Source organism: Achromobacter xylosoxidans A8 (assembly GCF_000165835.1).
GTDB classification, from domain to species: Bacteria; Pseudomonadota; Gammaproteobacteria; order Burkholderiales; family Burkholderiaceae_B; genus Achromobacter; species Achromobacter xylosoxidans_B.
In genome coordinates, this window is the sequence record NC_014640.1 from 1124068 (window position 1) to 1234898 (window position 110831).

Below are 110831 nucleotides of genomic sequence, written 5' to 3' on the forward strand. Positions count from 1 at the left end.
CGTCACGCTCGGCGGCAACGTCAATGCGAATTCGAACGGGACCGTCGCGGGCTTTGGCTCGATCAATGGCGATCTCAACGTATCCGGCGCGCGTGTGGCGCCCGGGTATGAAGTTGGCACGCCGACGGGGGTCTCCAACGGCAATCTGGTCGTCAACGGCAACCTGTCGATGAACAACGCCGTGTTCAATTTCGAGACCGGCTATGCGGGGCTGCCGATCACGCAACCCGGCACTGGCGACAACATCACCGTGCGCGGCAATGCCGCCATCAACAACACCACGCTGAACGTCACGGTCAATACCTTGGGCGTCAATGCCGGCTACTACCGGATCCTGTCGTATGGCGGCTCGATGAGCGGCAACGGCCTGACGCTGGGTTCGGTCTCGGGCGATTCCGCGCCTGCAGCCACCATCCAGAACCTGACCGGCGACAAGCAGATCAATCTCATCCTGGGCCCCAGCACCACCAACTTGTGGAACGGCAACGGCGCGGCATCCGCGACGCGGTCGGGCGGCGGCAACGGCACCTGGAGCGCGGCCGGCACGAACTGGAACAGCCCGAGCAATGCCACCGGCGCGCTGCCCGATGGTGGCTACGCGATCTTCACTGGCGCGGCCGGCACGGTGACCGTGGACGGCAGCGCAGGTCCGGTGCGCGTGTCGGGCATCCAGTTCGCCACCGACCGCTATCGCCTGCAGGGCGCGCCCATCACCCTGGTTGGCAGCGGCGGCAATCCGCCCGCAATCGTGGTCGGCGATGGCACCTATGCTTCGGGCCAATTCGTCGACACCATCGACAATCCCTTGCAAGGCACGCAGGGCTTCGTCAAGACCGGCCCGGGGTCGGTGATCCTGACGGCCGACAGTAGCGGCCTCACCGGTCCCATCCTGATCGCCGACGGCGCGCTGGAGATCGACGGCAAGCTGAACGGTCCGATGGACATCGGCCGCGAGGTCGTGCTGGCAGGTGTTGGCCAGGTGGGCAGCACCAATCTGTACCCCACCGCAGTCATCTCTCCCGGCAACGATGGCACGCCCATGGGCACGCTCACGGTCAACGGCAACCTGACCTTTGGCCAGAACACCATCTACCGCGTGCATGCCGATCCGGCCAGCACCCTCAGCGACCGCATCCACGTCACCGGCGTTGCCTATCTCGACGGCACCGTGGCGCACGTGGGTCCCGACGGCAACTACGCGCCGCGCACGACCTACAACATCCTGACGGCGGATGGCGGCATCCAGGGTCAGTTCACTGGCGCTTCGAGCGCTTATGCCTTCCTGACGCCCACGCTCAGCTATGACCCGAAGAATGCGTACATGACGCTGACGCGCAATGATGTGCCTATCGGCAGCATCGGCGGCTCGGGCAACGAGAGCAGCGTGGGCGGAGCGCTGGACAAAGAGGAACCGCCCGCGACGGGCAATGGTTCGTCTTCGACCAGCAACGGCTCTTCGTCGACGGGGAATGGTTCGTCTTCGACCGGCAACGGCTCTTCGTCGACGGGGAATGGTTCGTCTTCGACGGGCAACGGCTCTTCGTCGACGGGCGACGGTTCGTCTTCGACGGGTAACGGCTCCACGTCGACGGGCAACGGTTCGTCCTCGGCGGGCAATGGCTCGACCTCGACCGGCAACGGCTCGTCCAGCGCCGGCAACGAAACGCCGCCCACCGGCAGCGGCTCTTCCCTGGTCGACAGCGGCATCGCCGCGGGCAAGAACACAGGCGCCAGCCAGGTGGCTAATGCCGTGCTCGCCATGACTCCGAACGAAGCGCGATCGGCCCTGAGGATGCTCTCGGGCGAAGTCTACGGCAGCACCGCGAGCGTACTGCTGAGCCAGGGCGACACCGTGCGCACGCTGCCGCTCTCGCATCTGCGCGGCAACCTCGACGCGCCGGTGTTGGCCGGACGTCCCACCGCCCAACTGGGCGCCCCGTCGTCCGACGCCATGCCGCAAAGCGGCGCATCGCCGGTCTGGGCGCAAGCGTTCGGCAACTGGAGCAAGTTCGACGGCGACAGCAACGCGTCCAGCCTGAGCCAATCGTCGGGCGGCCTGTTCGTCGGCGGCGATGGCGCGGTGGGCGGCGGCTGGCGTTTGGGCGGCGCGGTCGGCTACATCGGCAGCCACAACTCGATCGACGACACGTCCTCGCGCACCAATGTCGACAGCTATACGGCGACCCTGTTCGGCGGGCGGAATTTCCAGGCCGGTCCCGGCCACATCCGCTTCATGGCCGGCGCGGCCTACACCTGGCATGACATCGACGCGAAACGCGACGTGGCGGCCGGCAGCCTGAACCAGCGGCTCGAGTCGTCGTATCACGCCTCGTCGACGCAGGTGTTCACCGAGCTCGGCTACAACCTGCCGCTGGGCGACGCCTACACCATCGAACCGTTTGCGGGCCTGGCGTGGAACCAGCTGCGCACGCGCGGCTTCGAGGAGTCCGGCGGCACGGCGGCCCTGCACGGGTCCAGCAATTCCGACGACGTGACCAGCACCACGCTGGGACTGCGTGGCTCTTGGGAGTTCGGTTCCGACCGCGCGCCTGGCCGCCTGACCGCGTCGCTGGGCTGGCGCCATGCCATGGGCGATGTGCAGCCCAAGCAGCAGTTGGCCTTCGAAGGCGGCAGCACGTTCTCGGTGACGGGCGTGCCGATCGCGCGCAACGCCGCGGTGTTGGGCCTGGGCGCCGAGATGGCCATCACGCGCAACACGACGGCGGGCATTGCCTATGATGCGCAGTTCGGCGGCGGCAACCGGCAGCAGTCGGGCGTGCTCAAGCTGGCCGTGCGCTTCTGATCAGGCGCCGACAGGCGCAGCAAGGGTCGCGTTCATGACGCTTGCTGCGCCAGCGCCGGGCTGGAATCGAGAACAAATGAAAAAGGGGCGAATCGAAAGATTCGCCCCTTTTTCAAGGACTTGCTCAAGAATGCTCGCTGAGCGGGGCCAGAACGGACGAGGCGCCGTTGGTCTTAGTGTTTATCGTCCCCCTGCCATCGCAGATAAGCCGAGCGGGTAACAGCAGACACTGAATCCAGGACTTTCCGGTGATTGACCTGATGCCGCAGCATCAGCCGTGCATCGGCCACGGCGCGGGATTTGCAGAACCAATGGCAACTGTGCTGCAGCAGATACAACTCCGCCGAGAGGTGGTACGCGCGCTCTCTTGCGTCCCAGTGGCCTTCGTTGTCCACGACATGGCGCAAGCCGAGTGCATGGATGTGCAGCAGCTCACGAAAATCCCGTGTCATCGCGGGAAGAAAGCGCTCGATGTATGGCACGCAGAACGAGAGCGTGGACACGCGGGTGGCCTGTGGACTTTCCTTTTGCATGGCATCGGCCAGCGACTGCACTTGTGCCGCCACGGCGCGTTCGGTCTGGGCGAAGGTTTCCAGTACCTGTAGCTGGCGGTTCTCGGTGTCTTCGCGGATGGCGCGGGTGTAGCCTTGCGTCAGTGTTTCCATGTGGCGCTCCAGCTGCAAACCGCCCAGATGACGCCCCAGCAACGCAATGCGGGCGCGCTGATAGCGCACGCGCAGCACCTGCCATGCCGCGATAAGCACCAGCAGGATCAATGCAATATCCATTGCCCGTGTTCCTTCATTTCCCAAGCGGCACAAGCCGGAATGAAAAAAGGGCCCGAAGGCCCTTTTTCAAGGATTTCCAGAACTCCGCGAAGGAGGTTGAAAATCAAAATTTGGAGCGGGAGACGAGACAGGCACTAGGGCGCTAAATCCTTGTTTCCCAATCACTTTCTCCGCCGCCGTGAGCAGCGAAGGCCTGAATTATAGCCTTGTTTTTCGCCCTCGGCAACAGAGTTCATCCAACAACTTCCATCAGCGTCCAAGGACTGCCATCCATCCGCTGACACCGGACGCAGAACACATCGCTGCCAGAGCCCCGCCGCTGCAACGCCGTTGGCACGCCCAGGTCTTCTTGCGTCAGGAATGGCATCAGCATCGAGCGTTGAGACCGCGCTTGGTTTGTTGATGCAGTGCGCACCACAGCCCAAGGCTGGTCGTGATGAAGGTCATGCGGCGAGCGAAGAAAGATGGGGCGCATGTTCACATCGCCTGGTCGGCTGGCGACCGTGTGGGAGCGACGCGCAACAGCCTCAAACTAGCCACAGCCCATGATCGCTGGATGCTATGTCGATATATCAGGATGCCGGAACAAGCATCACACGCGTGGTTTTCTCTACGTCACTCTGGACGTTGAGCAACGACGGCGACCGCAGCGCGACTTGTGAAACCGTAGGGATATCAGACCATAGCCAATCGGTCTTGATGGGCTTGACGCACCCCATGACGCTGGCACCGTGAGCGCCATTGTCGAGCGTGCTTCTTCCTTGTTACTCGACGGGCCGGCAACTGGTCGATTCTTGCACATCGAGCAAGAGAGGACCACCTGTGCGGATGCCATGATTTCTTCCGCCCACGTTCCAGGGCATGGTCCCAGGCATCCGCCACAGGCATAACGACACAACAGCCCTTGGCAGGGCAAGAAAGGAGCCGGTGATGTAGCGCTTCCGAAAGGAGACGAAAACATGCACAAGGAGCCACCATTATCAAAGGTGTTCTATCGTCCCATCGAAGCTGCCATACGGTGGGCTGGGTTGCTGCGGTACAAGGCTTCGATTCTCGCGTCGATCGCATCACCGCGGTGCCTGCCGCAGATGTTGGACTGCCCTCGATGGAACGAGTGTCGGCTGTACTCGGAACGCATCTACGACGGCATCCTCAACTCGGAGCTGCCCTTCGGCAAGGACGGGATCACGATCAATGACCCCGAACTGGTGAGTTCACCCGATCTGACCGTCCGCCATGTCGATCTGAAGCGCTGGATGCGCACCCACTATCCCGAGCATCGGCCGGGATTCCTGTTCAGCCGTGGCGAGCGCATGGCGCATCCCTTCATCACCTTGGAAACAGGGCAGGCGCTTCTACTGGAACGGCTGGCTCTGCAGGCTGCGCTGGACCATAGCCGGCGTGAGACACGCGAACTGCAAGCGCAGCACGAAGCCTTGCTCAAGCAGTCGGCGGTCCTGCTGGCGTCTCAGCAGTGCACGATCAGTGATCGAGCAGAGACCACATACCTGAACATCATCGGCGGGATGCTGACGCTGATGCTGGGCCATTCCCCATCGGGCGTGCCGTACTCCAGCTTCAAGACGCAGGAGGCCATCGTCACTGCATTGCTCGCCCACTATGGCGGCACCATGGGCATCACGGAGCGAACCTTGAACGGCAAGTTCGCCAATGCCAGGAAGAATGTGCGTAGCGCAGCCGCGTGAATTCTTCCATCTTGTATGTGCAGTCGCGGAGATTGCATTTGCAATGTCTTTCCGCAGCCATGTCTATTGAATAGAGGTCACGCCAACAAACGCCACTGAGCGTTCAGGAGTGACCGCCATGTCGCAAGCACCTGTACTGCCCCCTTACGAGCGCCGCATCCTGCGGCTCGATGAAGTTGAAGCGAAGTCCGGCTTCAAACGCGCCCACATCTACAACCTGATGAAGAAGCGCCAGTTTCCACAGGCGCTGCGCCTGGGTGTGCGCGCCGTGGGCTGGGATTCGGTCGAGATCGACCAGTGGATCGCCGAACGCCTCAACAACCGCACCTGACCCGCTCCCCCTCGGATTTCCCATCGCCAAACGGAGAGCGCCATGCAGGTCGTATCCATCATTTCAACGAAAGGTGGCGTCGGCAAGACGACGACGGCCGCCAACCTCGGCGGGCTCGCCGCGGACGCGGGGCTGCGCGTGCTGCTGCTCGATCTCGACGTGCAACCCACCTTGTCCTCTTACTACGAGCTTGCCCACCGTGCGCCCGGCGGCATCTACGAGCTGCTGGCATTCAACGAGCGCGCCGTCGACCAGCTCGTGTCCCGCACCATCGTCGCGGGCCTGGACCTGGTGCTCTCGAACGATCACCGGGGTGAACTGAACACGTTGCTACTGCACGCGCCAGACGGACGCCTGAGACTGCGGCACCTGCTGCCGGCGCTGGCGCCGCTCTATGACCTGGTGCTGATCGACACCCAGGGCGCGCGCTCGGTGCTGCTGGAGATGGCGGTACTCGCCTCCGGCCTGGCGCTATCGCCCGTGACCCCGGAAATCCTCGCGGCCCGCGAACTGCGGCGCGGCACCATGCAATTGCTGGAGGACATCGCGCCGTACCGGCACCTCGGCATCGAACCGCCACCGCTGGACCTGCTCATCAATCGCGTCCACCCCGTGTCCGCGAATGCACGGATGATCCAGCAGGCGCTGCGCGACCTGTTCCAGGACCATGCCGGCATCCGCGTGCTGGGCACCGACGTGCCGGCCATCGAAGCCTATCCGCGCGCTGCGACCCGCGGCCTGCCGGTGCATCGCGTCGAGTATCGACAGCCACCAGGCAGAGTTGCGCCCGCCGCGCTCGACACCATGCGCGCGCTTGCTGGCGAATTGTTCCCTCAGTGGCAAGACAGATTCGCCCTCGTGTCCGGCCGTCCTCCACGTTCTTTTGAAACCGGGAGGCCCCATGGCGAACGCACATGAGCTTGCCCGTGGCCACAAGCGGCTGCGCGCTCTGATCGAGTTTGCGGTGAGCGAAGGCTGGCACGTCAAACGCACCCGGGGTGGACACCTCAAATTCACCAAGACCGGCTGCGCCGCCATCTACACCAGCTCGACCGCGAGCGATTACCGGGCAGACCTCAACGCCCGTGCGCAGATTCGCCGAGCCGAGCGCGAGGCCCGCATGGCCCGGCCCGCCAACGCCGAGGGATGCGGCCATGGCTGAGATGACCTCCCAGGACATGGCCGGCAAGCTGCTTGCTGCCGGGTTCGAGCGCGGTGGGCCATCGGCCACGGCCTTGAGCGACCCGATCGCCGACACACCGATGGTCGTGACGCTGGACCAGTTGCGGCCCTACGACCACGACCCCCGCAAAAAGCGCAACTCGGCCTACGATGAAATCAAGGCCTCCATCCGCGAGCGCGGCCTGGATGCGGCGCCCGCCATCACACGCCGTCCTGGCGAGGCGCACTACATCATCCGCAACGGCGGCAACACCAGGCTGGCGATCCTGCGTGAACTCTGGGCGGAGACCAAGGACGAGCGCTTTTTCCGCATATCGTGCCTGTTCCGGCCCTGGCCTGCGCGCGGGGAGATCGTCGCCCTGACTGGGCATCTCGCCGAGAACGAACTGCGCGGCGGCCTCACGTTCATCGAGCGCGCCTTGGGCGTCGAGAAGGCGCGCGAGTTCTATGAAGCGGAAAGCAGCACGACCTTGAGCCAGTCCGAGCTGGCCCGTCGCTTGGGCGCCGACGGCTTCCCCGTGCAGCAGTCGCACATCAGCCGCATGGCCGATGCGGTGCGCTACCTGCTGCCGGCGATCCCAACCGTGCTCTATGGTGGCCTCGGTCGCCACCAGGTCGAGCGGCTGTCGGTCATGCGCAAGGCCAGTGAGCGCACGTGGGAGCAGTATGCCAAGGGCCGCTCCCTGCCGCTGGACTTCGACAGTTTCTTCCAAGAAGTGCTGTCGCAGTTCGATATCCAGGCCGACGAGTTTTCGCCGCAGCGTGTGCAGGACGAGTTGATCGGTCAGATGTCCGAGCTGCTGGGCATCGACTACGACGTGCTCGCCCTGGACCTGACCGAATCCGAGAGCCGCCACCGCGCCCTGGTCAGCGACCCAACCCCGCCATCGGCGCCGCCGACATTGCCTGAGCCTGGGGCCATTGCGCGGGCGCCGATCGAACCAGCACCATCCCCCGCTACAGCAGCACCTTCTGCAGGCCACCCTGCGGCCGCGCCGACGAGGCCCGAGGACGATGCGGCCCCGAGCGAGGCATCCGCGGCCAGCCCTGCGGCAGCGGCTGGCGGTCTGCTTGACGAGCACATCATCTCTCCGGCACCCACGACGGAACGTCTCCAGTCCATCCAGCGCATGGTCGCCGACCAGTTGGGCGATGTGCTGCCGCCCGACTTCTCGGCCAACGTATTGCAGTCGATTCCCGTGCAGGCCGGGGGCCTCTATCCCATCTCGGACATCTGGCATATCGACCCTGGCCTCGACACACCCGACCGCCTGCGCATCCACATCGCGCAGTTCGCGCGCGAGATCGCGGGCGAGGCCGACCTGGACGCATGTGTCGAGGATCGTTCTGACGGCATCGGGTTCGCGTGTCGTGCCCCGGCCCAGGTTTCGTCGCCGCTCGCACGTGCCGTGCTCGCGCTGCTGGTTTCCCTGGCCGGTCAGCAGCCGGCCGACGTCGGCTTGGACGTCGGGCACTTCGTCACCGACCTGCCAGCGCTGTTGCATGGCCAGGGCCAACGTCATGACGACGGGGCCCGGCGATTGAGCGACAACACGCTGGTCAAGCTGTTTCGGCTGCTGCGGCTGGCCCGGCGCCTGCTGGATCTGGAAGCCGGCGCTGTCGGCTCTGGGACCTGAGCGAGGGAGACCAGCATGTCCGCACCGAACCCACTCAACCAGGCCGTCATCGCGCAGGCGCTCTACGATCTGCGCAACGGGCAACTGCGCCGCTGCAAGGCGATGGGATTCGGTGAGGAAGAACTGGATGCGCTCAAGCATCCGGCGCTGATCAGCGTGCTGGCCAATGCCAACGTCTCGTGGTGCTCTGTCTCGGTGAACCGGGAAGTGCTCCGGCGATTGCTCAAACAGGCGCAGGACGTGGAGAAGGAGATCGCCACCGTCGATCGCATGCTGCGCCTGGGCGCCAGCACCGAAATGGTGAGCCGCTTCTACGGACTGACGCACCAGGAAGTCGCGCTACGGCGTGAAGTTCTCGGCCTGCCCAAACGCAAGGGGCGCCATCCGGTTCTGGACGAGGAGCAGGACACCGAGCTGTGGCGGCGCTGGAAGGCCGTGACCAGCAGCAGGACTGTCGAGCAGGAGGATGAGACCTCGGTTCTTGATGCGGCAATGGATCTCGCCGAAGGCATGGAACTGCCGCTGTCGGTGGTCTGGGCTGCGATCAAGAACTGGATCGATCAGGGGTTGGGTTGAATCATGGCCGTGGACGACGCTGCACCACGAGCACCACGCCAAGGCCCGGTCGCCCTCGCTGATCTGTTCGACAGCGCGCTGAAAGACCTTGCACCGAAACCTCACCCGCCCGCGCCCGAGCCGGCTCCCGCATCCGCGACGGCTCCTGTGTCTGCAACCGGCGACGGTTTCCTGTTCAGTGGCAATCGGCACGAGAGCGTGCCGCGACGGCTGTTCCTGGACCGACGCCTGACGCCGCTGGAACGCAATGCCTGGCAAGTCTTCCGGATGATGCTCAACGAGGATGGCGTCACGGCGTTTCCGACGTATGAGCAACTTCGCCCGTGGCTCGCGTCAATGCCTTGCGCCGGACAAGCCTCCCACGAGACCGTGGCACGGGCGCTGACGCTGTTGCGCCTGACGCGCTGGTTGAGTCTCGTGCGTCGCAGGCGCGACCCCAAGACCGGGCGCATCCTCGGCAACCTCTACGTCCTGCATGATGAGCCCCTGACCCCGTTCGAGGCGATGCAGCTCGACCCGGACTACTTGCAGCTCGTCAGCCAAGCCCTGGGCCATTCGGCCAGGGCCGTTCAGGTCGTGGGCTTGCACACGCTCAAGGAGATCGCCGAAGACCCGTTGCTGTCTGGCCGCATGCTGCCCTCGCGGCTGCAGGTCCTTGCCGAACGCCTCGCAAGCCAGGGCATTGGGGCGCAGGAGAGTTATCCACAGGAGGACACGGTTCACGATTCCGAAGAAGGGGCGCCGAGCCTTCTTCGGAATTCTGATGACCCCTCTTCGGATTCCGAAGCAGGGCCGAAACCCGCGTCAGATGGCACTCTTCGGAATCCGAAGCAGGACCGTACTGTACGTAGTAGTCGTATTAATGAAGTACGTACTACCGCGCGTGAGCGTGGGCAGGTGCGCGCGATGCCGGGAGTTCGTCTGCCTGATCGCTTCCTCGGCTTGAAGGAAGAGCAGCAGGCCGGAGCCATGGTGGCATTGCAGCAGGTCGATGCCCCGCTACGCCAGGCCGTACTGGACGAATGGGCGGATCGCTGTCGCGGCAGCACCATCCGCAACCCGGCAGGCTACCTGTTTGGCATCATCCAGCGCGCCATCCGTGGCGAGTTCAACGCATGGGCCAAACAAACTGGGTCAGCATCGCCACCTGCCACTGCACGAGATGCACCGCCTGAACCACCGCGCAATGTGGTTCCGCCCGAGGTGGCCCGGCAGCACATCAGCCGGCTGCGCGACCTTCTGCGCAGTAGCTGAGCGCGATGAGCGACAAGGGCGTGAAGCAGACGTCCATGGCCGTCAGTAGAGCTATCCCCAGGGGATAGATGTACTACAAGCTGTAACGCCGACCGGCGCGGCCTGGTACATCCGTCCACGGGGCCGTAATGGCGTCGGTTTCATGAGCAGCCCGCACCATCTGCGCGAGCAACGCTCCATGGCGGTTGATGGAGCTATCCCCTGGGGATAGCTCGCGATACGGGCCGCCACTGCCACGACAACCGGGGACTGGTTCATTTCGGTTTGTTGACTGACTGCCTTCCGCTGCGTGCCGATCCTGACCGCTCCTTTCCCCAAGCGAGCGGACACCATGGCAACCAACGAACCTCTGCAACTCAATCTCGGCTCATTGCGCAGCGCGATGTCGCTGACGCTTCACACCCACCACGCCTCGCGCATCTGGCATGGCCGCGCCGCCGCCGAGGGGCGACCCGGCATCGTCGGCCTGAACGGCTACATCGCCGTGATGAACAAGATGAAGCGCGGCTCGGAGCAGGACGATCCGTACAGCGACTGGTGGATGTTGCGCATCGAGGAGAAGCTCGACCAGACCAAGGCCACGTTGCAATCGCTGCGCGGGCAGGTTGACCAGGCACTGGCCGGCGTGCCTGCGGCGTTGAGCCTGGGCGAGAACCTCAACGTGCAGCCGGTGAAGCTCCCCTTGTTCGTGAACGCGCAGCTCGGCTTTGCCGCCGTCTATCTGCTGGCCGACTACGACGACATCGCCCGCAAGCTGATCCTCGCCCATCACACCGCGCTGATCGATCGCTCGACATTGGAGCGCTGGCTCAATGAAGGTGCCCACGCGCTGCGCAGCCTGTTCAGCCTGGCGCAGCAATACCGCTACTCGGGCTGCACCCGCGACGACTTCGCGGCCAAGAACGCCGCAGCTCGGGCAGCATTGGAGAAGTTCGGCGAACTGCCGCAGGACGTGCTCGAAGGCATGCGCCGCTCGAAGTTTGCGCCGCCCATCGCACGCCGCGGGCTGCAACAGCGCGGTGATAGCGCTGCCGCAGCCGCACCTCCCAGCGACGAAGGCGCTGCCGCCGATTCGGCCGAGGCCAGGTCCACAGCCGCCGGCGAGGACGAACAGGCATGAGCGACCCGAACCGCGAACCGCGCTACTTCCGTCGTCTGGAACAGCCAGCCTTCATGCGGCTGGAACACGCGGCCTCTCTAAAAGGCCTTTTAAAGCCTTTTAAAGGTAAAGGGGACTTGGAGGCCTGGGCCAGCCAGTGCTTCGCCATGCGCGACGAGTTGATCGGCCTGGCGCAGCGACAAGTGCTGCAACAGGCCAGTGGGCATCCCTTCCACCTGCTGCCCGTGGAACTGGCCCAGCAGACCACTGGCGCGGGAACGACGTTCCTGCGCTGGCGCAGGCACGACCGCTCGGCCATGGGCGTGGCCCTGTGGCAGGAGCTGATGGCGAGCACCAGCACGCCGGTCAACCTGCTGGCCGACCTGCACGCGATCGAGCTGCAGCGCATCACGCTGAACATGCAGATCAGCCTGTTGCACACCCTGGGCAGGCAGGCCCAGGAGTGCGCCAGCAAGGCCGCCGAGGCGGAAGACGCCTACCTGCGCCGGCTCGCGTCCATACCCCCCGCAGTGCGCGATCGGTGATCGCGTCGGGCACCCCAGCACGCGCCCGGCGGCAGTGAGGCGCGGGTATTTCAACCACCACGGAGATCACACCATGAGCACGCATTTTTCCGGCGAAGGCAACATCGGCTCGCCCCCCGAGTACCGGGAGTTCCCCAACGGCAACGACGAACCGCGGCGCTTGCTGCGGCTGAACGTCTATTTCGACAACCCCGTTCCCACCAAGGGCGGCGACTATGAGGATCGCGGCGGCTTCTGGGCGCCGGTGGAAATCTGGCACCGCGACGCCGCGCATTGGAAGGACCTCTACCAGAAGGGCATGCGCGTGCTGGTCGTCGGCCGCATGGAGCGCGAACCCTGGACCGACAACGAGGAGCAGCCGCGCGAGACCTGGCAGATCAACGCGCGCAGCGTCGGCATCCTGCCGTTCCGCATCGAGTCCGTCGTCCTCAGCCCCAAACCGCAGGAGACCGCGCAGGACGCGCAGCCCAAGCCCCAGCCCGCCCAGGAACCGGCTGCGCCGAAGGAGACCAAGAGCAGGAAGTGACCCAGCATGGGGGCGGCCGCGGCTCTTCGCCGCCCCCCATGTCCTCGCGAGCTATCCCCTGGGGATAGCTCCACCGACGTCCACCGGCTTCCACGCGCTCCCGAACATCGCGGCTCCCGGCCAGCACACCACCGGCTGCACGCCATCCCCGCCGCAGCCATCCCATCTCGTGAAAGCGGTCGCCACCGCATGCGGCTTGTTTGCTGCTGCTTCCGCAGGCGCTCGGCATCCTCGATCCCGGCAACTCCATGAACAACGGGAAGCGGATGGACGGACATGCGGCTGTTTCTGTGCGAGAAGCCCTCCCAGGGCAAAGACATCGGCCGGATTCTCGGCGCCACCCAGCGCGGTGAAGGCTGCCTCAATGGCTCCGGCGTCACGGTCACCTGGTGCATCGGCCATCTCGTCGAAGCAGCAGCACCCGAGGTCTATGACGCGGCGCTCAAGCGCTGGTCGCTGGAGCAGTTGCCCATCATTCCCCAGCAGTGGCGGGTCGAGGTCAAGCCGAAGACCGCCACGCAGTTCAAGGTCGTCAAGGCGCTTCTGGCGAAGGCGACCCACCTTGTCATTGCCACCGACGCCGACCGCGAGGGCGAGCTGATCGCCCGCGAGATCATCGACCTGTGCGGCTACCGCGGTCCCATCGAACGCCTGTGGCTGTCGGCGCTCAACGATGCGTCCATCCGCACCGCGCTCGCCAAGCTGCGGCCCTCGGCCGAGACACTGCCGATGTATTACTCGGCGCTGGCGCGCTCGCGCGCCGACTGGCTTGTGGGCATGAACCTCAGCCGGCTGTTCACCGTGCTCGGGCGGCAAGCCGGCTACGACGGCGTGCTGTCGGTCGGGCGTGTACAGACCCCGACGCTCAAACTCGTGGTGGACCGTGACCGAGAGATCGCGGCCTTCGTGTCCGTGCCGTACTGGGCCATCGACGTGTCCTTGTCCGCAGGCGGTCAGACGTTCACCGCGCAGTGGGTGGCACCCGATGCCAGCGCCGACGACGCCGGCCGCTGCCTGCAGCAGCCCATCGCACAGCAGGCCGCGCAGCAGATCCGCGCCGCGGGCAGTGCCCAGGTGGTGTCGGTCGAAACCGAGCGCGTGCGCGAAGGCCCGCCGCTGCTGTTCGACCTGGGCACCTTGCAGGAAGTCTGTTCCAAGCAGCTTGGGCTGGACGTGCAGGAGACACTGGAAATTGCCCAGGCCCTGTACGAGACGCACAAGGCCACGACGTACCCGCGCTCGGATTCGGGCTACCTCCCCGAAAGCATGTTCGCCGAGGTGCCCACGGTCCTGGACAGCCTGCTAAAGACCGATCCCACGCTGGCCCCGATCATGGGCCAGCTCGACCGCACCCAGCGCTCGCGCGCCTGGAACGACAGCAAGGTGACGGCGCACCACGGCATCATCCCGACGCTCGAACCCGCGAACCTCTCCGCCATGAGCGAGAAGGAGCAGGCGGTGTACCGGCTGATCCGGGCGCATTACCTGGCCCAGTTCCTCCCGCACCACGAGTTCGACCGCACCGTGGCGGACCTCTCCTGCGGCCAGCAGAAGCTGGTGGCCACGGGCAAGCAGGTCGTCGTCAAGGGCTGGCGCCTGGTGCTGGCCGAGCCAGAACGTGAAGGCAGCGCCGACGAGGACGGCGATGCCCCGCGCAGCCAGGTGCTGCCCGCATTGCGCGACGGGATGGCATGTCAGGTCGCCGGGGCCGACATCAAGGCCCTCAAGACGATGCCGCCCAAGCCCTATACCCAGGGCGAACTGGTCAAGGCGATGAAGGGCGTTGCGCGTTTCGTGACCGACCCGCGCCTGAAGCAGAAGCTCAAGGACACGACGGGCATCGGCACCGAGGCGACGCGGGCCAACATCATCAGCGGGCTGATCGCCCGCGGCTACATCGTGAAGAAGGGACGCTCCATCCGCGCATCGGATGCGGCGCTCACGCTGATAGACGCCGTGCCCGCGGCGATTGCCGACCCCGGCACCACCGCCGTCTGGGAACAGGCGCTGGACATGATCGAGGCCGGACAACTCACCCTGGATGTGTTCATCGGCAAGCAGGCTGCATGGATTTCGCAGTTGATCGCGCAGTACGGCAGCACGTCCCTGTCCATCAAGGTTCCCCAAGGACCGGCTTGTCCGCAGTGCGGCGCACCCACGCGCCAGCGCACCGGCAAGAGCGGCCCGTTCTGGTCGTGCAGTCGCTACCCCGCCTGCAAAGGCACGCTGCCGGTGGCAACCGGCACGTCCAGGCGTGGTGCCTCGCGTCCACGCCGTACCAGTGGCGGTGGCTGCAAAGGCGCCTGACCGCCCCCGTTCCCCGTGAGCCATGCCCGCCATCGGCGGCGTGGCCCGTGTCCCGCATGCCCTGCGGGACGCCCCAGCGCGCAACGCCTTCTTGCTCCGTGTGCGCGTCCCGTCCGGCCGTCCCCGGCCGCGGGACCTGAAGGTGGCTTCTCCGCGAACCGCACCCCGCGCGTTCTCCTCGTCTGCATTCCTTCCGCCGCTGCGAAGGGTCCCCCGATGGCTTGCCTGTGCGAGCCATCCGGAGACCCTTCGCGGTCAGCGGTATTCGGTGCCGGTGCCCGCCGGCGCAAAAACGGGCTCCCTTTGTGCGCGGATGTGCGCCAGACGATGCCGGCCCCAGCCACGACATGGGCCGGGTGTGATTGCTTGATGAGCAGACGGTTCTAGCGACGACCGGGCCTGCCAATCAGCCCACGGGTGGTTCTTCTTTCCTCCCGAGCCGAAGGCCCCTGGGGCCTTCGGCGCCTTTCTCCTGCCTTTCAACGCCCCGGCCAGGGCGATGGCCCTGCGCCATACGAACAGGAGACCGACATGCACCCGAATCTTTGCGCACCGCCGCGCAACACGCCGCTGCTCTACGGCAGCGTCTGCAGCGGCATCGAGGCCGTGAGCCTCGCCTGGCAACCGCTCGACCTCGAAGCCGCGTGGTTCGCCGAGATCGAGCCGTTCCCGAGCGCCGTGCTCGCCCACCGTTACCCCCGCGTGCCTAACCTGGGCGACATGACCGCGATCGCCCGCCAGGTCCGCGCCGGCACCGTGCCAGCGCCCGACATCCTGGTCGGCGGCACGCCGTGCCAGTCGTTCAGCGTGGCCGGCGCGCGCCAGGGGCTGAACGACCCACGTGGTGCCTTGACCCTTGCCTATGTGGAGCTTGCAAATGCCATCGACCAAACCCGCCACCAAGACCGCCGCCCGGCGGCAACGCTCGTCTGGGAAAACGTCCCCGGCGTCCTCAGCGACCGCAGCAACGCCTTCGGGCACTTCCTGGGAGCACTGGCTGGAGAAAGCCGTGCGCTCGAACCGCCAGGGCAAAAATGGGCGCACGCAGGTTGTGTGTCTGGACCCCGGCGCCGCATCGCCTGGCGCGTGCTCGATGCTCAATATTTCGGCGTCGCCCAACGGCGCCGTCGCGTGTTTCTTGTGGCAAGTGGTGGAGGTGGCGTCGATCCCGCCGAGGTACTTTTTGAGCGCGACGGCGTGCGCGGGGATTCTTCGCCGGGCTTCGTGCCGTGGCAAGACGCTGCCGGCGCTGCTGGATCGGGCGCTGCGGCAGCAGGCGGGTACTCGGGATATGCAGGACTGAAGCAGCCCTACGGCAAGGCCACGGTGACGTTCGGATTCGGCGGGGGCAACACCGCAGGCCCCATTGACGTCGCGGCCTGCCTGACCGCGGCACCTGGCCCGAAGAACGACTTCGAGGTCGAGACCTTCGTGGCGCAGTCCATCGCGGGCAGCATCAGCCACACGCTCAGCACCGCCAACGGCGGCAAGGGCTGCAGCGAGGACGGCACCGGCAAGGGTGTGCCGATCATCGCCTTCACCGCCCAGGGCTGCGGAGCCGATGCAACGATGGCCTGGGCACCGACGCTGCGCGCGGGCGGGCATCGCCTCAGCCACGCGAATGCCGGCGTCGTGCCGGCCATCGCGTTCGCGCAGAACTCGCGCGGCGAGCTGCGGCTGGAATCCGGCCACGGCCAGCTTGCCGGGACGCTCTCCACGGGTGGCGGCAAGCCGGGCCAGGGCCGGCCGATGGTGATCGGCGTGGCGCTGCGCGGTCGCACCGAAGGCCTGGCCGCTGAACTGGGCGATGGCGTCTCGACCGCGCTGCGCACCAGCAGCGGCGGTGCCGACAAGCCCCATGTGCTGGCACCGGACTTCGAGGCACATTTCCGCTACGACTGGAACGACCCCGGCCCGGGCGACTGGTCGCAGTGGCGGGTACGTCGGCTGATGCCTGTGGAGTGCGAGCGGCTGCAAGGCATGCCCGACGACTACACGCTGGTGCCGTACCGCGGCAAGCCCGCCGCCGACGCGCCCCGCTACAAGGCGATCGGCAACTCCATGGCCGTGCCGTGTGTCGCGTGGCTGGGCCAGCGGCTGTTGCAGTGCCCGCACAAGACGGGATCGAGCGCTTCGGATTGATGCACGACGCGGCCGGCGGGCCGCGTGATCCTCCCTCCTGCATTGCCGACGCATCGGCAACAGCCAGCAGCCAGGGTGTCAAGGCTGCCGTGGGTTCCTCCCACGCCACCCGCCAGTTCGCCCCGGCATCTCTCCGGCGAACGCTGCCCACCGGGCATCGATGCCACCTTCCTCCAACCCACGGGATGTATGCCGCGTCCCGTCAGGGGCGTGTCGTCAACCCGGTCGATAACAGGACTTCCTATGGACACCATCACCCGACAAGACCGCATCACGCTCAAGAACCTCAAGGTCGCGGATTTCGCGAGCGAGGAAACGCTGTGCTTCACCGCCACCGTCATGTTCGACGGCAGGCCCATCGCCGAAGCCCGCAATGACGGACACGGCGGCTCGACGTTCGTGCGCCCGCTGCAAGGCCAGGCCGCGCTGCTGGCCCAGGCCGAGGAATTCGCCAAGAGCCTGCCGCCGGCATCGCTCGACGTCGAACGCGAGGACGACGAGCCGCTTCTCATCGACATGACGCTCGACTTCCTCGTGGACCAGTTGGCCGATGCCATGCATGCGGAGCGCAAGCTGCGCACCGCGTTCAACCGCGACATCGGCAACAAGGTGCTGTTCATCAAGGACGGCCGGCTGCTGTTCCTCAAGGGCATCAAGCTCAAGGCCATTGCCGACCGCGCGGCGTATTTCGCAAAGCTGCGCAGCCGACAGGACCAGCCCATCATCATCCTGGCCGAGCTGCCAGCGGACGAGGCATTCGCCATCTGGAAGCAGCATGTCCTGGGTGACAAGCCCCGCTGATCCAGCCTCACCGCACCGTCATGACCGCCCCGCACTCGTTGCGGGGCTTTTCTTTGTCCTGCGCACATCAATCGGGGCTGGACCAGATGCCGATTTCCAACTGACGTGGCGCGGCACCCTCACGAAGCTGTCCGCATGTCCGCTGATTCGTCAGCACATGCCAGCAGCCAGGGTTTCAGGCTGCCGCGGGGTTCTCTCCGCGCAACCCACCAGTCCGCATCGCATCCATTGCGCGGACGCGCGTTCCCAAGACGCTGATGCTTTTTTTTCAACCGCGTGCGGGAGCTGCCATCCCGTGAGGGACAGGGCCCCGCTTTTCCAAGGAGCCCATCCATGTCCCAGCAAGCCTCTTTCGGCCGATTCGGTCAATTGGCCTTGACCTACTGCGGCAAGTTCCTGCCGCTCGAAGTCCTGCACAGCGCCGCCGGCCACTACATCGGCACGCGCGATACCGAAGGTCCCGTTTCGCGGGAATCTCGTGAGTACTTCCGCAGCCATGCTGCGGCTCAACGTGCCCTCGAAAGAGGCGGCTGGTCCCAGCTCGCCATTCCCTGATCCAACTGGAGGAATCACGTCATGAACCAGCTACTGCCGCAGGAAGTCGTCGATCAGATCGTTCGGGAAGAACGGCATTTCAGCGCTGCGCCCCAAGCCTTTTTTGAGGCCTGGAAGCGTGGTGTCGAAATCGCCGGCCCGCAATGGTTTGGCGATGGCACCCGTGAAGGTCTGAACCAGGCCAAGAGCAAGTGGGATCTGCGTCCCGACATGCTGCGGCTCAACGACGCCCTCGGCGTCCTGAGCAGCGGGGAACGCATGTTCCTGTCCGCGATGGTCAGCTTCTACAACGCGCGCGAGGGCGGTGCCATGCTCAAGCGCTGCCACTTCAACGGGTTGTCGGACTTCGACGGCCTCGATCTGCCACGTCGCCAGGTGATCGCCGACCTGCTGCTGAACTACAGCGGTTGGTGAGCCGGTCCCTGGCACACCTTCATCACTGCGTTCACGGGACCCCATGAGGGACATGCGCCTCGTTCGAGGCCATGTCCCTCGCGTTTTCTCCCCGCCCAGCGCCATCCGGCATCAGGCGGTTTCCCCTGCGGATGCCATCGTCCGCAAGGGCTGGCTCCGTTCATTCATCGAAAGGAGCCTTCATGGCCAACAACTACTACGAAGCCACCGGCGTTCTCGTGCTCGACCGTGTGACGCCCGTCATCCAGGCGCTGTTCGGCGCCTTCGCGCTGGACGAGAGCCACCCCGGCAACGGGCAGGCCTACATCGCCCAGATCGCCGAGACCACCAATCCGCAATGGCCGGACGTGCTCGATGGCCTGGAAGACCTGGCCACGCAACTCGGTATTCCGATGCCGGACGACGAAGGGCTGTCGATCCCGCCGCTGCTCGAACTGCTCGCCGTGCACTTCCGTGCCGATGAGGACGAAGAGCTGGGGAACTTGATCGACCGTCATTCGTTCGAGGACACCGCCGATCTCGACGCATTGTTTCTGATCGCCACCCGGTTCGATGACGGGCACCACCTGACCGCCATCCAGTTCGAGGGCTGCTGGTACTGCAGCAAGCCGCGGCTGTTCGAGTTCGGCGGCAACGGCTGCTACCTGAGCCGCGAGGTCCGCTTCATCAGCTCCTCCTCCCAGGCCCTCCAGCTCGGCGACCAATTGCGCAAGACCATTGTGGCCGCCGACATCGAAGAGGCTTCGGCCCTGATCGCGCTGGAGACCATCAATCTGCTGGCGGGCGTCAGCGACGAGCCATTCCGCATGAATTTGCGCCGGCGCGTCGCCGAGCGATTGGCCCAAACGCCAACGATCAGCGTCACCTGACGCTGTTTCCTTTCTTTCCACCCACCGGGGTCAATTCCCGGTGGCGGGGATTTGCTCCATCATTATTCTGTTGGAGAAATCCCATGTCCCAGAATCCCAATCCCTTTCTACGCGGCTACTGGAATCTGAAAATCGTCCGCACGCTGTCCATCAGCTACGAGGACGGAAGCCCGCATGTTTGGCGAAACATCCACCCGAGCCAGCAGCACCTCTGCGACGCGGCGCTGGTTTCTTCTCCTTGCATCATCACCAGCGACTTCGCGGTGGTCAGGACTGGCACCGAACCTGTCGGCGCCGCACTGATCGCCGAATGCGACGCGGCTGAAGGGGGCAGCGGCGAAGGCATGGTGGGTGCCGTGGTGTACGCGATCCACGGCGACGACTTCGACGGCCGCCCCGTCCACATTGGCGACACCTATTCGGCCGAGGCCGCACGGGAAGTCGTGCAGCGGTTGAGCTTCGAGACCGGCTACTACAGCCGGTGCTGGGAAATCAGCAGCGCGCACATCAGCCGCGAAACCGGCCAGTACCTGGCCAACCTGGCTGACCTCGCGACGCCGGAGGCCTTTTTGTTCATCGCGTTCCGGATTCCCTACAGCCCGGCGATCGGCGTCAAGCTGATCTCCACGCCCTGGACGGACCAGCACCTGCAGGACGTCGAGGGGATCGCCGCCGAGCAGCTTCGGCAGGAGCACCGCAGCAAGGGCATGCCGGACGAGCTGGCACAGATCCTTGAACTGGCCGGCCAGGCCGACGTGCGCATCCTCATCCTCGATGCCGACGCACCCGTGTTGCCGGGCCTATCGCTGGCCGGCGAATAGCTGCCACACACATCCCCGGCCTTCCTTGTCCTCACCGCATGCCGGCCCGGTCTCCCGCCAGAGAGCCGGGCCGGCGCACTTTCACAGGAGCGATCCCATGTTCCCCGACCTCATCACACCCGCATCCGACTTCGAGCACCAACTCGGAGCCTGCGTCAACGCCATGAGCCAGGAAGATGCCATCGGCCAGATCCTGGTATTCGAGCGCATGAGCGGCACGCTGCACATGCGCCATATCGCCAGCGCCGACCTGGTGGACACCGACGTGGACGACTACGAAATGGTCGTCTTCGACGGTGGCAACACAAGCGGCGACACGTGGAAACACGTGTTCTTTCCGCGTCAGCGCGAGCACTACTTCGTGTACCAAGCCTGATTCCTCCAGCCCCTTTCGAGGGGCTTTTTCTTGCCCGCAGCACAGGAAAACGGTTGTGGTGCGGTGCCGTTTCCTGCGGGCAGGCAGACCGCCCCAGGGCCATGCTTGCCCCATGTTCGTCGGCGTTGCCGGCACATGCCCAGGCAGTCGAGACCTTCGAGGCTGCAAGCGCGGGAAACCGTGCTGGTCGTTTCTTCCTACGGACCTACCGCGTCCATCCACGCCACCCACAAGGGACCTCTCCCTTGCGGGCGGGGAATCCCTTGTTTTTCCTCAAGGAGTTTCCCCATGGATCGTTCCCTCATCAAATCCATGATGCCTTCGCTGGTCGCAGGCCATGTGCCCCGCAACGTGCGGTCGTTCAAGTACCGCGTGTTCGATGATCAGCCGCTGTCCTCAACGCTGGGCTTCGCCATCGACCCCCAACCCTTCGACGGCAAGGTGGTCGCCGCGACCGACGATGCCATCGTCGTCAAGCTCAAGCCTTCCGAGTTCGCGGTGCTCGATCCCAGCCTGGTGACCACGGTTCCTGCCGAAGGCGCCAAGGTGCATGTCCAACCCTATGCCCGTCGTCGCTTCGACGGACTGCGCGCGGACACGCCGGAGGTCATCACCGAGGAGACTTCGGACGGCACGCCGTACACCATCACGAGGCACATCCTCGGCTCGGCGCCGGCCAAGCTGCCCATTCCCACGCCGCAGTGCATGGAGTTGGGCCAGCTCATCGAGCAGTTGGAGGAGATGCCGGCCCCCGATCGCTTCCGGCGCATCACCCACATGCTGGTGGATGCCGGTGCCCGCGACTTCACCTGGGTCGATCCCACGCCCTCCAAGATCATCGAGACCCCGCCGGCGATCAGCTTCACGGTCTCGACCGCGAAGTTCGAGGGCCGGGTGACGATCCTCTACGACCGCGGCGGAGACACCTACGTGGTGGAACTGCACCGTCAGAACGGTGAATCGGTCGAACTGGTCGATCGGCACGACGAGGTGTATTTCGACATGCTCGGCGAAGTGCTGGAGAGGCTCATCGACGACGGGCGCTGGCGCCAGATCGACGTGAGCATCCTCGACGCGAAAGCGGCCCGCAAGCGCCAGGCCGTCCCGGCATGACGCCCCGCAGCGAAACCGGGCGGTCCTGCGGCTGACCCGAGGCATCCGCCACGGCGTTCCAGCCGTTCCGGCCGCGTGCACTACAGGCCCTTCATCCCATCGGATGGAGGCCTTTCTCATTCTTCCACACAGGAGATTTCATCCATGTCACTGCGATTCAAAGGCGCTGACCTGCGCCCCGTGCTGACCGAAGCCATCGCCAATCAGGGGTCGTCTCAGAAAACGGAAAAAAATCGTACGCTAAGAGCCGAAGTGGGCCCTTTAGCAGCAATGCAAAGCTGCGATCAACGGGCAGGAAACATTGCCATGGTGCGCGTTGCACTCTCTCACTAGCGTCGACAGGGCCTCTTCCATCCGCGTGAGGTCCGCCATGCGTGCGCGCACATCGGCCAGCCGGTGAGCAGCCAGTTCGGCCGCCTCGCTGCAATGGGTGCCGTCCTCCAGTTTCAGGAGCTGGCCGACTTCATCCAGGCTGAATCCCAGGCGCTGGGCTGACTTCACGAACTTCACCCGCGCCACGTCCGCCTGCCCGTAGCGGCGGATGCGACCGTAGGGCCGCTCCGGCTGGGGTAGCAAGCCCTTGAGCTGATAGAAGCGGATCGTCTCCACGTTGACCCGGGCTGCCTTGGCGAAGGCCCCGATGGTCAGATTCTCTTGAGCGTTCTCCATGGCGCTTGACTCCGTAGTTGACTACGGAAGTAACGTTACAGCATCAAGCGAAGTCCCGGAAGGAGAACCTTATGTCGGAACCCAAGAACGGCTGCGGCGCACTGGCGACCGGCGGCGTCGCGGCCGTCCTCGCCTCGGCCTGCTGCCTCGGCCCCCTTGTCCTGGTCGCGCTCGGCTTCTCTGGCGCGTGGATCGGCAACCTGACCGTGCTGGAGCCGTATCGGCCGATCTTCATCGGCGCAGCGCTCATCGCGCTGTTCTTCGCCTGGCGCAGCATCTTCCGACCAGCCCATGCCTGCAAGCCCGGCGACGTTTGCGCCGTGCCCCAAGTGCGGACTGCCTACAAGGTGATCTTCTGGATCGTGGCCGCCCTGGTTCTGGTTGCCCTCGCGTTTCCCTACGTCCTGCCGCTGTTCTACTGAAAGGAGATCACCATGAAGAAACTCACCACCCTCACCACCCTCATCGCCCTGGCCGCCGCTCTAAGCGCGCCCGCCTGGGCTGCCACCAAGACCGTCACCCTGTCGGTGCCCGGCATGACCTGCGCCGCGTGCCCGATCACGGTCAAGACGGCTCTGTCCAAGGTCGCCGGCGTCGAGAAGGCCGAAGTCAGCTTCGAGAAGCGGGAGGCCGTCGTCACCTTCGACGAGGCCAAGACCAATGCCGACGCCTTGACCAAGGCCACCGCAAACGCGGGTTACCCGTCCAGCGTCAAGCAGTGAGGGCGTAATCATGGCCGAGGCGATCACCCTCCACATCGAAGGCATGACCTGCACGTCGTGCGCCGAGCACGTCCAGCAGGCTTTGACGAACGTGCCCGGCGTGCGCGCGGCCTCGGTGTCCTATCCGCAGCGGCAGGCCGAAATCGAGGCGGATGCAGGCGTGAGCGTGGCCCCGCTGGTTGCCGCAGTGGCCACGCTCGGCTATCGCGCACGGCTTACCGACACGCCGAACAAGCCTGCCGGCCTGCTAGACAAGGCGCTGGGCTGGCTCGGTGGCGAAACGAAGCATGTTGGCGGTGAACAAGCGCTGCACGTGGCTGTGATAGGCAGCGGCGGCGCGGCGATGGCGGCTGCCTTGAAGGCCGTGGAGCAAGGCGCCCGCGTCACGCTGATCGAGCGCGGCACCATCGGCGGCACCTGCGTCAATGTCGGCTGCGTGCCGTCCAAGATCATGATCCGCGCCGCGCACATCGTCCACCTGCGCCGCGAAAGCCCGTTCGATGCTGGCCTGCCGGCCGCAGCGCCCGCTGTACTGCGCGAGCGGCTGCTGGCCCAGCAACAAGGCCGCGTCGAGGAGCTGCGCCATGCCAAGTACGAAGGCATCCTGGCAAGCACTCCGGCCATCACCGTGCTGCGCGGCGAGGCCCGGTTCAGGGACACGCGCACGCTGACCGTGGCGACCGCTGACGGCGGCACGCACGAGGTGAACTTCGACCGCTGCCTGATTGCCACCGGCGCGAGCCCGGCGCTTCCGCCAATCCCGGGCCTTGCGGACACACCCCACTGGACCTCCACCGAGGCGCTGGAAAGCAGCTCGCTCCCCGAGCGGCTGGCCGTGATTGGTTCCTCCGTGGTGGCGGTCGAGTTGGCGCAAGCCTTCGCCCGGCTGGGCAGCCAGGTCACGATCCTGGCGCGCAGCACGCTGTTCTTCCGAGAAGACCCGGCCATCGGGGAAGCCGTAACAGACGCCTTCCGCGCCGAGGGCATCGAGGTGCTGGACCACACCCAGGCGAGCCACGTTGCCTATGCGGGCGGGGAATTCGTGCTCACCACCGGGCAGGGGGAAGTGCGCGCCGACAAGCTGCTGGTCGCCACCGGTCGCGCGCCGAACACGCGCAGCCTGAACCTTGAAGCGGCAGGCGTCGAAGTCAATGCGCAGGGAGCCATCGTCATCGACCGCGCCATGCGCACGAGCGCACCGCACATCTTTGCTGCCGGCGACTGCACCGACCAGCCGCAGTTCGTCTATGTGGCGGCGGCGGCCGGCACGCGCGCCGCGATCAACATGACCGGCGGCGACGCGGCGCTGGACCTGACGGCGATGCCGGCGGTGGTGTTCACCGATCCGCAGGTGGCGACCGTGGGCTACAGCGAGGCGGAAGCGCACCACGACGGCATCGAGACCGACAGCCGGCTGCTGACGCTCGACAACGTGCCGAGGGCGCTCGCCAACTTCGACACGCGCGGCTTCATCAAGCTGGTGGCGGAAGCTGGCTCAGGGCGGCTGATCGGCGTACAGGCGGTCGCGCCGGAAGCGGGCGAACTGATCCAGACGGCCGCGCTGGCGATCCGCCACCGGATGACCGTGCAGGAGCTGGCCGACCAGTTGTTCCCCTACCTGACCATGGTCGAGGGACTGAAGCTCGCGGCGCAGACCTTCAACAAGGACGTGAAGCAACTGTCCTGTTGCGCCGGATGAGGAAAAGGGAGGTGTTCGATGAACGCCTACAGCCGCGCCAACCGCCGCATCTACGCGGCCTTGTCCGATCCCCTGTCGGCCACCCACCGGCACCGCCTCGACGATCTGCTCAAGCGCCACGACAACGGCAAGACGACCTGGCTGGCCTGGCTGCGCCAGTCGCCCGTCAAGCCGAACTCGCGCCACATACTCGAACACATCGAGCGCCTCAAAGCCTGGCAGGCGCTCGACCTGCCTTCCGGCATCGAGCGGTCGGTGCACCAGAACCGCCTGCTCAAGATCGCCCGCGAAGGCGGCCAGATGACGCCCGCCGATCTGGCCAAGTTCGAGGCACAGCGCCGCTACGCGACCCTGGTGCGCTCGCCATCGAGGGCATGGCCACCGTCACCGACGAAATCATCGACCTGCACGACCGCATCCTGGGCAAGCTGTTCAACGCTGCCAAGCACAAGCATCAGCAGCAGTTCCAGGCGTCCGGCAAGGCGATCAACGCCAAGGTGCGGCTGGCCACCTCGATCAAGCAGGGCACGGTGACGGCCTCGCTGATGCTCAGGAAACTCGGCAGCTACCCGCGCCAGAACGGCCTGGCCGTGGCGCTGCGCGAGCTGGGCCGCATCGAGCGAACGCTGTTCATCCTGGACTGGCTGCAAAGCGTCGAGCTGCGCCGCCGCGTGCATGCCGGACTGAACAAGGGCGAAGCCCGCAACGCGCTAGCCCGCGCCGTGTTCTTCAACCGGCTGGGCGAAATCCGCGACCGCAGTTTCGAGCAGCAGCGCTACCGGGCCAGCGGCCTCAACCTGGTGACGGCGGCCATAGTGTTGTGGAACACGGTCTATCTGGAACGGGCCTCAAACGCCTTACGCGGTCACGGCCAGACTGTCGATGACGCCCTGTTGCAGTACCTGTCGCCGCTGGGCTGGGAGCACATCAACCTGACCGGCGATTACCTCTGGCGCAGCAGCGCCAAGATCGGCGCGGGCAAGTTCAGGCCGCTACGACCGCTGCAACCGGCTTAGCGTACGATTTTTTCCGTTTTCTGAGACGTCCCCAATCAGTGCCGCATTGTCCTGGTCAAGGATCAGGGCGTGTACTTCCTCGCCGAGCGTGGGGAGCGTCGCCCGGATGGGCGCCAGGCACTGCTCGCCTACGCCGTCGGATGCAACCCGGACACCGACCCGTTCGATGACTGGTGGCACCTCGCCGGCCGCGAGCTGGGCGGCGATGACTTCGCGGAGTATTTCGACCCGAAGGACGGCCTGTTCACGCGCCTCCAGCACTCGGCGGACGATCTCGTGCTTTCCGCCACCGCCACGCACCTGTCCTTAGCAGTGGTGCCTCCCGCCTGACGCGGCAACCGCCTCGCAGCCCCCGCATCGGGGGCCTTCTTTTGTTCGCACCGCCGCCATCGCCGCGCGTGCGCGTTTGTCTCCAGCCGCCGAGGCACGCCCCGCCGGCCACAACGCCGGCATGCCACCGGAGACAACCGCATGAACACGCCATCGACCTCGCCGAGGCTGCACCTCCTACCGGTGTCGCTGCGCACGGCCAATGCATTCGTTCTGTCGCACCATCGCCACCACCGCCCGGTCCAGGGCGCGAAGTTCGCCCTGGCCGTCACGCTGAGCGACAGCGACCTGATCCACGGCGTGGCCATTGTCGGCCGCCCGGTCGCGCGGCACCTGGACGCTGGAAGTCACGCGGCTGTGCACCGACGGCACACCCAGCGCCTGCAGCAAGCTCTACGGCGCGGCCTGGCAGGCGGCAAGGGCGCTGGGCTACATACGCCTGCTCACCTACACCATGCCCGACGAAGGTGGCGCCAGCCTGCGCGCCGCCGGCTGGCGGCTGATCGGCGCGCGCGGTGGCGGCGCCTGGAGCCGTCCCGGCCGTCCGCGCGCCGATACCCCCGAGCACCTGCGCGGCGCCAAGTGCCTGTGACAGGCGCCGGGTGGCGCGGACAAAGGGAAGCGCCCGGGTGCCGATTGATTGCTGCCGCGCGCGCGAGGCCCCGCCATGCTGGCCCCATGCCTGCTGACGTCGTCAGCGACATGCCAGGCAACCATCGGTCTTCGAGGTTGCGGCGCAGTTCCCACTGCGTGACCGAGCCAGCTCGCACCGCATCCTTCCGCGAGCGGCCACCAGCCTCTGGTGGCGGATGCTTTCGCCTTATCAACCCACCGCGGGGTCACGCACCTTCCCCGCATGCGTGGGCCGGTGTGTCTCCGCTTCATCCCAATGGAGATTCACCATGAACACCACGTCCAACGAGAAATCGTATTTCGACCTCCACACCTCGGGCATCGGCTACATCCAGCGTGTCCGTGAAGTGCCCGTCCGGGGCGGCCGCCGTGCGCAGCCTTTCCTGGCATGCACCATCGCCGCGCTGGTCGGCCCCGCCCGGGACCCCAGCTACCGCTACTTCGACGTCAAGGTCTCGGGTGCCGAGGCCAAGAAGCTCGTTCAGCGCTACATCGGCGTTGACGATCCCAAGCAGCGCCCGCTGGTGCGCTTTCGCCTCGGTGACCTGTGGGGCGATGTGTACATCCGCGACAAGGGTGAGCAGAAGGGTCAGGCCGCCGCGTCCCTCAAGGCGCGACTGCTCAAGGCCGAACTGATCGACCGGGCCGAACTGGCTTCGATCGAGCAGCACGAGTTGATCACCCGCGGCATCGGCTATCTCAATCGTGTGAAGGACGTCACCCCAAAAGCTGGCGACTCGTTCCTCTCTTGCACCGTCGCGGCACTGGCCGGGCCTGTCGATGAACCGGAGTATCGGTACTTCGACACCATCGTCGCCACCCCGGAAGCCGAGCACCTGGTTCGCCGGTGCGTTCAGGCCGTCGAGGGTGACCGCAAGGTGCTGATCGCCTTCCGTCTGAACGACATGAAGATCGATCCGTACATCCGCACCAAGGGTGAGCACGCCGGGGAACCGGCCGCCAGCCTGGAATCGACGCTGGTCCACATCGGTCTCATCAAGATCGACGGCACCCAGGTCTATCCGACGAGCCAGGCGCAAGCCGAGGCGCCGCCGGCCGAAGACGCATCCGCGTCCGAAGCCGACGATGCCATCGACACGGCCACCGAGCCCGCCGAGCGCGAGCCCGAGGCGCAAGTCCAGGAGCAGGAGCCGGCATTGGCTGCTTCGTTCTGATCCGGCACGGCCTCTCACGGGGCCTTGTCGCTTTTCCTCCCCACGTACGCCGCGTCCCCAGGACGCGTGCTTGCGCATTTCATCCCCCGAGTTCCGCGTGGTCTCACGGCCACGCGGTTGTCGAATTTCTCAAAGGAGATCAGCCATGTCTCTGGTATCCCGCTTTGCTCCGCAATCCCCGATCCTGCGCTCTGATCGCCCACTCTCGGACGACCGCATTCGTGCCGTCGTTCCGTCGATCTTCGCCGACGCTCCACATGGGAGCCGGTCCGATCGGTATGCCTACATACCGACCTCGACCGTGCTGACCAAGCTGCGCCAGGAGGGCTTCGAGCCCTTCATGGTGTGTCAGACGCGCGTGCGCAACGAAGACCGGCGCGAGTACACGAAGCACCTCATCCGACTTCGCCATGCAAGCCAGATCAACGGCGACGAGGCGAACGAGATCATCCTGCTCAACAGCCATGACGGCACGAGCAGCTATCAGATGCTCGCCGGCATGTTCCGGTTCGTCTGCCACAACGGCCTGGTTTGCGGTGACACCACCGCAGACATCCGCGTTCCCCACAAGGGCGACGTGGCCAGCCAGGTGATCGAAGGTGCCTACGGAGTCCTCGAAGGTTTCGAGCGCGTGCAGAACGCGCGCGATGCGATGCGCACCATCACCCTCGATGAGGGCGAAGCGGAGGTCTTTGCGAACTCTGCGCTCGCACTCAAGTACGACGATCCGGCCAAGTCCACGCCTGTCACCGAGAGCCAACTGCTGGCCCCTCGGCGATGGGACGACCGCAAGAACGACCTGTGGGCCGTCTTCAACCGCGTCCAGGAGAACCTAGTCAAAGGGGGCCTGAACGGACGCACGGCCAACGGCCGCAATCAGCGCACCCGTCCGGTGCAAGGCATCGACCAGAACCTGCGCCTGAACCGGGCGTTGTGGCTGCTGGCCGAAGGCATGCGCCAGCTCAAGGCGTGATGCCACGCGGACCTCGCCCACCTCGGGCGAGGCCATTTCCTCTCATCCACCGGGTGCCGTCGGCGGCCCGTCATTCATCATCAGGAGAACCATCATGGCAACCCCATCGGCTTCCGAGAAATCTGTTGCGCCCATCGTCGTCCCCGGCCAGCTCACGCTGCGTACCATCCGCGGCAAGAACGGCCCGTTCACGGTTGGCCGCCTCGCGACGCACCTCGGTACTTTCGAGGTCAAAGACCCGGAGCTGGAGCAGTACCCCGAAGGCAAGTACGACGGGGAATTCATCATCAGGTACATCTTCCCGAAGTCCTATCCGGTCGGCGGCGGCATGCGGTTCGAGATCCGTGCCAGCCTCGACGGCATGACGCTCAACGGCATCGACAAACTCAGCCGCGACGAAGCCCGCAGCTTCGCCACCCAGGACGTCGATCCGCTCGATGAAGAGCAAGGGGCGCAGCCTGCGGCAACGCCGGCCAAGCCCACCAAAGCGTCCAGGCCCGCCAAGCCCGCACCCGTGCAGGCGTCCGCGGACCCGCTGGTCGATACCACGCCCTTCGGCGTGGATGCGCCACCGCCTGCTACGGCCGCTGCCCCCGGCAGCACCGAAGACGGTGACGCCGCGCTCTTCGGCCTGCTGTGGCCGCTGGGCGAGTCCGTGAAACTGGATTCGACCATCGACCGCCGCACCCTGCGCGCGCAGATCGCCCGCCTGGGCGAGCTGGGCTACGCGCTGGACTTCAAGACGCAGGAGTGGAGCCGCCAGGCCGAACCAAAACCTGCGTGATCGCAGACGCCGCATGCGCGGTGTTCTTCATCCACCCGCCGGGGTTCCTTTCCCATGCGGGGGAGGCCCTGGCCATTTTCTGGAGGTCTCCATCATGTCCACCATCGCTTGCGATACCCCGCGTTCAACGCTGGATGAACCCGCGTGGCGGGACCTTTGCAAAGCGGCCGCCGCACACGCCCAGCGCGGTTGCGGCTTGTCCTACGACCACTACGTGACGCTCTTCAGTTCGGCGATCGACGCACAGGCCAATCGTTTGCCGGATGAGCAACGTGCTCAGGCTCTCGAAATCGCGGCCCAGGAATGGGACTACGCAACACCTGCCGAACGGCAGGAAACCCAGGACTGGAATGCGGAGCATGGCTATTGCTCGCACGGGATCGAGTTCGGCTACTGCCCGGCCGGTTGTGATCGAGACGATGACGACTGGGATTGAGGGCGACGCATAGGTTCCTTCGCCGCAGATGCGGCATTCCATCACCCGCTGGGGGTTCTTCCCCACGGGGAGGCCTTCAGCTCAACTTTTCGAGGAGGCCTCTCATGGGCTGGTATTTCTCAAACCAATCGCGGTCCGAACTGATCGCGGAACTGATCGCACCGCAAGAGACCGAGCGCGCCAGCGTCAAGGTCATCGCTCACACCCTGCGCGGCAACGTGCTGTGGTCCGTCGCCGAAGTGACCGCCAAGGTCGAAGGCGTGCATCGTGATCTCGCACCGGGCCAGTCCCTGCGCTACATCCGCTGCGATCTGCTTGAACGAAGCGGCGGCCAGTGGGGCTACAAGTCCTTGGACGAGTCCATGCACCCGTACTACTACACGTGCCCGCTGTCCTATCTGGACCTCGCACCGGAGCAGTCCGCCGACTGGCGTGCAGGCGTTCGCGCCTACCACGCCCGGCGGCGCACACCCACGGCATCCGCGGCATCCGCCGCGGCGTCGATGGCCTGAGCCAGGAGGAACCGACATGGACCCGATCCTGGCAACGCTTCCGCCCTCGTTGCTGGCACTCGTTGAAGGGAGTTTGTCCAACGACGAAGTGTCCTCCGACGAGGAAATGCTGGCGTACTTCATCGACAACGGCCTCACCGAGGACCAGGCACGGCAGGCACTGACCTACCGCGACCAGTACCTCAACAACATCTACCTGGAAGGCTTCACGCCGATCACTTCGGCGGACGAGCCGCTTCACTTCAACCCGCACACCCGGCAGTTCGAGCCGGACTGAGCGGTTTTCTTCCACCCCCTGGGGCAGTACTTGCCCCAGCGGGCGGTGCTGTTCCCGTTCATCCGAGGACACCACCATGCCCGCAAACACTTCTTCCACGCTGTACCGCATCGACGAATGCCCGGACGTGATGGCCGACGCCTGCGTCGGCGATGACCAGGGCAACCTGATCTTCCTGTCCATCTGGGCGCGGGACACCGCCGTCCAGCAGTTCCTCGCTCGCCTGACCCTCGGGCGCGACGAGCAGGGACTGGACCAGTTCCACGTCATCACCGACCAGGGCGGCAGCGTCCCGGTATTCATCGGCAACGTCGATCGCCTGGAAAAGCGCATCACGCGCGCGTACCGGCGGACGCTGTTCGGCTCGCTGTCCAACGTGTGGCTGTTCGACCGGCGCTGCGTCAAGCCCGACAAGGCCAACGCCAGCGCATTGGCACTGCTGCCACGCGACAGCGCCCACAGGCTTGACCGCCTGTGGATGCTGGTGCGGGACACCTGCCCGTTGCCGCTGCTCGATCACTGGCGCGAGACCGTGCTGGAACTGCTGCAAACCCGCGAGATGCTGGCCCGCCTTCCGTTCGCCCTCGGGCCGCTGGAAGGCCATCGGCTCGCCATCGACGTGCCGGCGCTGACCCTGGCGCTCGGCTCCCTGATCCGCAGCGACGCGCTCACCGCCTATCCGTATCCGGCCAAGATTTGGACGCCGGAAGCGGTAGCGGCTTGACCCACCCTCGGAGGCACGCCTTGGCGTACTTCCGTGTTTCATCCCCGCCAACCAGGAGACTTCCATGGCCCTCATGTTCCCGCGGCTCGCCCGCAATTTCGTCAAGAACGGATATTTCCCGACCGACGAACCCACGCTCGAAAGAGCGCTCAACGCACTGATGCCCAGCGACGGGCCGATGTGCATCCTCGATCCCTGCGCCGGCGAAGGCGTGGCGATCGCCGAAGCCGCCCATGCCCTCGGGCGCGAGCAGGCAAAGGCGTTCGCCGTCGAGTTCGACGCGGAGCGGGCGCGCCATGCCCGCGGCCTGGTCGATCACTGCCTGCACGCGGACCTGATGGACACGATGGTCTCCAAGCAGTCCTTCGGGCTGCTCTGGCTCAACCCGCCGTATGGGGACCTGTCCAAGGACGTCAACGGCAACATCGGCTATCAGGGCCAGGGCCGTGCCCGCCTTGAAAAGCTGTTCTACCAGCGCACGCTCTCGCTGCTGCAATACGGCGGCGTGCTGGTTTTCATCGTCCCCGGCTACGTGCTCGACGCGGAGTTGGTCGGCTGGCTGACGCGCCACTACACGGACCTGCGCATCTACCGAGCGGTGGAGACGCAGTTCAAGCAGGTGGTGATCTTCGGACGCCGGGTGCGCCAGCGCGAGCAGGTGCCCGATGGCGTCAAGGCCGTGCGCAATCTGCTGTTGCAGGTAGGGCAAGGCGAAGTCGAAGCCGAGGAACTGCCGAGCGAGTGGCCGTTCCTGCCGTACATCGTCCCCGCCAGCCCGGCCGAGCCAGAGCATTTCTTCCGCGTGACGATGGAGCCCGAGCAGTTCGCCGATGAGGTTGGCAGGCTGCAAGGCTTGTGGCCATCGCAGGACACGCACCTGGGGGCTGCGCAGCAATCGCTGCGTCCACCGGCGCGGGCCTTGTCCCGCTGGCATCTCGCCCTGGCTCTGGCCGCGGGTGCGATCTCGGGGGTTGTGCGCTCCAAGACCGGGCGCGTGCTCGTCGTCAAAGGTGACACCCACAAGGACAAGACGCTCCAGCGGGAGTTCACCGAACGCGAAGACGGCTCCATCGCCGAGACCCGCATCCTCACCGACAAGTTCGTTCCCGTCATCCGCGCGTGGGACATGACACCTGGCTCCGCGACACGGGGCGAGGTGTTGACCATTCGCTGATCCACCGGACGCGCTGCCGTCCTGCTGTACCAACTCGAAGGAGAAACACCATGATCCCCAATCCGTTCAAGCGGCCTGCGCCGCACAAGCAACCGTTGTTCGCACCGAGTACGTTGAAGTTGAGCGAGAAGGTGCATTGGCTGGCCCGGCGAGGCCTGATCGACCCCTTGGCCTATGTCCAGCGCCATGTGCGCGGGGACTGGGGCGAGATCGATGAGGCCACACGCCAAGCCAACGACGTGGCGATCCAACAGGACAACCTAATGATCTCGCAGTTCAGGATCACGCCGGACCTGGCGCTGATCGTCAAGACCAGCGAGGACCACCAGACCACGGTGGTCCAGCTTCCCGAAGAGCGGGACCTGATCTGAGGCCCCACATCGTCATCCTCATCCACCTGACGGAGCCACTTCACTCCGGCAGGGGTGTCGTGGCTCAATGACTCATCAAGGAGGAGCCCATGGCATCGCATCGCATCGAAACCTACTGCCAGCGGCTGGCGTTCCCCATCGGGGCGCTCATCTTCAGCAGAGGTGTAGACCGCCTGGTCCGCGCGGGTCGCCTGGACCCGATCCCGTACTTCAGGCGCCACACCCGTGGCGACTGGGGCGACGTCAACATCCAGCAATGGCAGACGAACAGCAGCGCGCTTCAATCGGGCGCGTCGCTGGAATCGCACTACGTGATCCATCCGGGGCTCGCCATTCGCATCGTCACCGATTCGCAGCGCTGCGCAACCGTCATCGTGCTTCCGTCCGAAGACTGAGCACGGTTCACCTGCGGGCCGCCCAGGCCAGCACCTTCAACCACCCTCAGCCACGCGTCGATTCTCTTCCCACCACGGGGCATGCCATTGCCCCGCTGGGGGTGGTGCATGCCCCATTTTTCTTTGGAGCATCACCATGTCCCTCGATCTCGAAACCACTGCCGCTGAATCCGCGCCCGTACAGGGCGAACTGCTCGACGCGGAATCTTCCCCTCTGACCCTGAGCCTTCAGGATTTTGTCGGCGAGTTCGGCGACGAACTACTCGACGCCCTCAACAGCGCTAATCCGCCGGTCTATACCGGCCAACCGCAGGCGCACCGGCAACTGGTGGTCGCCAGCCTCAAGCGCAAGCTGTTCCCAGCCCAGGCCGAAGTCGTCCACGCCGCCGCCGAGCTGCTGATCGACCGTGGCGAACGTGCTGCGATCGTCAATGGCGAGATGGGCTGCGGCAAGACGACCGTCGGCATTGCCACGGCCGCCGTGCTCAACGCCGAAGGCTATCGCCGCACTCTGGTGCTGTCGCCGCCCCACCTGGTTTACAAGTGGCGGCGCGAGATCCAGGAGACGGTGGCCGGTGCCAAGGTGTGGGTACTCAACGGGCCGGATACGCTCGTCAAGCTCATCAAGCTGCGCGAGCAGTTGGGCGTGCAGCCCACGGGCCAGGAGTTCTTCGTCCTGGGGCGCGTCAGGATGCGGATGGGCTTTCACTGGAAGCCTGTCTTCACCACGCGGCGCACCCGCCACGGCGACGTGGCGGCCTGCCCGGACTGCGGCACGGTCATCACCGACCTCGACGGCGAGCCGGTCAACCCGATCGCGCTCCAAGCCGAGGAGTGCCGCAGGAAGTGCGGCCACTGCGCCGCGCCCCTGTGGACACTGATCCGCCCGCGCAGTCTGTCCGGCAGCGACCAGTCCTCGGCCGTGCTCAAAGCCTTAAAGCGCATACCGACCATCGGAGAGGTCACCGCGCAGAAGCTGATGCAAAAGTTCGGTGACGGGTTCCTGGCGTCGATGCTCGGCGACAACATCCATGAGTTCATCAACCTCATGGATGGCAACGGCGAGCTGGTGTTTTCCGACCGTCAGGCCACGCGCATGGAACGTGCGATGGCCAACATGGAGTTCGGCTTTGGCGAGGGCGGCTATCAGCCGTCCGAGTTCATCAAACGCTACCTGCCGCAAGGCACGTTCGACCTGCTCATCGCCGATGAGGCACATGAGTACAAGAACGGGGGCAGTGCCCAGGGCCAGGCCATGGGCGTGCTGGCGGCGAAGGCTCGCAAGACCTTGCTGCTGACCGGCACGTTGATGGGCGGCTACGGGGACGACCTGTTCCACCTGCTGTTCCGAGCCCTTCCGGGGCGGATGATCGAAGACGGCTACCGCCCGACCACGAGCGGCAGCATGACCTCGGCTGCGATGGCGTTCATGCGCGATCACGGGGTGTTGAAGGACATCTACTCCGAGAGCACCGGCACGGCGCACAAGACGGCCAAGGGCACCAAGGTATCGGTGCGCACGGTCAAGGCCCCGGGGTTTGGCCCCAAGGGCGTGCTGCGCTGCATCCTGCCGTTCACGATCTTTCTCAAGCTCAAGGACATCGGTGGCAACGTCCTGCCGCCGTATGACGAGGAGTTCCGTGAAGTCGCGATGGACACGGCGCAAGCCGCGGCCTACCGCGATCTGGCGGGTCGGCTGACCGCGGAGCTGAAACAGGCTCTGGCGCGACGCGATACGACCTTGCTGGGTGTGGTCCTCAACGTGCTGCTGGCCTGGCCGGATTGCTGCTTCCGGTCGGAGACCGTGGTGCATCCGCGCACGCGCAACACCTTGGCGTTTGTCCCGGCTCAGTTCAACGAGTTCGAGATCAGCCCCAAGGAGCGTGAGCTGATCGACATCTGCAAAGCGGAGAAGGCGCAGGGCCGCAAGGTTCTGGCCTACACGGTCTATACCGGCACGCGGGACACCACGTCGCGCCTGAAGGTGCTGCTGGAGCAAGAAGGCTTCAAGGTGGCGGTGCTGCGCGCAAGCGTGGATGCCAGCCGCCGCGAAGACTGGATCGCTGAGCAACTGGATCGTGGCATCGACGTGCTCATCACCAATCCCGAGCTGGTCAAGACGGGATTGGACTTGCTGGAGTTTCCGACGATCGTGTTCATGCAGTCGGGCTACAACGTGTACTCGCTCCAGCAGGCGGCACGCCGCTCCTGGCGCATCGGGCAGAAGTTGCCGGTGCGCGTGATCTACCTCGGCTACGCCGGTTCTTCGCAGATGACCTGCCTGGAACTGATGGCCAAGAAGATCATGGTCTCGCAGTCCACCTCGGGCGACGTGCCCGAATCGGGGCTGGATGTCCTGAACCAGGATGGTGATTCCGTCGAGGTCGCACTGGCCCGGCAACTGGTCGCCGCCTGAACTTCACGCAATGCCGACGACCGAGAGGTCGTCGGCTCTTTTTTCAGCGCCTCGCAGCGTCAAATTGCACCTTGCCGTACACGCCTGGACAGTGATTCAGCGCTTTCCTTGCGCTCGCTGTAACGATCCACCAGATACGGCGCCACGTCGCGCGTGAGCAGCGTGAACTTCATCAGTTCTTCCATCACGTCCACCACGCGGTCGTAGTAGGCCGAGGGCTTCATGCGTCCGGCCTCGTCGAACTCCTGGTACGCCTTGGCGACCGAGGACTGGTTCGGGATGGTCAGCATCCGCATCCAGCGGCCCAGCACGCGCATCTGGTTGACGGCGTTGAACGACTGCGAGCCGCCCGATACCTGCATCACCGCCAGCGTCTTGCCCTGGGTCGGGCGCACCGCGCCGACCGACAGCGGAATCCAGTCGATTTGGGTCTTCATCAGGCCGGTCATCGCGCCGTGGCGCTCCGGCGAACTCCACACCATGCCCTCGGCCCATTGCACCAGTTCGTGCAGTTCCTTGACCTTCGGGTGATCGGCCGGCGCATCGTCCACCAGAGGCAGCCCGGACGGATTGAACAATCGGGTCTCGCCGCCCAGCGCCCGCAAGATGCGTGCGGCTTCTTCGGCTGCGAGGCGGCTGAACGAGCGTTCGCGCAGCGAACCATAGAGCAGCAGGAAGCGCGGCGCGTGCGTGGCCCGTGCCGGCGCGAACAGATGTTCGGTGTCCGGTTGCTGGAACAGCGCCGTGTCGATGTTCGGCAGGTCGAGACGAGATTCAGACACGGCGGCCGTCCTGATCGACCACCGGCTCGCCGTCTTCCTTGTTGAACGCGCCGCGCTGCGGCTGCGGCAGCAGGTCGAGCACGGCTTCCGAAGGCCGGCACAGGCGCGTGCCTAGCGGCGTGACCACGATAGGCCGGTTGATGAGGATGGGATGCTGGAGCATGAAGCCGATCAGGTCGTCGTCGCTCCACTTCGGGTTGCCCAGGTCGAGGTCGGCATAGGGCGTGCCTTTCTCGCGCAGCACGTCTCGCACCGGCACGCCCATCGCCGCGATCAGCGCCTGGAGCGTGTCGCGGTCGGGCGGCGTTTTCAGGTACTCGATGATGGTCGGTTCCTCGCCGCTGTTGCGGATCAGGCCCAGCACGTTGCGCGAGGTGCCGCAGGCTGGGTTGTGGTAGATCGTGATGGTGCTCATGGATGCCTCTTGGAGGTTACGAAGTGGTCGCGCGGCGTTCGTACCAGCCGCGTGAGCGATTGACCACGCGCACCACCAGCAGCATGACCGGCACCTCGATGAGCACGCCGACCACTGTTGCGAGTGCTGCGCCGGAATGGAAGCCGAACAGGCTGATGGCGGCGGCCACGGCCAGCTCGAAGAAGTTGCTGGCACCAATCAACGCGGATGGCCCAGCGACGCAGTGCTTTTCGCCCACCTGGCGGTTGAGCCAGTACGCCAGACCGGAATTGAAGAACACCTGGATCAGGATCGGCACCGCCAGCATGGCGATCACCAGCGGCTGCCGGATGATGGCCTCGCCCTGGAAGGCGAACAGCAGCACCAGCGTCAGCAACAGCGCGGCGATGGACAATGGGCCGATGCGTTCCAGTGCCCTGTCGAACACGGCCTGCCCCTTGCGCAGCAGCGCCCGGCGCCAGAGCTGGGCCAGGATGACCGGAATGACGATGTACAAACCCACCGACACCAGCAAGGTGTCCCACGGCACCGTGATCGACGACAGGCCCAGCAGCAGGCCGACGATGGGTGCGAAGGCGAACACCATGATGGTGTCGTTCAAGGCCACTTGCGACAGCGTAAATACCGGATCACCGCCAGTCAGCCGACTCCAAACGAAAACCATTGCGGTACACGGTGCAGCAGCCAGCAGGATCAGGCCGGCGATATAGCTGTCGAGCTGATCGGCGGGCAGCCAGTCGGCAAAGACGTGGCGGATGAAGATCCACGCCAGCAACGCCATTGAGAACGGCTTGACGGCCCAATTGATGAACAGCGTGACCCCCATGCCCCGCCAATGCTGGCGCACCTGGCCAAGCGCGGCGAAGTCCACCTTCAGCAGCATGGGGATGATCATTACCCAGATCAGCAGGCCGACCGGCAGGTTGACCTTGGCAATCTCCATGCGGCCGATGGCCTGGAATGCGGCGGGCGCGAACTGGCCCAGAGCGATCCCCGCGATGATGCACACCGCCACCCATAGCGTCAGGTAACGCTCAAAGCCGCTCATGGCGGAGTTTGCTGGCGCGGGGCCGGCAGTATCGGTTGCGCTCATCGGGCGGGCCTCACTGGCGGCCGATGTCGCGCAGTTCACGCTGCAACGACATGGCATCGAGACTCTTGATCGGAAGCGACAGGAACAACTCGATACGTCGGCGCAGCGTCATGGCGGTATCGAAGAACGCCTTGCTTTGTCGTTCCAGGGTGCCTTCCACGGCTGCCGGGTCAGGCACGCCCCAATGCGCCGACACCGGCTTGCCCGGCCACAGCGGACACGCCTCGCCGGCTGCGTTGTCGCAGACGGTGAAGATGAAATCGAACACCGGCGCATCGGGCTTCACGAACTCGTCCCAGCTCTTGCTGCGGTAGCCCGTTGTCGGAAGGTGCAGCCGCTCCAGCGTGGCGAGTGCCAGCGGGTGAACTTCGCCTTTCGGATGGCTACCTGCCGACCAGGCGTGAAACCGCCCTTGGCCCATGTCGTTGAGGATGCCTTCGGCGAGGATGGAGCGGGCCGAATTGCCCGTACAGATGAACAAGGCGTTGTAAGTGGTATCGGTCATGGTCAGCAGCAGGTCTTGGATGGAGAAACCTCGCATACGCCACCTTGGCAGCAATGCTCGGTCAGGTAACCGATCAGACCGTCCATGCGGCCGTACTCGGCGCGATAAATCAGGTTGCGGCCCTGCTGCTCGATGCTGACGAGGCCAGCATGGGCCAGTTCCTTCAAGTGGAAGGACAAGGTGTTGCGGGCCACGTCGAGCTGGTCAGCTAGCGTGCTCGGCGTCAGTCCGCCCGGGCCAGCAACGACCAAGGCGCGGAACACGCGCAGGCGCTGGGTGTGAGCCAGGGCGTTTAAGGCGGAAATGGCTTGATCCTCTTTCATGATTCGATAATACAACATTTATAGAATTAATGTGCAAACCACAGTTGGATTTGCGGGTTGCGCTATGTGTTGGACTGCAAAAGCGGGCACCCCCCAGTTCGCATTTCTGACTGACCGCGCAGCCGCGCGCAGCCAAGGTATCGGCATCGCAACAGAAGAGCCGATGCCATGCCTGCAATCCATGTATCCCGGTGTCTGGTCGGTACCAGCCTCCTGGCCGCAGCCTTGGCCAGCGGCTGCGCGACCACGCCACCGCCGCTGGCCGCCAGCACCGTCGAGGACGTCCCACCCGCGCCCGAGGCTGCACCGCCCGAGTTCATTCCCGTCGTGCGCTATGGCCGCTACACCCTGGTGGAGCTGGCGCCGATGGCGGCGCAGCGCGATCTGCTGGTGCAGACCATCGACGTGTCCATGCCCGAGGAGGTCCGCGCCACGGTCGGCGACGGGCTGCGGCATGTGCTCAAACGCAGCGGCTACCAGCTTTGCGAGACCCCGCATGCGGTGATCGAGCTGTACGCGCTGCCGCTGCCGGCGGCGCACTTGCATCTCGGCCCCATGACCTTGCGCGATGCACTGCTCACCCTGGCCGGTCCGGCTTGGGAACTGCACGCCGATGACCGGACGCGGCAGGTCTGCTTCGAGCGGCCTGGTCGCGACACCGGTGCCGAGCCGGTGTCCGAGCCGCCTGCTGCCGAGGCCGTGCAGACGTTCCCCTTTGCGGGAGGCCAGCCATGAACGCGGCACAGCCGCTCCGGCGCCCGACCGCCGCCGTGGTGTTGCAAAGCCTGCTCTGGCTTTGGCTGCTGGGTCTCAGTGTCTTCGCGATCCTGGGCCACCAGACGATGACCGATCAGGCCGACCAGCAGCAGCTCGATGTCCGGTTGCAGCGCCTCGAAGCCCAGGTGACCGGGCTGGCCGAGACCACGCGGGCCTTGCAGCAGCAGCCCGCAGCCGCCACCGCCGCAGGCCTGCAAGACGCTCGGCAGGCAATGGAGGCGCGCATCGTTCAAGCCGAACAGGCGCTGGGTGGCTATGCCACCGCCGAGGACGTTCAGGCGCTGCGTACCGAAGTCGAGCAGATCAAGGTGCGCCAAGCGACTGCGCGTGCAGCGGCGCCTACCCAGCGGCGCACCCCGAGCCAACCGGCCACCGCCAAGTCCGAACCGCCGCCGCTGCCATTTCGTGTCGTCGGCGCTGAGCTGCGCGCGGGTCAGCGCAGCGTGTCCGTCGCCCCGAGTGCCGGAGATTTCACGCCCGATCAGCTCCAGGTGCTGCTGCCGGGTGATGCGCTGGGTCCGTGGCGCCTGCAGGCGATCGAGGGCAATGCCGCGGTGTTCCAGGCCGGCGACCAGACCCGTCGCGTGGCGATTCCTTGACCGGAGCCCACCACATGAAGCCGTCGATCATCCTGTACGCGTTCCTGCTGGGCTCCATGCAGTTGCCCGCCTGGGCGCAGCAGCCCGCCACGACCCCCGCCCGCAATGCGCAGAGCCAGGAGCGCCCGCTGGCCGCCCGCATCCTGGACGACCGGGTGGCAGGCGAATGGGGCCTGCAACCGCAGGAATGGGCGCGCTATCGCGACTTGATGGATGGGCCGCTGGGCATCTACTCGCCAAATCTGGACCCGCTGTCCGCCCTGGGCATCGAGGCGCGCACCGACGAAGAACGGCGGCGCTACGCAGAGCTGCAGGTGCAAGTCGAAGCGCGCCGCGTGGAGAAGCTGCTCGCGTACCAGCGCGCCTACGACGAGGCCTGGCAGCGCCTGAACCCCGGCATGCAGCGGGTGAACCTGTCTGACGAGAGGCCAGGCGCCGCCGCTGCGCGGGGCAGCGGTCGCACGGCAGTGTTCATCAAGGACGGCTGCGCGGCTTGCGGGCAACTCGTCCAACGCCTGCAATCCTCGGGTGCCGAGTTCGACCTTTACATGGTCGGCAGCCGCCAGGACGATGCGCGCATCCGCGACTGGGCCAAGCGCGCCCAGATCGACCCGGCCCGGGTGCGCAGCGGCGGCATCACGCTCAACCACGACGGCGGCCGCTGGCTGTCGCTGAGCCTGCCCGGCGATTTGCCTGCGGTTGTGCGCGAAGTGAACGGCCAATGGCAACGCCAGCCGTAACGGCGCTGCTGCGCGCACTGGCGCTCACTGCGGGCCTGTTCGCCTGCGCCGCCCATGCCCAGGAGGTTCCGCCACCGGCCTACCAGCTTGCCGCACAGCGCGCGGGCATTCCCTCGACGGTGCTCTACGCCGTGGCCTTGCAGGAGAGCGGCATGCGACGCAATGGACGCATCGTCCCATGGCCGTGGACCCTGAATGTCGCCGGCCAGTCGCGGCGCTTCGCCACCCGTGCCGATGCCTGCGCCGGTTTGCAGCAGGCGATGCGATCTACGCCACCCACGCGCATCGACGCGGGCCTGGGCCAGATCAACCTGGGCTACCACCCGCACCGCTACACCCATGCCTGCGACTTGTTGGACCCGTACCGCAATCTCGCCAGCGCCGCCGAGATCCTCAAGGAGCAGTACACCCCCGGTGAAGACTGGCTGCTGGCCATGGGCCGCTACCACCGGCCCGCGGGCGGTGAGCCTGCCGCCCGCTATCGACGCAGCGTATCCCGACACCTCGCCCGCGTGCAGGGCACGCACTCAATCGCCACGGCGCGAGCCGTGCGTCAGGAGTCGACCCCATGACGAAACCGCTCTGGACCCTGCGGGGCCTGCTCGCGCTGCTGGCGGCGCTGCCGTTGGTCGCGCATGCCGCCGAACCGCTGATCGTGGTCGAGGACCGCGGCGGCGCGTCGGCGCTGCCGTACTACGAAGCGCTTAACCTGCAGCCACGCGCCAACAGCGCGTTGCGGCCTCCCATTCCGACGCCGCAGATTCCCGCCACCCCCGCTGACGAGGCAGCGATGCTGCCGGTACGCAGCGCGAAGCTGATGCCCGGCTTCGTCGCGCGGCGCGTGATCGAGGCACCGGGCCTGCGGCCTTTCGTGGTCATCGGCGACGATGAGACCTCGCAAGCCTGGCTGCGCCGTCACGCGGCGTCGCTGCACGACCGCGGCGCGGTCGGCCTGGTGGTCAATGTCGAGACCGCGCAGGCTTTGGCGCGGTTGCGCGCACTGGCGCCTGGCGTGCCGATGGCCCCCGTGGCCGGCGATGATCTGGCCGAACGCCTGGGCCTGCGGCACTACCCGGCGCTGATCACGGCGACCGGCATCGAGCAATGAGGCCATGTCGGGGAAACAGCCCGTCGAAGTCCTGTTGCGCCCAGCGGTGGAGCTATACACCGTCGCGGCATGTGCGGGCGCCGCGTTTCTGTCCCTGGTGGCCCCGTGGTCGCTCGCGCTGAGCCCAGCCATGGGCGTCGGTGCCGCACTGGCGTTCGGCGCCTATGGCGCGATCCGCTACCGCGATGCGCGGGTGATCCTGCGCTACCGCCGCAACATCCGGCGCCTGCCGCGCTACGTGATGACGAGCAGGGACGTGCCGGTCAGCCAGCAGCGCCTGTTCGTGGGGCGCGGTTTCCTGTGGGAACAGAAGCACACCCACAGGCTGATGCAGACGTACCGGCCGGAATTTCGCCGCTACGTCGAGCCAACACCGGCATACCGGCTGGCGCGACGCCTGGAGGAGCGGCTGGAGTTCGCACCGTTTCCACTGTCTCGCCTCGTACGGCTCACGGGCTGGGATGTGTCATTCAACCCCGTGCGGCCACTGCCACCGGTAGGCGGCCTGCCGCGATTGCACGGCATCGAACCCGACGAGGTCGACGTCAGCCTGCCACTGGGTGAGCGCGTCGGCCATTCGCTGGTGCTGGGCACCACGCGCGTGGGGAAGACGCGGCTGGCCGAGTTGTTCGTCACCCAGGACATCCGTCGCACGAATGCAGACGGTGAGCATGAGGTCGTGATCGTCATCGACCCCAAGGGCGACGCGGATCTCTTGAAACGCATGTACGTCGAAGCCAAGCGAGCGGGTCGCGAGGGCGAGTTCTACGTCTTTCACCTCGGCTGGCCCGAGTTCTCTGCACGCTACAACGCGGTGGGGCGCTTCGGACGCATCAGTGAAGTCGCCACGCGCATTGCCGGGCAACTCTCCGGCGAGGGCAACAGTGCAGCGTTCCGCGAGTTCGCATGGCGCTTCGTCAACATCATTGCGCGCGCATTGGTGGAACTGGGGCAGCGCCCGGACTACATGCTGATCCAGCGGCACGTAATCAACATCGACGCGCTGTTCATGGAGTACGCCCAACACTACTTCGCCAAGACCGAGCCCAAGACCTGGGAGGTGATCGTCCAGATCGAGGCCAAGCTCAACGAGAAGAACATCCCAAGGAACATGATCGGGCGCGAGAAGCGTGTGGTGGCGCTGGAGCAATACCTCTCCCAGGCGCGCAACTACGACCCTGTGCTCGATGGCCTGCGCTCGGCGGTGCGCTACGACAAGACCTACTTCGACAAGATCGTTGCATCGCTGCTGCCGCTGCTGGAAAAGCTCACCAGCGGCAAGATCGCCCAACTCCTGGCGCCGAATTACTCCGACCTGTCTGACGCGCGCCCGATCTTCGACTGGATGCAAGTCATCAGGAAGCGCGCCGTGGTCTATGTCGGCCTGGATGCGCTGTCGGATGCTGAAGTCGCCGCGGCGGTCGGCAACTCCATGTTCTCCGACCTGGTGTCGGTAGCCGGGCACATCTACAAGCACGGGATCGACGACGGCCTGCCGGGTGCCTCGGCTGGCACGCGCATTCCCATCAACGTCCATGCCGACGAGTTCAACGAACTGATGGGCGACGAGTTCATCCCCCTTATCAACAAGGGCGGCGGTGCCGGGCTGCAGGTGACCGCGTATACGCAGACGCTCTCGGACATCGAGGCCCGCATCGGCAACCGCGCGAAGGCCGGCCAGGTGATCGGCAACTTCAACAACCTGTTCATGCTGCGGGTTCGGGAAACCGCCACCGCGGAATTGTTGACCCGTCAATTGCCCAAGGTGGAGGTCTATACCACCACCATCGTCTCCGGCGCGACCGATGCCTCGGACATCCGCGGGACGACGGACTTCACCAGCAACACGCAAGACCGCATCAGCATGTCGAGCGTGCCGATGATCGAGCCATCCCACGTCGTCGGCCTGCCCAAAGGCCAATGCTTCGCGCTGCTGCAGGGTGGTCAGCTCTGGAAGGTCCGGATGCCACTGCCAGCGCCTGACCCCGATGAAGTGATGCCGGCGGACTTGCAGCAACTGGCTGGGTACATGCGTCAGAGCTACAGCGAGGCCACGCAATGGTGGGAGTTCACCAGTTCCCCAGCCTTGCAGGAGGCTGCCTTGCCCGACGACCTGCTGGATGACGCCGCTCCGGCCGAGCCTGACGCGGTGGCCACCGGCGCCGACGACAGCACCGGCGAGGCCGCACCATGAAGGATGCCGCCTCGACCGCGCAGCGGGAGCAGAACCAGCGCCAGGGGCTGATCGTCGGCACCATCACCTTGCCGTTCAGGCTGCTCGGGGTGCTGATCGGTTCGCTGCTGTTCTCGATCGTGGTGGAGTGCGTCGGCATGCACCTGTTCTGGAAGGACCAGGGCTGGCGCCACTCCCAGCAGATGCTGCAGTACGAACTCGGGCACCTGTCGAACCACTTCACGCGCAGCGTGGTGGTGCAGGAGCCCGGGCGCACGGCGCACGAGCTGGTGGATACCGGGTACGGGTGGGTGTTCGTGCGCTCGGGGTTGCTGGAGCGCATGAGCCAGACCGCCGAGCGCGCCCGTGCGCCCAGCCGCGAGCCGACGCGCAACTTCCGCTATTACATCAGCCAGGCCTATGTCTGGGCCGAGAGCTACCTGATCGCCGCGGCCTTCACGACGCTCACGTTCCTCGTGCGCCTGCTGGTCCTGGTGCTCACGCTGCCGCTGATCCTCACTGCGGCATTCGTCGGCCTGATCGACGGCCTGGTGCGGCGGGACGTGCGGCGGTTCGGCGCGGGCCGGGAATCCGGCTTCATCTACCACCGCGCGAAAGCGAGCCTGATGCCGCTGGCCGTGCTGCCCTGGATCACCTACCTCGCGCTGCCGATCTCGGTGCATCCGCTGCTGATCCTGCTGCCCAGCGCAGCCTTGCTGGGACTGGCCGTGAGCCTGACCGCGGGCAGCTTCAAAAAGTACCTCTAGGCCATCAATCCGGTCGCTTCCGGGTTCCTATTGTTTGCGGCCTGAAACAGCCCTGATCTCCACGATCAACCCATTGCTGATCACACAGGAATGGCGCGATGTTGGCTTCGATCTGGCTGCGCGCCGCGCATCGCGGCGTGCCCACTTTTCTCGTGACGGCCCTCGTGCTGGGCCGGTCCCCGATGGCCTTGGCCGAGTCCCCGGCGCAGCGCCAGGAGTTGGTCGCCGCGCTGCGCCAGCTCGACGCGCTGGAACGCACCGTCGCGGACAGCGCCGCGCATACCCCCATCACACCGGGCGAGCGCTACCACTTCGATTACCCGCGGCTCCAGGCTGACTTGGCGCGCGTGCGCGCCGGCATCCAATTTCACCTGACGCCATCGCGCGCTCAACCGCGCGCCCCCTCCGAACTGGCCGGCGAATACCGCACCGAACGGGCGACCGAGCCGCTGCCGGCGACGACTGCGGAGGGCAAGCAATGAACGGCGCCCAGGTCTCGGCATTTCAAGCCAACAGCGGTATCGCGCCTTCCGCGATGGCGACCGTTCTGGTCGGCGTCGTGTTCGCGGTCCTGCTCGTGTGGGGCGTCTGGGCCATCCGAACGGCCTACGTGGGGTGGTCCGAGAGCCGCCTCAACCAGCGCCAGTTCCTCGGCGTCTGCATCCGCTTCGTCGCGATGTACCTCGTCCTGAGTTTCTTCCTTCTGTCCTGACCTGAAAGGCCCGACCATGCACAACCGCAACCTCACTTCCCGTTTTGCCCAGCGCGCCGCCGTGGCCCTGGGCGCCGCCGCGCTGCCGGCGCTGTCGTTCGCGCAAGGTCTGCCGCAATTGGAGAACCCCACGCGCGGCACCGGCAACGGCATCATGGAGACGATCCGCAACTACGGCTACGACATCATCATGCTCGTGGCCCTGCTGGTGGTGGCGTCGATGTTCATCGGCGTCTGCTACCACGCCTACGGGACCTACGCGGAGATCCACACCGGCCGCAAGACGTGGGGCCAGTTCGGCCTCACGGTCGCTATCGGCGCCGTGCTGCTTGTGATCGGCATCTGGCTGCTCACCGAAGCCACCGGCATCCTGTAAGCGAGGCCGGTATGTCCGAGCAGCAGCACGTCCGTGCGGACGGAACGGTCACCTTCCTTCCGCACCGGCTCAACCGCCATCCCGTTGTGGTGCGCGGCCTCACCGCTGACGAACTCTGGATTTGCTGCGGCCTGTCCGGTGCCGCCGGCCTGCTGGTCGGCGCGCCGCTGTCCTGGGTGTTCCGCACGATCGCGCTGGCGCCGACCTTCGTCGTCCTGGGCGTGGCGCTCGGCGTCTTCATCGGCGGCGGCATCCTGCGCCGCCTCAAGCGTGGGCGTCCCGACACCTGGCTGTATCGGCAACTGCAATGGCGCATCGCCACGCGCCATCCGCTGATGGCCGGCTGGGTGGGTGGCCATGTGCTGATCTCGCGCTCGGGCTTCTGGTCCACCCGCAGGAGCATGCGATGAGCCGCTTCAAAAACGAGATCACCCACCTGCAGGCGCACATCAAGACCTTGCGGCTGGCCGCGGGCGCGCTGGTCGTCGTCGCCCTGGTCATGGGCGGCGGCTGGTGGAGCGCGCCGCGCGACCTGACCATCCACGTCCCGCCCGACCTGCGCTCTGGCAGTACCCGCAAGTGGTGGGAAGTGCCGCCCGAATCGGTCTATGCGTTCACGTTCTACGTGTTCCAGACGCTGAACCGCTGGCCAACCAATGGCGAGGAAGACTACTCGCGCAACCTCCACACGCTCTCGCCGTACCTCACCCCGTCCTGCCAGGCCTTCCTGCGGGCGGACTATGACTACCGCCGCTCCACGGGCGAGCTGCGTCAGCGCGTGCGCGGCATCTACGAGATTCCCGGCCGCGGCTATGGCGACGACCCCACGGCGCGCGTGCGCACCGTGTCCGATCGCGACTGGGTGGTGACGCTGGACATCACGGCGGACGAGTACTACGGCGCCGAGCAGGTCAAGCGCGCCCTGGTGCGCTATCCGATCAAGGTCACGCGGGTGGACGTCGATCCCGCCCGTAACCCGTTCGGCCTGGCGCTGGACTGCTACGACGGCGCGCCCCAGCGCATCAGTGCACCGGAGCCGACGCGCCCGGCGCCGAGTGGCCTGTCTCCGCAAGCGCCTCAAGGAGGAAACACCCCATGAAGCACCCTGTACTCGCGCTGCTGGGGCTACTGGCCGTGGCCGCGGCACCCGTCGCCCATGCAGTGGAAATCCTGCGCTGGGAACGCATGCCACTGGCAGTGCCGCTGAAGGTCGGTCAGGAACGCATCGTGTTCATCGACCGCAACGTGCGCGTGGGCGTGCCCGCGGGCGTGGGCGAACGCCTGCGCGTGCAGAGTGCGGGGGGCGCGGTGTACCTGCGCGCCAGCGAGCCGATCGAGCCCACGCGGTTGCAACTGCAGGACGCCGACACGGGCGCGCTGATCCTGCTGGACATCGCAGCCGAACCACCCAAGGACGGGGAAGCCGAGCTGGAGCCGGTGCGCATCGTCGAGGGTGACAGCGCACCGGGACGCTATGGCGAGCAGGCCGACAGTGCCGAGGCCCCGGCACGCGCCCAGGGCCAAGCAGGTGCGCGGACCGCGCGGCGCGAAACTCCGGTCCCTGTCGTGCTGACGCGCTTCGCCGCGCAGAACCTCTACGCACCGCTGCGCACCGTCGAGCCGCTTCCGGGCGTCATGCGGGTCAACCTGCCCCGCGACCTCGACCTGGACACACTGATGCCAACGCTGCCCGTGCGCGCGGTCGCACTCGCGTCGTGGCGCCTGGAGGACCAGTGGGTCACTGCCGTGCGCCTAACCAACGGCAGCGGCGGCTGGATCACGCTCGACCCGCGCGTGCTGCAAGGCGATTTCCTCACCGCCACCTTCCAGCACGAGGCGCTGGGCCCGCGCGGCACGCCCGAGGACACGACCGTCCTGTACCTGGTCACGCGCGGCCGCGGTCTCGCGCAGTCGCTGCTGCCGGCGATTCACCGCTTCGACCCGGCCGTGCATCTGCCGCAGCCGGACGGCGACGAGAACACCAAGGAGGCCCGCCATGCGCAGTAACGGCCTGCTCAAGTGGCTGATGATCCCTGTTGCCATCCTGGTGCTGTTCGTCGGTATCCGGCTGTTCTCGGGTGGAGGCAGCACGGCGCCACCCGCGGCGGACAACGGCGCCCAGCTCACGCCCGATGAAATGAAGGCGCTGGGCATCGAAGGCGACACCCCGCGCGACACCGTGGCGACGCTCGTTGCCCAAGTGAAGCAGTTGCGCACCGAGCTTCAGACCGCGCTCTCGGACAACAAGTCGCAGCGTGAAGAGAACCAGCGACTGCGCCAGCGCGAGAACTCCATCGACCAGCGCATCAACTCGGCGCTCGAATCCGAGCGGTCCAACCTGCGCCGCGACCAAGAGCAGGCGGCCAGCGCGCGCCAGCAGACCGAAGGGCTGCTCGCCGACCTGCAGCGGCGTCTGGACAGCATCGGCGGGCGCGGCGGCGGCCATGCGGACCTGCCCGTGGGCCTGGGGCTGCAGGGCGGCGACGAGGCAGGCATGGAGGGCGGCGTGCGGTGGGTCGAGCCGGACGACGCAAAGCCCGCCGAGGGGCGCAACGGGGGGCGTGGCGCGAGCGGCGGCATGAGCTTCCCCACGAGCTTCGGCCCGGCGCAGAGCACGCTCGAAACCACTGCGGAAACCGTGGCCAACGCGGGCGCCCGCGCCGCCGGGGTCAAGAGTGCCAAGCCGGTCTACACCGTGCCGACCAACTCCACGCTCATGGGTTCGGTCGCCATGACAGCGCTGATCGGCCGCGTGCCGATCGACGGCACGGTCAACGATCCCTATCCGTTCAAAGTTCTGGTCGGGCCGGACAACCTGACCGCCAATGGCATCGACATTCCCGACGTGGCCGGCGCCGTGTTCAGCGGCACCGCTTCGGGCGACTGGACGCTCTCGTGCGTGCGCGGCCAGGTGCGCAGCATCACGTTCGTCTTCCACGACGGCACGATTCGCACGATCCCCGAAGACCGCGAGGGCAACCAGCAGAACAACCAACAGCGCGATGGCTTGGGCTGGATCAGCGATCCCCACGGCATTCCTTGCGTCAGCGGCGAGCGGCGCAGCAACGCCCAGCAATACCTCGGCTCGCAGGCCCTGATCACCGCGGCCGGCGCCGGTGTGGCCTCACTCATCGAGAGCGACAGCGGCCGCATGTCCTATGTCGGCTCGGACGGCTCCATCGGCACCGTGGGCATCACCGGCCAGGAAGCGGTCGGCCAGATTCTGGCGGGCGGCGTGCGGGACATGTCGGCCTGGGTCAACAAGTTGTACGGCCAGGCGTTCGCCGCCGTCTATGTCCAGCCCGGCGCCAAGGTTGCCGTCCACCTCGAAAAGCCGCTCGCCATCGACTTCGATCCCGAAGGCCGCAAGGTCGATCACCGCGCAGGAGAAAGCCATGCACTCGAACTTGACTAACCTGGCCCGTGGCCTGGCACTGGCCCTCGCCGTCGCGGTGCTTGGCGGCTGCGCCACCAGCAAGGAAAAGCTGCTGACCCACGGTGACCGCACGATGATGGACATCTGGCAGCAGGAGGCCGGCGACGGCGGTGGCGCAGCCGGACGGAACGCCGGCCGCCAGCTGCTCGATGCGCGCCAGAGCCTGCGTCGGCCCCTGACCGACGCCGACGTGCAGGTCGCACCCGTCGAGCAGATGCGCTACACGCGCACCGCGCGCAATGAGGTCCACCGCCAGTTCCAGCGTCTGCCCAATCCCGATCTCGTCATGTACGTGTATCCGCACCTGGCGGGCACGGACCCCGTGCCGGTGCCGGGCTACACGACGGTCTTCCCGCTCAACCAGCGCATCCAGTACGCCATGCCAGGCGAGCGCGTGGAGGCCTACTGATGCGGTGGAAACTTCCCTGGCCTAAGCCGGCCGCGCCGAAGCTGGCCGCATCCGGCGCTGGTGATGATGAGCAGCCGGACGGCTGGCAGCGCCACGTCGAGGCCTTGCGGCAGGTCGGCATCCCCGAACCCGGCTCGGCAGTCCGGGGCCGCAAGCCGGCGACGGAGGCCGACGAGCAGGCGCTGTACGACGTCGCACCGTCCTTCGTGGAACTGCTGCCCTGGGTGGAGTTCTTGCCCGAGTCGAAATCGATGCTCCTGGAGGACGGCCAATCGGTGGCCGCCTTCTTCGAGCTGGTGCCGCTGGGGACCGAGGGCCGGGAACCCGGCTGGCTCGCGCACGCCCGCGACGCCTTAGAAAACGCGCTCCAGGACAGCTTCGATGAACTGGACGAGAACCCCTGGGTGTTGCAGCTCTACGCCCAGGACGAACCGAGCTTCGACCAGTACATGCAGACGTTGCGCGACTACGTGCAGCCGCGCGCCCGTGGCACGGTGTTCACGGAGTTCTACCTGCGGTTCTTTGCCCACCATCTGCGCGCGGTGGCCAAGCCCGGTGGCTTGTTCCAGGACACGGTGGTCACACGCTTGCGCTGGCGCGGCCAGACGAGGCGTGTGCGCATGGTCGTCTATCGCCGCGTGACCGGACAAGGACAGGGCCAGGCAAACCGCCGGGGCCAGACACCCGAGCAGATGCTGAACATCGTCTGCGACCGCCTGTGCGGCGGGCTGGCGAACGCCGGCATCCAGGCTCGCCGCCTGGGTGCGGCAGACGTCCATGACTGGCTGCTGCGCTGGTTCAACCCGCGTCCGACGCTGCTCGGGCCTGGGGTCGAGGACCGGGAGCGCTTCTATGCGTTCGCGCGCTACCCCGCCGACACCGAGGCTGGCGAGATCGAACTGGCGAGCGGGCGGGATTTTAGCCAGCGGCTTTTCTTCAGCCAGCCACGCTCGGACGTGGAGCATGGCACCTGGCACTTCGACGGCATACCGCACCGTGTGTTGGTCACTGACCGGCTGCGCATGCCGCCCGGAACGGGACACCTGACTGGCGAAACCCGCAAGGGCGATGCGATCAACACGCTGTTCGATCAGATGCCCGAGGACACGACGATGTGTCTGACCATGGTGGCGACGCCCCAGGACATTCTCGAATCGCACCTGAACCACCTGGCGAAGAAGGCAGTCGGCGAAACACTGGCATCGGAGCAGACGCTCAAGGACGTGCAGGAGGCGCGCTCGCTCATCGGCAGCGCGCACAAACTCTACCGCGGCACGCTGGCCTTCTATCTGCGCGGACGCGACGAAGCCGAGCTTGACCGGCGCGGTCTGGACCTCGCCAACGTGATGCTCAACGCGGGGTTGCAGCCCGTTCGCGAGGACGATGAAGTCGCGCCGCTCAACAGCTATCTGCGCTGGCTACCGTGCTGCTACAACCCCGCGCAGGATCGGCGAAACTGGTTCACCCAACTGATGTTCGCCCAGCATGTGGCGAATCTCTCGCCGGCGTGGGGTCGCAGCCAGGGTACGGGCCATCCGGGCAACACGTTCTTCAACCGCGGTGGCGGGCCGATCACGTTTGATCCGCTGAACCGCTTAGACAGGCAGATGAATGCCCATCTATTCCTGTTCGGCCCCACCGGCTCGGGCAAGAGCGCCACGCTCAACAACCTGCTGAACCAGGTCACGGCCATCTACCGGCCGCGCCTCTTCATCGTGGAAGCCGGCAACAGCTTCGGGCTGTTCAGCGACTTCGCCAGGCGCCTGGGCCTGACGGTGAACCGGGTCAAGCTGGCCCCCGGATCGGGCATCAGCCTGGCACCGTTCGCGGATGCCCGCCGGCTGATCGAAACACCCAGCGACGTGCAGACGCTCGATGCCGATGCGTTGGACGAAGACCTGCCACCGGATGCCTCGGTCATGGAGGCAGACGAACAGCGTGACGTGTTGGGCGAGTTGGAGATCACGGCACGGCTGATGATCACCGGCGGCGAGGACAAGGAGGAAGCCCGGATGACGCGGGCCGACCGTTCGCTGATCCGCCAGTGCATCCTCGACGCCGCCGAACACTGCGTGGCTGAGAAGCGCACGGTGCTCACTCGCGACGTGCGCAACGCGCTGCGCGCCCGCGGTCAGGACTCGACGCTTCCCGAGATGCGGCGCATGCGGCTGCTGGAGATGGCGGACGCGATGGACATGTTCTGCCAAGGCACCGATGGCGAGATGTTCGACCGCGATGGCACGCCGTGGCCCGAGGCCGACATCACGCTGGTGGATCTGGCGACCTATGCCCGCGAGGGCTACAACGCGCAGCTCTCCATCGCCTACATCAGCCTGATCAGCACGGTGAACAACATCGCCGAGCGCGACCAGTACCTGGGTCGTCCGATCATCAATGTGACCGACGAAGGCCACATCATCACGAAGAACCCGTTGCTCGCGCCCTACGTCGTGAAAATTACCAAGATGTGGCGCAAATTGGGCGCCTGGTTCTGGCTGGCGACCCAGAACATCGACGACCTGCCGCGTGCCGCAGAGCCCATGCTCAACATGATTGAGTGGTGGATCTGCCTGTCGATGCCGCCCGATGAGGTCGAGAAGATTGCACGCTTCCGTGAACTCTCACCAGCGCAGAAAGCGCTGATGCTTTCTGCGCGCAAGGAGGGGGGGAAATTCACCGAGGGCGTGATCCTGTCGAAGTCGATGGAAGTGTTGTTCCGCGCGGTGCCGCCGAGCCTTTACCTCGCGCTTGCGCAGACCGAACCCGAGGAGAAGGCCGAGCGCTACCAGCTCATGCAGCAATACGGCTGCACCGAGCTGGAAGCCGCCTTCAAGGTGGCCGAGAAGATCGACCAGGCACGCGGCATCGAGTCGCCCGCCTTGGAACTGTCGTAAGCCGGAGAACGCCATGGAACACAAACATCCTTCCATCCCGATGCAGGTGCAGGCGTTCCGCCGTCGGCGCTGGGGGACCCGCTGGCCGTGGGCGTTGGCTGCAGTGCTGGTTGCGCTGCTGCTGATCTGGCTCGTGTCCCGTTCGCCAGGCGGGTCCACACCTCAGACTTCGGCGCCAGTCAGCGAGACACAGGTGGCAGGGCCTCCGTGGCAGATGGGCAATCCGGAAGGTCGTTTCACACTGACGCTGTACGCGGACCTCGAATGCCCGTTCTGCCGGTCCTATTTCCCTGTGCTCAAACGTTGGGTGGCCGGCAATGCCGACGTGGCCTTGCAATGGCACCACCTGCCGTTGGCCGCACATGAACCGGCCGCTTCTGCCGAAGCGCGTCTGGCGGAATGCGCCGGCGAAGCCGGCGGGCATGCCACCTTCTGGCAAGCCGTCGAGTGGGTATATGCCCACACGCGCAGCGACGGCCAGGGCTTGCCCGAGGACCTGCGCTACCCCGACCTGACGCCAGCCATCGAGCAGTGCATCGCGAGCGAGCGGCCCGACGCGGCGATTCGTACCCAAACTGCGGAAGCCACGAACAGCGGCGTGACCGCCACGCCGTCGCTGCGGCTGCACGATCGCGAAAGCGGCAAGGCGATCCTGCTGCAGGGTCCGATCGAGGGCGATGCCTTGCTGTCAGCCATGGACATGCTCGCCGCCGGCGATCCCGCCACCACACCCACATCGGAAATGCCTGCCGACGTCGTCGGCGACATGCCCAGGTAGCCCCGGTCTTCAAGGCTACGGCGCAGTCCGCTGCGCTGACCGCAACCCGTTCGCCTCGCGTCCTGGCCGCGAACGATCACCGCTACCGCGGTGATGGATGCACCTTGTTCGTTCCCCAGGAGGGCTTGCCCTCCCAGGGCGCGCGCCCTCCGATCTCACCGTCTGGAGGTTCGCCATGTCTTTCGTCGTCAATGACTCCTACCTGGAGTCGCTTTCCGCCATCGCTACCCAACACGAGGACTGGATCATCCAGCAAGCCATCGTGCTGCTGGAGAGACGGATCTTCAAAGCTGGACCGTGCCTCAGCCGACCGGCCGCTGTGCGGGACTACCTGCGTCTGAAACTGGTCGCTGAGCCCAATGAGATATTCGCCGCTGTGTTCCTGGACAGCATGCACCAGGTGCTGGCCTACGAGCCGTTGTTCAGGGGCACGATCAACTCGACATCGGTCTATCCGCGTGTCGTCGCGCAGCGTGTGCTGGAGTTGAATGCCGCCGCGGTGGTCTTCAGCCACCAGCACCCCTCGGGCATCTCCGAACCGTCGAGCGCGGATCGCATGCTGACCCAGCAACTGCAGGTCGCGCTGGCGCTCATCGATGTGCGGGTACTGGACCACATCATCGTCGGCCAGGGTGCCCCGTTCTCCTTTGCGGAGTCCGGCCTGCTGTAAAGGTTGCACTGCTTCGTTGATCAGCGCGGAGGCTTCGGCCTCCGCTTTTTCTTCGCAGCGACGCAAGCAGGTATGCGGGGTGGCCGCGATGCGCATTGTTTGTTGGGGCCGCGTGGGGTTCGGCGTTTGACTATGGCCCTGATCAACTTCCGGGGCGCATGACATGCCAGCAGCTTTTACCCGGTTCGCACCAGGCTGGCGAACCCTTGGCCTGGCCGTGGCGCTGCCGGCATCTCTGGCCGTGTTCAGCCCGGCCACCTTCGCCGCCGACGTGGTGGTCGTCACCGACAGCCGCCACCCGGTCAAGACCGCCGGCGGCGAGCGGCTGATCGAGTTGGACGAAGCGCCCCGGATCGAGGCCGAGCTTTCCGCGGATCTGCCGGCCGACCCCGAGCGGGCAGCAGCCATCGTCCGGCAACGACTGAACCAAGGCGGCACCGATCTTCAGCGCCGCATCGGCACCGCCTACCAGGGCGTCGCCGATGCATGGAGCCTGGGCGTCGCCGCCATCCCGGCCGTCGTGGTAGATCAACGCTATGTGGTCTATGGCGAGCCGGACGTGGCCCGGGCGGTGTCCCGCATCGAGCAGTACCGGAGGACGCAGCCGTGACCCATCGCCCATTCGACTTGCTGCGCCGCCTGCGCGTCGCCGTGGCCTCGCTGCTGTTGGTCAGCGCCACCGGCAGCTACGCCCTGAACACCGCCACCATCGTGTCCTCCGTCATGTCGCCGGACTGCCTGGAATACCGGGTGGTGGGCATCTGCTACTGGCTCTACTGCACCTGGACGGGCTGCACGGTGCGCACGTCCACCAAGGTCCGGCACTACGTGCCCGATGCGGTCGTCTCCAGCTACAGCAACACCGGGGAGAACCCCTGGGTCGAAGTGCAGGCGATGAGCACGCCCAACCCATCCGCACAGGCAGGTGGGGATGGGACCACGAACGAAGACCACGAAAACAACCTCGCCAAATTCAAGAACAGCGATGTCATCGGCCATCCTGGCGGCGAGGTATTCAACCAGTTCGCATCGTCGTCGGGCTATTTCTGCCAAGGCGCGGGCACGGCCTTCATGCCGTATCTACTCAGCACGCTGGACACGCTGGCTTGGCGCTACAACGTGCCTGAAATGGCCTACCCGGAGGCGTTGATTCCGGGCATGCGCGAGGTCGGTGCGCGCACCACGATGAATCTCTGGGGCAACGTCTATCCGCGCGGCGGCTTCCTGCACCAGACCGACGACCAAAAATCCGGGGCTGTGGTGGCCCAGCGCGCGGGCGATGTCGTCACGCGCCGCGGGCAGATCCACGTGTACCAGCCGCTGCTTGCCAACGCCCGCGACGGCTACTGGCCGGCCGGCGAGCTGATGGAGGGTGATGCCTCTACGGGCAAGTGGCAGGAGCTGACGCCGCGCCTGTCCAACACCTGCGTGGTGTTCCCGCACAGCGGCACGCTGACCCAGGCCCAGCAAGGCGACTACGCCTGGGCGCTGTGGCGTCCCTATGCGTGCTGCGAACGCCGCGGTCAGGTGTTCCTGGGCAGCGTCGATTTCCTCTGAGGTGCCACGATGAAGCGTCCTGAACCGATGAACCTTTCCGCCAAGGCGTGCCGCCTGCTGCGCCCGACGGCGCTGGCCGGCACGCTCGCTCTGGTCTGCGGCATGGCGTGGGCGCAGGTCGGATACCAGAACAGCGGCCCCGTCCTCGGCGATGACGTCATGTACTCGATCGGCGGTGGCAGTGCGGTGTCCATGGGCCGCGCGGCCGGCATGCGTTCCATCGGGGTCGGCGTGGGGTGGAACAGCAACCTGATCTGCGGCGACATGAGCATCCAGACCACGCTGCGCAATCAGCTTAACGGCATCACGAACGGCTTTCAGCAGATCATGAGCAACGTGATCCAGAGCGCGACCAGCGCGGTTGCATCGCTGCCGGCGCTGATCATTCAGCGCGCCGATCCGGGCCTGTACAACCTGCTGACTAACGGCGTGCTGCAGGCGCGGCTGGACTTCGACCGCTCCAAGCTGACGTGCCGCGCCATGGCGGAGAAGATGGCCGAGACGGCGGGTGGCCAGCTTGGCTGGAGCCAGATGGCCGAAGGCATGGCCCTGCGTGACGCGGTTGGCAGCAACGATGCCGTATCGGCCGTCGAGCAGGCCGAGACGCGCCGCGGCAACGACGGCGTGCCCTGGGTGGGCGGCAGCAATGCCGGTGGCGCGGGCCAGTCCGCCATCCGGGTGGTCGGCGACGTCACCCGCGCGGGCTACAACCTGGTCAACGGTCGCGGCGTGACGGACACCTCCTCCATCGCGTCCACCAGTTGCGCGAGCCTGTCCTGCCAGACCTGGACGTCGCCGCAGCAGGCGACCGAATGGGCCACGCGCGCCCTCGGAGAGCAGGTGCAGCGCACGTGCGACTCCTGCACTAAGACCGAGACGGTGCCCGGCGTCGGGCTGACGCCGCTGATCCAGGAGGAGTACGAAGCCAAGCTGGAGGTCTTGCAGGAGCTGGTTTCCGGCACGCGTAATACCACCTTCGAGAACTTGCGCGAGGCCGGCAGCACGTCGCTGCCGATCACCCGCGGCGTGATCGAGGCGCTGCGCGACGAGCCGGACCAGGACCTGCTGGCGCGGCGCCTCGCGTCCGAAGTGGCGCTGTCATCGGTGCTGGAGAAGGCGCTCCTGCTCCAACGCACGCTGCTCACGGGCAAGAAGGAGCCCAACGTCGCAGCCAACGAACTTGCGGTGCAGGCCGTGAACCATGAGAGCGACACGCTCGACCGGGAGATCCGCAACCTGAAGACGGAATTGGAGCTGCGGCGCGAACTGGCGAACAACTCGCCGATGGCCATCATCCAGCGCCACGGCACGCGGGCGGCCGGCTCGCGCGGCATCTACGAGGGCGATCCGGTACCCGACCGCCTTGACCAGTTGCAGAAGGGCAATCCCGGAGCCAGGCCATGAACGCGGAGCGCATGGCCTGGCGCCCCTTGCGCTGGCTCTTCAGCCGGCGCGCGGCGACGGCGCTGCTGTGGGCGGTGGTGCTCGTCGCCGCTGCGGTGGGTGCCAACATCGCCGGCATCTACCTGGTCGGCAGCGTGGCCGGATGGGAGCGGTGGCTCGCGGCCGCATCGGGCTACTTCTTCGTGTGGCGGCTGTGTCTGTACGGGGCCACGGTTTACGGGTGGCTCTGGATGCGCCGCCGGCTGCTGGCGCGCGAAGACCAGGACGGGGCAGATGGGCAGGCACGGCGCCGCCTGATGCGCAGCGAGATCGCGGGCGTCGTCGCCATCGTCGTGCTGGAAGCCAGCTTGTTGATGCAGGCCGCTTGAGGGGATCGAGGCCATGACGCTTTTCACGACCGACTACCTGGAGTACTACCTCACACTCGTTTCCTGGATCGTCAACAACGGCATCTGGGCGGCCCTCGTATCCAGCGGGGTATTCGCGCTGCCTTTCGTCGCCATCGTCGTGCAGGAGTGGTTGAAAGCTCGTGCTGAAGGCGCCGACGAGGGCAATAAAGGCGTGCTGAGCGCCGCCCGCATCGAGAACCGGGTCTTCGTCGCCATCGTGGTGGTGATGTTCGCCGGCATTCCGTTCATCGACGTGGACCTAAACACCATCCAGTACGACAGCTCGCGCTCGGCCCAGTGCCAGGTCAGCGTGGCGCAGCCCGCGGATACCGGCTGGTCGCAGTCCTTCAGCACCATCAACAACCAGTCGGCGAAGGTGCCGGTGTGGTGGGCGTTCATGCACGCGCTCTCGCGCGCCGTCACGGGCGCTTCGGTGGCGGCAATCCCGTGCGGCACGGACCTGCGGCAGATGCGCATGGAGATCGACGCCACGCGCATCGATGATCCGGTGCTGGCTCAGGAAGTAGCGGATTTCTCTCGGGATTGCTATGGGCCTGCACGGGCCAAATTGTTCATGCAGCGCCCTCAACTTGATGAGCAGCAGATGCACGACGTGACCTGGATCGGATCGCGGTTCTTCACCGACACGAACGGGTACTACGACACGTATCGCTCCAGCACGCCGCGCGATGACTGGCCCTATGACAGCAACCGCGACGCTGGGCTGGCCCAGGTATCCAGTGGCGGTGGCTACCCGACCTGCAGGCAATGGTGGGCTGATGGCAGCAATGGCCTGCGGGCACGGCTGCTGGGACAGGTGGACCCGAGCCTGCTCAATCGCCTGGCGGGCTGGGCTGGCTTCCTGAGCCGGGCCGAGGTGGACAATTCGGTGATCCGCGCGATCGCGTCACCGCGGCAGCAGAAGCTGAACCAAGGCAGCGTCTATACCGACTACGGCGGCCAGATCGACAAGACCTTGCCAAACATCGTGACGCGGGCTACGGGAGACGTTGGAATGGCAGTTGGCGCGATTGCCTCGTTTCCCGCGATGGACGTCGTGCGGCAGGCGCTGCCGATGGTGCTCGCCTTGCTCAAGATGGCATTGGTAATCTGCATCCCGCTCGTGCTGGTCGTGGGCACCTATGACTTGAAGACGGTCGTCACGGTCAGCGTCGTGCAGTTCGCGCTGTTCTTCACGGATTTCTGGTTTCAGCTTGCGCGCTGGATCGATTCGACGATCCTGGACGCACTTTATGGCTGGGGGTTCGGCTGGAACCGGCCGCACACCAACTTCGACCCGCTGGTGGGGCTGAACAACGCCTTCGGCGACATGCTCCTGATGTTCGTCACAGGCACGATGTTTCTGGTCCTGCCGACGTTTTGGGTCGCTGCTTTGGGGTGGGTCGGAGTTAAGGCTGGGGTGATTGCTCAGAACCTTGCTGTCGGCTCCAAGGAAGCGCGTGATAGCGCCGGGTCAGGTGTAAACAAGGTAGCCGGCAAGGTTCTGTGACAAACAGGCCAAACCTCAGTCATCGAACGGATCGTTCGGGTCGTGAGGGTCGAGCCGCTGGCCATTGGAAGAATACAGGCCAAAGCCCGCCTCGCCATTGCGCAATTCATCCTGTTGCGTCCAGCGGTCTTCATCTCTAGCCGAATTGCCAGCCATCCATACCGCCGCAACGCCCAGCAGTAGCAACACCGCCAGCCAGAAGGTGGTGTACAGCAGCACCCCGAGCGCAACCAGCTTGACCACCCACACGAGCGCGGTGGCACCGGCCGCCGCCCCCCCCTTTGACACCAACCAGCTCGATGCCCGGCGTTCGCCGCGCACGTAGGCACGCCATCCGCGACCCAAGGTGCGGCCGAGTCGTTCTGCGGTACGGATGCGTGTCGTGGTGTTCATGGTCGTCTCCTGCTATTGAGCGATGCCTATTCCAGTTTGCTCCAATCCTGCTTGCTTGCCTGTATCAGCGCATGCCAGTCGTCTGGTGGGTTCCCGCGCCCGAGCATCTTCTCGAACACGACATACGGGTCCGATTTGCTACCCGAAGACCGCAGGGTCTGTTCATCGTTGACCCAGGCGTACACGATGACCTTCGCCTTCGAGTCATACCGGAAGAACAGCCGGAACCGCCGTCCGATCTTGGCCCTTCGCCAGTGGCGGTGGGCAGGTCCCAAGGTGTTGCCCTGGCGGTACTCGTCGCGTGCCGGATCGCCTGGCACCACATCCAAGATCAACTGGCTCAAGGCCCGGAAGAGCTTGACGTTGGCATTGGACTCGAAGCCCGTCGGGTCGTTCTCCTGCGCGCGCCTCGCGGTCGCATGCAGTTTCTGCAACTGCTCGATCACGCAGTCGTGGAAGAGCAGCGTCCAGCCATGCCGTTGCATCAGAGTTCCACTTTCCCGTCGATCTCCTCGTCCAGGTCCAGACCGTGGCCAGCATGCTCCAGCATGGCGCGGGCCAGATCCTCGGGCAGGCCCTGGACGTTCCGGCCAGCTTCGATGTCGCGGGCCAGCAGGCTCAGGAATGCGCCGATGGCGGGGTCCTCATGCTCGGCATCGACGCGGGTGACGACGACTTCGCTGCCCCGCAGATCGAACGCGAGCTTGCCACCGGCATCGACGCCGAGCGCCTGCCGGATGGGCTTGGGCAGCGTGATCTGGCCTTTGGAGGTCAGCGTGGCAACTTCGTGGATGGCAGGCATGGCGGCTCTCCTGATTGCGATACCCGCATGGTAAGGAAATTTCCTTACTTTGTCAACGTGAAGCCTCACGGCGTTCTCCGAGTCCAAGAATCGGCCCATCGTAGGGCGTGAACAGCCAGCCTTCCTGCATCAATCCGGCCCTGCTGCAACCCGCATTGGCGGTGGACGGTCAGCACCCGTCGCCCTATACCCAAAGGCTGTAAAGGGTCGAAATGGCAAGGGAATGGGGTGCAAGGGGAAAGGCTCTATCCCGAAAAGGCAAAAAGGCCTCCCCGCTCGGCCCGCGACAGGACACCCGCATGCTCTCTCTGTTCCAGCGAAAACGGCCCGCGGTTGCTGCTGCTCCGACGCCACCATCGGTCACCGACCTCCCGAAAGGGTTGATGCGGCCCGAGTCGGCCGCATCGCTGCTGGCCACCCCGCGCCGGCAGAAGCTGCTGGAGCACATCTGGCAGCGCACGTCGCTCTCACGTAAGCAGTTCGCCACCTTGTACCGGGCGCCACTGGAACGCTACGCCGAGCTGGTCCAGGCTTTCCCGGCTTCCGAGGCGCATCATCACGCTTACCCCGGCGGCATGCTGGACCATGGCCTGGAAATCGTCGCCTACAGTCTGAAGCTGCGGCAGTCCCATCTGCTTCCCATCGGCGCAAGCCCCGAGGACCAGGCTGCGCAGGCTGAGGCCTGGACTGCTGCAGTCGCCTATGCCGCGTTGTTGCACGACATCGGCAAGATCGCCGTCGATCTGCACGTCGAACTGGCCGATGGCTCGCTGTGGCACCCGTGGTACGGTCCGCTGCACCAGCCGTACCGCTTCCGCTACCGCGACGATCGCGAATACCACCTGCACAGCGCGGCGACGGGCTTGCTCTACCGCCAACTGTTGGACACCCAACTCCTGGACTGGCTCAGTGGCTATCCCGACCTGTGGGGACCGCTGCTCTACGTCCTGGCCGGCCAGTACGAGCACGCCGGTGTGCTGGGCGAACTGGTCGTGCAGGCCGACCGCGCTTCCGTGGCCCAGGAACTGGGCGGCGATCCGGCGCGCGCCATGGCCGCTCCCAAGCACGCGCTGCAACGCAAGCTGCTCGACGGGCTGCGCTACCTGCTCAAGGAACAGTTGAAGCTGAACCAGCCGGAAGCCTCCGATGGCTGGCTCACCGAGGACGCGCTGTGGCTGGTGAGCAAGACGGTATCGGACAAACTGCGTGCGCACCTGCTGTCCCAAGGCGTTGACGGCATTCCTGCGAACAACACCGCGGTGTTCAACGTCCTCCAGGATCACGGCATGTTGCAGCCGACGCCCGACGGCAAGGCGATCTGGCGCGCGACCGTGACCAGTTCCACCGGCTGGTGTCACTCGTTCACGCTGTTGCGCCTCGGGCCCGCGCTGATCTGGGAGCCAAGCGAGAGGCCGGCGCTGTTCGCCGGCACAGTGGCGATCGACGCGGCGGCCACGGACAAAGGGCCCGATGTGTCAGCCACTACTCCGCCGGCCGGAGCGCAGTCAGCCTCGGAGGGCCAAGAGGTTCCGCCATGGGAGGGAGGTAACCCCTCTCGTCCAGCGAAAGGTGAACCGCTGCCCGACGCCATGGAAGACATGCTTTCGATGGTGGGCATGGTGAATTCACCCGCAACCCGGCAGGACGCTGAAGCACCTTCGGAGCCGGTGTCTGCCGCGCGTACTGAAGCGACGACCTTGACCGCACCTCAGCGTTCGTCCCCAGCGCCCAAGCCCACGACAGCGCCATCCGGAGAGCACTTCATGGCGTGGCTGAAACAAGGCATCGCTTCCCGCCGGCTCATCATCAACGACGCGAAAGCGCTCGTGCATACCGCGAGCGGCACCGCCTACCTGGTCAGCCCCGGCGTATTCCAGCGCTATGCGCAGGAGCGTCCGCAAGTCAGCGCGCTGGCCAAGCAGGAGAGCCAGCAAGACTGGCAGTGGATACAAAAGCGCTTCGAGAGGCTGCAGCTGCATCGCAAGCAACCGAACGGCCTGAACATCTGGACCTGTGAAGTAACCGGGCCTAGAAAATCCCGCCGTCTGCATGGATACCTTCTGGAAGATCCGAGCCTGCTTTTCTCGGAAACGCCTCCGAGCAATCCCTATCTATCCCTGTTGGGTGAGACCAGACACTGCGAACAGACTTCAGGAAAGCAAGGGGCGTCAACATGACCTCCTCAATTTCGCCGGGGCAGTCTATTGCCGCCAAAGCGCACCTTTATTCAGACAGAGCCAAAGGCCCGATGAGCGCAGCGATGATGGAACAAGGCAGCGCCTCTCCCGTCTCTGGGCTGCACTACGCCGGCAAGAAGCATAAGGTCATCGCTCCCGACCGGGAGATTGTCTTCGAGTTCTCGCAGGACTGTCTGGACTCGGGCCGATTCGCTCCTTGACACCACAAATACAGCTAACAGGAAAGAGCATTCATGAAGTCGATCAACGTTGAAGTCGGAGGGCTTGTATCGAGCCTGAGCGGTGAGGGAGTGCGCCGCAAGCTGCTGTATCTTCACGGCGTCCATAATGCGGATGCCAACTATGTTGCGGGAAGCGCAACGATTCATCTCGACGAGCGATGCCTCAGGGTCAAGGATCTGCGCCATTGCATCTCCGAATGCGGCTATCCGGCACCGAAGCTCACCCGGACTACTGCCGCAGATGGGGCAGTGCCAAGTCAAATCTTGTGACAAGCTCGCTGGAGGTCACGGCAACAGAACCACCATGCGCCTCCGCAATCGATTTCACGATGGCAAGGCCAAGACCGGCGCCCGCCGTATTTCGTTGCCGTGCCGGATCAACTCGGTAGAATCGATTGAAGAGCTTTGGTAGATCGGGCTCAGGAATTTTCTCACCGGGATTGACCACACTGATCGTTGTCCACTGCTCATCCTGCGAGAGCAAGACCGTGATGCTCTTCCCGCGAGGAGTGTGTCGAATTGCGTTCGAGAGAAGATTGTTCAGCGCCCGGGTGAGCATTTCCCGATCCGCCGCTATGCTGCCGATCGCCCCTTTAACGCCAAGCGTAATGCCGCTATCTTCTGCCAGCGCCTCGAAATAGTCGAACAGACTCCGCACCAATTCGGACAGATCAATTGTAGACAAGCGCAAGTTGCGGGGATCATTTTCCGTTTGGGCAAGAAACAGCATGTCTCCAATCATGCGTCCCATCCGATCAAACTCTTCCAAATTTGAATAGAGGATTTCTCTGTATTCCTCGTTGCTGCGCGGCTGGCCAAGCGCTACGTGAGTCTGCGTGACCAGGTTGGTGACGGGCGTGCGCAACTCGTGCGCTATGTCTGCGGAAAAGTGTGATAGCCGGGTGAAGCCTTCCTCGATTCTCGCCAACATATCGTTGAAGGCAAATACCAGTTCCGCCAGTTCGATCGGCACATCCCGAGGATCCAACCTCACATCCAGCTTTGAAGAGCGAATCGCCCGAATCTCTTCATTGACCTTGCGAATCGGCAGATGGCCCCACTGCACCGCCAGCCAAGCCACACCGAGCGCCAGACACATGACCAAGCCGGTTGCCCACCAAAGCATGCGCTTGAACTCCGCCAGGAAGTCGAGATGAAAGCCGATGTCCATGGCGGCGACGATGCGGTAGCCGGACGCCGCTGAATCGTCAGCAGGCAGTTGTACCACCACACCTCGATATGACCTCTGATCCTCGTGCCACACGATCAAATCGTCAGCGGTGATGCGGTTCACCAACTTTTTGTTACTGTCAAGTTTCGACAGGTCAGGACCGGGCGTGGCATAGATGCTATTGCCAGACCCATCGTAGACGCCGTACGTCATCCCATGATGTCCTGCGACTGCGTTGGCCAAGTGTTGCTTCAGTTCGTCGCTTGCGATGTCACTTGCAAGCTGGTGCAAGGGCTGAGCCAAAGCGGCTGTCACTGCCTCCAGTTCGTGGGCATCCTGTTGAGCAAAGTGGTGCTCCAACGACCGGAGAATGACCCAGTTGAACACAAGAAACACCAAGGTCGTGGCGATACCAACCAGGGCCGTGACCCTCAATGCAAGCGACGCTGGACGGCTTTGCCGCGGCTTATGGCGCAGGGGCATCATCGGGCGCATCGAGCGTGTATCCCATTCCACGCACGGTGTGGATGAGCTTCGGATTGAACGCATCGTCTATCTTCGCGCGTAGGCGGCGGATGGCTACATCGATGACGTTGCTGTCGCTGTCGAAATTCATGTCCCATACCTGCGACGCGATCAGAGAACGTGGAAGGACTTCCCCCTGGCGACGGGCCAGGAGCTCAAGCAACGCGAACTCCTTGCTGGTGAGATTGATGCGTTGGCCAGCGCGCGTTGCACGTCGGCGCGCCAAGTCCAGTACCAAATCGGCAACCTGGATGCGATCAGGCTGGCTCGGAGCGCTTCCGCGTCGCAGCAGCGTCCGCACCCGCGCCAGCAACTCAGAGAAGGCGAATGGCTTGACGAGGTAGTCGTCCGCTCCCAGTTCCAATCCCTTGACACGGTCGTCCACACCGCCACGCGCCGTCAGAAAGAGTACAGGGACCTGTTTACCGGCATCTCGAAGGGCACGCACGATGCGCCAGCCATCGACATCCGGCAGCATGACATCCAAGACCACCAGATCGTATGTCTCGCCCATGGCCAGGTGGTGTCCGTCCAATCCGTTGCGCGCCAGATCCACTACGAATCCCGCCTCCATGAGACCTTGGCGGACGTAATCCGCCGTCTTGTTCTCGTCTTCAACGACCAGCAGTTTCATCGCATGTCCCATGAAATCGCTGCGGCGCAGAAAAATAGCCGCTCACGATGTACGCATTCATCCACTTCAATCAGCAATTTACTGGTTGCCAGCTTCCACGAACATGACACGAACATTACATGAATGTAATTCAAGGGTCATTCGGTGGAAAGTGCCCAACCCATAGCATGACCTGCATTGCGTCGAACTGTGCCGCTCAGGATGGGGTGGCGTTTAGAACGACTTCCGAGTCATCTATGGAGGATTTCAGGCCATGCCGCCTCGTTCACCCTTTTTTATCGTGCCCCCACAGGGCCTTTCTCGTCGGCGTTTCGTCCAAGGGTTAGCCGCCGGCGGCGTTCTCGCTGGGCTGTCCACGCCGGCGTTCAAGGCATTTGCCCAGCAAGGCTCCGCGACGCGCGGTGCCGCCCCTGTGCTAAAAGGCACCGAGTTCGACTTGGTGATCGCCGAATCGCCCGTGAACTTCACGGGCAAGCCAGGCGTGGCTACGACCATCAACGGCTCGCTGCCGGCACCGACATTGCGTTGGCGCGAGGGTGACACCGTCACAATCCGTGTGACCAACAAGCTGCGTGAAGCCACATCCATCCACTGGCACGGGATCATCCTGCCGTATCAGATGGATGGCGTGCCGGGCATTAGCTTCAAAGGCATCGCTCCCGGCGAGACCTTCACGTACCGCTTCAAGGTTCAGCAAAGCGGCTCCTACTGGTACCACTCGCACTCCGGCTTCCAGGAACTCACGGGCATGTACGGGGCGATCATCATCGACCCCGCTGGCGCCGAGACCATCCGCGCCGACCGTGACCACGTGCTGCTGTTCTCGGATTGGACCGACGAAGACCCGATGCGGGTGTTCACCAAGCTCAAGTCCCAAAGCGACTACTACAACTACAACCAACCTACCGTCTTCGACTTCTTCCGGGACGCCTCGCGCGACGGCATGGCCGCTGCGATCGACAAGCGCAAGATGTGGAACGAGATGCGGATGAATCCGACGGATCTCGCCGATCTGTCCGCCGCCACGCTGACCTATCTGGCCAACGGCGTCACCCCCGCCGGCAATTGGACGGCGTTGTTCCGACCGGGGGAGCGCGTGCGGCTGCGCATGGTCAACGGTGCGGGCAACACCTTCTACGACGTACGCATTCCCGGACTGAAACTCACGGTGGTGCACGTCGATGGTGTTGACGTGGAGCCGGTGACGGTCGATGAGTTCCGATTCGGTCCGGGCGAAACCGTCGATGTGATCGTCCAGCCACGGGATGACGCTTACACGATCTTCGCCCAGGCGATGGACCGGACAGGCTACGCGCGTGCCACGCTGGCCGTGCGTGAAGGTCTTCAAGCTCCCGTGCCTGCCCTCGATCCGGTCGAATGGCTGACCATGAACGACATGATGGGCGGCATGATGGGGGGCATGGACCATGGCGGGTCCGGCCAGGCCATGGAGATGACCGGGATGACGGGCATGACGGGCATGACGGGCATGACCGGGATGACCGGGATGACCGGGATGGGCTCGGGTTCGATGTCCGGGATGGATCATGGGGCGATGGCTGGCATGAACCACGGTGGCATGGCGATGGATCACAGCCAACACGCCGCGGCTGCGGGGGGACTGGCCGTGCCCAGCACTACTGCCCGCCACGCTCGCACCGAGTATGGTGCCAGCACGGACATGCGCGTTGACATGGCGCGCACCAACCTCGATGACCCCGGCATTGGACTGCGCAACAACGGTCGGCGCGTGTTGACCCTCGCGGATCTGCATACCCCGTCGGGGCCGCTGGACAAGAGAGGCCCTGGCCGGGAGGTCGAATTGCACCTCACGGGCAACATGGAACGCTACGCATGGTCCCTGGACGGGCTGGAGTTCGGAAAGTCCACGCCGGTGCACTTCAAACACGGCGAGCGGCTGCGGGTCATTCTGCACAACGACACCATGATGACCCATCCCATGCACCTGCACGGCATGTGGAGCGAGCTGGAAAGCCCCGACGGTCGCTTCCTTGCGCGCCGCCACACCCTGCCGGTGCAGCCGGCACAACGCATCAGCTTCCTGGTGACAGCCGACGCGCTCGGCCGCTGGGCGTGGCACTGCCACCTGATGTTCCACATGGATGCCGGCATGTTCCGCGAAGTCGTGGTGTCTTGAACCCAGCGCACAAGGAAGACCAAGAATGTCCAAAGCACTCCCCACTCGCGCACTGGCCACGACGCTACTGGCCCTGGTAAGCGTCGCCGCACAGGCACAAGCACAGAACGACCATGCTGCGCACGGCCAGGCCGACTCTCAAACGGCCGCGCCATCCACTCAGACCGTGGCTCCTGCCGCCGACCCGCACGCGGGTCACGCGGCGTCGGCGAGCGGCTCGACCGCGGCCCCGGCCATGGATCACGGCAACATGCAGATGCAGGGCGGGTCGGCGCCTCCTGACGCCCGCGATCCGCATGGCTACTCCAATGGCCTGACATTGGGATCGGGCGACTACGCCGTACCCGGTGTGCCGCGGCTGATGCTGGCCGACGAACACAGGTTCTTCTCGTTGCGCGGCGAAACCCTGGAACGCCGCTTCACGCGCAAAGGGGACGATTCCACGGCCTACGACCTCCAGGCGTGGTATGGGACGACCTACAACAAGGCCGTCGTGAAGGCCGAAGGCGATATCGCCAAAGGAAAGCTCGAAGAATCGCGTACCGAGCTTCTCTGGGGGCACGCCGTCGCACCGTACTGGGACACCCAGCTCGGCATTCGGGTGGATAACGGCGAAGGCCCGAGCCGTCAATGGTTGGCTTTCGGCATCCAGGGCCTCGCCCCCTACTGGTTCGAGCTGGAGGCGACGGGCTACGTGGGAAGTGGCGGACGTACGGCGCTGCGTGTCGAAGGCAGCTACGAGCTGCTGCTGACCCAGCGACTGATTCTGGAGCCTCGCGCCGAGTTGCAGTTCTATGGCAAGGACGACCCGGAACGCGGTATCGGCAAGGGCTTGGCCGAAGCGTCTGCTGGCTTGCGCCTGCGCTATGAATTCAGTCGCCAGTTCGCCCCCTATATCGGCGTGGAACGGGCGGGCAGCTTCGGACGCACCGCGGACTATGTGCGTGCCGAAGGCGGCCGCGCGCAGCAGACGCGCTGGGTGGCTGGCGTGCGATTCTGGTTCTAGAACCTAGCGGGTTTGATCATCTGATGAGAGGCAATCTATGAACATGCACTACGACAGAAGCCAGGGCAAAGTGCCGAGACGCCAGGCATTGATCGCTGGCTTGTTGGTGATGGCACTCGCAGGACCGAGCCTGGCGCAGAGCCGACCGATTGCCAAGGTCTGGAAGGACCCGAGCTGCGGATGCTGCAAGGACTGGGTCTCACACCTGCAAGGCGCAGGCTTCGATGTGCAGGTTCTCGACACCGGGAACACGGCAGCGCGCACGCGGCTGGGCATCCCGCAGAAGTACGGTTCGTGCCACACGGCGCAGATCGGCAGCTATGCCATCGAGGGTCATGTGCCTGCCTCGGACATTCAACGCTTGCTGCGCGAAGCCCCGCAGGCCATCGGCCTTGCGGCGCCCGGCATGCCGGTCGGTTCGCCCGGCATGGATGGTCCGGCCTATGGTGGACGCAAGGACGCCTACGACGTGCTGCTGATCGGGAAAAACGGTAGCAGCACGGTCTATCAGTCGCATCGCTGACCATCCATCAACCCTTCTCCGTGGAGATATGCCATGCAGCATCAGCACACACATACCCCCAGCGATCGTCCCCGGTTCTGGCGATCGCGCTACGGCGTGGCGTTCCTCATCATCGCCGCTGTCGCCGCGTATTTCCTGCTCAAGGAGCACACGGCACATGTTGCCGGCTATCTCCCCTTCCTGCTGCTGGCGGCTTGTCCGCTGATGCACCTGTTCATGCACCGTGGTCACGGCCACGGCGGACACGATCATGCCGCGCGTCAGGGTGAGGAAGGTGCCGCAGCCTCCAAGGAGCAGAAGCAATGAGTCGAGGCACTCGCACCGTGCGAGCACGCGACGCCGCGCTTGTCTCCTTGCGCGCGTGCGGCCTGCTGCGATCACCAGACACCAACGGTTAACGGCGGAGGGCACTTGTCACTATGAATTCACCCAGCAAGTCTTCAGGACATGAGCACGCAGGCATGGCGGCGGGTGCCACAACGTCCGGCACGCATACCCACCACCATCACGCCAGCCATGCTGGAAGTGACGATGCGGGCGGGCCCTCAAGCCACTCGCAGCCCGATGCCTCGACACGAGATCCGGTGTGTGGGATGGCGGTCACGGCGGCGTCGGAGCACCGCTCCACGCACTTGGGGAACACGTACCTGTTTTGCAGCACCGGATGCAAGGCCAAATTCGACGCCGATCCGGCGCGATATGCCAGCGGTGGCGCGGGCATAGGCACAGGCAGCGGCCATGCACCGCATCACCATGCCAGCACCGCGATTTCACCGGCCCCGGCGGCATCGCCAACCGCACCCGGAACAATCTACACCTGCCCGATGCACCCGGAGATCCGCCAGGATCATCCGGGAATCTGCCCCAAGTGCGGGATGACGCTGGAGCCTCTGCTGCCCGACCTCGACGACGACAACCCGGAGTTGCGTGACTTCTCGCGTCGCTTCTGGTGGACCTTGCCGTTGACGCTCGTGGTCCTGGCGCTGGCGATGCTGGGCGAGCGGCTACACCTGATGGACATGGCTACACAGAGCTGGGTCGAGTTGGTGCTGTCGTTGCCGATCGTGCTGTGGGCCGGCTGGCCCTTCTTCTCCCGCGGCTGGCTGTCCGTGGTCAACCGCAGCCCGAACATGTGGACACTGATCGGCCTGGGAACGGGTGCGGCATTCATCTACAGCGTCGTGGCAACCGTTGCGCCGGAAGTGTTTCCAGCTTCCTTCATGTCCATGGGACGGGTCGGCGTGTATTTCGAGGCCGCCGCCGTCATCATCTCGCTGACACTGCTCGGCCAGGTGCTGGAACTCAAGGCGCGCTCCCAGACTTCGGCGGCCATCAAGTCGCTGCTGGGGCTGGCGCCCAAGACCGCGCGGCGCATCAATGCGGACGGCAGCGAGGAAGACGTGCCGCTCAGCCATGTGCACGTCGGCGATCTGCTGCGCATCCGACCCGGCGAGAAGGTGCCGGTGGATGGCATCGTGCACGAGGGCAGCAGCTCGATTGACGAATCCATGCTGACCGGCGAACCGCTGCCCGTAAGCAAGCGCGCGGGCGACAAGGTCATCGGGGCCACACTCAACACCAGCGGCGCGCTGGTCATGCGTTCGGAGCGGATCGGCTCGGACACCGTTCTGTCGCAGATCGTCCAGATGGTCGCCCAGGCGCAGCGTTCCAAGGCGCCGATGCAACGCATGGCCGATGTCGTTGCCGGCTACTTCGTGATGGCCGTCGTTGCCATTGCGGTCACGACGCTCTTTGTATGGGGATTCTTCGGGCCGCAGCCCACCTGGGTCTATGGACTCATCAATGCGGTGGCCGTTCTGATCATCGCCTGCCCGTGCGCGCTGGGTCTGGCCACGCCGATGTCGATCATGGTCGCAACGGGCCGTGGCGCCACGCAGGGCGTGCTATTCCGCGATGCCGCGGCGATCGAGAATCTTCGCAAGGTCGATACCCTCGTCATCGACAAGACAGGAACCCTGACCGAAGGCCGACCTGCTTTCGATCAGGTCGTCGCAGCACCCGGCTTTACGAACGATGAGGTGCTGCGTCTTGCGGCCAGCCTGGACCAGGGCAGTGAACACCCCCTGGCCGACGCCATCGTGCAGGCCGCGCGTGCCCAGGGCCTCCAACTCGTGAAGCCTCAGAGCTTTGAATCGGGAACCGGCATCGGCGTGCGCGGAAAGGTTGAGCACCGGCAACTCGCGTTGGGCAACACAGTGCTGATGGAACAGTCTGGCGTATCGGTGGAACCGCTCGTACCCCAGGCCGAAGCTCTGCGCGGCGAAGGGGCAAGCGTCATGTACTTGGCTGTGGACGGGCAGCTCGCGGGCTTGCTCGCCGTATCCGATCCGGTCAAGGGCAGCACCCCCGAGGCCCTGGCCGCGTTGAAGGCTGCGGGCCTGCGGGTCATCATGGCCACCGGGGACGGGCAGACCACCGCCAAAGCCGTCGGTGCACGCCTAGGCATCGACGAGGTGCATGGTGAGGTCAAGCCGGCGGACAAGCTCATGTTGATCGAGCGGCTGCAGAAAGAAGGACGCATCGTCGCCATGGCCGGAGACGGCATCAACGACGCGCCGGCCTTGGCGAAGGCAGACGTGGGCATCGCCATGGGAACGGGGACCGACGTGGCGATGAACAGCGCCCAGGTCACGCTGGTCAAGGGCGACCTGCGTGGCATCGCTGTCGCTCGCACGCTCTCGGTGAGTACCGTGCGCAACATGAAGCAGAACCTCATGTTCGCCTTCCTCTACAACGCGCTGGGCATCCCCATCGCCGCCGGGGTTCTCTATCCCCTCACGGGCTGGCTGCTGTCGCCGCTGATCGCAGCATTGGCGATGAGCCTGAGTTCGGCGTCGGTCGTTGGCAACGCCTTGCGCCTGAGAGCGAGCCGACTGTGACCGGATTTTCTTTCTGAACCTACAGGAGCCTGCTATCGCCCAGCGAACCGTTTCTTTCGTTCCACGCCGTTGCGAAGGTGCAAGCCTTATCTCGGCACTTCGTTCTTAAACCACTCCTCACACATCAAGGTAGAAATCTCTATGACCCGTTCACATTTCATCGCCAAGCTCGTCGCGCCGATCGCTGCTGGTCTGTTCGCCACCGCCGCATTCGCGCATCCTTCGCTGGTGTCTTCAACGCCAGCCGACAAGTCGCAGGTTTCCGCGCCAGCCACCATCGAGCTGAAGTTCTCCGAAACGCTGGTGCCGCAGTTCTCCGCCGCGAGCCTTGTCATGACTGGCATGCCGGGAATGGCGAGCCATGGCCCGATGAAGATCAACGCCAGCGTCGCGGGTGCCGGCGACGGCAAGACCATGGTCATCACGCCAGCACAGGCGCTCCAGCCCGGCGACTATCGCGTCGAATGGCGTGCCGTCTCCTCGGACACGCATCCGATCACGGGTAACGTCACCTTCAAGGTGAAGTAAGCCCATGGCCGGGGATTGGTTGACCATCGTCCTGCGCCTGGCGCTTTATCTGGACCTGGCGGCGGCGTTTGGCGTCGCCATGTTCGGACTCTATGCTTTGGGCAACGACGAGCGATCCTCGACGATCTCGCGCCGCTATCGCGTCCTCATTGGCGCATCCGCTGCCATCGGCATTGCCCTGTCGATGTGGGGCATGACGGACATGGCCAAGGCCATGTCCGGCGCCCAAAGCTACGCGGAGCTGTCAACGCACGTTTTCGACATGCTCATTACGGGCACGCACATGGGCATCGCCTGGTGCATTCGCATCCTCGCGCTGTTGGTGTGTGTGCTCGTCGCAATGTTGAAATTGAACGCTACCTTGCGATTTGCAGTGATGGCGCTCTCCACCGGCGTGGCGCTGGCGACCCTTGCGTGGGCAGGCCACGGCGCCATGGACGACGGCGTTCGCGGCTACATCCATCTTGCGTCGGATATCACCCACCTCTGGGCAGCGGGCGCTTGGGTGGGCGCATTGTTGGCGTTCTTGATGCTGGCATCCCACAAGCGGGATGTCGCGCAAGACCCGGTAGCGGTCCTCAGTCGGACGTCGAATGGCTTTGCTCGCATAGGTACAGCGATCGTGGCTGCACTCGTCGTGAGTGGAACTCTCAATTACCTGTTGATCGCCGGACCATCGTTTGATCCGCTCATCTCGACGCTGTATGGCCGGCTGCTGATGGTAAAGCTCCTGCTTTTCGCAGGCATGCTGGCGTTGGCTGCTGCCAATCGGTATCGGTTGAGCCCGAGCCTGGAGGCAGCTTTGAAGGCAGGCAATCGCGCACAGGCAGTCATCAAGCTTAGGCAGAGTCTGTTCACGGAGGCAACCTTGGCCGTTTTGGTTCTGGCGAGCGTTGCATGGCTTGGCATCTTGTCTCCCACTGGAACCTAATCCTTCATGGGCGGCAGATGACAGCGCATGAATTGAATGTAATGCACGGGTAAGCCCTCTGTAGACCGCCTGCTTCTACATTTAACGACGCGGCGCAAGTTGTCGTCGTTTTTACAAAGGAGTCGATCATGAAATCGCAAATTGTCATTGCCGCCCTGTTGAGCGCTCTCTCCGTGCCAGCCTTCGCCGGTCATGCAGCAGCCCAAGCAGCCAAGGAGATGGTTCCCTTGGCTGACGGGGGAACGCTGTACATCTTCAAGGACGGAAAGATGGCACAGGAAAGCCGCTTCGGGCGCGCCGTCTATCTCAATGTCGGGGCTTCGGTGTCGACGAAGGATGGGCGCAACATCGCGATCACCAGCAATGAAGTCGCTCGCCTCGGCTCGCTGCTACAAAAAGAGCACGGCGGATGACGCCGCGGGTGTGCGGTGCTTTTCAAAGCTTCTGCACAGTGTGACAGAGACGCGCGCCCCGATTGGGCGCGCGCGATTGGGACGCGTCACGAGCAACCACGAGCGCTCAAGATGCCAGTTTTTGCGATGTCAAGCGCATCAACTTCCCTGGAATGGATCCAGCCTCCACATCCACCGTGATTCGTCCACGGGACATCTTGCGCGAATGAGAACCTGCGAGGAGCCCGATTTATGGAGTTGCGTCATCTACGATGCTTTGTCGTCTTGGCAGAGGAGTTGCATTTCACGCGGGCGGCCGAGAGGCTGCATATAGAGCAACCCCCCTTGTCTCGCGCGATCAAGGAATTGGAAGATGAGCTTGGGGTCACGCTGTTTGACCGCGACCGCAGGGGTACACGGCTGACCGTGGCGGGGGCGGCATTCTTGCAGGACACCCGCCGACTCTTCACTGTCCTGGAGCAAGCGCGTGAGAATGCCAGAGCCATTGCCGCGGGCCTGAGGGGCAGCCTGCGCATTGCAATTTCCGATGGTGCGATGGACCCACGACTATCGGCGTTCCTAGCTCGTTGCCGCGCGGAAGAGCCCGAGGTCGAGATACGTCTCTCCGAGGTACCGCTGACCGAGCAGATACGGGGCCTACGGTCTGGCGACTTCACGATCGGATTTGCACACGCGGCGGATGTTGGCGAAGGCATCGTGGCTGAACCGATCTGGCGAGACCCGATTGTGATCGCCGTGCCAGCGCGGCACTCGCTTCTTGCGCACAAGCAAGTTCCGCTCAACGAACTTCAGGGTCACCCACTGGTTCTGTGCGACAAACTGGCCTGCGAAGGCTACTGCCGAGAACTAAATCGGCTGCTACAGGTTCTGGAACACAGGCTCAACGTTGTCGAAGAAGTGTCGTCGCTGGACATGATGCTAACGCTGGTCGGCGCAGGCTATGGGATTGGTTTCATGACAGCGACCAAGATTCCCATCAGCCAGAGGCCGGACGTGGTGATTCGCCCTCTGGCGCAGGACACGGCGGTAATCACAACCTATCTGCTTCGGCCAGAAAGCAGCAACTCATCGGTTTCGCTGGATCGCTTCATGGAACGTCTGCGAGGACCTCCGGATGACTAAAGCGTCAATGCCCATCTGAATCGTGCGCCGCAGCACGAAGATTGCGTTCGGCTGCGCTGACGAGTTCCGCAGCACTAAGCTTGAGTCCGGCGGCGATTCTTAAGATCAGAGCGAGAGTGGGCATGTGCTCCCCACGCTCTATTTTGCCCATGTGCGATCGCTCGATCCCTGCTTTCGCAGCCAGTTCTTCCTGAGCAATACCTTGCGTCAGGCGGGCGACACGAACGGCCGCTCCGAATGCCAACGCTGGCTCGGCGTCGAAAGTGGTAGTGCCTGGGGGACGGCCTCGTCGGACAGTTCGCTTCTCCATCCTTGGAAGCGTCGAACAGTCCCGACAATTTAACCACGTTAAGTTTAACTCAAACTAGCTATCATGAAGACTTTCCATCCTTGTCTTATCGCTTCTTGGGGCCTCTCATGCACGACGCCACCAGCCCACGCCCACAGCTCAGGCTCGCCATAGCGCCTGGTGTGGCCTCTTCGAACCTAGCTGCATTGCTTGCCCTGCAGCGCGCGGAGGAGCCCGAAGTTTTTATGGAATTTAATGAGGTTACGACGAGCGATCTCATTACAGGCCTCTACAAACGGCGCTTCGACGTCGGCCTTTCTCTGAAGCAGGTGAGCGATTCTTCGCTGAAGAGTCTTTCTCTTTGGTTTGAGGCGACAGCTCTTGCCACGCCGCTGGGATACCCACTGCTCCGGCAGCAGTCAATCAGAATAGACGAACTTAAGGAGCACTCCGTGTTTCGATGGAAGGCCGAATATTCTCCTTCGCTGGACCAGTACCTGTCCTCCATGTCATCAACGGAAAGGCCGAATGTCCAGCATGTCAGTTCTTTTGAGATGTTGTTGCTCTGGGTCGCAGCTGGATATGGCGTAGGGATTTCTTCGCGATCACGCATCGAAACCGCTAGCCAGTGCGGAATCTGCACGCGTCCAATAGCCGATGGCCCCTACGAGGTCATTACGCACCTGCAGCGACTCTCGGGACAGACGAATCTTGTAGCTGATCGATTTGAGCTTAGAGCCTTGCGAGTTGCCGAGGCGCGTAAAGCATGACAGCCACGTGCGGTGCCCGCCCTTGCCGGTGGATTTGCAGTGGATGCCGGTTCGGGCCAAGGCGCCGTCCAGACGCATCAATTCATCCTGGAAACTGACCTTGATCAATTCAACTCCCCACAACTTCCAATAGTATGTCCACATGATCGGCTTAAGGCGCCTTCTCGCAAGATGGAGCCGCTGGATTACCAGCGGCCTAGTCGTAACCTTGCTTTTCTCGCAGGTTGCGATGGCGATGTACGTCTGTCCCAAGCCAGACCCGAGGGCATCTGTGGAAACCACGCAAATGCGTGCCACGATCTCGATGCAGCAGGCTGACAAGTTGCCAATGTCGGATTGCACCGGCATGCCTGATTCCATGGACAGCGAAGCGCCACAGTTGTGCCACGCTCATTGCAGTGGCGATCGGGAGTCGGCGCTTTCATGGCAGGGGCTGGACATTCAGTTTCTCGCGGCGCACGTGATGTGGCTCGCCAACTCGCTGCCCGGGTTGGTTCTCGACCGGGTAGCCCTCAGGCGGCACGTTACCTACATTCCTCCCAATCCCCGCGCGGGCTTTCCGCCGATCTACCTCACGTTCCAAGTCCTGCGGAATTGATTTATGTGTCCGTGCTCGCCGCGCACCGATGCGGCAGACCACGTGATTTCGTGAACACCAATTCCGAGGACAACCATGTTTACTCCCTTTTTTGGCGCCCCCGAGGGATGCTCTGAACAATTCCTCGGCGACAATAGCGCAAGGTTCGACGGATGACGACGATGCAGCTGAGCTTCGGGGACGCGGAACACACGGGCAAGCGGAAGAAGACGCGACGCGAGATCTTCCTGGCGGAGATGGAGCAGGTTGTGCCGTGGAACGCATTGCTGGCGCTGATCGCACCGCACTACCCGAAGATGGGCCAGCGTGGCCGGCAGCCGTACGCGCTGGCGACGATGCTGCGCATCCACTTCCTGCAGCAGTGGTACGCGCTCAGTGACCCGGCCATGGAAGAGGCGCTGTACGACACGGCGGTGATGCGCCGCTTCGCCCGCCTCAGCGGGCTGGACAACATTCCGGACGAGACCACGATCTTCAGCTTCCGCCGGCTGCTGGAGACGCATGATCTGGCGCCGCAGCTCCTGGAGCGCGTGAACGCGCACCTGGCGCGCAAGGGCCAGAGCTTGAAGGCCGGCACGATCGTGGACGCCACGATCATCGCGGCGCCGAGTTCGACCAAGAACAGGGACGGCAAGCGCGATCCGGAGATGCACCAGACGAAGAAGGGCAACCAGTGGCACTTCGGGATGAAGGCGCACATTGGCGTGGACGAGGAGTCGGGCCTGGTGCACCACGTGGAGTGCACGGCGGCGAACGTCAACGACGTGACGCAGGTGCACAAGCTGCTGCACGGCAAGGAAGACACAATCTGCGGCGACAGCGGCTACACGGGCGCGGACAAGCGCGAGGAGCTGCAAGGCGTGGAGGCTGCGTTCTGGATCGCGGAGAAGCCGTCGAAGCTTCGTGCGATGAAGAACAAGCGTGATCGCAAATACGCCGAACGCTGGGAGCACTTCAAGGCCAGCCTGCGGGCGAAGGTGGAGCATCCGTTCCGAGTGGTGAAGCGGCAGTTCGGTTACACCAAGGTGCGCTATCGCGGGTTGGCGAAGAACACGGCGCAGGTGTTGACGCTGTTCGCGCTGTCGAATCTGTGGATGGCGCGGCGACGTCTGTTGCTGCCGACGGGGTAAATCCGTCTGTTGGACGGGGAAAGCCGTCGAAAAGCGTCAGAAACGGCGCAAAATCCATCATATCGAGGTCGACTTGGCGCCTTGACGCTGAAATCCAAGCATCAGAGCGCTTTGATCAGACCTTCCCGAGGGGCGCCCGTCAGCGTACGGCCGAGGCACAACGCCGGCCTCGATGCGATTGCATCGTCTGAAAGCTATCAGCATCGCGTTGGCAGGCAGTGCGCTTGTTTCGCCTGTGGCCTACGCCCTCGATTTTGCTGAGGCACGCCTTATCGCGGAGCAGCAGAGCCCGCGCATAAGCGCGCAGCAGTTGCAGGTCAACGTCGCCGAATCCGTGCAGAAGGCAGCAGGCTCGCTGCCCGACCCCAAGCTCTCGCTCGGCATCGAAAACTATCCCATCAGCGGCATGGATCGCTGGAGCATGACGCGCGAATCCATGACGATGCAGCGCCTGGCGCTCATGCAGGAAGTGCCCAACAGGGCCAAGCGCGACGCCCAGGTCGCCAGTGCGCAGGCGCGTGTGGATCGAGAGCGCGCGGCGCTGGTTTTGCAGCGATTGCAGATCCGCCAGGAACTCAGCCTGGCGTGGATCGCCGCGCAGGCGGTGGAGCAACGGGAGATACTGCTGACGGAACTGCTCGCGGAGAACCAGCGCCTGCAAGACAGTCTCCCCGCTCGCGTCGCCGGCGGCACGGCCCAGACTGGCGACCTGTTGGTCGCGCAACAGGAGGCGCTGACACTCACGGACCGCCGTGACGATCTACAGCGGGACCGGGCCAAGGCCAGGGCCGCATTGCGGCGCTGGGTGGGCTCCAGGGCCGACGAAGCACTGCAAGGCGATCCAGGCCCGCTCACTCACCCCGTCGCGCAACTGCGCACAGAACTGGCGAATCACGCGGAGCTTGAACTCTATCCGGCGATGCAAAGCATGGCCCGGGCCGAGTCCCGCGAAGCCCAATCAGAGACCCGCGGCGATTGGGCCTGGGAGATTGCCTATAGCCGGCGGGATCGCCGATGGGGCGACATGGTGTCATTCCAGGTGACATTCGATCTGCCATGGCAGAAGGATCGACGCCAAGTGCCCATGATCGAGGCAAAACGGCACGAGTTGGAGCGTCTGGACGCCGAACGCGAAGACGTGGCGCGGCGTCATTTGCAGGAGCTGGACGACAGCGCCGCCGAACTCCAAGCGTTGAACAGCCAGATCGACCGCCTGCAGACCGCAGGCTTGCAGCTGGTACGGAACCGAGCGGCGCTTGCGTTGAGCAACTACCGATCCGCCAAGGGGGACCTGAGCGCTGTGCTCAGTGCACGCGCCCAGGTACTGGAGACGCGCATGCGTCTGATCGACCTCGGAGCGCAGCGCGACAGCCTCGTCGCCCGACTGAACAGCCTGATCGCGGACTGAGTGGAGACCCTCGCCATGAACACCTCTTCGAGAAACATCCTTGCCGGCTTGACGCTGATTGCTGCCGGTATTGCCGTTGGATGGAGCGTCGCCCAATGGCGCGCCGGCCACCTCAGCGGCTCCCCCGCTGCCACCATTGCAAGTGCTCCGACCGAGCGCAAGGTGCTGTATTGGTACGACCCGATGGTGCCGGCCCAGAAGTTCGACAAGCCCGGCAAATCGCCCTACATGGACATGGCGTTGATGCCGAAGTACGCAGATGAAGACACTCAGGACAGCACGGGCCTGAGCGTGTCGGCGCAAGCGGTGCAAGCCCTGGGCCTGCGTACAACCGAAGTCGTGCAAGGCAAGATCGGCGCAGATGTGAACGTCGTGGGCACCGTGCTGCTCAACGACCGCGACGTCAGCATCGTGCAGGCGCGGACCGCTGGCTTCGTCGAGCGTGTCTACGCACGGGCTGCGGGCGACGTGATCGCAGCAGGGGCACCGCTGCCTGACCTATTGCTGCCGGAGTGGATCGCCGCACAGCGCGAGTTTCTCTCGGTTCGCGCGATGGGCGACGCACCGTTGACCGCAGCTGCCCGCCAACGGCTGCTGCTGCTCGGCATGCCGCAAGCCCTGATCGCCCAGGTGGAGCGCACAGGCGAGCCCAAGGGGCTGTACACGGTCACAACACCTCAAGGCGGCTTGGTGGCCGAACTGATGGTGCGTCAGGGCATGACGGTTTCCGCCGGGGAAAGCCTGGCCCGGGTGAATGGCTTGGCCACGGTGTGGATCGAAGCGGCTGTCCCCGAAGCACAAAGCGGGCCATTGCAGGTCGGCCAAACGGCGCAGGTCCGGCTGGCGGCGTTTCCCGGTGAAGTGCTCCAGGCGCGCATCGTGAGCATCCTGCCCGAAGCCAACCGCGACACCCGTACGGTGCGAGTGCGGCTTGAAATGGCCAATCCCGGCCAGCGCCTGAAGGCCGGCATGTCCGGCCAGATCGCGCTCAAAGGCAACGAACAGCCCGCGCTGCTTGTTCCCAGCGAGGCGGTCATCCGCACCGGCAAGCGCGCACTGGCCTATGTGGTCGATGGACCCGGCAAGTTCCATCCCGTGGAGGTCCAGGTGGGCGCGGAGGTAGGCGATCAACTGGTGGTCAACGGCGGGCTCGCGGCGGGACAGCAGGTGGTGGCCTCGGCGCAGTTCCTGATCGATTCGGAAGCCAGCCTGCGGGGCGTGCTGCCTGCAGGTGCCGCGGCGTCCGCGCCTGCATCGCCGCACAACGGGCACGGCACCTCGTCGCCACCGGCCGCGGCCACCAACGCTTTCGTGGTGCGCGGCGTGATCGAGGAGATGTCGCCCACCGAGCTGACGCTGGCGCACGAGGCCGTGCCAGCCCTCCAATGGCCGGCCATGACCATGGGCTTCAAGCTGAGCAGCCCGCAGCTCGCCGCGGGTCTTTCGGTTCGGCAGCAGGTGCGATTCACCTTCTCCAAGCAAGGTGAGGACTACGTGATCACCGCCATCGAAAAGGTGCAGCCATGATCGCCAAACTGATTCGATGGTCGGTGGCCAATCGCTTCCTGGTGCTGCTGGCCACCGCCATGCTCACGGCATGGGGCGTGTGGGGCGTTCGCAGCACGCCCGTGGATGCGCTGCCGGACTTGTCAGACGTGCAGGTCATCATTCGCACCAACTACCCAGGACAGGCGCCGCAGATCGTCGAGAACCAGGTCACCTACCCGTTGGCCACCACCATGCTGTCGGTGCCAGGGGCCAAGACCGTGCGCGGCTTCTCGTTCTTTGGCGACTCGTTCGTCTATGTCTTGTTCGAGGACGGAACCGACCTGTACTGGGCCCGCTCACGGGTACTGGAATACCTGAACCAGGTCCAGGGCCGATTGCCCGCCACGGCGAAGCCGGCCCTGGGTCCGGACGCCACAGGCGTCGGCTGGATCTTCCAGTACGCGCTCGTGGATCGCACGGGCAAGAACGATCTGGCGCAACTGCGTGCGTTGCAGGACTGGTTCCTGAAGTTCGAACTCAAGAGCCTGCCCAACGTGGCCGAAGTGGCATCGGTGGGGGGCATGGTCAAGCAGTACCAGGTCGTGCTCGACCCGATCAAGTTGGCGTCCTATGGCCTCAGTCAGGCTCAAGTCCGCGATGCCCTGATGGGGGCCAACCAGGAGACCGGCGGCTCCGTCCTGGAATTGTCAGGCGCGGAGTACATGGTCCGCGCGAGCGGATACCTCAAGACCCTGGACGAGTTCCGGGAGATCCCCTTGACGGCACGCGGCGGTGTGCCGGTGCGGCTGGGGGATGTGGCGACGCTCCAGATAGGCCCGGAGATGCGGCGTGGCATTGCCGAACTCGACGGAGAAGGCGAGGTCGCCGGCGGCGTGGTGGTGCTGCGCTCCGGCAAGAATGCCCAGGAGACGATCGCTGCCGTCAAGGCCAAGCTCGCGGAGCTGCAGGGCAGCCTGCCGCCGGGCGTCGAGATCGTCACCAGCTACGACCGCAGCGCGCTGATCGAGCGGGCCATTCGCAATCTCACGACCAAGCTGGGCGAAGAGTTTCTGGTGGTGGCGCTGGTCTGCGCACTGTTCCTTTGGCATCTTCGTTCTGCGCTGGTGGCCATCATCTCGCTACCTCTGGGCGTGATGACGGCGTTCCTGGTCATGCGCTACCAGGGCATCAACGCCAACATCATGTCGCTGGGGGGGATTGCCATCGCCGTGGGGGCGATGGTGGATGCAGCGGTGGTGATGATCGAGAACGCCCACAAGAAGCTGGAGGCTTGGCAGCACGCGCACCCGGATCAACGACTGCAGGGCAAGGAACGGTGGGACGTGATCACACAGGCCGCAGAGGAAGTCGGTCCTGCGCTCTTCTTCTCGCTGCTCATCATCACGCTCTCGTTCATCCCGGTCTTCACCCTAGAAGCGCAGGAAGGCCGGCTGTTCGGCCCGCTGGCGTTCACCAAGACCTACGCGATGGCCGCGGCCGCAGGGCTGTCAGTGACGCTGATTCCCGTACTCATGGGCTACTGGATTCGCGGGCGTATCCCGGATGAGCAGAAGAACCCCATCACCCGCATCCTGATTGCAGCCTACCGGCCACTGGAGTGGGTACTGCGCCGGCCTAAGGCGACGCTGCTGATCGCCGTGCTGGCCTTGGCGACCACGGCCTGGCCCTTGGCGCGGCTCGGCGGTGAGTTTCTGCCGAGGTTGGACGAAGGGGACCTGCTCTACATGCCCTCGGCCCTGCCGGGACTCTCGGCGCAGCGCGCCACGGAGTTGCTGCAGCTGAGCAACCGCATGATCAAGACCGTACCTGAAGTGGACAAGGTGTTCGGCAAGGCAGGACGGGCCGAAACTGCGACCGATCCGGCGCCCCTTGAGATGTTCGAGACCACGGTGAAGCTCAAGCCCAGGGAACAATGGCGTCCAGGCATGACGCCCGAGAAGCTCGTGGAAGAGCTGGATCGTGCCGTGAAGATCCCGGGCCTGTCCAATATCTGGATTCCCCCTATCCGCAATCGCATCGACATGCTGGCTACCGGCATCAAGAGCCCGATCGGGGTGAAGGTGACCGGCAACGACCTGGGCGTGATCGATCGCATCGCTGCAGAGGTCGAGCAGGTCGCCAAGGGCATTCCCGGCGTGACGTCATCCCTCGCGGAGCGCTTGACGGGCGGGCGCTACGTGGATGTTCAGATCGACCGCGTAGCCGCCGGTCGCTACGGCCTGAACATCGCCGATGTCCAGGCCGTCATCGCCGGCGCGGTGGGTGGCGAAAACGTCTCGGAAACGGTCGAGGGGCTTGCCCGCTTTCCGATCAATCTGCGCTACGCGCGAGAATGGCGTGATTCACCACAACGGCTGGCAGAACTACCCATCTTCACGCCGATGGGTCAGCAGATCACGTTGGGGACCGTGGCACGCATCGCGATCACCGATGGGCCGCCCATGCTCAAGAGCGAGAACGCACGGCCCTCCGGTTGGGTCTATGTCGATGTGCGCGGCCGTGATCTAGCCTCGGTGGCCAACGAACTGCGCGATGCCATCGGGCAGCAGGTCAAGCTGGAGCCGGGTGTGAGCATCACCTACTCCGGGCAGTTCGAATACATGGAGCGGGCCAATGCACGCCTGAAGGTTGTGGTGCCTGCCACCCTGTTGATCATCTTCGTTCTGTTGTACCTGACCTTCGCGCGTGTGGACGAAGCGGGCTTGATCATGGCGACCTTGCCCTTCGCGCTCACGGGGGGCATCTGGTTCCTGTACCTGCTGAACTACAACCTGTCCATCGCCACCGGCGTGGGATTCATCGCGCTGGCAGGTGTGGCGGCGGAGTTCGGCGTGGTGATGCTCATCTATCTGAAGCAGGCCTTGGCGGAACGTTGCCCCGATGGACGCGACCCGACGCGAGAAGAACTGCTCGATGCGATCCGGGAGGGTGCCGTGCTGCGCGTGCGGCCCAAGGCGATGACCGTCGCCGTCATCCTGGCGGGCCTGGTACCCATTGTCTGGAGCAGCGGTACGGGCTCGGAGGTCATGAGCCGCATCGCAGCCCCGATGCTTGGAGGGATGGTGACCGCTCCGTTGCTGTCGCTCTTCGTGATTCCGGCTGCCTACATGCTGATGCGTAAGCCGCGCTAACGTTGCAACGCGGCAGGGTCTCATAACCAAGGCCCTGCCGTTTCCGGTGCGGCCTATCGGCACCCGAGCGAATAACCATTCGACACATGCGCTTTAGCCGGCGTAAGAACTGGCCGAAGGCGCGGAGGCACGACTAACCGCTTGGCAGTGACGAGCCATATCAGGGAACAAAACCTGACCCCGGCCGTTCAGACAGAATCGTCAGCATTTCTATGACAGCCCGAACCTTGGGCTGCAGGTAACGCGATTGCGGCCACACTGCATGGATAGGCATCTCACCACCTGCCCAGTCCGGCAGCAAGGGGATCAAGCGCCCCTGCCGTATATCTTCGGCCACCAGCCATGTCGGCATCTGCATGATGCCGCAGCCGGCCAGACCCGCCGCCAACATTGCTTCACCATCACTGAATTCATGGCGCGGATAGATTTCCTGCCGACGTACGCGCTGGTCCGATACGCGGAGCAACCAAGTGGGTCTCTGCCGTCCCCGAGGACCAGTGATGCAGTCCCGATGCCTTACCCCATTACTTCTCGGTAATTACTGCGGCGCGCTCACTAATACGACCACTACATTCTGGGACGACGTAGGGGCTGACTCAGTCCGGTTGTAGGCGCTCAGAAGGCTATGGCCTTCAGGATGGCCGCACGCCTCATCGCGCCGCGCCGTATGCGCTGCGGACTGCAAAGGCCCGCATCCTGTAGCTCACTTCCGACGGCCAAAGCATCCATCTTTGGCCGTCGGCCAGCGTCAGGCACTTTCGAGCATTGCCGCATCATTTAGCAACCGTTGAATGCGCTGGCGAATCTCCTCTGGAATACCTTGCGCAGACGAATCAGGTCCGGGCCTGTTTGGCTGCTGCTGGGTGCCCGCGATGACCCGCACGACCATGCCCAAATTTCCGGGTGTCACGATGTCGATGGCCGCGCGATCACCCAGATCCGGGTGTACGCGGGTCAGCATCCGGTACAAGTCCCACGAATCCGCGTGCGGACACTGGTTCATGAGCACCTGGGCCAGTTTGTGCTTGAGCGGCACCAGTTGCCAGTCGGGCACACGTTGCCCGCGATTGCCCAAGCTGATGGACAGCAGTTTGCCCGCCTTCAGCTCGCGGTTTATCTGGTCCTTGGACTTTCCGGCCAGCTTACCGAACAGCGGAACCGGCAAACTGCTCGGCGATTCGTAGATGGCGAGCATTTCCTCGCGCTCGCGCTGGATGGCGGATACTTCCGGCGCCGGCGCCGGCGCACGCGTCGGGGGCGGTGGCACCTGCGACAGCCGCTGGAAGGTGATTCCCGCGTCGTTTGGCGTCACGACAATGGGGGTGACCACCACGGGCGGAGCCGAAGCCGCAGAAGTGCCTGCAACGATGGCGTCGGGGTTGTCCTCCCCTGCGATGGCTGGCACGCCCTCGATATGGATGGTGAGGTGGGCGCTGGCCGCTTCGACCTGGCCCTGTTCGAGTAAGTCGAGGCGATCCGCCCAGTCCTGCATCATCCGACGGCGCGGCTCAACATACTTGGCGTGGTTGTAGGCCGAACTCACCTTGTTCGGGTCCGAGTGCGAAAGCTGCGCGTCCACCCAAATCTTGGGATAGCCGATCTCGTTGAGCGCCGTCGAGATGGTTCCGCGGATGCCGTGCCCGGTCAGTTGATCCTCGTAGCCCATTCGTTTCAAGGCCGCGTTGAGGGTGTTCTCGCTGATGCGCTTCTTGAGTTCGCTGCGGTGCGTGAGCAGATGGACCTGGGCCGGCTTCATCACACCCAACAGGTAGCGCACGATCTCGATGGCCTGCACGGACAACGGCACGATGTAGGGCGGAACGTCCTGCGGGCGCTTGCCGGCCTTGCGCATCTCGTCCTGGAGTTGCTTGACGATCTGCGGCGGGATGATCCACAGGCCACGGTCGAGATCGAACTGGTCCGGGGTCGCCAGCCGCAGCTCGCCGGTACGCACGCCGGTCAGGAACAGCAGCCGGATGCCCAGTTGGGTCTGCCAACCACGAGGGTTGTAGAGCCTGAGCTTGTGCAGGAAATCGGGAAGCTCCGGAAGATGCAGGTAGGGGTTGTGGTTCACCGGGGGCTTGGGCTCGGCCACCACGTCCAGGTCGGAGGCCGGATTGGCTTCCAGCCCCTCCACGATGACGAGGGCATAGCGGAACAACTGCCCCAGCCAGGTGCGGACCTTCTCGGCAGTGGTGAACGCCTTGCGCTCCTCGATCCTCGCCAGGACGCCCAGGAGTTGGGGCCGGCGAATGTCGTAGATCGACATCTGCTTGAGGCTAGGCAGCACGTCCTTGTTGAAGATCCGCAGGATCTGCGACAGCGTGCTGTTCCTGCCCTCCTTGATTTCCTTGCGGCGATGCTCGACCCACGCATCGAAGACGGCCTTGAAGGTGTAGTCGGCCGCAAGCTTGACCGCGTGTCGCTTCTGTTTCCGATCGGTATGGGGGTTGACGCCCTTTGCCAGAAGCGCCCGGGCTTCGTCGCGCAAGGTGCGCGCTTCGCGCAAACCGATCTCGGGGTAGTTCCCCAGGGAGATGCGCTTTTGCTTGCCGAGCCAGTAATAGCGCAAATGCCACGACTTGCCGCCGGTGCGGGCGACCACCAGGCCGAGGCCATCGGTGTCGGGGATGCTGTAGGTTTTCTCGGCGGCCTTGGCTTGCCGCACGGTCAGATCAGAGAGTGTCATCATCAAGCTCCTAAGTCTTGGACTTAGGCCCGATGCTGCTTGTCATCCCGATCCAACCCCAGCAACAACCCGGAACCGGCACGACCCGCATTCTTTGGCCTTGTTTTTGGCCTCAAAAATGGTGGCTGTCAGTGGACTTCCGTGGCTTTCGCTGGAATGAAAAAAGGAGCCGAAGCTCCTCTTTTCAATGACTTACAGACGTCAGTGGAAGTCTGTAGATCATAAATTGGAGCGGGAGACGAGTCTCGAACTCGCGACCTCAACCTTGGCAAGGTTGCGCTCTACCAACTGAGCTACTCCCGCATTTGCGTGCCTTGCGCGATCCGCGATCGTTGCGATCTGGGACTGTGCCGGCAAGCGAGGGCGAAGTATACCGAATTTTTCAAAAGATGCTTCTTAGGGCGATTGAGCCCTGCCCACCTGCCTCGGTTCCTGCCCGACAGCGGTCCTGTTGCGTCCAGTGATCGCCATCCATTGAAGATGCCGCGGCGCGGCAGTCGCCGGATCGCACGGCGCACCCTCTGGGCGGGCCGAAAATAACTTCAAAAAATATCAACCAAATCCATGTTGCTTCACTCATACGCGAGATCCAGAATTCTGTTCATGGACGCAAGGTGTCGTCCGAGGGCGGAAAATGGATACCAAGAACTCCACGAATCAGAGACAACTCACGGTCCGCATCTCGCGGGGAACCGAGGACGGAAGCTATTCCACTTATTCGGTGCCGTGGCGCGAGAACCAGACGGTTCTGGATGTGGTGACCGAAGTGCAGCGCACCCAGGAGCCGAACCTTTCGTACCGCTACGCCTGTCGCGTCGGCGTCTGCGGGTCCTGTGCCATGACGGTCAACGGCAAGCCCCGCTGGACCTGCCGCACCCACGTCAGCCGGGTGGAAGAGGGGGGCGTGATCGTGATCGAACCCTTGCGCAACATGCCGCGGATCAAGGATCTGGTCGTCGACATGAGCGAGTTCTTTCAGAAGTGGGCGCGCGCCGGCAATACCTTCGTCGGCACGGCCACGCGCAATGATCCGCCGGCACTGGTGTCGCCTCAGAGCAAGAAGCGCAAGCAGGCCGACGCCGCCATCGAGTGCATCAACTGCGGCGTGTGCTACGCGGCCTGTGACGTGGTGTCCTGGGATAAGGACTACCTGGGCCCGGCCGCCCTGAACCGGGCGTGGACGCTGTTCAACGACGAACGGCACGCAGACCCCAAGGACGTGCTGCGCAAGGCCACCTCCGGCAGCGGCTGCAACTCCTGTCATACCCAGGGCAGCTGCATGAAGCACTGTCCGGTAAGCCTCAGCCCCACGGGCAGCATTGCGGGATTGAAGCGCAGCGCCATCTTCAGCCTGCTCAAGGGGGGCTGACATGGAAGCTCGTCTTTTCGCGCTCCAGCGCCTGACGGCGATGGTGATGGCGCCGTTTGTCCTGGTGCACGTGGGCCTGGTCATCTACGCGGTGCGTGGCGGGCTGACCGCGGGCGAGATTCTCTCGCGCACGCAGGGCAACTGGTTCTGGATCGTCTTCTACGGCCTGTTCGTGCTGAGCGTGTCGGTCCACGTGCCGATCGGCGTGCGCAACATCCTGATCGAGTGGCTGCGGCTGGGCCGCGGCGCCGCGTCCGTGGTCGGGCTGGCGTTCGGTTTGGGACTGCTCATCCTGGGCGTGCGCGCCGTCGCGGCGGTGGGAGGGCTGATGCCATGAGATCCGCGCGCAACCATCAGGCCTACTGGGCCTTCCTCGGGCATCGCCTCTCCGGCCTGGCGCTGGCCCTGTTCCTGCCCGCCCACTTCTACGTGCTGGCGATGGCGCTGGACCAGGCGCGGCTGGACGGATTCCTCAAGCTTGCCGACATGCCGGCGATGAAGTTCGGCGAATGGGGGCTGGTGCTGCTGCTGACCCTGCACATGTTTTTCGGGCTGCGCCTGCTAGCGCTGGAGCTGTTGCCCTGGAAGTCGCCGCGGGATGCGCGCGTCGCCTGGATCGGGTGGGGCTTTGCGGTCTCCATGGCGACGGGCCTGGTTTTCATCGCGGGAGTGATCTGAGATGCGGATCGAGAACATCAAGACGGACATTCTGGTGCTGGGCACCGGGGGCGCGGGCCTGTTCGCGGCGCTGCACGCCAAGAAGGCAAATCCGTCGCTGCAGGTGACGGTGACGGTGAAAGGCCTGCTGGGCAAGTGCGGCTGTACCCGCATGGTCCAGGGCGGCTACAACGTCGCGCTGGCCGCTGGCGACTCGGTGGAGCGCCACTTCATGGACACCATCGAGGGCGGCAAGTGGCTGCCGCGCCAGGACCTGGCGTGGCGCCTGGTCGAAGGCGCCGTCGAACGGGTGCGCGAGCTGGAGAACGAGATCGGCTGTTTCTTCGACCGCAATCCCGATGGCACGCTGCATTCCAAGGCGTTCGCCGGCCAGAGCTTCGACCGCACCGTGCACAAGGCCGATTTGACCGGCATCGAGATCATCAACCGCTTGATGGAGCAGGTGCGGGCGCTGGACGTCGATGAATTGGAAGAGCATCGCGCCATCGAGCTGATTCCGGCCGCCGACGGCTCCGGCATCTCGGGCGTATTGTTCATCGACATGCGGACCGGCGCCTATCGGTTCATCCAGGCCAAGGCCGTGCTGCTGGCCACCGGGGCCGGGCCGACGATGTACCGCTATCACACGCCCTCCGGCGACAAGACCTGTGACGGATTGGCCATGGCCTTGCGCTACGGCTTGAAGCTGCGGGACATGGAGATGGTGCAGTTCCATCCCACGGGCCTGCTGGGCGGGCCGGATACGCGCATGACCGGAACGGTGTTGGAGGAAGGGCTGCGCGGGGCGGGCGGCTATCTGCTCAACGGCGACGGCGAGCGCTTCATGGCCAACTACGACAAGCGCGGCGAACGCGCCACGCGCGACGTGGTCAGCCGCGGCATCTACGCCGAAATGCGCGCCGGGCGCACGGGCCCGATGGGCGGGGTCTATATCCAGATGAGTCATCTGGGTCCGGACAAGGTGGCCAAGACCTTTCCCGGCATGGTCAACCGCTGCAAGGATTGCGGCTTTGACCTGGCGGGCGGCAAGGTAGAGGTGGTGCCGACCGCCCATTACCTGATGGGCGGCGTCGAATTCAACGTGGACGGCTCGACGGCCTCGCCGGGGCTGTACGCGGCGGGCGAGGACTGCGGTGGAGTGCACGGCGCCAATCGCCTGGGCGGAAACGGCGTGGCCAATTCCACGGTGTTCGGCGGCATCGCGGGCGACGCGATGGCGGCCTATGTCGCCAAGTCCGGCCAGTGGCGCGACCCGGACCCGCGCATCATCGCGCGCGGCATCGAGCGCGCCGAGTTCCCGTTTTCCCGGCCAACTGGGCGCATCCACGAGTTGCGCGACGCGCTTTCGCAAACCATGTGGGACGACGTCGGCGTGCTGCGCCGCCGCGAGGCTATGGAGCATGGCCTGGACGCCATCGCCGGCCACCGCGCCGCCTTGCGCGACATTGGCGTGGCGGACGGCGACCGCCGCTACAACCTCACCTGGCACGACTGGCTCAATATGGAAAGCCTGGTCGACATTTCCAAGGTCATCACGGTCTCGGCGCTGGCGCGCGAGAACAGCCGCGGCGCACATTACCGCGAGGACTTTCCTGAAGCCGGAGATCTGCACACCAGCCGCTACACGCGCGTGAGCGCGCAGGACGGCGAGGTGGCGCTGGAGATGGTTCCGGTTTCCTTCGACATCGTAAAACCCGGCGAATCGCTCATCGAGGGCGAGGCGGGCATTCCCCAGAACTAAGGCACATCCCACCATGAGCATCCCTGTACAGAAAGTTGAAGAGGCGGCGCTGGAGATCATGCGCCGCGCGGCCATCGAGATTCCGGCCGACTACAAGCAAGGCATCCAGGAACTGCAGAAGAAGGAAACCGGCAAGCTGCCGCGCTTCGTCATCCATGCCATGGTGGACAACTGGGAGGCCGCCGACCAGGACCGGCGGCCCATGTGCGCCGACACCGGCCTGCCGCGCTACTACGTCAAGGTGGGCAACAACGCCTCGGTCGACAGCGGCTTCGTCGCGGTGGAGCGCGCGCTGCGCCACGCCACGGCCGAGGCCACGCTCAGCATTCCGCTGCGGCCCAACCGCGTGCATCCGCTCTGGCGCACCGACCACAACAACAACGTCGGCATCAACGCGCCCGAGGTCGAATGGTCGTTCGAGCCCGATACCGACTGGATCGAAATCACGACCGTGCACAAGGGCGGCCTGTTCGGCACCGACTACCGCATGCTGTTTCCCGGCGATGGCATAGACGGCATCAAGCGCTTCGTGCTGGACACGTTGATCGCCTTCGGCAAGCGCGGGCTGGCCTGTCAGCCGGCCATCGTCGGCATCGGGCTGGGCGGCTCCAAGGACACCTGCATGCAGCTGGGCAAACAGGCCGCCTGTCTGCGCACGGTAGGGGACCGCAACCCGGACCCCAAGGTGGCGGAACTGGAACTCGAGCTGATGCAGCTGGGAAATTCCATCGGCATGGGCGCCATGGGCTTCGTCGGTTCCGGCATGGTGGTCGACTGCCATATCGAGTGCGGCTACACCCATACCGGAGGCATGCCCATCAGCCTGCACACCTTTTGCCTGTCTTCGCGCCGCGCCACCGCGCGGATCCATGCCAACGGGAAGATCGAGTACCGCACCGATCCCCAGTGGTTCACGCCCTACCTGCGCCGGGAGACGGTCGAATGGTAAGCAACGACGACGACATCAAGGTCTTTCACCTGGACCTGCCCGCCAAGCGCGAGGACCTCGCCAAGCTCGAACTCGGCGCGGCCGTGTATCTGAATGGCGTGGTCTACACGGCCCGCGAAGGCGTCTACAAGAAGGTGCTGGACCAGGGCCTGCCGCTGCCGGTGGACCTGCGCTCCCTCAGCAACGTCAACTTCCATTGCTCGCCGGCCGCGGCGCCGGACGGCCACGGCGGCTACAACGTGGGCGCCGTCACCGCCACGGCTTCGTTCCGCTTCTCCAAGTGGATACCCCGCTGGCTGGAGGAGACCGGCTGCCGCATCCTGATTGGCAAGGGCGGCATGCCCGCCGACGACTACAAGCAGGTGCTGGCGCCGGGCGGCGCGATCTACCTGACCACCGTGGGTTATGGCACCGGCGCCTTGCTGGGCCGCGGCATCAAGCGGGTGCGCGAAGTGCATTGGCTGGATGAGTTGGGGATCGCGCAGGCGATGTGGCTGTTCGAGGTCGAGAACTTCGGGCCCTTCATCGTCGAGAGCGACCTCGAGGGCAACTCGCTCTTTGCCCAGCACGCCGAAGTCATCAATGCGGGCATCGAGAAGCTTTATGCCGGCTTGAAGCCGCCCGCTCTGCACCGCTATGGCGAGACGGACGACCGCAAGGATGAAGTGATGTAGGCGCGGCAGCGCGCCAGACCCGGCAACCGTGCACCTGACAGGGATACTTTGATGATCATCGACTTTAGGCTGCGGCCGCCCGTGGGCGGCTTTCTGGACACGCTGATGTACTCGGCGGGAGAACGCCGCGACGGCTTTACCCGGACGGTGGGCTTCGAGCCCTCGGCTGCGGCGCAGCAGCAGTCGATGGCGCTGTTGCTCAAGGAGATGGACGCGGCGAGGATAGACCGCGGCGTGGTCGTGGGACGCCTGGCAGGCGTGCTGGGCAGCGTATCCAACGAGGATGTGCGCGGCATCGTCGCCGAGCACCCGGGCCGCTTCATCGGCGCCGCCTCCATCGACCCCACCGACAGGCGGCGCGCATGCCAGACCATCAGTCAGGCGGTCGAGGACGGCTTCAAGCTGATCAATATCGAGCCCGGTTCCTACCCGGTGCCGATGTACGCCGACGACCGGCGGCTCTATCCGATCTACGGCCATTGCGAGGACCTGAGCGTTCCGGTGATCATGATGGTCGGAGGCACGGCGGGCCCCGACCTGAGCTATTCGGACCCGATACGGACCGACCGGGTGCTGGCGGATTTCCCCGGCCTGAACGTCGTGGTCGCGCATGGCGGGTGGCCCTGGGTCAACGAGATCCTGCATCTGGCATTCCGGCGGCAGAATCTGTGGCTGTCGCCCGATATGTATTTTTCCCGCATGCCGGGTTGGGAGGAGTATGTGAAGGCGGCCGACGGCTTTCTTGCGGACAGGATGCTCTACGCCAGCTCGTTCCCGTTTTGTCCCGTGCAGGGGTACAAAGAATGGTTCGAGACCTTGCCGATCCGGGAAGATAATCTCAGGAAAGTCATGGGGGGCAATGCGCGGCGGCTGCTAGGCATCTGACGCGGCATACTCCTCCTTCCCATAACGCTCGCCTACACCAGGAACCCCCCTTGCATGGACATCCGGACGCTCTACACGCTGATCGCGATTGCAGACCACGGCAGCTTCGCCGAGGCCGGCAATACCATCGGCTTGTCGCTGTCTGCGGTGAGCATGCAGGTCCGCGCGCTCGAGGATGAACTTGGCATCACGATCTTCGATCGCAGCCGGCGTCCGCCGATCCTCACGGACACGGGCCTGGCGCTGGTGCACCGGGCGCGCGACCTGATCGCCCACTGGGAAAGCATGAGCGCCGCGCTGAAGAAGGGCACCTCCTCGGGATTGCTCAGGCTGGGCAGCGTCCATACCTGTGTGTCGGGCGTGCTGCCGCTGGCCCTGCGCCACTTGCAGAAGCAGGGGCATGGACTGGAAGTCCACGTCACCACCGGGCTTACGCATGACCTGGAACGTGCCATCTACCACCGCCAGCTGGACGTGGCGATCGTGACCGAACCCGATGCGCCGCGCTCGGGGCTGGATTTCCTGCCGTTCGTGGAGGAACAGCTGGTCGTCATCGCGCACCGTTCGGTAAAGGGCGCCAGCGACCAGGAGATCCTGGAGCAGAACCCTTATGTCCGCTTCAACCGCTCGGCGCGCGTGGGGCATCTGGTGCAGGAAGAGATGGTGCGCAGGCGCATCACGGTGCGTTCGGCCATGGAGATCGACAACCTGGAGGGCGTGATCGCCATGGTGGCCAATGGCCTGGGCGCCTCGGTGGTGCCGGCCTGCCGCGGCAGGAACGAGTTTCCGCCGGGCATCCGCGTTATTCCGTTCGGCTCGCCGACGGTCACGCGCCGGCTGGGCATCCTGGCGCCGAAGGAGAACCCGCGAGCCCATCTTACGCAGTTGTTGCTCGATGCATTGAAGTCAGTCTGCGCCGGCCAGCGCGACGGCACGGAGCAGGCCGGTCCCGGCCAGTAGTTCTTAGTCTGGTAGTTCTGTAGTTCAGCAGCCTAGTAGTCCGCAGAAAAACACCGCAACGCCCCAAAAAAATCGAGCCATCGGCCCGAGGGTCAGTTGCTGCCTGGCGAATCGTCAGCCGGCCGAGAACCGGCAGGCTTCGCCGTCCCGCGAACTGAAGGAGACAAAACCATGAAAGACGAATTTCAACCCAATAACGCCCGCCGCCGCATCGTCAAGACGCTGGGCTGTGGCCTCGCGCTTACGCCGTTTCTGGCCCTGCCGGCGCGAGCCGAATGGCCATCTGACAAGGTCATACGCATGGTCGTTCCGTTTTCGGCGGGCGGCGCCACCGACTTGCTGGGCCGCGCGCTGGCGGCCGAACTGGGCAAGGGCCTGAAGCAAAGCGTGATCGTCGAGAACCGGGCGGGCGCCGGCGGCAGCGTGGGTGCGCAGGCTGTCGCCAGCGCGCCGGCGGACGGCTACACGCTGTTGCTCGCATCGGGCAGCATGTTCACGGTCAACCAGTTCATCTACAGCAAGCTGCCTTACTCGCTGGCTGACTTCAGCCCTATCGGCAAGGTGGCCAACGGACCCATGGTGCTCACGGTCAATGCCAATCTGCCCGTCAAGAACACGCGGGAGCTTATCGAATACGCCCGCGCCAGGCCGGGCAAGCTCAGCTTTTCGTCCGCGGGCGTGGGCAGCCAGACGCATATGGCGGGGGAAGCCTTCAGCGACGCGGCCGGGATCGAGCTCATGCACGTCCCCTACAAGGGCGAAGGCCCGGCCTACACGGATCTGATGGCAGGCGTGATCGAAGTCGCCGTGGGCAACATCAATGCCATCGTGCCCCTGCTCAAGGGCGGGCGCCTGCGGGCGCTTTCGGTGACGGGAAAGGAGCGCTCAGCGCTGCTGCCGGACGTGCCCACCACGGCGGAGGACGGCGTGCCGGGTTTCGAGTTCACTGGCTGGTTCGCGTTGCTGGCGCCGGCAGGCACGCCACAGACGTCCGTCGACCGGCTGCTGGCCGATGCCAGGACGGCGGTCGAACAGCCGAACATGCAGCGCTATCTGGCTGACCAGGGCATGTCCGCGACCATAGTGCCGCCCGCCCAGCTCAGGGACGAGATCGCCAGGGAGTCGGCCAAGTGGAAGGCGCTGGTGGAGAAAAAGAAGATCACCGCCAGCTGAGGCTACGTTGCGGGCCTGTGGCGTTCACTGGCTCGCCCTTATTTTTCATGCTCACCTTGCACGCATCATGCCGCCCGATTCCCTTGTTGTCGCCGCTCCCGTCGTCTTGGCCGCCTACGTCGTCTTCGGGATGACAGGATTCGGCGCGGCCATGGTGGCCGTGCCGGTCCTGGTCCAGTTCATGCCGCTGCAGTTTGCGGTGCCGCTGGTGGTGCTGTTCGACCTGGCCTGCACCGCGCTGGTGGGCGGCAGCAACTGGCGGCGGGTGTCCCTGGTCGAGCTCAAGCGGCTGTTTCCCTGGCTGCTGCTAGGGATAGGCCTGGGCGTCACGCTGCTGCACAACGCCGGCGCCCGCTGGCCCTTGATACTGCTGGGCAGCTTCGTGCTGGCCGTGTGCATCAAGGGCCTGCGCGGCGCGCGGGCGAAGGCGGCGGCGCCGTTGAACACTTTTTGGGCGTTGCCGTTCGGCGTGTTCGGCGGCATCTTCAGCGCGCTGTTCGGGACCGGGGGGCCTATCTACACCATCTATCTGTCGCGCCGGCTGGACGCGCTGGATCAGTTCCGCGCCACGATCTCGGTGGTCATCCTGGCCAGCGGCCTCATCCGGGCGGCGGCGTTCGGCGCCGCCGGACTGTACGCGCAGCCGGAAATCCTGTCTGCCGCCGCCGTACTGCTGCCGGTAGCCCTGATCGGCCTTTATGGCGGTTCCCGCCTCAGAGCCCGGGTGTCTCCGGAACTGCTGAAGCGGGCCATCTTTCTCTTACTCGCGATAGCTGGCGCGGGCGCCATCTATCGCGGCTGGGTCTCGCCTTCGTGATGCGGACGCCTGCTACTTGGCCGTCGGCATGGCGAACTCGGCGCCCTTGCCGATGCTCTCCGGCCAGCGCTGCATGATGGACTTCTGCCGGGTGTAGAAGCGCACGCCTTCCTCGCCATAGGCGTGCATGTCGCCGAACAGGCTGCGCTTCCAGCCGCCGAATCCATGCCAGGCCATGGGCACAGGAATGGGCACATTGATGCCCACCATGCCGACTTCGATGCGCCGGCCGAACTCGCGCGCGACGTTGCCGTCGCGGGTGAAGCAGGCCACGCCGTTGCCGAATTCGTGGGCGTTGATGAGATCCACTGCCTCTTTCAGGTCCTTCACGCGCACGCAGCCCAGCACCGGGCCGAAGATTTCTTCCTTGTAGATACGCATGTCGGGCGTGACGTGGTCGAACAGCGTGCCGCCCATCCAGAAGCCGTCGCCGCAGCCTGCGCCCGCTTGCGAGCCCTGGAAAACGCGGCCGTCCACCAGCAATTGCGCGCCTTCCTGCACGCCTAGGTCGATGTAGCCGCTGATGCGTTCGTGAGCGGCCCGGGTCACGATGGGACCCATCTCGGCCGCGGGGTTCTCGCCGTCCAGCACCTTCAGCGTCCTGGTGCGCTCGATCAACCGGGGCAGCAACCGGTCGGCCACGTCGCCCACCAGCACCGCCACGCTGATCGCCATGCAGCGCTCGCCGGCCGAGCCGTAGCCGGCGCCGACCAGGGCATCGACCGCCTGGTCGATGTCGGCGTCCGGCATCACGACCATATGATTCTTGGCGCCGCCCAGGGCCTGCACGCGCTTGCCATGGCGGGCGCCGGTCTCGTAGATGTAGTTGGCGATAGGCGTGGAGCCCACGAAGCTGATCGCCTTCACGTCCGGGTGTTCCAGCAGCGCGTCCACCGCCACCTTGTCGCCCTGCACCACGTTGAACACGCCGTCGGGCAGACCGGCCTCGCTCAGCAGCTCGGCGATGCGCAGGGAGGCGCTGGGATCGGTGGGGCTGGGCTTGAGCACGAAGGTATTGCCCGCCGCGATGGCCACGGGGAACATCCACATGGGCACCATCACCGGGAAGTTGAACGGCGTGATGCCCGCCACCACGCCCAGCGGCTGGCGCAGCGTCCAGTTGTCGATACCGGTGGAAACCTGCTCCGTGTGGGCGCCTTTCAGGAGCTGGGGGACGCCGCAAGCGAACTCCACGATGTCGATGCCGCGGGTGACTTCGCCTTGCGCATCGCTGAAAACCTTGCCATGCTCGGCGGTGATCAGGTGGGCCAGTTCGTCGCGATGCTTGTTCATCAGTTCAAGAAACCTGAACAGCACGCGGGCGCGGCGGATAGGAGGAGTGTCCGCCCATTGCGGAAATGCCGCCCGGGCGCTGGCAACGGCACGGTTCACCTCGTCTGGCGTGGCCAGGGCCACTTGCTTGGCGACGACGCCCGTGGCCGGGTTGTAGACGGGCTGGCGGTTGCCTGTCCCCTCGACGAGGCTGCCGCCGATATAGTGTCCGGCATCGCGGGATTGGGCGCTGGCATTGCTTGCGGTCATGGCTGACTCCTGGGCTTGAGCATGGTGTTCTGGAACTGGCAATGTCGCGCATAGGCGCGCGGCCGTCGAGACCAGAGGGCTGGAATCAGTGTTTGGCATTTCGAACAATGGAGCAGGGCATGACGAAAACCAGGCGTCTGGAAGATCTGTGGTCGCATATTCATTGCCTTGGGGTGCTGGCCGATACCGGCAGCTACACGGCGGCCGCGCGCCGCCTGCAGATCAGCAAGGCCTCGGTGAGCCAGCGCATCGTGGAGCTGGAGCAGGCGGCTGGAGTGCCCCTGGTGCGCCGCACCACCCGCAGCGTCGGCCTGACCGAGGCGGGGCAGAGCCTGGTCGACCAGACCGCGGCGGCTTTCCTGCGCATCGAGGAAGGCTTCTCGGCCGTGCGGGATCTGTCCGAGGGGCCGCGCGGCGTGCTGTCCGTGACCGCGCCCGTGGCCCTGGGGCGTCAGGTCATTGCGCCGCTGATACCGGAATTCCTGAAGCGCTTTCCCGACGTGCGGATCCAGCTGGAACTCAGCGACCATCTGGCGTCCCTGGCGACCGAAGGTTTCGACCTGGCGATCCGGCACGTGGCCGGCGTGCCGGACACGCATGTTGCCTCGGTCATCTGCGAGACGCGCTCCGTACTGGTTGCCACCCCGGAATACCTGGCGCGGAACGGCACGCCGAAGATACCAATGGATCTGGCGGCCCACAATTGCCTGCATTACCTGCGGCGCAGCGGCAGCGCCACGTGGTCGTTCGAGTCGCGTGACGGGGACAAGCGCGTGGCGGTGCCGGTGCGCGGCAGCTTCACGGCCAACAACAGCGAAGTGCTGAGAGAGGTGGCGGCCGGATCCCTGGGAATCGCGCTGCTGCCGGATTTCAGCGCCAACCAGGCCTTGCGCAGCGGAGCCCTGGTCGAAGTACTGCACGGCTGGCGGGTGGTGGGCGACTACGCGGAGCGGCTATACGCGGTCAGGCCCTACACGCCGCGCGTGCCCCTGACCGTATCCTCGTTCGTCGGTTACCTGCGCGAGGCGATCCCGGCGTCCGCTGGACTAGGCGGGCCGCCAGGAGCGGGGAGCGAGGCAGGCTAATTGACCTGCAGCCCGGCCTTGGCCACCAGGTCGGCGTAGATCGCGGCGCCCTGGTTGACGTACCTTTCCGTCTCGGCGGGCGACAGGACGTGGGGGATGCCGCCGAAGTTGGCGTTGCCGGCGATCCATTTCGGATCCTGCGAGATCTGCTTGAGCACGGCGGCCCATTTGGCCACGGCCTCGGAATTCATGTCGGGCGGCCCGAACAGTCCGCTCCAGCCTATGACCGCTTCGAGCTGAGGCAGCCCCAGCTCGCGGGCGGTCGGTATGTCGGGAAATTGTGTCAGGCGTTCAGGCGTGGTCGTCAGCAGGGCGCGCAGCTTGCCGCTGGCGAGTATGCCTGTCATTGAACTCAGGTTGTTGCAGGCGAAGTCGGCGTCCTTGCTGAGGACCGCCAGCGCGACCTCATTGCCGCCCTTGTACGGCACGCTGACCACGGCATCGGGCTTCAGGCCAAGGCTGCTCAGCAGCAGCTGGGGCGCGAGGTTCTGCACCGTAGCCGGGCCGGAATGGCTGTAGTTGAGCTTGCCGGGCTGCGCCTTCATCGCCTGCGCCAGGTCGCGGATCGTCTTGTAGGGACTGTCCGGGTGGACGACACAGACCACCGGATTCAACTCCAGCAAGCCGATGAAGGTGAAATCCTTCGAGGTATAGGGCGTGGTCTTGGGCTGCAGCGCGGGCAACAGGACCTGGGAGCCTATCCGGCCCATCAGCAGCGTGTAGCCGTCGGGGGCGGCGTTCTTCACGGCGGCCGAGCCGATAGCGCCGTTCGCCCCGGCCTTGTTGACCACGACGATGGGCTGGCCGAGCACGCCTTGCGCGGCCGCGGACAGATTGCGGGCCGCCATGTCGGCGTCGCCGCCGGCGCTGAACGGAACGATGAGCTGGATCGGTTTGGCGGGATAGGCCTGGGCGTTCGCCAGGCCGGGAAGCGTGGCAAGCATGCAAATCGCGGCGCGAGCGAACGCGCCCGGCCAACGGCCGGTAGGGCTGATCATGGGAAGTCTCCTGTCGTGCTAAGGGACGTAACCGGACTGCAGCTGTGCTCGATGCCTCGAGGTCAATGACCGGTCGCGGACTGCGTTGATGCGCTGAAAACCGGGGCGGGCTCGCCCGCCAGGGAAACGTTGATGCAGGCGGGCAGCCCGCTGTTCGCCGCCATGCCCAGCGCGGTGGCCAGACCGTCGCTGTCCTGCGCGGCAAAGCCTGCCCCGCCGAGCGCTGCGGCGACGTCGTGGTAGCGCGCAGTCGGCGCAAGTTCGCAGCCGATCAGCCTGTTCGGACCATAGGTGCGCATCTGGATCAGATGTTCCGCGTTCCAGCGCAGGTCGTTGCCGATCACGGCGATGATCGCGGCCTGTTCGCGCACCGCCGTGTCCAGCTCCATCAGGTGGAAGCCTGCGGTGCCATCGCCCATGAGGACCACCACGGTCGCATCGGGCTGCGCGATCTTGGCGGCGATCGCGTAGCAGATGCCCGCGCCAATTGCGCCGGACATGCCGTTGATGATGCGCACCGGCGCCTGGCAGTAGGCCTGCGCCCACTGGCCGAACTCGCCGCCGTCGCAGACCAGGATGGGATTCGGGGCGGAGGCGAGAAACGCCTGGACCGTCTCGCAAAGCGCGCGCGGTCCCAATGCGCCGGCGGCGGACGCGGCGGCATTCAGTGTGGTCCGGTTGCGCAGCGCTTCGTCCACGCGCGCGCGCCATGGGGGGCGCTCGGCCGGAGCTGGTGTGGCACGCATCGCGGACAGTGCGGCATAGGGATCGCCCTGTAAAGCCAGGGCCAGTCGTTCGCCCAACAGGCGGCTCGCGCGTTCCAGCATGGCGGGATCCGGGTCGATCGCTACGACTTGGGCAGTCTTGCCCAGCGCGCCCGTGCCGCCGAAGCCCAGCGTGAAGTCCAGGGACTTGCCTGCCAGCACGATGAGGTCCGCCTGTGGCATGAGCGCGGCCAGGGAACCGAGCGAAGGATCCTTCAGGCCGCGCGGGCTTTCCATGGGGATGACGCGCATTGCAAGCGCTTCTTCCAGCATCTCGCGGACGGCACGCATGTGGGCGCGCGCGCCTGTGGGGCCGGCCAGCATCATGGGGTGCTGCGCGGTATTCACCAGCGCGGCGAGCTTTTCCATGCCGGCTGCGTCCGCTGGGACGGCCTCGCGGCTCTGCGCTGCGGCGGGAAGCTCCGCCAAGCCGGTCTCGGCGGTCATCAGGTCGAAGGGCAGGGCCAGATGCACCGGCCCGCGCCGGGGCGCAAGCGCCTGCGCCACCGCGCTTTCGAGCGCGGGGTAGAGTTCCTGCGCGGTCCGCGGACGCAGCGAAAGCTTGGTCAGCGGACGAGTGATGCCGACCTGGTCCAGTTCCTGGAAGGCGCCCATGCCGTCCTCGGCAACGGAGGAGTCGCCGGAGATGAGCAGGATGGGGCTTTCCGCCTGCGACGCGGAATACAGCGGCGCCAGGCCGTTGGTGATGCCCGGCGCCGCAGTCAGCATCGCGACGCCGAGTTCGCCGGTGATCTGGGACCAGGCGTCCGCCATGAAGACGGCGGCCGCCTCATGCCGCACGTGGATGATGCGGATGCCTGCGTCGATACAGGCATCGTAGAGCGGCATGATCTGATTGCCGGACAGGCTGAAGATGGTCTTGACGCCCAGGCGATGCAGCGTACGGATAATCAACTGGGATCCAAGCACCTGAGTCTCCGAGGGCCGCGCTGGTAAACGCCGCGCGCCTGTTTTTATACCGGCTATGGGAGAGTTCAGTGTATCGGCTATCCGTGGCGTGTTGGTTGATGTTTTTTGAACCTAGGGGGCGGCTCGCGGGCCGTCCAAATCAGTCTGCGCCGCGATCGCCTCGCGCACGCCTTGCCCGTACGCCGGATCGGCCTGGGCACAGTTGGCGATGTGGCGCTCGATGATTTCCCCGGACGCGCCGCGGATCGCGCGGGAGGTGTTCTCGAACAGCCTTTGTTTTTCGTCCGCGGCCATCAGGCGGAACAGGTCGCCGGGCTGGGAGAAATAGTCGGCATCTTCCCGGTGGTTCCAACGGGCCGCGGCGCCGCTCAGGTCCAGTGGCGGTTCGGAGTAGTCCGGCTGCGCCTGCAGGGCGCCATGGCTGTTGGGCGTGTACGCGGGCGCGCTGCCGCCGTTGCCATCCACGCGCATGGCCCCGTCGCGGTGGTAGCTATGGAACGGACAGCGGGGCGCGTTGACCGGGATCTGCGGATAGTTCACGCCCAAGCGATGGCGTTGCGTGTCGCCATACGAGAACAGACGGCCTTGCAGCATCTTGTCCGGTGAGAACCCGATGCCGGGCACGATCACCGCGGGGCTGAACGCGGCCTGTTCGACCTCGGCGAAGAAATTCTCCGGATTCCGGTTGAGCTCCAGGACGCCGACCTCGATCAGCGGATAGTCCTTGTGCGGCCAGACCTTGGTCAGGTCGAAGGGATTGAGATGATAGGTATTGGCCTCGGCCTCGGGCATGATTTGCACGTACAGGGTCCAGCGCGGGAATTCGCCCCGTTCGATCGCTTCGTACAGGTCGCGCTGGTTGCTTTCGCGGTCCGCTGCGATGACCTGGCCGGCTTCGGCGTCCGTCAGGTTCTGGATGCCTTGCTGGGTCTTGAAGGTGAACTTGACCCAGAACCGCTGGTTGGCGGCGTTGATGAAACTATAGGTGTGGCTGCCGAACCCGTGCATATGGCGATAGCTCTTCGGAATGCCGCGGTCGCCCATGATGAGCGTCACCTGGTGCAGGGTCTCGGGCAGCAGGGTCCAGTAATCCCAGTTGTTCTGCGGGCTGCGCATGCCCGTGCGTGGATCGCGCTTGACGGCCCGGTTCAGGTCGGAAAACTTTAGCGGATCGCGCACGAAGAAGACAGGCGTGTTGTTGCCGACCAGATCCCAATTGCCCTCTTCGGTGTAGAACTTGAGGGCAAAGCCGCGGATGTCGCGCTCGGCATCGGCCGCGCCGCGTTCTCCGGCCACGGTGGAGAATCGCGCGAACATGTCGGTCCGCTTGCCGACCTGGCTGAAGATCCTGGCCTTGGTGTAGCGCGTGATGTCATGGGTCACGGTGAACGTGCCGAAGGCGCCTGAGCCCTTGGCGTGCATGCGCCGCTCCGGTATCACCTCGCGGTCGAAGTGCGCCATCTTCTCCAGGAACCAGACGTCCTGCAAAAGCGCAGGCCCGCGCGGACCGGCGGTCATGGTGTTGTCGTCGTCGGGAACGGGGGCGCCGAATGCGGTGGTGAGTTTGCTCATGATGGGCTCCTTGCGTTGTTGACGTGGCAGCGGCCTTCAAGAGCGGGTGCATCGCAGCGGGCCCGGATCCGGCCACGTGGGGTTCAGGCGTAGTGCTCGATGGGGGAGTGGTCTTCCAGGCGCAGCACGCGGCCGTCGATGACGAGGGACGGCAGGCGGGTGATGCCCAGGGCGCGGGCCCGTGCGGCGTGTTCGGGTTGCCGCGCGAGGTCGAACGATTCGTAGCGATGCTGTGGCGTCGTGAACACCGCCGCTATATTGCGATCGATGCTCAGGCAGAGGTTGCAGCCGTCGTGGAACAGGGTGACTTGAATCAAGGCGATCTCCTTCGTATGCCGCCAGGGCGGATGCCCTGGCGATTCCGGCTTGAAGGGGAGAATCGCCAGGCCGATCTTGGAGGCGCGGGCTGGAATCGAACCAACCTCAGGAGATTTGCAATCTGCCGCATGACCACTCTGCCACCGCGCCATCTTATTTGTCCTAGGACGTAATGCATGGTACGCAAGCGGAGCGAGGCGTGGACTTCCGCGAATCCACGAATATTGTCCTAACGTCCAGGATGAATGACGCAGGACATAGATATGTACGTCATAGGCCGCAGAGGAGCGCGGACTCTTGGGGGGGGGCGGGGAGGGCGCGGCGGCGCTGTGCGGGAAGGTGCCCGATGCGGGCGCGGAAATGAAAAAAGGACCCGAAGGCCCTTTCTCAAGGATTTCCAGAAAGGATCTGGAAATCAAAATTTGGAGCGGGAGACGAGTCTCGAACTCGCGACCTCAACCTTGGCAAGGTTGCGCTCTACCAACTGAGCTACTCCCGCATGGGTTCTGCACTTGAAACAGCCAGAACCTGTTTTCTTATTCACTCTGATCAACTTGGTTATCGATCAGAAGGCGCGCATCTTACATGATTTTTTTGAGCTTGTCTTGGCCTGTGCTTTTTGGCTTTGTTCACTGCGAGCAGCTTTCGAACAAGACCCGAAACTCAGGGCAAGCACTCAATCAAGTAATATGAGCGAAGACAGAAACTATAGCAATCCGCAGCATCCATGTCAAATTCGCCCGTCCCAGCCCATCCGTCCCCCGCCTTGTTCCCCGTCAGCCAGGATCTCACCCGGCTGAACACGCTGGGGCTGGAGTCGCGGGCCGGGGCCTTTGTGGCCCTGGAGGATCCGGCGCAGTTGCCAGCGCTAACGGAACTGGCGCGCGCGGCGTCCTCCCTGCTGGTGCTGGGCGGCGGCAGCAATCTGGTGCTGCCGCGCCAGGTGCAGGGGCTGGTGGCGCGGGTCGCCTTCAAGGGCGTGCGCCTGTTGGAAGCCCGGTCCGATGCCTGGCTGGTCGAGGCGGCAGGCGGCGAGACCTGGCACGGCTTTGTCGAAAGCTGCGTAAAGCAGGGCTGGGACGGGCTGGAGAACCTGGCGCTGATTCCGGGCACGGTGGGCGCGGCCCCAGTGCAGAACATCGGCGCCTACGGTGTCGAGCTGCAGGAGCGCTTCCATGGCCTGACCGCCTGGGATGTGCGCGCGGGCCGTCTGGTCGAAATGAGCGCGGCCGATTGCCGTTTTTCCTATCGCGACAGCGTGTTCAAGCACGATGAACCGGGACGGTGGGTCATCGTCAGCGTGCGTTTCGCCTTGCCGCGGCCCTGGCGGCCGGTGCTGGCTTACCCCGACCTGCAGCGCCATGCGCGGTTGGCAGAAGGCGCGCCGATTGCGCGCGATATCTTCGACGCGGTATGCGAGATCCGCCGCGCCAAGCTGCCCGATCCGGCGGTGACGGGCAATGCGGGCAGCTTTTTCAAGAATCCCATCGTATCGTCCGAGGTGCGCGACGCCTTGCTCGGCCGTTTTCCCGGCCTGGTGTCATACGCCCAGCCGGATGGCGGCTACAAGCTGGCGGCTGGCTGGCTGATCGACCAGTGCGGCTGGAAGGGCCGCACGCTGGGGGCTGCGGGTGTGCACGAGCGCCAGGCCCTGGTACTGGTCAACCGCGGCGGGGCGACGGCAGCCGATATCATGGACTTGGCGCATGCCATCCAGGAAGCGGTGTCCGAGCGCTATGGCGTGCGGCTGGAGCCGGAACCCGTGGTGGTGTGAGGCTGTTTCGGCCTGGCAAGAAAAAGGACCCCGCGGGGTCCTTTTTTTGTCGGGGAGGGCGGCTCAGAAGCCCAGCACGGACTGCATGTCGTACAGGCCGTTGTGCTTGCCTTCCAGGAAGCGGGCGGCGCGCAGGGCGCCTTCCGCGTAGGTGGCGCGGCTGGCCGAGCGGTGCGTGATCTCGATGCGTTCGCCGATGCCGCAGAAGGACACGGTGTGGTCGCCGACGATGTCGCCGCCGCGCAGTACGGAGAAACCGATGGTGCCGGGTTTGCGCACGCCGGTATCGCCGTGCCGGCTCCAGGTGGCGACGTCCGGCAGGGCCACGTTCCAGGCCGAAGCGATGGTTTCGCCCATTTTCAGCGCGGTGCCCGAGGGCGCGTCGACCTTATTGCGGTGGTGCGCTTCGAACACTTCGACGTCGTAGCCGGAGTTCAGGATGCGCGCGGCCATGTCCAGCAGCTTGAGCGTGGCGTTGACGCCCACGCTCATGTTGGGCGCGAAGACGATGCCGATCTTCTGGGCGGCGACTTCGATCTCGGCGCGGCCGTTGTCGTCGAAACCGGTGGTGCCGATGACGGCGTTCACGCCGTGCTTGACGCAGGCCTGCAGGTGTTCGAGCGTGCCTTCCGGACGGGTGAAGTCGATCAGGCAGTCGGCCTGGGCCAGTGCGTCGAGATCATCGGTGATGGCCACGCCGGTCTGCTTGCCCAAGGGCGCGCCGGCATCCTGGCCCAGCGCGGCCGAGCCCTGGCGGTCGAGCGCCACGGCGAGCTGCAGCCCGGAGGCGTTCAGGACGGCTTCGATCAGCATCTGGCCCATCCGGCCGCTGGCGCCGGCAATTGCAATACGCATGGATAGTCCTTGGTGTTACTTGAGCGGCTCGGGGGCGTTGCCCGGCTGGCCAGGATACTGGTTGAGAGGGCTGACCGGTGCGGCGGCGTCGCGCTTGCGCTGGTCTTCCTCTTCCTTCTGGCGGGCTTCGTCCTCCGTGAGGCGCTTGTCCGCCTTTTCGTCGGCGACGGCGTTGGGCGTATTGATCTGGTATGGCTGCAGGTCAGGCTGCTTGTCGCCTTCCCAGCGGGTCAGGCGGTCGTTTTCGAACCAGACCGTGAATTTGCGCTCCTGGGCGTCGCCGTAACCGGGCTTGTAGTAGTAGGGGTAGTCCCAGCGGTTGGCGTGCAGCACGCTGGTCAGCGTCGGGCTGCCGAGGGCGAAGCGCACCTGTTCGCGCGTCATGCCGGGCTGCAGCAGGGCCACCTGCTCCTGGGTGATCCAGTTTCCTTGCTGGACGCCGGCTTTGTAGGGGAAGCCCCACTTGTCCCCCGAGCATCCGGCCAGGGCGACGGCCAGGGCGGCCACCGCCAGGCCGGTCTTCAGCGAGCGGGAGGGAATTCGTGCAATCATGGACACTACGCGCCCCTATTATTTGGAAGCAGACAAAACCGTTATCATAAAGGTTTCATAAGGATAGTTCCGCGTGGCGGCATGATTTCGGTGAGCCGGCTCGCGGTGAACCTATCCTGCCCATGCCAACGCGGACGGAGAGCGATTACACCATGAGCGACCAAAGCGAACTGAAGAACATGGGTTTGAAGGCGACGTTCCCCCGCCTGAAAATTCTTGATATTTTCCGGAAATCGGATCAACGGCACCTGAGCGCCGAAGACGTCTATCGCGCCCTGATCGGCGAAAACGTCGAAATCGGGCTGGCCACCGTCTACCGCGTCCTGACCCAGTTCGAACAGGCCGGCATTCTTGCCCGCAGCCAGTTCGACAGCGGCAAGGCGGTGTTCGAGCTCAACGACGGCGATCATCACGATCACCTGATCTGCACGAACTGCGGCAAGGTGGTCGAGTTTTCGGACCCCGAGATCGAAAAGCGTCAGCAAAAGATTGCCAAGGACAACGCCTTCGCGCTGGAAAGCCACGCCATGGTGTTGTACGGCATTTGCGGCAGCTGCATGAAGGGCCGCTGATCCCGGCCCGGTAGTCCAGCCCGCGGCTACGCTCGCAGCGGGTATGCGAGATCCAAAGCCCCTTCAGGTTGAAGGGGCTTTTTTTGTGTGCGAGATGAAATCAGACCCGCCCCGGCGTTGTTGGCGGGAGCGGAGGGAGCCTTTCAGTCCTGTCCGAAGCCTGCCAGCATTTCGCGGGCATGTTCGCGGGTGGTCGCGGTGAGCTTGATGCCGCCCAGCATGCGCGCGATTTCCTCGACGCGGGCGGGGGCGTCCAGCTCTTCGATGCTGGAACGGGTCGCGCCGCGCGATTCGGCCTTGCTGACCAGGAACTGGTTGTTGGCGCAGGCCGCGACCTGGGGCAGATGGGTCACGCACAGGACCTGATGGCGTTCGCCGAGTTCGCGCAGCAGCTTGCCGACGGCCTCGGCCACCGCGCCGCCGACGCCGCTGTCGACTTCGTCGAAGATCAGCGTGGGCACGCGCGCGGCGCGGCTGGCGATGACGGACAGCGCCAGCGAGATCCGCGACAGTTCGCCGCCTGAGGCCACCTTGGCGAGCGGGCGCGGCGTGGTGCCGGCATGGCCGGCCACCAGGAATTCGACCTGCTCGTTGCCATGCGCGGAGGGCGCCGATGCGGCCAGGGTGGGCTCGAACTTGCCGCCCTGCATGGCCAGCGTCTGCATGGCCTGCGTGACCTGCTTGCCCAGGTCCTTGGCGACCTTGCGGCGCGCCGTCGTCAATTTCGCCGCGCCGGCGTCGTACTGCGCCTGCGCGGCCTGTGCCTGGGCGCGCAGGGCATCGATGTCGCCCGCGGCCTGCAGCGCCTTGAGCTGCGCATGCAGCGTGTCGCGCAGCTCGCAAAGCGCGTCGGGCTCGACACGGAATTTGCGGGCGGTTTCGAACACCAGGCCCAGGCGCGCCTCGACAGCCACAAGTCTCTGCGGATCGAGGTCGACGCGGCTGACGTAGTTGTTCAGGTCCGACACGGCCTCGCTGATGGCGATGCGCGCCGATTCCAGTTCATCGTGCACGCCTTGCAGGCCGGGGTCATGGCGCAGCATCTGCTGGATGCGGTGGTTGGCAGACGTGAGCCGGTGGTGCGCGGAGTCGCCTTCGCCGTCGAGGGCGTCAATGATCTGCGTGGCGCCGTCCAGCAGCGATTGCGAGTGCGACAGGCGCGTGTGTTCGGACTGCAGCGCGTCCCATTCGTCGGGGCCGAGGTTCAACTGGTCGAGTTCGTCGACTTGCCATTGCAGGCGGTCGCGTTCGGTGGCCAGGCTGGCGGCGTCCTTTTCTGCGGCTTCCAGCTGGCGCGCCAGCGCGCGCCATTGCTTCCAGGCCTGGCCGACCGCGTTGCGCAGTTCGCCATGGCCGCCGTGGGCGTCCAGCAGGTCGCGCTGGGCGTCGGCGCGCATCAGGCTTTGGTGCGCATGCTGGCCGTGGATGTCGACCAGGCTGTCGCCCAGTTCGCGCAATTGCGCCACGGTGGCCGGCGTGCCGTTGATGTAGGCGCGGCTGCGGCCCTGGGCGTCGATGACGCGGCGCAGCGACAGCTCAGCGTCGGCGTCGATCTCGCGCTCTTGCAGCCACGCGACCAGCCCCTTGGGCGTGTCGAAGACCGCGGTGATGTCGGCGCGCGGCGCGCCTTCGCGCAGCATGCTGGCGTCGCCGCGTTCGCCCAGCGCGAGCGCCAGCGCGTCCACCAGTATGGATTTGCCCGCGCCGGTTTCGCCGGAAAAGACGCTGAAGCCGGGGCCGAAATGGATCTCGGTCTGTTCGACGATGACGAAGTCGCGGATATGCAGGGTGCGCAGCATGTCGGGGCGCTTACTACTCTACGTTGTCGGAGGCTTCGGGCATCAGGTTCCAGTGCAGCTTGCGGCGCAGGGTGGAGAAGAAACTGTAGCCTTCGGGATGCACGAAGCGGATGGTATAGGGGGCGCGCTGCACGACGATACGGTCGCCCGGCTGCAGGTCGGACCAGGTCTGCATGTCGAAATGCACGCTGGCCCCGACTTCGACGCGGCCCATGGCCGTGAGCGTCATGTTCAGCACGCCGGAATCGGGAATGACGATGGGGCGGTTGGACAGCGTTTGCGGCGCCACGGGCACCAGCACCATGGCATTCATGCCGGGATGCAGGATGGGGCCGTTGGCCGACAGCGCGTACGCGGTGGAGCCCGTGGGCGTGGCGATGATCAGGCCGTCGGCGCGCTGCGTGTACATGAAGGCGCCGTCCAGCTCCACCCGCACTTCGATCATGCCGCCGCGTCCCGCGCGGTTCAGCACCACGTCGTTCAGGGCGGATGCGGAATACATCTTCTGGTCGCCGCGCCACACGCTGCCTTCCAGCAGCATGCGTTCTTCGATCTGGAAGCTGCCTTCGAGCACGCGCGCCAGTGCAGCGTGCGCGTCCTGCAGCGCGATGTCGGTGATGAAACCCAGGCGGCCGTGGTTGATGCCGACCAGCGGCATGCCGTAGGGCGCGAGGTGGCGGCTTGCGCCCAGCACGGTACCATCGCCGCCCATGACCACGGCCAGCGACGCGGTCTTGCCGATTTCCTCGAGCGTAGCGACGGGGTATTCGGTCAATCCGGTATTGCGCGCCGTGTCCGCATCGATGAGCACTTGCCGGCCCGCTTGCGTCAGCGCGTGGGCCAGTGCTCTCAGCGGTGTGTCCAGGCCGGTGTCCTGGTATCTGCCGATCAGGGCTACGGTAGGAAAATGCATGGCTGCTTGCGTATCAAAAAAGGCCGGACCAGAAGCCGAAACCTGCCCGGAATGGGCGGTTTAGCCGATTATATGGGGCCGCATATGTGCTTGCGGGACAAAAATCGCCTCAATTGAAAAAGATTCCCTAAAATACTTGTTATGGATGACCGCGCACGCGCACTACTGAAAGCGTTGATCGAACGCTATATCGCCGATGGGCAGCCAGTCGGCTCGCGGACGCTATCGAAAGTATTCGACTTGTCCCCGGCCACGATCCGCAATGTGATGTCGGATCTCGAAGAACTGGGACTGATCCACAGCCCGCACACCTCGGCCGGCCGCGTTCCCACGCCGCGGGGTTACCGCATGTTCGTCGATTCGCTGCTGGCGGTGCAGTCCTACCAGCTCGAGCCGCACAACATGGGCGAGATGCTGGCGGCCGCCGAACCCACCCGGGCCGTCAACGCGGCGGCGGCGCTGCTGTCCAACCTGACCCAGTTCGCGGGGGTGGTGTTGACGCCCAAGCGCGCCCAGGTGTTCCGCCAGATCGAATTCATCCGCCTGTCCGACAAGCGCGTGCTGCTCATCATCGTCACGCCCGACGGCGACGTCCAGAACCGCATTCTTTTCGTCCAGCGCGACTACGCCGAGGCGGAATTGCTGGAAGCCGGCAATTTCTTCAACATGCACTTCGCCGGCAAGTCCTTCAATGCGGTGCGGCAGACGCTGTCGACCGAACTGGCGCAGCTGCGCGAAGATATCTCGCGGCTGATGCAGGCCGCGGTCGAAGCCAGCGCGGAAGCCGCCGAGGACGGCGACGCCATGGTCATCTCCGGCGAGCGCAAGCTGCTGGACGTGACCGACATCGCGTCCGACATGGACCGCCTGCGCAAGATGTTCTCGCTGTTCGAGAAAAAGACCGACCTGTTGCAGCTGCTGGACGTGTCCACCCGCGCCCAGGGCGTGCAGATCTACATCGGCGGCGATTCGCAGCTGGTGCCGATGGAAGAGGTCTCGGTCATCACCGCGCCTTATGGCGTGGACGGCAAGGTCGTGGGCACGCTGGGCGTCATCGGCCCCACCCGCATGTCCTATGAACGCGTCATTCCCATCGTGGATATCACGGCGCGCTTGCTGTCCAACGCCCTCAGCCATAACCAGTAGGTCTATCCGAAGCTACGTCCTCCTCGCGGAGGAAGGGGAGTGTTTGTGTTTCTTCGCCTGTTCAAGTACCTGTGGCCTGAGCGTTATCTGCCGGAACCCGAGCAGGAGGATCCCTTCGACGAAGACCCCGCGCCGCGCGGGCCGGGCA

At 65.0% G+C, this 110831-nt stretch carries 115 protein-coding genes, 3 tRNA genes and 3 pseudogenes (2 of these 121 only partly in view); 94 read left to right on the forward strand and 27 right to left on the reverse strand.

Going from position 1 to position 110831, the window contains the following annotated elements; all coding sequences use genetic code 11:
• Positions 1-2803, forward strand: partial view of an autotransporter outer membrane beta-barrel domain-containing protein gene (locus tag AXYL_RS05210; RefSeq protein WP_013391777.1) — the 3' portion only. 194 nt of this gene lie to the left of the window's left edge; 2803 of the gene's 2997 nt are visible here — the last part of the coding sequence; the start codon falls outside the window, past its left edge; its stop codon occupies positions 2801-2803.
• A 173-nt stretch (positions 2804-2976) separates the two neighbouring features.
• Here the strand turns inward: AXYL_RS05210 and AXYL_RS05215 are convergent, their stop codons facing one another.
• Entirely contained in the window at positions 2977-3591 is a 615-nt protein-coding gene (locus AXYL_RS05215) for a hypothetical protein (protein ID WP_013391778.1), read from the reverse strand.
• Positions 3592-4550: 959 nt separating this feature from the next.
• On the opposite strand from AXYL_RS05215, the gene AXYL_RS05220 reads away from it, so the two are divergent.
• The 19 genes from AXYL_RS05220 (at position 4551) to AXYL_RS05310 (ending at position 21845) form a co-directional block, all read left to right on the forward strand.
• A complete protein-coding gene (locus AXYL_RS05220) occupies positions 4551-5297 on the forward strand; it encodes a hypothetical protein (protein ID WP_013391779.1) in 747 nt (248 codons plus the stop codon).
• Positions 5298-5415: 118 nt separating this feature from the next.
• Positions 5416-5628, forward strand: coding sequence for an AlpA family transcriptional regulator (locus AXYL_RS05225; RefSeq protein ID WP_013391780.1), 213 nt, complete (start codon positions 5416-5418; stop codon positions 5626-5628).
• Positions 5629-5670: 42 nt separating this feature from the next.
• The gene (locus tag AXYL_RS05230) at positions 5671-6546 is read left to right on the forward strand and encodes a ParA family protein (RefSeq protein WP_013391781.1); all 876 of its coding nucleotides are present in this window, start codon (positions 5671-5673) and stop codon (positions 6544-6546) included.
• The gene (locus tag AXYL_RS05235) at positions 6530-6790 is read left to right on the forward strand and encodes a hypothetical protein (protein ID WP_013391782.1); all 261 of its coding nucleotides are present in this window, start codon (positions 6530-6532) and stop codon (positions 6788-6790) included. The genes AXYL_RS05230 and AXYL_RS05235 overlap by 17 nt, the downstream gene beginning before the upstream one ends.
• The gene (locus AXYL_RS05240; protein ID WP_013391783.1) at positions 6783-8447 is read left to right on the forward strand and encodes a ParB family protein; all 1665 of its coding nucleotides are present in this window, start codon (positions 6783-6785) and stop codon (positions 8445-8447) included. Before AXYL_RS05235 ends, AXYL_RS05240 begins: the two co-directional genes overlap by 8 nt.
• 15 nt (positions 8448-8462) lie before the next feature.
• Entirely contained in the window at positions 8463-9023 is a 561-nt protein-coding gene (locus AXYL_RS05245) for a DUF2857 domain-containing protein (RefSeq protein WP_013391784.1), read from the forward strand.
• Positions 9024-9026: 3 nt separating this feature from the next.
• Complete coding sequence (locus AXYL_RS05250; protein ID WP_013391785.1) at positions 9027-10277, forward strand: STY4528 family pathogenicity island replication protein; 1251 nt, start codon at positions 9027-9029, stop codon at positions 10275-10277.
• A gap of 331 nt (positions 10278-10608) precedes the next feature.
• Positions 10609-11397, forward strand: a complete 789-nt coding sequence (locus tag AXYL_RS05255; RefSeq protein WP_013391786.1) for a PFL_4669 family integrating conjugative element protein — start codon at positions 10609-10611, stop codon at positions 11395-11397.
• Positions 11394-11921 carry a DUF3158 family protein gene (locus AXYL_RS05260; protein ID WP_013391787.1) on the forward strand — a complete coding sequence of 176 codons (528 nt, stop codon included), beginning with the start codon at positions 11394-11396 and terminating at the stop codon, positions 11919-11921. The genes AXYL_RS05255 and AXYL_RS05260 overlap by 4 nt, the downstream gene beginning before the upstream one ends.
• Before the next feature lie 73 nt (positions 11922-11994).
• Positions 11995-12447 carry a single-stranded DNA-binding protein gene (locus AXYL_RS05265; RefSeq protein ID WP_013391788.1) on the forward strand — a complete coding sequence of 151 codons (453 nt, stop codon included), beginning with the start codon at positions 11995-11997 and terminating at the stop codon, positions 12445-12447.
• A 276-nt stretch (positions 12448-12723) separates the two neighbouring features.
• Complete coding sequence (locus tag AXYL_RS05270; protein WP_013391789.1) at positions 12724-14754, forward strand: DNA topoisomerase III; 2031 nt, start codon at positions 12724-12726, stop codon at positions 14752-14754.
• 531 nt (positions 14755-15285) lie between these two features.
• The gene (locus AXYL_RS05275; RefSeq protein WP_013391790.1) at positions 15286-16896 is read left to right on the forward strand and encodes a DNA cytosine methyltransferase; all 1611 of its coding nucleotides are present in this window, start codon (positions 15286-15288) and stop codon (positions 16894-16896) included.
• 243 nt (positions 16897-17139) lie between these two features.
• A complete protein-coding gene (locus AXYL_RS05280; protein ID WP_041652386.1) occupies positions 17140-17697 on the forward strand; it encodes a hypothetical protein in 558 nt (185 codons plus the stop codon).
• A 333-nt stretch (positions 17698-18030) separates the two neighbouring features.
• Positions 18031-18252 (forward strand): hypothetical protein, encoded by a 222-nt coding sequence (locus AXYL_RS05285; protein ID WP_003120032.1) that lies wholly within the window; start codon positions 18031-18033, stop codon positions 18250-18252.
• Between the two features lie 21 nt (positions 18253-18273).
• Positions 18274-18666: a hypothetical protein gene (locus tag AXYL_RS05290; protein WP_003050375.1), complete on the forward strand. Its 393-nt coding sequence runs from the start codon at positions 18274-18276 to the stop codon at positions 18664-18666.
• Between the two features lie 182 nt (positions 18667-18848).
• The gene (locus tag AXYL_RS05295) at positions 18849-19535 is read left to right on the forward strand and encodes a hypothetical protein (protein WP_003116830.1); all 687 of its coding nucleotides are present in this window, start codon (positions 18849-18851) and stop codon (positions 19533-19535) included.
• A gap of 83 nt (positions 19536-19618) precedes the next feature.
• Positions 19619-20356 (forward strand): hypothetical protein, encoded by a 738-nt coding sequence (locus tag AXYL_RS05300; RefSeq protein WP_003116829.1) that lies wholly within the window; start codon positions 19619-19621, stop codon positions 20354-20356.
• A 97-nt stretch (positions 20357-20453) separates the two neighbouring features.
• On the forward strand, positions 20454-20732 hold the full coding sequence (locus AXYL_RS05305) for a hypothetical protein (RefSeq protein ID WP_003116828.1): 279 nt from the start codon (positions 20454-20456) through the stop codon (positions 20730-20732).
• 288 nt (positions 20733-21020) lie between these two features.
• Positions 21021-21845 carry a hypothetical protein gene (locus AXYL_RS05310; protein WP_003098941.1) on the forward strand — a complete coding sequence of 275 codons (825 nt, stop codon included), beginning with the start codon at positions 21021-21023 and terminating at the stop codon, positions 21843-21845.
• Between the two features lie 261 nt (positions 21846-22106).
• Here AXYL_RS05310 and merR read toward each other — a convergent pair whose 3' ends face one another.
• Positions 22107-22514, reverse strand: coding sequence for an Hg(II)-responsive transcriptional regulator (gene merR, locus AXYL_RS05315; RefSeq protein WP_003098939.1), 408 nt, complete (start codon positions 22512-22514; stop codon positions 22107-22109).
• Between the two features lie 71 nt (positions 22515-22585).
• Between merR and merT the strand changes: the two genes are divergently transcribed.
• The 18 genes and pseudogenes from merT to AXYL_RS05405 all read left to right on the forward strand — a co-directional run bounded on the left by merT (position 22586) and on the right by AXYL_RS05405 (position 36151).
• Complete coding sequence (merT, locus tag AXYL_RS05320; protein WP_003116827.1) at positions 22586-22936, forward strand: mercuric ion transporter MerT; 351 nt, start codon at positions 22586-22588, stop codon at positions 22934-22936.
• A 12-nt stretch (positions 22937-22948) separates the two neighbouring features.
• Positions 22949-23236: a mercury resistance system periplasmic binding protein MerP gene (gene merP, locus AXYL_RS05325; protein ID WP_003116826.1), complete on the forward strand. Its 288-nt coding sequence runs from the start codon at positions 22949-22951 to the stop codon at positions 23234-23236.
• Positions 23237-23246: 10 nt separating this feature from the next.
• Positions 23247-24935: a mercury(II) reductase gene (gene merA / locus AXYL_RS05330; protein WP_003098932.1), complete on the forward strand. Its 1689-nt coding sequence runs from the start codon at positions 23247-23249 to the stop codon at positions 24933-24935.
• A gap of 18 nt (positions 24936-24953) precedes the next feature.
• On the forward strand, positions 24954-25469 hold the full coding sequence (locus AXYL_RS35450; RefSeq protein WP_003098931.1) for a Tn3 family transposase: 516 nt from the start codon (positions 24954-24956) through the stop codon (positions 25467-25469).
• Positions 25433-25951 (forward strand): annotated as a pseudogene (locus AXYL_RS35455) (Tn3 family transposase); the annotation flags it as partial. The gene AXYL_RS35450 and the pseudogene AXYL_RS35455, both read left to right, overlap by 37 nt.
• 27 nt (positions 25952-25978) lie before the next feature.
• Positions 25979-26281, forward strand: a pseudogene (locus AXYL_RS05345) (DUF3085 domain-containing protein); the annotation flags it as partial.
• A gap of 141 nt (positions 26282-26422) precedes the next feature.
• Positions 26423-26873: pseudogene (locus AXYL_RS35265) on the forward strand (XF1762 family protein).
• A 310-nt stretch (positions 26874-27183) separates the two neighbouring features.
• Positions 27184-28089 carry a DUF3577 domain-containing protein gene (locus AXYL_RS05355; RefSeq protein WP_003116825.1) on the forward strand — a complete coding sequence of 302 codons (906 nt, stop codon included), beginning with the start codon at positions 27184-27186 and terminating at the stop codon, positions 28087-28089.
• A 145-nt stretch (positions 28090-28234) separates the two neighbouring features.
• Positions 28235-29062 (forward strand): DUF932 domain-containing protein, encoded by an 828-nt coding sequence (locus AXYL_RS05360; protein WP_013391792.1) that lies wholly within the window; start codon positions 28235-28237, stop codon positions 29060-29062.
• A gap of 94 nt (positions 29063-29156) precedes the next feature.
• A complete protein-coding gene (locus AXYL_RS05365; protein ID WP_003116823.1) occupies positions 29157-29846 on the forward strand; it encodes a DUF3275 family protein in 690 nt (229 codons plus the stop codon).
• A gap of 94 nt (positions 29847-29940) precedes the next feature.
• Entirely contained in the window at positions 29941-30282 is a 342-nt protein-coding gene (locus AXYL_RS05370) for a hypothetical protein (RefSeq protein WP_003116822.1), read from the forward strand.
• Between the two features lie 104 nt (positions 30283-30386).
• Positions 30387-30794, forward strand: a complete 408-nt coding sequence (locus tag AXYL_RS05375; RefSeq protein WP_003116821.1) for a hypothetical protein — start codon at positions 30387-30389, stop codon at positions 30792-30794.
• Between the two features lie 16 nt (positions 30795-30810).
• Positions 30811-31071, forward strand: coding sequence for a hypothetical protein (locus AXYL_RS05380; protein WP_003090124.1), 261 nt, complete (start codon positions 30811-30813; stop codon positions 31069-31071).
• Between the two features lie 76 nt (positions 31072-31147).
• Positions 31148-31795 (forward strand): hypothetical protein, encoded by a 648-nt coding sequence (locus tag AXYL_RS05385; RefSeq protein WP_003116820.1) that lies wholly within the window; start codon positions 31148-31150, stop codon positions 31793-31795.
• Positions 31796-31859: 64 nt separating this feature from the next.
• Positions 31860-32969 carry a DUF6094 domain-containing protein gene (locus AXYL_RS05390; protein ID WP_003116819.1) on the forward strand — a complete coding sequence of 370 codons (1110 nt, stop codon included), beginning with the start codon at positions 31860-31862 and terminating at the stop codon, positions 32967-32969.
• 50 nt (positions 32970-33019) lie between these two features.
• The gene (locus AXYL_RS05395; protein WP_003116818.1) at positions 33020-33340 is read left to right on the forward strand and encodes a hypothetical protein; all 321 of its coding nucleotides are present in this window, start codon (positions 33020-33022) and stop codon (positions 33338-33340) included.
• A gap of 89 nt (positions 33341-33429) precedes the next feature.
• Positions 33430-33735 carry a hypothetical protein gene (locus AXYL_RS05400; protein ID WP_003116817.1) on the forward strand — a complete coding sequence of 102 codons (306 nt, stop codon included), beginning with the start codon at positions 33430-33432 and terminating at the stop codon, positions 33733-33735.
• A gap of 136 nt (positions 33736-33871) precedes the next feature.
• Positions 33872-36151 carry a helicase-related protein gene (locus AXYL_RS05405; protein WP_013391793.1) on the forward strand — a complete coding sequence of 760 codons (2280 nt, stop codon included), beginning with the start codon at positions 33872-33874 and terminating at the stop codon, positions 36149-36151.
• A 59-nt stretch (positions 36152-36210) separates the two neighbouring features.
• On the opposite strand, the gene arsH is transcribed toward AXYL_RS05405, so the two are convergent.
• From arsH to AXYL_RS05430, 5 genes are read right to left on the reverse strand one after another with little or no spacing between them, the layout of a single operon-like run.
• The gene (gene arsH, locus AXYL_RS05410) at positions 36211-36933 is read right to left on the reverse strand and encodes an arsenical resistance protein ArsH (RefSeq protein ID WP_013391794.1); all 723 of its coding nucleotides are present in this window, start codon (positions 36931-36933) and stop codon (positions 36211-36213) included.
• Entirely contained in the window at positions 36926-37348 is a 423-nt protein-coding gene (arsC, locus tag AXYL_RS05415) for an arsenate reductase (glutaredoxin) (RefSeq protein ID WP_013391795.1), read from the reverse strand. The genes arsH and arsC overlap by 8 nt, the downstream gene beginning before the upstream one ends.
• Before the next feature lie 16 nt (positions 37349-37364).
• A complete protein-coding gene (arsB, locus tag AXYL_RS05420; protein ID WP_013391796.1) occupies positions 37365-38441 on the reverse strand; it encodes an ACR3 family arsenite efflux transporter in 1077 nt (358 codons plus the stop codon).
• Positions 38442-38451: 10 nt separating this feature from the next.
• Complete coding sequence (locus AXYL_RS05425) at positions 38452-38946, reverse strand: arsenate reductase ArsC (protein WP_013391797.1); 495 nt, start codon at positions 38944-38946, stop codon at positions 38452-38454.
• 2 nt (positions 38947-38948) lie between these two features.
• On the reverse strand, positions 38949-39287 hold the full coding sequence (locus tag AXYL_RS05430) for an ArsR/SmtB family transcription factor (protein WP_013391798.1): 339 nt from the start codon (positions 39285-39287) through the stop codon (positions 38949-38951).
• A 150-nt stretch (positions 39288-39437) separates the two neighbouring features.
• Here AXYL_RS05430 and AXYL_RS05435 point away from each other — a divergent pair, with 150 nt between their 5' ends.
• The 23 genes from AXYL_RS05435 (at position 39438) to AXYL_RS05545 (ending at position 59568) form a co-directional block, all read left to right on the forward strand.
• Positions 39438-40004: a PilL N-terminal domain-containing protein gene (locus tag AXYL_RS05435; protein ID WP_013391799.1), complete on the forward strand. Its 567-nt coding sequence runs from the start codon at positions 39438-39440 to the stop codon at positions 40002-40004.
• Positions 40001-40645 carry a hypothetical protein gene (locus AXYL_RS05440; RefSeq protein WP_013391800.1) on the forward strand — a complete coding sequence of 215 codons (645 nt, stop codon included), beginning with the start codon at positions 40001-40003 and terminating at the stop codon, positions 40643-40645. Before AXYL_RS05435 ends, AXYL_RS05440 begins: the two co-directional genes overlap by 4 nt.
• Positions 40646-40659: 14 nt before the next feature.
• Positions 40660-41385, forward strand: coding sequence for a TIGR03759 family integrating conjugative element protein (locus AXYL_RS05445; RefSeq protein ID WP_013391801.1), 726 nt, complete (start codon positions 40660-40662; stop codon positions 41383-41385).
• Complete coding sequence (locus AXYL_RS05450) at positions 41367-41957, forward strand: transglycosylase SLT domain-containing protein (protein WP_013391802.1); 591 nt, start codon at positions 41367-41369, stop codon at positions 41955-41957. Before AXYL_RS05445 ends, AXYL_RS05450 begins: the two co-directional genes overlap by 19 nt.
• A complete protein-coding gene (locus AXYL_RS05455) occupies positions 41954-42493 on the forward strand; it encodes an integrating conjugative element protein (protein ID WP_013391803.1) in 540 nt (179 codons plus the stop codon). Before AXYL_RS05450 ends, AXYL_RS05455 begins: the two co-directional genes overlap by 4 nt.
• Positions 42494-42497: 4 nt before the next feature.
• Entirely contained in the window at positions 42498-44687 is a 2190-nt protein-coding gene (gene traD, locus AXYL_RS05460) for a type IV conjugative transfer system coupling protein TraD (RefSeq protein WP_013391804.1), read from the forward strand.
• Entirely contained in the window at positions 44684-45433 is a 750-nt protein-coding gene (locus AXYL_RS05465) for a TIGR03747 family integrating conjugative element membrane protein (protein WP_013391805.1), read from the forward strand. The genes traD and AXYL_RS05465 overlap by 4 nt, the downstream gene beginning before the upstream one ends.
• A 98-nt stretch (positions 45434-45531) precedes the next feature.
• Positions 45532-45915 carry an RAQPRD family integrative conjugative element protein gene (locus AXYL_RS05470; protein ID WP_013391806.1) on the forward strand — a complete coding sequence of 128 codons (384 nt, stop codon included), beginning with the start codon at positions 45532-45534 and terminating at the stop codon, positions 45913-45915.
• Positions 45912-46145 (forward strand): TIGR03758 family integrating conjugative element protein, encoded by a 234-nt coding sequence (locus AXYL_RS05475; RefSeq protein WP_003050225.1) that lies wholly within the window; start codon positions 45912-45914, stop codon positions 46143-46145. Before AXYL_RS05470 ends, AXYL_RS05475 begins: the two co-directional genes overlap by 4 nt.
• A 16-nt stretch (positions 46146-46161) precedes the next feature.
• Positions 46162-46521, forward strand: coding sequence for a TIGR03745 family integrating conjugative element membrane protein (locus tag AXYL_RS05480; RefSeq protein ID WP_003090173.1), 360 nt, complete (start codon positions 46162-46164; stop codon positions 46519-46521).
• 11 nt (positions 46522-46532) lie between these two features.
• A complete protein-coding gene (locus AXYL_RS05485) occupies positions 46533-46931 on the forward strand; it encodes a TIGR03750 family conjugal transfer protein (protein ID WP_003050133.1) in 399 nt (132 codons plus the stop codon).
• Positions 46928-47620: a PFL_4703 family integrating conjugative element protein gene (locus AXYL_RS05490; protein WP_003116810.1), complete on the forward strand. Its 693-nt coding sequence runs from the start codon at positions 46928-46930 to the stop codon at positions 47618-47620. The genes AXYL_RS05485 and AXYL_RS05490 overlap by 4 nt, the downstream gene beginning before the upstream one ends.
• Positions 47617-48528, forward strand: coding sequence for a TIGR03749 family integrating conjugative element protein (locus AXYL_RS05495; protein WP_003116809.1), 912 nt, complete (start codon positions 47617-47619; stop codon positions 48526-48528). Before AXYL_RS05490 ends, AXYL_RS05495 begins: the two co-directional genes overlap by 4 nt.
• Positions 48518-49936, forward strand: a complete 1419-nt coding sequence (locus AXYL_RS05500; protein ID WP_003116808.1) for a TIGR03752 family integrating conjugative element protein — start codon at positions 48518-48520, stop codon at positions 49934-49936. Before AXYL_RS05495 ends, AXYL_RS05500 begins: the two co-directional genes overlap by 11 nt.
• On the forward strand, positions 49917-50366 hold the full coding sequence (locus AXYL_RS05505; RefSeq protein WP_003116807.1) for a TIGR03751 family conjugal transfer lipoprotein: 450 nt from the start codon (positions 49917-49919) through the stop codon (positions 50364-50366). Before AXYL_RS05500 ends, AXYL_RS05505 begins: the two co-directional genes overlap by 20 nt.
• Positions 50366-53260 carry a conjugative transfer ATPase gene (locus AXYL_RS05510; RefSeq protein ID WP_013391807.1) on the forward strand — a complete coding sequence of 965 codons (2895 nt, stop codon included), beginning with the start codon at positions 50366-50368 and terminating at the stop codon, positions 53258-53260. Before AXYL_RS05505 ends, AXYL_RS05510 begins: the two co-directional genes overlap by 1 nt.
• A 13-nt stretch (positions 53261-53273) precedes the next feature.
• Complete coding sequence (locus tag AXYL_RS05515; protein WP_003116805.1) at positions 53274-54038, forward strand: DsbA family protein; 765 nt, start codon at positions 53274-53276, stop codon at positions 54036-54038.
• 175 nt (positions 54039-54213) lie between these two features.
• Positions 54214-54708 (forward strand): JAB domain-containing protein, encoded by a 495-nt coding sequence (locus AXYL_RS05520; RefSeq protein ID WP_003116804.1) that lies wholly within the window; start codon positions 54214-54216, stop codon positions 54706-54708.
• A gap of 163 nt (positions 54709-54871) precedes the next feature.
• Positions 54872-55318: a TIGR03757 family integrating conjugative element protein gene (locus AXYL_RS05525; protein WP_003116803.1), complete on the forward strand. Its 447-nt coding sequence runs from the start codon at positions 54872-54874 to the stop codon at positions 55316-55318.
• Complete coding sequence (locus tag AXYL_RS05530) at positions 55315-56265, forward strand: TIGR03756 family integrating conjugative element protein (RefSeq protein WP_003116802.1); 951 nt, start codon at positions 55315-55317, stop codon at positions 56263-56265. Before AXYL_RS05525 ends, AXYL_RS05530 begins: the two co-directional genes overlap by 4 nt.
• Positions 56266-56274: 9 nt before the next feature.
• Entirely contained in the window at positions 56275-57669 is a 1395-nt protein-coding gene (locus tag AXYL_RS05535) for an integrating conjugative element protein (RefSeq protein ID WP_013391809.1), read from the forward strand.
• Positions 57666-58037: a hypothetical protein gene (locus AXYL_RS05540; RefSeq protein ID WP_013391810.1), complete on the forward strand. Its 372-nt coding sequence runs from the start codon at positions 57666-57668 to the stop codon at positions 58035-58037. Before AXYL_RS05535 ends, AXYL_RS05540 begins: the two co-directional genes overlap by 4 nt.
• Positions 58038-58050: 13 nt before the next feature.
• The gene (locus tag AXYL_RS05545; protein WP_013391811.1) at positions 58051-59568 is read left to right on the forward strand and encodes a conjugal transfer protein TraG N-terminal domain-containing protein; all 1518 of its coding nucleotides are present in this window, start codon (positions 58051-58053) and stop codon (positions 59566-59568) included.
• 15 nt (positions 59569-59583) lie between these two features.
• Here the strand turns inward: AXYL_RS05545 and AXYL_RS05550 are convergent, their stop codons facing one another.
• Genes AXYL_RS05550 through AXYL_RS05560 form a run of 3 tightly spaced genes read right to left on the reverse strand, consistent with a single transcriptional unit; the run spans position 59584 to position 60763 of the window.
• Positions 59584-59961 (reverse strand): DUF3742 family protein, encoded by a 378-nt coding sequence (locus tag AXYL_RS05550; protein ID WP_013391812.1) that lies wholly within the window; start codon positions 59959-59961, stop codon positions 59584-59586.
• Between the two features lie 26 nt (positions 59962-59987).
• The gene (locus AXYL_RS05555; protein ID WP_013391813.1) at positions 59988-60446 is read right to left on the reverse strand and encodes a type II toxin-antitoxin system YhaV family toxin; all 459 of its coding nucleotides are present in this window, start codon (positions 60444-60446) and stop codon (positions 59988-59990) included.
• Positions 60446-60763, reverse strand: a complete 318-nt coding sequence (locus tag AXYL_RS05560; RefSeq protein ID WP_013391814.1) for a type II toxin-antitoxin system PrlF family antitoxin — start codon at positions 60761-60763, stop codon at positions 60446-60448. Before AXYL_RS05560 ends, AXYL_RS05555 begins: the two co-directional genes overlap by 1 nt.
• A gap of 299 nt (positions 60764-61062) precedes the next feature.
• Between AXYL_RS05560 and mobH the strand changes: the two genes are divergently transcribed.
• Genes mobH through AXYL_RS34260 form a run of 3 tightly spaced genes read left to right on the forward strand, consistent with a single transcriptional unit; the run spans position 61063 to position 63452 of the window.
• Positions 61063-62940: a MobH family relaxase gene (gene mobH, locus AXYL_RS05565; protein ID WP_013391815.1), complete on the forward strand. Its 1878-nt coding sequence runs from the start codon at positions 61063-61065 to the stop codon at positions 62938-62940.
• Positions 62937-63161, forward strand: coding sequence for a hypothetical protein (locus AXYL_RS05570; RefSeq protein ID WP_034012201.1), 225 nt, complete (start codon positions 62937-62939; stop codon positions 63159-63161). The genes mobH and AXYL_RS05570 overlap by 4 nt, the downstream gene beginning before the upstream one ends.
• A 33-nt stretch (positions 63162-63194) precedes the next feature.
• Complete coding sequence (locus AXYL_RS34260; RefSeq protein ID WP_013391817.1) at positions 63195-63452, forward strand: heavy-metal-associated domain-containing protein; 258 nt, start codon at positions 63195-63197, stop codon at positions 63450-63452.
• Here the strand turns inward: AXYL_RS34260 and AXYL_RS05575 are convergent.
• Entirely contained in the window at positions 63412-64848 is a 1437-nt protein-coding gene (locus AXYL_RS05575) for a heavy metal sensor histidine kinase (RefSeq protein WP_013391818.1), read from the reverse strand. The two genes, AXYL_RS34260 and AXYL_RS05575, sit on opposite strands and share 41 nt — an antisense overlap.
• Positions 64820-65512 carry a heavy metal response regulator transcription factor gene (locus AXYL_RS05580; RefSeq protein WP_003097513.1) on the reverse strand — a complete coding sequence of 231 codons (693 nt, stop codon included), beginning with the start codon at positions 65510-65512 and terminating at the stop codon, positions 64820-64822. The genes AXYL_RS05575 and AXYL_RS05580 overlap by 29 nt, the downstream gene beginning before the upstream one ends.
• Positions 65513-65765: 253 nt before the next feature.
• On the opposite strand from AXYL_RS05580, the gene AXYL_RS05585 reads away from it, so the two are divergent.
• The 9 genes from AXYL_RS05585 (at position 65766) to AXYL_RS05625 (ending at position 75093) form a co-directional block, all read left to right on the forward strand.
• Positions 65766-67670: a copper resistance system multicopper oxidase gene (locus AXYL_RS05585; RefSeq protein WP_013391820.1), complete on the forward strand. Its 1905-nt coding sequence runs from the start codon at positions 65766-65768 to the stop codon at positions 67668-67670.
• A gap of 25 nt (positions 67671-67695) precedes the next feature.
• Entirely contained in the window at positions 67696-68676 is a 981-nt protein-coding gene (locus AXYL_RS05590; protein WP_013391821.1) for a copper resistance protein B, read from the forward strand.
• Positions 68677-68713: 37 nt separating this feature from the next.
• Positions 68714-69199: a DUF411 domain-containing protein gene (locus AXYL_RS05595; RefSeq protein ID WP_013391822.1), complete on the forward strand. Its 486-nt coding sequence runs from the start codon at positions 68714-68716 to the stop codon at positions 69197-69199.
• A 33-nt stretch (positions 69200-69232) separates the two neighbouring features.
• Positions 69233-69505, forward strand: a complete 273-nt coding sequence (locus AXYL_RS05600) for a DUF2933 domain-containing protein (protein WP_013391823.1) — start codon at positions 69233-69235, stop codon at positions 69503-69505.
• Between the two features lie 287 nt (positions 69506-69792).
• The gene (locus tag AXYL_RS05605; RefSeq protein WP_013391824.1) at positions 69793-72099 is read left to right on the forward strand and encodes a heavy metal translocating P-type ATPase; all 2307 of its coding nucleotides are present in this window, start codon (positions 69793-69795) and stop codon (positions 72097-72099) included.
• Between the two features lie 141 nt (positions 72100-72240).
• Positions 72241-72627 carry a copper homeostasis periplasmic binding protein CopC gene (copC, locus tag AXYL_RS05610; protein WP_008063308.1) on the forward strand — a complete coding sequence of 129 codons (387 nt, stop codon included), beginning with the start codon at positions 72241-72243 and terminating at the stop codon, positions 72625-72627.
• Positions 72628-72631: 4 nt separating this feature from the next.
• Entirely contained in the window at positions 72632-73558 is a 927-nt protein-coding gene (gene copD, locus AXYL_RS05615; protein WP_013391825.1) for a copper homeostasis membrane protein CopD, read from the forward strand.
• A gap of 128 nt (positions 73559-73686) precedes the next feature.
• Complete coding sequence (locus AXYL_RS05620; protein ID WP_003090336.1) at positions 73687-73971, forward strand: CopK family periplasmic copper-binding protein; 285 nt, start codon at positions 73687-73689, stop codon at positions 73969-73971.
• A 231-nt stretch (positions 73972-74202) separates the two neighbouring features.
• Positions 74203-75093, forward strand: a complete 891-nt coding sequence (locus AXYL_RS05625) for a LysR family transcriptional regulator (protein WP_013391826.1) — start codon at positions 74203-74205, stop codon at positions 75091-75093.
• A 4-nt stretch (positions 75094-75097) separates the two neighbouring features.
• Here the strand turns inward: AXYL_RS05625 and AXYL_RS34265 are convergent, their stop codons facing one another.
• Positions 75098-75403 carry a helix-turn-helix domain-containing protein gene (locus tag AXYL_RS34265; RefSeq protein ID WP_013391827.1) on the reverse strand — a complete coding sequence of 102 codons (306 nt, stop codon included), beginning with the start codon at positions 75401-75403 and terminating at the stop codon, positions 75098-75100.
• Positions 75404-75510: 107 nt separating this feature from the next.
• On the opposite strand from AXYL_RS34265, the gene AXYL_RS34270 reads away from it, so the two are divergent.
• The 6 genes from AXYL_RS34270 to AXYL_RS05660 all read left to right on the forward strand — a co-directional run bounded on the left by AXYL_RS34270 (position 75511) and on the right by AXYL_RS05660 (position 83928).
• Complete coding sequence (locus AXYL_RS34270; protein ID WP_013391828.1) at positions 75511-76152, forward strand: LysR substrate-binding domain-containing protein; 642 nt, start codon at positions 75511-75513, stop codon at positions 76150-76152.
• 286 nt (positions 76153-76438) lie between these two features.
• Positions 76439-76750, forward strand: coding sequence for a hypothetical protein (locus AXYL_RS05640; protein WP_006226245.1), 312 nt, complete (start codon positions 76439-76441; stop codon positions 76748-76750).
• 161 nt (positions 76751-76911) lie between these two features.
• A complete protein-coding gene (locus AXYL_RS05645) occupies positions 76912-77880 on the forward strand; it encodes an IS5 family transposase (protein ID WP_016445093.1) in 969 nt (322 codons plus the stop codon).
• Between the two features lie 172 nt (positions 77881-78052).
• Positions 78053-79288, forward strand: coding sequence for a TolC family protein (locus AXYL_RS05650; RefSeq protein ID WP_013391831.1), 1236 nt, complete (start codon positions 78053-78055; stop codon positions 79286-79288).
• A gap of 15 nt (positions 79289-79303) precedes the next feature.
• The gene (locus AXYL_RS05655; protein ID WP_013391832.1) at positions 79304-80815 is read left to right on the forward strand and encodes an efflux RND transporter periplasmic adaptor subunit; all 1512 of its coding nucleotides are present in this window, start codon (positions 79304-79306) and stop codon (positions 80813-80815) included.
• On the forward strand, positions 80812-83928 hold the full coding sequence (locus tag AXYL_RS05660; RefSeq protein ID WP_013391833.1) for an efflux RND transporter permease subunit: 3117 nt from the start codon (positions 80812-80814) through the stop codon (positions 83926-83928). Before AXYL_RS05655 ends, AXYL_RS05660 begins: the two co-directional genes overlap by 4 nt.
• A gap of 160 nt (positions 83929-84088) precedes the next feature.
• Here AXYL_RS05660 and AXYL_RS05665 read toward each other — a convergent pair whose 3' ends face one another.
• The 3 genes from AXYL_RS05665 to AXYL_RS05675 form a co-directional block, all read right to left on the reverse strand.
• Positions 84089-84394, reverse strand: a complete 306-nt coding sequence (locus AXYL_RS05665; protein WP_071537155.1) for a LysR substrate-binding domain-containing protein — start codon at positions 84392-84394, stop codon at positions 84089-84091.
• A 282-nt stretch (positions 84395-84676) separates the two neighbouring features.
• Positions 84677-86617 carry a tyrosine-type recombinase/integrase gene (locus AXYL_RS05670; RefSeq protein WP_193353245.1) on the reverse strand — a complete coding sequence of 647 codons (1941 nt, stop codon included), beginning with the start codon at positions 86615-86617 and terminating at the stop codon, positions 84677-84679.
• 227 nt (positions 86618-86844) lie between these two features.
• Positions 86845-86920: transfer RNA gene (locus AXYL_RS05675), tRNA-Gly, on the reverse strand.
• Positions 86921-87251: 331 nt separating this feature from the next.
• Here AXYL_RS05675 and AXYL_RS05680 point away from each other — a divergent pair.
• The 10 genes from AXYL_RS05680 to AXYL_RS05725 all read left to right on the forward strand — a co-directional run bounded on the left by AXYL_RS05680 (position 87252) and on the right by AXYL_RS05725 (position 95863).
• Positions 87252-87986 carry a succinate dehydrogenase/fumarate reductase iron-sulfur subunit gene (locus AXYL_RS05680; protein WP_013391836.1) on the forward strand — a complete coding sequence of 245 codons (735 nt, stop codon included), beginning with the start codon at positions 87252-87254 and terminating at the stop codon, positions 87984-87986.
• Between the two features lies 1 nt (position 87987).
• Entirely contained in the window at positions 87988-88323 is a 336-nt protein-coding gene (locus AXYL_RS05685; protein ID WP_013391837.1) for a succinate dehydrogenase membrane anchor, read from the forward strand.
• On the forward strand, positions 88320-88664 hold the full coding sequence (locus AXYL_RS05690; RefSeq protein ID WP_013391838.1) for a succinate dehydrogenase: 345 nt from the start codon (positions 88320-88322) through the stop codon (positions 88662-88664). Before AXYL_RS05685 ends, AXYL_RS05690 begins: the two co-directional genes overlap by 4 nt.
• Position 88665: 1 nt before the next feature.
• Positions 88666-90405: an L-aspartate oxidase gene (locus AXYL_RS05695; protein WP_013391839.1), complete on the forward strand. Its 1740-nt coding sequence runs from the start codon at positions 88666-88668 to the stop codon at positions 90403-90405.
• Between the two features lie 13 nt (positions 90406-90418).
• Positions 90419-91354, forward strand: a complete 936-nt coding sequence (locus tag AXYL_RS05700) for a fumarate hydratase (RefSeq protein ID WP_013391840.1) — start codon at positions 90419-90421, stop codon at positions 91352-91354.
• Complete coding sequence (locus AXYL_RS05705; protein WP_013391841.1) at positions 91348-92028, forward strand: fumarate hydratase C-terminal domain-containing protein; 681 nt, start codon at positions 91348-91350, stop codon at positions 92026-92028. Before AXYL_RS05700 ends, AXYL_RS05705 begins: the two co-directional genes overlap by 7 nt.
• 51 nt (positions 92029-92079) lie before the next feature.
• Positions 92080-92913: an amidohydrolase family protein gene (locus tag AXYL_RS05710; RefSeq protein ID WP_013391842.1), complete on the forward strand. Its 834-nt coding sequence runs from the start codon at positions 92080-92082 to the stop codon at positions 92911-92913.
• Between the two features lie 54 nt (positions 92914-92967).
• The gene (locus tag AXYL_RS05715; protein WP_013391843.1) at positions 92968-93873 is read left to right on the forward strand and encodes a LysR substrate-binding domain-containing protein; all 906 of its coding nucleotides are present in this window, start codon (positions 92968-92970) and stop codon (positions 93871-93873) included.
• Between the two features lie 171 nt (positions 93874-94044).
• Positions 94045-95046: a Bug family tripartite tricarboxylate transporter substrate binding protein gene (locus tag AXYL_RS05720; RefSeq protein ID WP_013391844.1), complete on the forward strand. Its 1002-nt coding sequence runs from the start codon at positions 94045-94047 to the stop codon at positions 95044-95046.
• A gap of 67 nt (positions 95047-95113) precedes the next feature.
• A complete protein-coding gene (locus tag AXYL_RS05725) occupies positions 95114-95863 on the forward strand; it encodes a sulfite exporter TauE/SafE family protein (protein WP_013391845.1) in 750 nt (249 codons plus the stop codon).
• A 12-nt stretch (positions 95864-95875) separates the two neighbouring features.
• Here the strand turns inward: AXYL_RS05725 and AXYL_RS05730 are convergent, their stop codons facing one another.
• Positions 95876-97405: a CoA-acylating methylmalonate-semialdehyde dehydrogenase gene (locus tag AXYL_RS05730; RefSeq protein WP_013391846.1), complete on the reverse strand. Its 1530-nt coding sequence runs from the start codon at positions 97403-97405 to the stop codon at positions 95876-95878.
• Between the two features lie 119 nt (positions 97406-97524).
• Here AXYL_RS05730 and AXYL_RS05735 point away from each other — a divergent pair, with 119 nt between their 5' ends.
• Positions 97525-98490, forward strand: a complete 966-nt coding sequence (locus AXYL_RS05735) for a LysR family transcriptional regulator (protein ID WP_013391847.1) — start codon at positions 97525-97527, stop codon at positions 98488-98490.
• On the opposite strand, the gene AXYL_RS05740 is transcribed toward AXYL_RS05735, so the two are convergent.
• From AXYL_RS05740 to AXYL_RS05765, 6 genes are all read right to left on the reverse strand, one after another.
• Entirely contained in the window at positions 98487-99488 is a 1002-nt protein-coding gene (locus AXYL_RS05740) for a Bug family tripartite tricarboxylate transporter substrate binding protein (RefSeq protein WP_013391848.1), read from the reverse strand. The genes AXYL_RS05735 and AXYL_RS05740 overlap by 4 nt on opposite strands.
• Before the next feature lie 62 nt (positions 99489-99550).
• The gene (locus AXYL_RS05745; protein ID WP_013391849.1) at positions 99551-101182 is read right to left on the reverse strand and encodes a thiamine pyrophosphate-binding protein; all 1632 of its coding nucleotides are present in this window, start codon (positions 101180-101182) and stop codon (positions 99551-99553) included.
• A gap of 111 nt (positions 101183-101293) precedes the next feature.
• On the reverse strand, positions 101294-102754 hold the full coding sequence (locus tag AXYL_RS05750) for a catalase (RefSeq protein ID WP_013391850.1): 1461 nt from the start codon (positions 102752-102754) through the stop codon (positions 101294-101296).
• An 83-nt stretch (positions 102755-102837) separates the two neighbouring features.
• Positions 102838-103071 carry a hypothetical protein gene (locus AXYL_RS05755; RefSeq protein WP_013391851.1) on the reverse strand — a complete coding sequence of 78 codons (234 nt, stop codon included), beginning with the start codon at positions 103069-103071 and terminating at the stop codon, positions 102838-102840.
• Between the two features lie 77 nt (positions 103072-103148).
• Positions 103149-103222, reverse strand: a tRNA-Cys gene (locus tag AXYL_RS05760).
• A gap of 273 nt (positions 103223-103495) precedes the next feature.
• A tRNA-Gly gene (locus AXYL_RS05765) sits at positions 103496-103571 on the reverse strand.
• Positions 103572-103799: 228 nt separating this feature from the next.
• Between AXYL_RS05765 and murB the strand changes: the two genes are divergently transcribed.
• The gene (gene murB, locus AXYL_RS05770) at positions 103800-104846 is read left to right on the forward strand and encodes a UDP-N-acetylmuramate dehydrogenase (protein WP_013391852.1); all 1047 of its coding nucleotides are present in this window, start codon (positions 103800-103802) and stop codon (positions 104844-104846) included.
• 63 nt (positions 104847-104909) lie between these two features.
• Here the strand turns inward: murB and dapB are convergent, their stop codons facing one another.
• On the reverse strand, positions 104910-105701 hold the full coding sequence (dapB, locus tag AXYL_RS05775) for a 4-hydroxy-tetrahydrodipicolinate reductase (protein WP_013391853.1): 792 nt from the start codon (positions 105699-105701) through the stop codon (positions 104910-104912).
• 15 nt (positions 105702-105716) lie between these two features.
• Entirely contained in the window at positions 105717-106253 is a 537-nt protein-coding gene (locus tag AXYL_RS05780) for an outer membrane protein assembly factor BamE (protein WP_013391854.1), read from the reverse strand.
• A gap of 152 nt (positions 106254-106405) precedes the next feature.
• Between AXYL_RS05780 and fur the strand changes: the two genes are divergently transcribed.
• Positions 106406-106825 (forward strand): ferric iron uptake transcriptional regulator, encoded by a 420-nt coding sequence (gene fur, locus AXYL_RS05785; RefSeq protein ID WP_013391855.1) that lies wholly within the window; start codon positions 106406-106408, stop codon positions 106823-106825.
• A 143-nt stretch (positions 106826-106968) separates the two neighbouring features.
• Here the strand turns inward: fur and recN are convergent, their stop codons facing one another.
• Together recN and AXYL_RS05795 are read right to left on the reverse strand one after the other, a co-directional pair.
• A complete protein-coding gene (gene recN / locus AXYL_RS05790) occupies positions 106969-108624 on the reverse strand; it encodes a DNA repair protein RecN (protein WP_013391856.1) in 1656 nt (551 codons plus the stop codon).
• Positions 108625-108637: 13 nt separating this feature from the next.
• The gene (locus AXYL_RS05795) at positions 108638-109537 is read right to left on the reverse strand and encodes an NAD kinase (protein WP_013391857.1); all 900 of its coding nucleotides are present in this window, start codon (positions 109535-109537) and stop codon (positions 108638-108640) included.
• Positions 109538-109678: 141 nt separating this feature from the next.
• Here AXYL_RS05795 and hrcA point away from each other — a divergent pair, with 141 nt between their 5' ends.
• Positions 109679-110683 carry a heat-inducible transcriptional repressor HrcA gene (hrcA, locus tag AXYL_RS05800; protein WP_013391858.1) on the forward strand — a complete coding sequence of 335 codons (1005 nt, stop codon included), beginning with the start codon at positions 109679-109681 and terminating at the stop codon, positions 110681-110683.
• A gap of 45 nt (positions 110684-110728) precedes the next feature.
• Positions 110729-110831 carry the beginning of a ferrochelatase gene (gene hemH, locus AXYL_RS05805; protein ID WP_041654993.1) on the forward strand. It continues 1013 nt past the right edge of the window, so the window shows 103 of its 1116 coding nt (coding positions 1-103); it begins with the start codon at positions 110729-110731; the stop codon falls past the right edge of the window.

What these genes read in the sequence shown, in the direction of transcription:
- mobH (WP_013391815.1), top strand. Translation starts at nt 61,063, where the DNA reads ATGCTCTCTCTGTTCCAGCGAAAACGGCCCGCGGTTGCTGCTGCTCCG.
- AXYL_RS05595 (WP_013391822.1), top strand. Translation starts at nt 68,714, where the DNA reads ATGAACATGCACTACGACAGAAGCCAGGGCAAAGTGCCGAGACGCCAG.
- AXYL_RS05605 (WP_013391824.1), top strand. Translation starts at nt 69,793, where the DNA reads ATGGCGGTCACGGCGGCGTCGGAGCACCGCTCCACGCACTTGGGGAAC.
- recN (WP_013391856.1), bottom strand. Translation starts at nt 108,624, where the DNA reads ATGCTGCGCACCCTGCATATCCGCGACTTCGTCATCGTCGAACAGACC.
- AXYL_RS05465 (WP_013391805.1), top strand. Translation starts at nt 44,684, where the DNA reads ATGAAGGATGCCGCCTCGACCGCGCAGCGGGAGCAGAACCAGCGCCAG.
- AXYL_RS05600 (WP_013391823.1), top strand. Translation starts at nt 69,233, where the DNA reads ATGCAGCATCAGCACACACATACCCCCAGCGATCGTCCCCGGTTCTGG.
- AXYL_RS05650 (WP_013391831.1), top strand. Translation starts at nt 78,053, where the DNA reads ATGCGATTGCATCGTCTGAAAGCTATCAGCATCGCGTTGGCAGGCAGT.
- AXYL_RS05725 (WP_013391845.1), top strand. Translation starts at nt 95,114, where the DNA reads ATGCCGCCCGATTCCCTTGTTGTCGCCGCTCCCGTCGTCTTGGCCGCC.
- AXYL_RS34265 (WP_013391827.1), bottom strand. Translation starts at nt 75,403, where the DNA reads ATGGAGAAGCGAACTGTCCGACGAGGCCGTCCCCCAGGCACTACCACT.
- AXYL_RS05720 (WP_013391844.1), top strand. Translation starts at nt 94,045, where the DNA reads ATGAAAGACGAATTTCAACCCAATAACGCCCGCCGCCGCATCGTCAAG.
- AXYL_RS05440 (WP_013391800.1), top strand. Translation starts at nt 40,001, where the DNA reads ATGAACGCGGCACAGCCGCTCCGGCGCCCGACCGCCGCCGTGGTGTTG.
- arsC (WP_013391795.1), bottom strand. Translation starts at nt 37,348, where the DNA reads ATGAGCACCATCACGATCTACCACAACCCAGCCTGCGGCACCTCGCGC.
- AXYL_RS05480 (WP_003090173.1), top strand. Translation starts at nt 46,162, where the DNA reads ATGCACAACCGCAACCTCACTTCCCGTTTTGCCCAGCGCGCCGCCGTG.
- AXYL_RS05645 (WP_016445093.1), top strand. Translation starts at nt 76,912, where the DNA reads ATGCAGCTGAGCTTCGGGGACGCGGAACACACGGGCAAGCGGAAGAAG.
- copD (WP_013391825.1), top strand. Translation starts at nt 72,632, where the DNA reads ATGGCCGGGGATTGGTTGACCATCGTCCTGCGCCTGGCGCTTTATCTG.
- AXYL_RS05445 (WP_013391801.1), top strand. Translation starts at nt 40,660, where the DNA reads ATGAAGCCGTCGATCATCCTGTACGCGTTCCTGCTGGGCTCCATGCAG.
- AXYL_RS05470 (WP_013391806.1), top strand. Translation starts at nt 45,532, where the DNA reads ATGTTGGCTTCGATCTGGCTGCGCGCCGCGCATCGCGGCGTGCCCACT.
- AXYL_RS05270 (WP_013391789.1), top strand. Translation starts at nt 12,724, where the DNA reads ATGCGGCTGTTTCTGTGCGAGAAGCCCTCCCAGGGCAAAGACATCGGC.
- AXYL_RS05550 (WP_013391812.1), bottom strand. Translation starts at nt 59,961, where the DNA reads ATGAACACCACGACACGCATCCGTACCGCAGAACGACTCGGCCGCACC.
- AXYL_RS05640 (WP_006226245.1), top strand. Translation starts at nt 76,439, where the DNA reads ATGCGTGCCACGATCTCGATGCAGCAGGCTGACAAGTTGCCAATGTCG.
- AXYL_RS05690 (WP_013391838.1), top strand. Translation starts at nt 88,320, where the DNA reads ATGAGATCCGCGCGCAACCATCAGGCCTACTGGGCCTTCCTCGGGCAT.
- AXYL_RS05680 (WP_013391836.1), top strand. Translation starts at nt 87,252, where the DNA reads ATGGATACCAAGAACTCCACGAATCAGAGACAACTCACGGTCCGCATC.
- AXYL_RS05250 (WP_013391785.1), top strand. Translation starts at nt 9,027, where the DNA reads ATGGCCGTGGACGACGCTGCACCACGAGCACCACGCCAAGGCCCGGTC.
- AXYL_RS05590 (WP_013391821.1), top strand. Translation starts at nt 67,696, where the DNA reads ATGTCCAAAGCACTCCCCACTCGCGCACTGGCCACGACGCTACTGGCC.
- AXYL_RS05490 (WP_003116810.1), top strand. Translation starts at nt 46,928, where the DNA reads ATGAGCCGCTTCAAAAACGAGATCACCCACCTGCAGGCGCACATCAAG.
- AXYL_RS05570 (WP_034012201.1), top strand. Translation starts at nt 62,937, where the DNA reads ATGACCTCCTCAATTTCGCCGGGGCAGTCTATTGCCGCCAAAGCGCAC.
- AXYL_RS05400 (WP_003116817.1), top strand. Translation starts at nt 33,430, where the DNA reads ATGGCATCGCATCGCATCGAAACCTACTGCCAGCGGCTGGCGTTCCCC.
- AXYL_RS05715 (WP_013391843.1), top strand. Translation starts at nt 92,968, where the DNA reads ATGGACATCCGGACGCTCTACACGCTGATCGCGATTGCAGACCACGGC.
- AXYL_RS05735 (WP_013391847.1), top strand. Translation starts at nt 97,525, where the DNA reads ATGACGAAAACCAGGCGTCTGGAAGATCTGTGGTCGCATATTCATTGC.
- AXYL_RS05280 (WP_041652386.1), top strand. Translation starts at nt 17,140, where the DNA reads ATGGACACCATCACCCGACAAGACCGCATCACGCTCAAGAACCTCAAG.
- AXYL_RS05260 (WP_013391787.1), top strand. Translation starts at nt 11,394, where the DNA reads ATGAGCGACCCGAACCGCGAACCGCGCTACTTCCGTCGTCTGGAACAG.
- AXYL_RS05220 (WP_013391779.1), top strand. Translation starts at nt 4,551, where the DNA reads ATGCACAAGGAGCCACCATTATCAAAGGTGTTCTATCGTCCCATCGAA.
- AXYL_RS05520 (WP_003116804.1), top strand. Translation starts at nt 54,214, where the DNA reads ATGTCTTTCGTCGTCAATGACTCCTACCTGGAGTCGCTTTCCGCCATC.
- AXYL_RS05620 (WP_003090336.1), top strand. Translation starts at nt 73,687, where the DNA reads ATGAAATCGCAAATTGTCATTGCCGCCCTGTTGAGCGCTCTCTCCGTG.
- AXYL_RS05230 (WP_013391781.1), top strand. Translation starts at nt 5,671, where the DNA reads ATGCAGGTCGTATCCATCATTTCAACGAAAGGTGGCGTCGGCAAGACG.
- AXYL_RS05575 (WP_013391818.1), bottom strand. Translation starts at nt 64,848, where the DNA reads ATGCGCCCGATGATGCCCCTGCGCCATAAGCCGCGGCAAAGCCGTCCA.
- AXYL_RS05375 (WP_003116821.1), top strand. Translation starts at nt 30,387, where the DNA reads ATGGGCTGGTATTTCTCAAACCAATCGCGGTCCGAACTGATCGCGGAA.
- AXYL_RS05430 (WP_013391798.1), bottom strand. Translation starts at nt 39,287, where the DNA reads ATGTTGTATTATCGAATCATGAAAGAGGATCAAGCCATTTCCGCCTTA.
- AXYL_RS05255 (WP_013391786.1), top strand. Translation starts at nt 10,609, where the DNA reads ATGGCAACCAACGAACCTCTGCAACTCAATCTCGGCTCATTGCGCAGC.
- dapB (WP_013391853.1), bottom strand. Translation starts at nt 105,701, where the DNA reads ATGCGTATTGCAATTGCCGGCGCCAGCGGCCGGATGGGCCAGATGCTG.
- AXYL_RS05390 (WP_003116819.1), top strand. Translation starts at nt 31,860, where the DNA reads ATGGCCCTCATGTTCCCGCGGCTCGCCCGCAATTTCGTCAAGAACGGA.
- AXYL_RS05225 (WP_013391780.1), top strand. Translation starts at nt 5,416, where the DNA reads ATGTCGCAAGCACCTGTACTGCCCCCTTACGAGCGCCGCATCCTGCGG.
- AXYL_RS05525 (WP_003116803.1), top strand. Translation starts at nt 54,872, where the DNA reads ATGCCAGCAGCTTTTACCCGGTTCGCACCAGGCTGGCGAACCCTTGGC.
- AXYL_RS05405 (WP_013391793.1), top strand. Translation starts at nt 33,872, where the DNA reads ATGTCCCTCGATCTCGAAACCACTGCCGCTGAATCCGCGCCCGTACAG.
- AXYL_RS05380 (WP_003090124.1), top strand. Translation starts at nt 30,811, where the DNA reads ATGGACCCGATCCTGGCAACGCTTCCGCCCTCGTTGCTGGCACTCGTT.
- AXYL_RS05555 (WP_013391813.1), bottom strand. Translation starts at nt 60,446, where the DNA reads ATGCAACGGCATGGCTGGACGCTGCTCTTCCACGACTGCGTGATCGAG.
- AXYL_RS05245 (WP_013391784.1), top strand. Translation starts at nt 8,463, where the DNA reads ATGTCCGCACCGAACCCACTCAACCAGGCCGTCATCGCGCAGGCGCTC.
- AXYL_RS05290 (WP_003050375.1), top strand. Translation starts at nt 18,274, where the DNA reads ATGAACCAGCTACTGCCGCAGGAAGTCGTCGATCAGATCGTTCGGGAA.
- AXYL_RS05425 (WP_013391797.1), bottom strand. Translation starts at nt 38,946, where the DNA reads ATGACCGATACCACTTACAACGCCTTGTTCATCTGTACGGGCAATTCG.
- AXYL_RS05730 (WP_013391846.1), bottom strand. Translation starts at nt 97,405, where the DNA reads ATGACCGCAAGCAATGCCAGCGCCCAATCCCGCGATGCCGGACACTAT.
- AXYL_RS05395 (WP_003116818.1), top strand. Translation starts at nt 33,020, where the DNA reads ATGATCCCCAATCCGTTCAAGCGGCCTGCGCCGCACAAGCAACCGTTG.
- AXYL_RS05365 (WP_003116823.1), top strand. Translation starts at nt 29,157, where the DNA reads ATGGCAACCCCATCGGCTTCCGAGAAATCTGTTGCGCCCATCGTCGTC.
- arsB (WP_013391796.1), bottom strand. Translation starts at nt 38,441, where the DNA reads ATGAGCGCAACCGATACTGCCGGCCCCGCGCCAGCAAACTCCGCCATG.
- murB (WP_013391852.1), top strand. Translation starts at nt 103,800, where the DNA reads ATGTCAAATTCGCCCGTCCCAGCCCATCCGTCCCCCGCCTTGTTCCCC.
- AXYL_RS05710 (WP_013391842.1), top strand. Translation starts at nt 92,080, where the DNA reads ATGATCATCGACTTTAGGCTGCGGCCGCCCGTGGGCGGCTTTCTGGAC.
- merT (WP_003116827.1), top strand. Translation starts at nt 22,586, where the DNA reads ATGTCGGAACCCAAGAACGGCTGCGGCGCACTGGCGACCGGCGGCGTC.
- AXYL_RS05695 (WP_013391839.1), top strand. Translation starts at nt 88,666, where the DNA reads ATGCGGATCGAGAACATCAAGACGGACATTCTGGTGCTGGGCACCGGG.
- AXYL_RS05655 (WP_013391832.1), top strand. Translation starts at nt 79,304, where the DNA reads ATGAACACCTCTTCGAGAAACATCCTTGCCGGCTTGACGCTGATTGCT.
- AXYL_RS05660 (WP_013391833.1), top strand. Translation starts at nt 80,812, where the DNA reads ATGATCGCCAAACTGATTCGATGGTCGGTGGCCAATCGCTTCCTGGTG.
- AXYL_RS05535 (WP_013391809.1), top strand. Translation starts at nt 56,275, where the DNA reads ATGAAGCGTCCTGAACCGATGAACCTTTCCGCCAAGGCGTGCCGCCTG.
- AXYL_RS05385 (WP_003116820.1), top strand. Translation starts at nt 31,148, where the DNA reads ATGCCCGCAAACACTTCTTCCACGCTGTACCGCATCGACGAATGCCCG.
- AXYL_RS05435 (WP_013391799.1), top strand. Translation starts at nt 39,438, where the DNA reads ATGCCTGCAATCCATGTATCCCGGTGTCTGGTCGGTACCAGCCTCCTG.
- AXYL_RS05705 (WP_013391841.1), top strand. Translation starts at nt 91,348, where the DNA reads ATGGTAAGCAACGACGACGACATCAAGGTCTTTCACCTGGACCTGCCC.
- AXYL_RS34270 (WP_013391828.1), top strand. Translation starts at nt 75,511, where the DNA reads ATGCACGACGCCACCAGCCCACGCCCACAGCTCAGGCTCGCCATAGCG.
- AXYL_RS05370 (WP_003116822.1), top strand. Translation starts at nt 29,941, where the DNA reads ATGTCCACCATCGCTTGCGATACCCCGCGTTCAACGCTGGATGAACCC.
- AXYL_RS05545 (WP_013391811.1), top strand. Translation starts at nt 58,051, where the DNA reads ATGACGCTTTTCACGACCGACTACCTGGAGTACTACCTCACACTCGTT.
- AXYL_RS05295 (WP_003116830.1), top strand. Translation starts at nt 18,849, where the DNA reads ATGGCCAACAACTACTACGAAGCCACCGGCGTTCTCGTGCTCGACCGT.
- merA (WP_003098932.1), top strand. Translation starts at nt 23,247, where the DNA reads ATGGCCGAGGCGATCACCCTCCACATCGAAGGCATGACCTGCACGTCG.
- AXYL_RS05510 (WP_013391807.1), top strand. Translation starts at nt 50,366, where the DNA reads ATGCGGTGGAAACTTCCCTGGCCTAAGCCGGCCGCGCCGAAGCTGGCC.
- AXYL_RS05540 (WP_013391810.1), top strand. Translation starts at nt 57,666, where the DNA reads ATGAACGCGGAGCGCATGGCCTGGCGCCCCTTGCGCTGGCTCTTCAGC.
- AXYL_RS05740 (WP_013391848.1), bottom strand. Translation starts at nt 99,488, where the DNA reads ATGATCAGCCCTACCGGCCGTTGGCCGGGCGCGTTCGCTCGCGCCGCG.
- AXYL_RS05700 (WP_013391840.1), top strand. Translation starts at nt 90,419, where the DNA reads ATGAGCATCCCTGTACAGAAAGTTGAAGAGGCGGCGCTGGAGATCATG.
- AXYL_RS05780 (WP_013391854.1), bottom strand. Translation starts at nt 106,253, where the DNA reads ATGATTGCACGAATTCCCTCCCGCTCGCTGAAGACCGGCCTGGCGGTG.
- AXYL_RS05580 (WP_003097513.1), bottom strand. Translation starts at nt 65,512, where the DNA reads ATGAAACTGCTGGTCGTTGAAGACGAGAACAAGACGGCGGATTACGTC.
- AXYL_RS05475 (WP_003050225.1), top strand. Translation starts at nt 45,912, where the DNA reads ATGAACGGCGCCCAGGTCTCGGCATTTCAAGCCAACAGCGGTATCGCG.
- AXYL_RS05625 (WP_013391826.1), top strand. Translation starts at nt 74,203, where the DNA reads ATGGAGTTGCGTCATCTACGATGCTTTGTCGTCTTGGCAGAGGAGTTG.
- AXYL_RS05450 (WP_013391802.1), top strand. Translation starts at nt 41,367, where the DNA reads ATGGCAACGCCAGCCGTAACGGCGCTGCTGCGCGCACTGGCGCTCACT.
- AXYL_RS05670 (WP_193353245.1), bottom strand. Translation starts at nt 86,617, where the DNA reads ATGACACTCTCTGATCTGACCGTGCGGCAAGCCAAGGCCGCCGAGAAA.
- AXYL_RS05485 (WP_003050133.1), top strand. Translation starts at nt 46,533, where the DNA reads ATGTCCGAGCAGCAGCACGTCCGTGCGGACGGAACGGTCACCTTCCTT.
- traD (WP_013391804.1), top strand. Translation starts at nt 42,498, where the DNA reads ATGTCGGGGAAACAGCCCGTCGAAGTCCTGTTGCGCCCAGCGGTGGAG.
- merP (WP_003116826.1), top strand. Translation starts at nt 22,949, where the DNA reads ATGAAGAAACTCACCACCCTCACCACCCTCATCGCCCTGGCCGCCGCT.
- AXYL_RS34260 (WP_013391817.1), top strand. Translation starts at nt 63,195, where the DNA reads ATGAAGTCGATCAACGTTGAAGTCGGAGGGCTTGTATCGAGCCTGAGC.
- AXYL_RS35450 (WP_003098931.1), top strand. Translation starts at nt 24,954, where the DNA reads ATGAACGCCTACAGCCGCGCCAACCGCCGCATCTACGCGGCCTTGTCC.
- AXYL_RS05795 (WP_013391857.1), bottom strand. Translation starts at nt 109,537, where the DNA reads ATGCATTTTCCTACCGTAGCCCTGATCGGCAGATACCAGGACACCGGC.
- AXYL_RS05560 (WP_013391814.1), bottom strand. Translation starts at nt 60,763, where the DNA reads ATGCCTGCCATCCACGAAGTTGCCACGCTGACCTCCAAAGGCCAGATC.
- AXYL_RS05305 (WP_003116828.1), top strand. Translation starts at nt 20,454, where the DNA reads ATGTTCCCCGACCTCATCACACCCGCATCCGACTTCGAGCACCAACTC.
- AXYL_RS05240 (WP_013391783.1), top strand. Translation starts at nt 6,783, where the DNA reads ATGGCTGAGATGACCTCCCAGGACATGGCCGGCAAGCTGCTTGCTGCC.
- AXYL_RS05310 (WP_003098941.1), top strand. Translation starts at nt 21,021, where the DNA reads ATGGATCGTTCCCTCATCAAATCCATGATGCCTTCGCTGGTCGCAGGC.
- AXYL_RS05215 (WP_013391778.1), bottom strand. Translation starts at nt 3,591, where the DNA reads ATGGATATTGCATTGATCCTGCTGGTGCTTATCGCGGCATGGCAGGTG.
- AXYL_RS05505 (WP_003116807.1), top strand. Translation starts at nt 49,917, where the DNA reads ATGCACTCGAACTTGACTAACCTGGCCCGTGGCCTGGCACTGGCCCTC.
- AXYL_RS05585 (WP_013391820.1), top strand. Translation starts at nt 65,766, where the DNA reads ATGCCGCCTCGTTCACCCTTTTTTATCGTGCCCCCACAGGGCCTTTCT.
- fur (WP_013391855.1), top strand. Translation starts at nt 106,406, where the DNA reads ATGAGCGACCAAAGCGAACTGAAGAACATGGGTTTGAAGGCGACGTTC.
- AXYL_RS05235 (WP_013391782.1), top strand. Translation starts at nt 6,530, where the DNA reads ATGGCGAACGCACATGAGCTTGCCCGTGGCCACAAGCGGCTGCGCGCT.
- AXYL_RS05495 (WP_003116809.1), top strand. Translation starts at nt 47,617, where the DNA reads ATGAAGCACCCTGTACTCGCGCTGCTGGGGCTACTGGCCGTGGCCGCG.
- AXYL_RS05265 (WP_013391788.1), top strand. Translation starts at nt 11,995, where the DNA reads ATGAGCACGCATTTTTCCGGCGAAGGCAACATCGGCTCGCCCCCCGAG.
- AXYL_RS05685 (WP_013391837.1), top strand. Translation starts at nt 87,988, where the DNA reads ATGGAAGCTCGTCTTTTCGCGCTCCAGCGCCTGACGGCGATGGTGATG.
- hrcA (WP_013391858.1), top strand. Translation starts at nt 109,679, where the DNA reads ATGGATGACCGCGCACGCGCACTACTGAAAGCGTTGATCGAACGCTAT.
- AXYL_RS05355 (WP_003116825.1), top strand. Translation starts at nt 27,184, where the DNA reads ATGAACACCACGTCCAACGAGAAATCGTATTTCGACCTCCACACCTCG.
- AXYL_RS05285 (WP_003120032.1), top strand. Translation starts at nt 18,031, where the DNA reads ATGTCCCAGCAAGCCTCTTTCGGCCGATTCGGTCAATTGGCCTTGACC.
- AXYL_RS05515 (WP_003116805.1), top strand. Translation starts at nt 53,274, where the DNA reads ATGGAACACAAACATCCTTCCATCCCGATGCAGGTGCAGGCGTTCCGC.
- AXYL_RS05360 (WP_013391792.1), top strand. Translation starts at nt 28,235, where the DNA reads ATGTCTCTGGTATCCCGCTTTGCTCCGCAATCCCCGATCCTGCGCTCT.
- AXYL_RS05455 (WP_013391803.1), top strand. Translation starts at nt 41,954, where the DNA reads ATGACGAAACCGCTCTGGACCCTGCGGGGCCTGCTCGCGCTGCTGGCG.
- merR (WP_003098939.1), bottom strand. Translation starts at nt 22,514, where the DNA reads ATGGAGAACGCTCAAGAGAATCTGACCATCGGGGCCTTCGCCAAGGCA.
- AXYL_RS05750 (WP_013391850.1), bottom strand. Translation starts at nt 102,754, where the DNA reads ATGAGCAAACTCACCACCGCATTCGGCGCCCCCGTTCCCGACGACGAC.
- AXYL_RS05300 (WP_003116829.1), top strand. Translation starts at nt 19,619, where the DNA reads ATGTCCCAGAATCCCAATCCCTTTCTACGCGGCTACTGGAATCTGAAA.
- AXYL_RS05275 (WP_013391790.1), top strand. Translation starts at nt 15,286, where the DNA reads ATGCACCCGAATCTTTGCGCACCGCCGCGCAACACGCCGCTGCTCTAC.
- copC (WP_008063308.1), top strand. Translation starts at nt 72,241, where the DNA reads ATGACCCGTTCACATTTCATCGCCAAGCTCGTCGCGCCGATCGCTGCT.
- AXYL_RS05500 (WP_003116808.1), top strand. Translation starts at nt 48,518, where the DNA reads ATGCGCAGTAACGGCCTGCTCAAGTGGCTGATGATCCCTGTTGCCATC.